The organism is Verrucosispora sp. WMMA2121 (genome assembly GCF_027460185.1).
Classification (GTDB): domain Bacteria; phylum Actinomycetota; class Actinomycetes; order Mycobacteriales; family Micromonosporaceae; genus Micromonospora; species Micromonospora palythoicola.
In genome coordinates, this window is record NZ_JAPZBH010000006.1 from 3,217,038 (window position 1) to 3,331,130 (window position 114,093).

Below are 114,093 nucleotides of genomic sequence, written 5' to 3' on the forward strand. Positions count from 1 at the left end.
TGAGGTGACGCTGCGGCTGCGTCGGGGCGAGGACTACTCGATCCTGGACACCACCGGCCCGGCCTTCAGCTACCACCCGGACAAGTTGTCGATGGAGCGCACGACGGACTCCGCCTTCGGCCCGGCCGACCGCATCGGCCAGCTCACCATGCGCAACCTCGACATCGCCGACTCCCGGGCCAAGCTGGAGCAGTACGCGCACCTGGGCATGGTCGGCGGCGCTCCGCAGCGGGTGGTCGGTGCCGCCCAGGCGGCCTCGACCGGGCTGATCGGCGCGATGCCGGAAGGTGGCGCGGAGGCCATCGCCTCCCGGGGGGTGCCGTCGGCGGAGGACGAGGCGCTCGACCGCGCCGCCATGGAGTTCGGCGTGGACTGACCGGCCGGCTCCGGCCAGGCTCGCCGTTCGCCACCCACGGTCACCCCCGCCGGCGGCGGACGGTGCCGTCTCCGGCCTGCCGATCCGCGATCGGGCGGGCGGTATCGCCGGTCGGTCGCGCTGGGCACGGTGGCACTGGGCGTTGCGACCCGTACGAACTGTGGACGGTGTGGCAGGCGGGCGGCTGACCATCGCGCCCGCTCTGACCGGCGCGTGTCGCCCCACCTGCGGCCTTGGAGTCACTCGAACTGTCGTGGGCGGCGTGTGGACATCGATCGATGGCCGATCGACCGAGGCGACCTGCTCGGATGTTCGATCTACTTTGCGTAATCGACCGATCGCGCACCGTTCGCGGTTTGACGGTGTCGTCGGTCCGTCATCGCTGCCGAGGAGGAACCGTTGAGGTATCCCACCCGCCTGCCCGCCGCCGTGACGGCGACCGTGCTCGTCGCGTCCGCGCTGACCGTCCTGCCCGCCGCTGCCTCCGCCGCCCCGGCCGCGTACGCCTATCGCGCTGTCGACCTGGGCACCCTGGGCGGTGCCGCCAGCGCCGCCACCGCGACGAACGACCGAGGCGCGGTCGTCGGCTGGAGCATGACGGCCGACGGCACCCGGCACGCGTTCGTCTGGCGCAACGGGGTGATGACCGACCTCGGGGTGTTGCCGGGGCACGTGGAGTCCATCGCCGTCGACGTCAACGAGCGCGGCGAGGTGGTCGGCACCTCGACCGGCCCTGAGCTGATCACCCGGGCCGTGCTCTGGCGAAATGGCCAGATGATCGACCTGGGTACCCTCGGCGGCGACTACAGCGAGGCGGTCGCCGTCAACGACCGGGGGCAGGTGCTCGGCCTGAGCAACCCGGCCACCGACATCCCGCACCGTGTCGTGTGGCAGGACGGTGCGATCACCGACCTGGGCCGGCAGGACTTCTACGAGCTGACCACCGGGTTCAACAACCGGGGCGACGTGGTGGGCACCTTCAACGTCCCGCCGTACGACTACCCGTGCACCTGTGTGGGTGGCCGGTTGCGGGACGGCGTCCTCACCCCTGTCGGCGACCAGGCGACGGCGATCAACAACCTCGGCGACGTGGTCGGCATCGACGGCGGCCGGGCCTTCCGCTGGCGCGCCGGGGTGCTGACCGACCTGGGCACCTTGGGCGGCGCGACGAGCCGGGCGACCGCCGTGAACGACCTGGGGGTGGTCCTCGGCAGCGCCGACACCGCCCCCGGTGCCCGACGACCCGTCCTGTGGTGGGCCGGGCGCACCGTCGACCTGACCGCCCACGGGCTGAGTGCCACGGACGTGGTCAATGACCTGGACATCCGGAGCCGCCTGGTGGGGAGCCGGGCCGGGCGCGCCACGCTTTTCCGGTAGCGTGCCGGCCGAGCGGCGGTGACCGCCTATGTTTCCGGCGCAGAGACGGTGATGACGAGCTTGCCGGCCGGATGACCGTCGGTGAAGTGGTGCAGCGCGTCCGCCGTCTCCGCGAGCGGGTAGCTGCGGTCGACCTGTGGGTCGAGGGCGCCGGACTCGGCGAGGTCGCGCAACTCGTCGAGGTCCTCGACGCGCTCACCAGCGCTGACGGCGCGCAGCCGGTGGCCGACGACCATGGACAACAGCGGCGCGCCGAACATCTGCCGGCCGTAGCCGCCGAGCAGCGCACCCCGGGTCCAGTCGCCGCCGACCAGGGCCAGCGTCCCGCGCGGGGAGAGCGCGCGGCGCAGCAGCGACAGCGGACGGTTGCCGCCGGTGTCGATGACCACGTCGTACACCGGGCCGTCCCGGTCGATCTCCTCGCTGGTGTAGTCGAGGACGTCGTCGGCGCCGAGGGAGCGGACGAAGTCGGTCTTCGTCGGGTGGCAGACCCCGGTGACCGTCGCCCCGTAGGCCTTGGCGATCTGCACGGCCTGGGAACCGACACCGCCGGAGGCGCCGATGACCAGCACCCGGTGACCCGGTCGCACCTGGCCGGTGTCGCGGACCGCGCGCAGGGCGGTCATCCCGGAGACGGGCACGGCGGCGGCCTGCGCGAATGTCAGGTTCGCCGGCTTGCCGGCCAGCCGCCGCTCGTGGGTGGCCGTGAACTCCGCGTACGACCCGCGCAGCGTGGTGCCGTACACCTCGTCGCCGGGCCGGAAGCGGGTCACCTTGGTGCCGACCTCGACCACCACGCCGGCCACGTCCCGACCGAGTACCGGTACCCGGGGGCGGCGCAGCCCGGCGGCGAGTCGGACCAGGTAGGGGCGGCCGGAAAGGAAGATCAACACCCCCGGGTCGACACCGGCGGCGTGGACCCGCACCAGCACCTCGTGGTCGCCGACGCCGGGTCGGTCGAGGTCGCGGAGTCGAACAGTGGACGGCGGACCGTAGCGGTCGTGCACGATGGCCTTCACGATGCCTCCTCGGGATACTGGAACACCTCGTCGAGCCGTACGCCGAGCACGTGGGCGATCCGGAAGGCCATTTCCAACGAGGGGGAGTAGCGGCCCTGCTCGATGGCGATGACGGTCTGCCGGGTCACGCCGATCCGCTCGGCCAGCGCTGCCTGGGTCATCTCGTCGCGGGCGAACCGCAGCGCCCGGATGTTGTTGGTGACGCGGGTCGATTTCACCACTGCGGCACGCCCCTGCGGTAGACGATCACCTTCGCCAGCGAACCGACCAACGCCGACAGCACGAAGCAGAGGTAGACCACGTTGGCGATCCAGAACCAGTGCCACTGTGCCATCGCCATGAGCATCGCCGACACCGCGCCGATCACCACGAACGCCTGCCCGACGTGGTCGCCCAGCCGCCCGATCTCCCGGTCGCGCACGTCGCTGACCCGCGAGGCACGCGGATTCACCACGCCGAGCCCGATCTCGAGGAGCATGCTGGCGGCGATGGCGCCGCCGACCGTCCAGAGCAGGACGCCGGCGTACGGTGTCGCGGTCAGCCGGCCGTCGTCGACCCGGCTCAGGACCACGGCCACGTAGACGGCGTAGCCGACCACGCTGACCACCAGCATGATCCAGGCCCGCTTCTCCTGATGGGTCATGACGACTCCCCGATGTAAAGAATTCGTGACATCTGAGAGTAAGGTTTTCTAGACATTATGTCCAGGAAGTTTTACATCGCGGGGTCGATGCCGGGTGATCGAGACCTGCCGGGCGTCTTCGTGATCCCGCAGGCACCGTCGAGTTCGCCGCGTCTGATCCGATCCGCCAGCGGTACCGTCGTCGGTGTCTTCGACAGCATGAGACGGCGCTGCGAATCTGGGTGCCGGTTGCCCGGGCGACGTCCGGCCGGCCGGTTGATCGAGGGAAGGACCCAGCCGTGACCAGTACCGACCGCCGTACCCGCGCCGTCGCGCTCGCGCTGACACTCGGCCTGCTCGCCGGCTGCTCCGCCGGCACCCCGTCCACGCCGACACCAACGCCGACGCTGTCCACGCCGAGGGCGTCCGCCGCGCCGGTCACCGTCGACTTCGCGCCGCTGGAACGGGAGTTCGATGCCCGGCTCGGTGTGTACGCGATCGACACCGGCAGCGGCGGCACCGTCGCGCACCGGGCCGACGAGCGCTTCGCGTACGCCTCGACCTTCAAGGCCCTCGCCGCCGGCGCGGTACTCGCCGCGACCTCGGACGCGGAGCTGGACCGGGTCGTCAGCTACTCCCATGACGACCTGGTCGCCTACTCGCCGATCACCGAGCGGCACGTCGACACCGGCCTGTCGCTGCGGGCGATCGCCGACGCGGCGGTGCGCTACAGCGACAACACCGCCGGGAACCTGCTGCTCGAGCAGCTCGGCGGGCCCACGGGCTTCAAGCGGGTGTTGCGCGGGGTCGGCGACGAGGTGACCGAGCCGGTGCGCTGGGAGACCGGGCTCAACGCGTACGTCCCGGGCGAGCGCCGCGACACCAGCACACCCCGGGCCCTGGCCACCACGCTGCGGGCGTACGCGGTCGACGACGCCCTCAGCCCGGCCGACCGGGCCGTGCTCGTGGACTGGCTCACGCGCAACACCACCGGTGACAGGACGATCCGGGCCGGCGTGCCCGAGGGCTGGACGGTGGGTGACAAGACCGGCTCGGCCGACCACGGCACCCGCAACGACATCGCGGTCATCTGGCCGCCGGACCGGGCGCCGATCGTGCTGGCCGTGCTCTCCGACCGGACCGAGCCCGACGCCGAGCGCGACGACGCCCTGCTCGCCCGGGCCGCCGAGCTGACCCTCGACGCGCTGAGCTGAGCCGGCCGCTGCAACCGGGACCGGGCGACGCGCCGGTCGTCCTGGCGACCGGTCCCGGTCGGTGGCTCGGCTCGTGTGTGTCCCGGTTCCGGCCGCGCCGCCCGTCGGCGCGGCCGCAACCGGACGACCGTCAGGGGGTCGGGACCGTGGCGGGACCGGTCAGGTCGAAGTCGGCGGTGACCGGGGTGTGGCCGATCCGCACCGGCTGCGCCTCGGACACCTGCGCGGCGTTGGGGAACCAGCGGCTGGGCACGAAAGCGCAGTCGCACCGCAGCAGCACCCGCTGCCCCGGCAGCAGCCGCAGCGTGTAGTCGGCGCCGACGTCGACCACCCCGGTCACGTCGCCGGTCCGCGCGTGGAAGGCGATCACCTGGGAGTAGTTCGGCATCTCGTCGACGGCGATGGTGCCGCTGACCACGGTGCCGGCGACGAGTGTCTGATCGCTGGTCACGGACGTGCCGGACCGGACCCGTACGGTGTCGGCCTTCCGGCGGTCGGCCACCCCGCCGGACCACTGGCTGGCCAGTCCTGGACCGGTGTAGTACAACGGCCAGCGGTACGGTCCGAGACCGGTGAGCGTGTACCGGCCGTCGTCATCGGTGATGACGCCGTAGTCGCTGTACTTGGGATGCGGAACCACCGGCAGGGGCAGGACGTATCCGAAGTAGACCGGGGTGCCGTCCGCCGCGCGGGTGACCCGGCCGGTGACGCTGCCCGGCGGGTCGAGCCGGACCGTCGGGGCGGTGACCGTCCTGCCCGGACGCACCCGGATCGTCACGCCGCGCTCCCGCTGCCCGGTGCCGCCGTGCCGACCGACCCACTGCATGCCGTACTGCGCGTTGTCGTAGGGCTTGGCGAGCAGGTGATAGCGCCCGGGCGGCACGTTGCTGGCGAGCAGGTCGCCACCGTCGACGCCGGTGCAGCCGCCGTACCGGCCCTCCTGCGCCTCGCCCTGATACACGACGGTGAGCCGGTCGCGGTCGACGGGAACCAGGGACACGCACCCTCGTACGGGGGCCCCGGTGGTCCGGTCGCGCAACGTGGTCCGTACCTCGCCCGCAGTGGTGTCGACGGTGGTCCGACCGGCTTCATGCCGGTGGGACGCGGTGGCGAACGTGGGCGTGGACGGCGCGGCGACGGTGGCGCGCGGGGCGGCGGCGGACTGGGCGAGCCCGGGGCTCGCGGCAGCGGGCAGCGGCAGGCTGACGACGAGCAGGGCGACGGTGAGTGGGACGGCGTGACGTGGTGACCGCGGCATCGGCGGGATCCTCTCCACCCGGCGGACGAAACCCACTCACGGTAGCGACTGTGACGGAGTCGTCACACGTTGTGTCGGGAGGTGGTCAGGGGATCGGCCACTCGTGGACCGGGCGGTTGCTGTGCATCAGCTCCACGTAGTGCCGGACCACCTGACGCAGGGCGTCCGGGCGGTCCAGCTGATCGGTCGACTCCAGCCGGTGCAGCGTCGCCACCTGCCAGGTGGCGCCGTTGCGGCCGGTCAGGCAGCGCTGCTCGATGATGCCGAGCAGCCGGTCCCGCTCGTCCGGCTCGACACCCCACCGGTCCAGACCGTGGTGGGCCAGCGGCAGCAGGCGGCGCAGCACCAGCTCGGCGACCGGCAGGTAGCCCAGGCCGGGCCAGAAGACGTGGGCGTCGATGCCGTGCCGGGCGCAGGTGTTGAAGTTCTCCTCGGCGGCGCTGAACGACATCTGGGACCACAGCGGCCGGTCGGCCTCGGCGAGCGCGCGGACCAGCCCGAAGTAGAACGCCCCGTTGGCGATGGTGTCCAGCACGGTCGGTCCGGCCGGCAGCACCCGGTTCTCCACCCGCAGGTGCGGCCGGCCCCGCAGCACGTCGTAGACCGGCCGGTTCCACCGGTAGATGGTGCCGTTGTGCAGCCGCAACTCGGCCAGGGCCGGCACGCCTCCGGCGGCGAGCGTCTCCGACGGGTCCTCCGGGTCGCAGACCGGCAGCAGCGCCGGGAAGAAGCGCACGTTCTCCTCGAACAGGTCGAACACGGAGGTGATCCAGCGTTCACCGAACCAGACCCGGGGGCGTACGCCCTGGGTCTTGATCTCCTCGGGGCGGGTGTCGGTGGCCTGCTGGAACAGGGGGATGCGGGTCTCCCGCCACAGTTCACGGCCGAAGAACAGCGGTGAGTTCGCGCCGAGCGCCACCTGGATCCCGGCGATGGCCTGGGCGGCGTTCCAGTAGTCGGCGAACTGGGCGGGGCCGACCTGGAGGTGGAACTGGGTGCTGGTGCACGCCGCCTCGGGCGTGATCGTGTCGGCGGTGACCGCCAGCCGCTCGACCCCGTTGATGGCGATCCGCAGGTCCTCGCCCCGGGCCGCGAAGATCTGCTCGTTGAGCAGCGCGTACCGGGGATTGGCCGACAGGGTGGCGGCGGTCAGGTGCTCCGGCAGCACGGTCGGCAGGATCCCGATCATCACCAGCTGGGCGTCGACCGTGCGGGCCCGCTGGTCGGCCGCGTTCAGGGCGGCGCGTACGTGTTCCTCGAACTCGGCGGTGCCGGTGCCGGCCAGCCGCCGTGGTGCGACGTTGATCTCGACGTTGAACTGGCCGAGCTCGGTCTGGAAGCTCGGGTCGGCCACCGCACGCAACACGTCGGCGTTGCGCATCGCTGGCATCGAGTCGGCGTCGACCAGGTTCAGCTCGATCTCCAACCCGGTCATCGGCCGCTCGACGTCGAACCGGGACTCGCGCAGCATCTCGGCGAAGACGTCGAGACAGCGGCGCACCTTGTCCCGGTAGCGAGCCCGATCCTGGCGGCTGAAGGTCTGTACGCCGACTTCCTCGCCCATAGGTCACCACCCTGTCACCGCTGGTACCCCAAACGTCGCACGTCCATGCCACCTACACCCGGCCGGGACCGGTCGGGAAGGTCCGTACCATGGCGGGCGTGCGTGACAAGGTGACCCGACTGTTCGTGGTGGCGGCGATCGCCGAGGCGATCTCCTGGGCCGGGCTGCTGGCCGGGATGGTGGTCAAGTACGGCCCACCCGGCAACGAACTGGGGGTGCAGGTCTTCGGCCCGATCCACGGCGCGCTCTTCGTCGCGTACGGAGTGCTGGTGCTGGCGGTGGCCCGGGTGCACCGGTGGAGCCCGCTGGCCACGCTCGTGGCGCTGGCCTGCGCGGTGCCACCGTTCGCCACCGTCGTCTTCGAGCGTTGGGCGCGGCGGCGGGGGATGCTCGGCTCCGTCGCGCCGGCCCGGGAGCCGGCTCCGGTCGGCTGACGCCGGGCCGGTCGGCCGGTCCCGCCGTCGACGTGCGTCGGCGGCGTCAGCCGGACGGCCGCCTCAGGTCACCGCCGCGCAGGCGGCCACCGTGGCGAGGACCAGTACCCCCAGCACCGCCTGAAGCAGCAGCGGGGGCCCCAGGTGCGACCACATGGTGGCCGTGCGCGGCCGGAGCAACTGCCCCGTGGTGAGGTTGACGATCCGTTCGATCTTCGGCGCCAGGTCGGGATCGCCCTGGTCGCGCAGGGTCAGCTGGACGTGGTCGGCCGGATGCAGCGCACTCTGCGGCAGGTGCCCGTGCAACTCCACCTCGTAGAGCCGGCCGGCGCCGTCGCGGAGGCGGACCGGAGTGACCAGGTACTCAGGGCCCTTCTTCAGCTCCTTGAAGCTGCGCCGGCCGGTGCCGGAACCGGCCGACAGCAGGGCTCGCACCAGCCCGGCCAGCAGACCCGCCACGCCGGCCGCGGCGAGCACCACCACCAGCGCCGGCTGCCCCACCCGCACCTCCCGGGGATAGCCGTCCATCAGGCGCACGATCTGCGCGGTGAGGATCCGCCCGGTGGGGTGCAGACTGCGTCGGGAGTACGATGTCGCGTCCATTCCACCACCCAGAGTTCGCCTACGCCTACAGATCGTATCGATCCTCGGGGTTGAACGACGTGAATGAAAACCGGTCACGCGGTTGCCGGCAGGTGACAAGCACGGCGACGCGGGTAAGCGGTGGGTCGAGCCGGAAAGGGGTCGAGCATGCAGCTGTCCTTCCTGCGCCCGCTGTACCAGCGTCCGGGCCCGTGGTGCTCGGTCTACCTGGACGCCTCCCTGGACACCGAGGACGCGCACGCGGCACTCGATCTGCGCTGGCGTGGTCTGCAACGGCAACTTGCCGAACAGGGGGCGGACGAGCCGACGATCGCCGCGATCGACCGGGTGATCCGGGGACACGATCCGATGCCCGGCGACTACGGGTTGGCCGTGTTCGGCACCCAGGGACAGGTGGTGCTCTCCGAGTACCTGTCCGCCCCGCCCCGTCGGGATCTGGCCGCGTACGCCCCGCTGCCGCACGTGATGCCGTTGCTGGCGCAGCGCGGTGAGCAGGTGGCTTGGGTGCGGGTGCTCGCCGACCGCACCGGCGCCGACGCGATGTCGGTGAGCGCCGGCGGAGTGCCGCGCCGAGCACACGTGACCGGCCGGGAGAGCTACCAGCTGCGCCGGGTCAAGCCCGGCGGCTGGTCCCAGTCGCGCTACCAGCGGGCCGCGATGGAGGCATGGCATCACAACGCCGGTGACGTCACCGCCGCGACCGTCGAACTGGCCGAGCGGGTCGGTGCCGAGGTGGTGGTGGTGGCCGGCGACGTCCGTGCCACCGGGATGATCGCCGCCCAGATGCCGGACCGCTGGCAGGACCTGGTGGTACGCACCGACGCCGGTTCCCGGGCCGGCGGTGCCGACCAGACCCTGCTCGACGACCTGACCGTGCAGACCATCGCCGAGGTGGCCGATCAGCGGGTGCACGCGGCCCTGGACCGCTTCGGCACGCAGGAGGACGTCGGCGCCGGGCTCGACGCCGTGGTGGCCGCGTTGCAGCGCAACCAGGTCGACACGATGCTGATCGTCGACGACCCCTCGGCCGACGGTCAGCTCTGGATCGGCCCGGCGGCCACCGACATCGCCACCGAGCCGGGGCACCTGGCCACGGTCGCCGAACCGGAGCGGGTCCGGGCCGACGCGGCGCTGGTGCGTGCCCTGGTGGGCACCGACGCCGAACTGACCGTGCTCGGCCCCGACGAGGCGCCGGAGCTGGTGGACGGGGTGGGCGCGGTGCTGCGCTACGTCGACCCGGTCACCCCGGGACGGGGCGGTGCCTGACCCGGGCGTCGCTGACGCGGTGGTCGATAGGCTGCGGGCCTGGCGGATTCCGCGCGTCTTCGGCCACCCGCAGGAGGCGGTCGCGGCGGTTGTCGAGGCGCTCGACGCCACCGGTGACGACCCGCAGTTCGTACCCGTCCGCGACGCGGAGGACGCCGCGGTGATGGCGGCCGGGCACGCCCGGTTCACCGGCGAGCCGGGCGTCTGCCTGGCGGCCGGCGGGGTGGCCGCCGCAGGCCTGCTCGCGGGTCTCGACGCCGCCCGGGGCGCCGGCCTGCCGGTGCTCGCCGTCGTCACCGAGCCCGTCGTCACCGAGCCCGTCGTCTCCGCGTCCGAGGCCGCCCGGGTCGTCCACCGACAGCTCGCCGAGGTGTGCCACCGCCTCCGGTACGTCACCGAGCCGGCGCGGGCGCCGGAGCTGGTGGACGAGGCGCTGCGCGCCGCGACGCGCGCCCGCGGTCCGGTGGGCCTGGTCGTGCCGCACCCGGCGCCGCACGGTGCGATGCTGGTCGCGGCGTCGGGCCCCGGCATCGACGTCCGGCTGGTGCTCGACGAACTGTCCAGTCGGCTGCCCCCGAACAGCGTGGTGACCGCCGACGGCACCGGGCCGACGGCCGGGTTCGCCAACCCGGCGGGTTCGCCGGCCGAGGTGGTCATCGGCCCGGCCGGGCTGCCCGGAAGCGCGCTGCCGTATGCCCTCGCGGCGAAAATGGCCGCGCCCGACCGGCCGGTGATCGCTCTGGTCACCGACGACGGGATGCGCTCGCACGGGCTGTCCGAGCTGATCACCATCGCGCGGCGGCGACCGGCCTGGCCCGACCCGCGTCTGGTGGTGCTGGTGCACAACACCCGGTCCGGTCACCCCCGGTGCCTGGACCCGGCCCGGCCGGTCACCGACGACGTCCCGTACGCCGGCTGGGCCCGGTTGCTCGGCCTGCACGGGGTGCGCGTCGACCGGCCGGAGCTGGTCGGCGCGGCCTGGGACGAGGCGCTGAACGCCGACCGCCCGTGCGTGCTGGAGATCGTGACGAACGCCCTGACCTTCGGCTCGTGGAACCGGCCGGGATTCGACAACATCGGGGATTCTGCTGTCCCAGGCGACGGCGGTACAGCAACATCCCCGATGTTGCCGGACGGCGACGGTGCGCCGGCGATGGCGGGCTGGCGCTCTTGGCGGGAAGGGGCAAGATCCGCTGGTTGATGCCGTCCGGTGGGGAGATGCCCTGTTTAACCCGCATCGTGGCGGGAAGCCGGGCCGCGTGGTGAGCGATCGAGGGAAGGTGGGACCGGTGCGCAAGGTGCGCCCGGGACTGACGGCGGCCGGCGCCGGCATGGCCGGTGACCGCGTCGTCGCGGCCGGCAGCACCGCCCGGATCCTGGTCGCGGCCATCGCCCGCGCGCTGAGCGGCAGCGACTGCGCCGACCTCGGGCACGCCGGACCGGTGTCCCGGTTCGCCGGCACGCCCGACCCGGTGCGGCGGGCGGCGGCGATCCGGTCCGCCGGCCGGACCGCCCTGACCGCCGGGCAGGCCGCCGAGGTCGACGCGGGGCGGGTCGCCCGGTGGTTCGTCGACCAGTACCCGCGACGCCGTTATCCGGGGGCGCTGCTGGGCTCCCCGCACGGCGGTGTCGCGCATCTGGCGGTGGCGCTGGGCATGCCCTGGCTGCCCGCCGGCTTCGAGATGATCGCGCACTGGCCGCAGGGCGCGGTGGACCGGCCGCGCGCCGCCCTGGATCACGGGGCGGCGCTCGCCGGCCGGGTGCTCGCCGGCAGTCCCGACCTGCACGTGCGGCAGGTGCACTGCCCGGCCAGCCGGGGTGCGCTGGCCGGAGCGACCGTGGCGTTGACCGGCCGTTGGCGGGCGCTGCCGGCGGCGTACCGCAGCTTCCTGGCCGACCGGCTGGCCCCCGGCGCCCCGGTGCTGATGCTGCGCGACACCCGGACCTGGCCGGTGGTCGACGCCGCCGACGGACACAGCTTCCAGCTCGGCTGCCCGGCCAGCGGGCTCAACCCGGTGGACTTCCATCCCGACAGCCACGCGCTGCGGCAGGTGCTGCGCGCGGCCGGCGGTGACAGCGAACGCTGGGAACCGCCGGAGATCGCCGCCCCGCCGGCCGCCGCCGAGCACGGCGTGGAGTCCGGTTTCGACCGGGGTGTACGGGACTGGGCCGCCCGGCACGGTCATCCGCTGCACCAGATCCTGGTACCCACGCCCGCCGCGCTCAGCGCCGCCACGGCGGACCTGTACCGGCGCTGGCTGCGGGCCGCCGGCAAGACCGGTGACCGCCTGGTGGTGGAGTGCGGGCGGCTGCTCGACCCCTGGCAGGTGCTCCGGGCCGGGCTGGTGCCGTACTGGTGCGAGAACGCCACCCGGCGCAGCGTCGAGCAGGTGGAGTGGTGGTTGGCCGGCAGCGAGTCGTTCACCTCGGTCGACGTGCTGCCGGAGCCGCCCGGCGTACGCTCGCCGGCGCTGGCCGGCCTGCCGCAGTGGCTGGCGGTCGCCGGCTTCGGTCGGCGGCGGCGGGCCCTCGACCGCACCGCGGCGCGCGGCTACCCGGTCACCTCGGTGCCGACCCGCAGAGCCACCGAGGTGCTCCGCGCCCAGCCGTACGACCTGCCCAGTCCGGCGCCGCTGGCCACCGGCGAGGCTCTGGCCGCGCTGCGTGACGGCGGCGGTCACCACGGCCTGCTGATCTGTTGAGACCGGGCTGACGAAACATCCTCGCGAACCCGCGATCCCGTGATTGAGTACCTACGGAGCGGGAACACCGCCGGCTGCGACAGGCTGATCACCTCGCGTGGCGCGGCGCCGTCGCCCGCTGGCATCCCAGTCACGTAACCCAGTCACAGGCCCGTGCGTGCCTACGCGCGTGCCCGGTGTCGGCGAATCCGGGCGGGGTCCTTCCCGAGGGAGGCGCGGATGTTCGGACAGACCACCACAACCACACCACCAACCACCGATCGGGGGCTCGAGGACCTCGACGCCGCGGCGTTGGCGTACGCGGCACGGATCGAAGGGCTGCCGCCGGAGCGACGCCAGGAGGCCCGCGACGACCTGGTCCGGTTCGCGTTGCCGTTCGCGGGCCGGTTGGCCCGCCGCTACCGGGGGCGCGGCGAGCCGTTGGAGGATCTGGAACAGGTGGCCCGCCTGGGGCTGGTCAACGCCGTCGACCGGTACGACCCGGAACGTGGTTCCTTCACCGCGTACGCGGCGATCACCATCGTGGGTGAGATCAAGCGGCATTTCCGGGACCGCACCTGGGGCGTGCACGTGCCACGCCGGCTGCGCGATCTGATCCTGGAGGTCGGACAGGCGACGGCGGCGCTGACCAGTGAGCTGTCCCGGGCACCCACGGTGGCCGAACTGTCCAAACGCCTGGAGACGCCGGAGGAGGAGATCCTCGCCGCGCTGGAGTCGGCGGCCGGCTACAGTCCGGCGTCGCTCAACGCGCCGGTCGGCGGGGAGAGTTCGGCGGAGTTCGGCGACCTGGTCGGCGAGTCGGACATCGCGTTGGAGTCGGTGGACGACCGGGTGACCGTCAGCGGCCTGTTGCACCGGCTGCCCTGGCGGGAGCGGCGGATCCTGGCCATGCGGTTCTACGGCAATCAGACCCAGGCCGAGATCGCCGCCCGCTTCGGCATCTCCCAGATGCACGTGTCCCGGTTGTTGTCGAGGGCGCTGACCTGGCTGCGCCAGGCGATGCTCGCCGACGCGCCGCCACCGTGGCAGAACGGTCCGGGCGAGTCCGAGGCGGCCAACCAGACGCGCGCCGTGGCTCCGGTTCGCGGCCGCTGACCGGTCGACCGAACGTCGTCGGGGCGGCATCGACCGGTGCCGCCCCGAGTGGTACCCGGCCGACCGGTCAGTTCTCCGGGGTGTCCCCGGGCCCGCGCGGATGCCGCCACCGGTCGTTGGGCTGCGGGTCGCGCTGCGCGCCCAACGGGTTCTCCTCCGGCTCGTCGGTCTCCTCGAAGCTCGGCCGGCGTACCTGCTCCGGCTCCGGCACGTCGACCGGCCGGGCGCCGGACTGCGGCGCGGGCTGGTACGCCTCCGCCTCGCGTGCGCCGTGCGCGCCCTCGGCGGCCGGCGACTCGGACACGTGTTTCTCCATGTGCAGTTCCTCGCGGAAGTCCTGCGGGGGTTTCGTGGTCCGTTGTGGAAGGTCGCGGCCTAGGTCGGAGACGAGCTCACCGTACTTGGCGTCGAACGCGGGACGCTCGGAGCGGATCCGGGGCATCCGGTCGAAGTTGCGCAGCGGCGGCGGGCAGGTGGTGGCCCATTCCAGGGAGTTGCCGAAGCCCCACGGGTCGTCCACGGTCACCTCGGCGCCGTAGCGCCAGGACTTCCAGGCGTTCCACATGAAGAACAGGGTGGACGCGCCGAGTACGAAGGCGAAGACGCTGGAGATCGTGTTCAGCGTGGTGAACCCGTCGCTGGGCAGATAGTCGGCGTACCGGCGGGGCATGCCCTCGCTGCCGAGCCAGTGGTGCACCAGGAAGGTGCCGTGGAAACCGATGAACATGGTCCAGAAGTGCAGCTTGCCGAGCCGCTCGTCGAGCAGGCGACCGGTCATCTTCGGCCACCAGAAGTAGAAGCCGCCAAAGAGCGCGAAGACCACGGTGCCGAAGACCACGTAGTGGAAGTGGGCCACCACGAAGTAGCTGTCGTGGGTGTGCCAGTCCACCGGTGGGCTGGCCAGCAGCACGCCGGTGAGCCCGCCGAGCAGGAAGGTGACCAGGAAGCCGATGGCGAACAGCATCGGCGTCTCGAAGGTCAGCTGGCCCTTCCACATGGTGCCGATCCAGTTGAAGAACTTCACCCCGGTCGGCACCGCGATCAGGTAACTCAGGATGCTGAAGAACGGCAGCAGCACCTGCCCGGTGGCGAACATGTGGTGCGCCCACACCGCCATGGACAGGATCGTGATGGCGATGGTGGCCAGCACCAGCCCGGTGTAGCCGAAGATCGGCTTGCGGGAGAAGACCGGGATGATCTCGGTGATGATGCCGAAGAACGGCAGCGCGATGATGTAGACCTCGGGGTGGCCGAAGAACCAGAACAGGTGCTGCCACAGCATCGGCCCACCGGTGTCGGGGTTGTAGACCTGTGCGTCGAGCAGCCGGTCGGCGCTCAGCGCCAGCAGCGCGGCGGCCAGCAGCGGGAAGACCAGGATCACCAGCACGCTGGTGAACAGCATGTTCCAGGTGAAGATCGGCATCCGGAACATGGTCATGCCCGGCGCGCGCAGGGTCAGGATCGTGGTGATCAGGTTGACCGCGCCGAGGATGGTGCCCAGACCGGACACCACCAGGCCGATCACCCACATGTTCGCGCCGACCCCGGGGGAGTGTTCGACGGTGCTCAGCGGCGTGTACGCGGTCCAGCCGAAGTCGGCCGAGCCGCCCGGGGTGAGGAACCCGCCGACCACCATCAGCCCGCCGAACAGGTAGAGCCAGTAGGCCAGCGCGTTGAGCCGGGGGAACGACACGTCCGGAGCGCCGATCTGGATCGGCACGATGTAGTTGGCGAAGCCGAACGCCGCCGGCGTGGCGAACAGCAGCAGCATCACCGCGCCGTGCGAGGTGAAGAGCTGGTTGTACTGCTCCGGGGCGAGAAACTGCAGACCCGGCCGGGCCAACTCGGCCCGGATCAGCATGGCCTCGATCCCGGCCACCACGAAGAAGCCGAACGAGGTCAGCAGGTACAGCAGGCCGATCTGCTTGTGGTCGGTGGTGGCCAGGAACCTGACCAGCTTTCCGCCCGGCAGCGGCCTGCGCAGCGGTCCGGGATAGCCGCCGAAACGGGCCGGGGCGAGGATCGCCGGACCCCGGTCCTGTCCGGGTTCGGTGGTTACCCGCTTGGGCATGAGCGCTCACCTGCGTTGACGACGGATAAGGACGGGCGTGGCTACCCAGCCCGCCGACCATGTAACCAGGCGAGAGCGGTAATTTCGGTCAATTGGCCGGTAGTGTGGCCCAGACGGCCTTTCCGTCGCCGGCCGGGGCACTTCCCCAACGGTCGGCCAGTTCGCGTACCAACATCAGCCCACGACCGCCCTCGTCGCGCTGGCCGGCCGGGCCGGGCCGGGCCGCCGCGCTGCTGCCGTCGACCACCGCCAGGTGCAGCCAGGGTCGCCGCAGGGTCACCGTGACCTGCATCGGGGTACCCGCGTGGCGGACCACGTTGCCGACCAGCTCGCTGAGCACCACCGAGGCCGGACCGACCGCATCGGGCAGGTTCCACCGGGCGCACGCGTCGGCCACCAGTTCCCGGGCTCGCCGGCAGGCCGCCGCCACCGGGTCCAGGCGCAGCCGCAGCCGGTCCACGGCGGCCGCGCCCGCGAATCGGCTCGCCTCGTCGCAGTCGTCCCGCATCGGCACCACCCGGCAGGCCGTCGACCCGGCCAGCAGGGCGGCCGCCTCGGGGTGTGGCGCGCAGAGCACCAGCGGCACCGCCGGCCAGTCCGCGGCGTGACGCGCCGCGGCGGCGAAGACGGACACCGCCAACTGGTCGCGCACGGCCAACTCGGCCAGGTCGACCACCAGCGCGTCGGGCTGCCGGGCGAGGCACCTCTCCAGGTGCGCGTACACCTCGCGCATCGAGATCATGTCGAGGGTGCCGGCAAGCCGTACGACGGTGACCTGTGCTCCGTCGTGCACCTGGCAGGTGATCCGGCTCGCCATCTCCACCCTCGTCTCGGCGATGTCGCAGCCTGGCAGGTACCCGGCCCCTCACCCGGTGAAACGCCACGGTGAGGCCGGACACCTCAGGCCGCGGCGACCTGCCGTCGCGGCAGTTGGTGCCGCACCTGCGCGAGCGGTGGTCGTTCCGCCACGGCGACGTCGTTGACCACGATCTCCCGGTCCAGGTTCGGCAGCGCGTCCGAGCCGCCCCGGCGGAACTGGGTCAGCAGGGCGGTGGGCAGCATCTCCGGGTTCGCCCAGCCCCGCTGCTGCAGCCGGGACCAGGCGGTGAGCATGATCTGGGCGGACATCCGGCCCAGCGCGGCGGTGTCCTGGTGCCGGTGCTTGCGCTCACCGAGATCCACCTGGGCCAGCGCGTCCAGCCCGACGAGTTCGAGCAGGTCGATGAGCATGGCGGTCTCGACGCCGTAGCCGGAGACGAACGGCACCCGCGCCAGCACCTCCCGGCGGCCGGCGTACTCCCCGGCGAGGGGCTGCACGAACCCGGCCAGTTCGGGCCAGAACAGGTTCAGCATCGGCCGGGCCATCAGCTCCGTCACCCGGCCACCGCCGTCGGCCTCCACCCCGCTGGTGCTGACCAGGGGCCGGTGGTAGAAGCCCTTGACGAAGTCGACCGACGGGTCGGTCAACAGCGGGCCGAGCAGCCCGGTGACGAAGTGCGGCCGGAACTCGCGCAGGTCGGCGTCGACGAAGGCCACCACGTCGCCCTCCGCCGCGGCCAGGCCGGCCCAGAGCGCGTCGCCCTTGCCGGTCAGCCGGGGCAGCCCGCGGGTCATCGCGTCCTGGCTGACCACCTCGGCCCCGGCGGCGCGGGCCACCGCCGCGGTGCGGTCGGTGGACCGCGAGTCGACCACGATCAGCTCGTCGACCAGTGACACGCGGTCCATCAGGTGCTCGCGGATGGTCGCCACGATCGCCCCGACGGTGGCTTCCTCGTTGCGCGCCGGCAGCACCACACTGACCCGGCTGTCTCCCTTGGCCCGAAGGAGTCGTCGGGTCGGCCAGTCGGCCGCCGAGGTGGTCCGATAGGTGGCCCAGGCCTCCACCACCGGCGAGACCAGAGATTCGTCGTTGCGCACAGGCACCCCCTCCTCGGCGGGAAGACCGGGAGATGGATTTCCCAGCACCCCGCACGCTAACCGGATCGGTCTCCCAGCTTGATCACAAGCGTGCTCCGTCCACGTTCCCGGCCGATGAACCTTTGATTGCGCCTCGTCGGCCATCCCGGTTTCCGCGATCTTGCACTTCCGGTCGGCTTTATGTCCGGCGTGCCCCTTATGTCGAGACAGAAGGTGCAAGATCGCGCGAATTCGGGAGGGCGGGCGGGACGTTCAAGATCGCTCCGGTCGCGTACCGTTGCGGCTCATGGGTGTGTCGCAACGGTTGAAGACCAGGTTTCGTCGGTTCCTCCAGCGCCCGGGGACCACGGTCGATCTGGCCCCGCTGGAGAAGCTGCTGCCGGTCATCGAGGCCCGCGAGGAGGAGATCTCGGCGTTCGACGACGCCGAGCTCACCGAGGCGGCCGGCGCGGCGTCGAGCTACGAGGAGATCTGCGCCCTCGGTCGCGAGGCGGCCCGCCGGGGCATCGACCAGCGCCCGTACGATGTCCAGCTGCTCGGTGCGATGTCGCTGCTCTCCGGCAAGGTCGCCGAGATGGCCACCGGTGAGGGCAAGACGCTCACCGCGGCGATCGCCGCGTACGGACACGTCCGGCTCGGCAACGGGCCGGTGCACGTGCTCACCGTCAACGACTACCTGGCCCGCCGCGACGCCCAGTGGATGGAGCCGATCTACACGCTGCTCGGCCTCACCGTCGGCTGGGTCAACGAGGCGTCCACCCCGCTCGAGCGCCGTGCCGCGTACGCCTGCGACGTCACCTACGTCTCGGTCAGCGAGGCCGGCTTCGACTTCCTCCGCGACCAGCTCGTCACCGACATCGAGGACCGGGTGCAGCGGCCGCTGCGTACCGCGATCGTCGACGAGGCCGACTCGATCCTGATCGACGAGGCCCGGGTGCCGATGGTCCTCGCCGGCTCGGTGCCCGGCGAGCAGGACCCGGTGCACGCCGCCGCCGCGCTCGTGCGCGGCCTGCGCAAGGGCCGGCACTTCACGGTGGCCGAGGACGGCCGCAGTGTCGCCTTCACCTCCGCCGGCCTGGCCGCCGTCGAGGCCAAGCTCGGCATCGACCTGTACGACGAGGAGAACGTCGAGCAGCTCTCCGCCGTCAACGTGGCGCTGCACGCGCACGCCCTGCTGCACCGGGACGTGGACTACATCGTCCGCGACGGCACGGTCGAGCTGATCGACGAGATGCGGGGTCGGGTCGCCCAGCGTCGCCGGTGGCCCGACGGCCTCCAGGCGGCGGTCGAGGCCAAGGAGGGGCTGGACGCCTCCGCCGAGGGCGAGGTGCTGGGCACGATCGCCGTGCAGGCGTACGTCGGGCTCTACCCGATGGTCTGCGGCATGACCGCCACCGCCGTGCTCGTCGGCGACCAGTTGCGGGAGTTCTTCGGCCTGGAGGTCGCGGTGATCCCGCCGAACACCCCGTGCGTGCGGGTCGACGAGCCGGACCGCATCTACGCCACCCGGGCGGAGAAGGAGGAGGCGCTGATCGACGAGATCCGGCGCTGCCACGCCGACGGTCGCCCGGTGCTGGTCGGCACGCTGGACGTCAAGGAGTCCGAGCAGTTGGCGGCCGGGCTCAACGCCGCCGGGGTGCCCTGCGTGGTGCTCAACGCGAAGAACGACGACGAGGAGGCGGCGATCATCGCCGAGGCCGGCGCGTACGGCGCGGTCACCGTCTCCACCCAGATGGCCGGCCGGGGCGTCGACATCCGCCTCGGCGGCAGCGACCAGTCCGACCGGGAGCGGGTTGCCGAGCTGGGCGGCCTCTACGTGATCGGCAGCGGCCGGCACGACAGCCGCCGCGTCGACGACCAGCTGCGTGGTCGGGCCGGTCGCCAGGGCGACCCGGGCGGGTCGGTCTTCTTCGTCAGCCTGGAGGACGACCTGGTCGTCCGGCACGCCGGCGACACCGTGCCGCCGTCGCCCCGGATGAACGCCGACGGTCTGGTCACCGACGCGCAGGTGGACTACGCCGTCGAGCACGCCCAGCGGGTGGCGGAGGGGGTCAACCACGAGATCCACCGCAACACCTGGCGGTACAGCGTGGTCATCGAGCAGCAGCGCAAGGCCCTCGCCGAGCGGCGGGAACGGCTGCTCACCAGCGACGTCGCGGCCCTGATGCTGTTGGACAAGATGCCGGAGAAGGCCGGCGAGATGGACGAGGACCTGCTGGCCCAGGTGGCCCGGTCGATCGCCCTCTACCACCTCGACCGGCTGTGGGCGTCGCACCTGGCCGAGCTGTCGGAGGTCCGCGAGGGCGTGCACCTGCGCGCCCTGGGCCGGCTCGACCCGCTCGACGAGTTCCACCGGGCCGCGGTGCCGGCGTTCACCGAACTGGTACCGGCGATCGAGGCGCGGACCCTCGCGACGTTCGCCGAGACCGAGTTCGACGAGGACTGGGAGCCCGACGCGGCGGAGTTGGTCCGCCCCAGCGCCACCTGGACGTACCTGGTACACGACAACCCGTTCGGCTCCGAGCTGGACCGGCTGATCGCCTCGGTCGGGCGACGGCTCAGCGGGGCCGGTTCCCGCTGACCCGTCCGGTCCGGCACGCCCCTCCCGGGCGCACCCGTACCCTGGGAGGGGCCCCGTTTTGCGCCGTTTCGACCGTTGTCGGCGGGGGTAGTAGGGCGGATCGTGATGTCGAAGGCGGCTCCAGCGCGGGAGCCCCGCCGAGGAGGAGACGGGTGACGAGGCTGACCGGGCGTACGGGAGCCGCGGGCCGGTGAACCTGGAGACGCGTACCCCGCTGGCGGAGCCGCTCGGCGTGCTGGAGACGGCCGCCCTGCTGCGGGAACTGACCGCCGGTCTGATCGCCGTGGACGACTTCGACGCGGCGCTGTCCGCGTTGGTCCGGATCACCCGGGACGCCCTCGCCGGCGTCGCCTGGTGCGGGTTCACCGCCCTGCGGGCCGGCGAGCCGGCCGGCGTGGCCGCCTCCGACGCCCGGCTGAGTGGGCTGGACGACCTGCGGTGCGGCCCGGACACCCCGGCGCTGGACGCGATCCGCCGCCGGGAGATGGTCGGCGCGGCGGAACTGGACGGCGAACCGCGCTGGCCGGACTGGACGCCCCGAGCTCACGAACTGGGCGTACGCGGGGTCATCTCGGCACCTGTCGACATCGACGACCAGGTGATCGGCGCGGTGAACCTGTACGCCGCCGAACCCGACGCGCTGACCCCGGGTCACCAGCTGACCGCGATGCTGCTCGCCGAACACGCCGGCCTGCTGCTGGCGGCGGTGCGCGACCGGGAGCGGCGTGCCGCGCTGACGGTGCAGCAGGATCTCGCCCTGCTCAACGACGGCGTCATCGGCCAGGCAGTCGGCGTCATCATGACCCAGCGCGGTTGCCCGGCGCCGGACGCCCTGGAGGTCCTGCGTGGCGCGGCGGCGTCGCTGTCGATACCGCTGCGGGAGGTGGCGGAGCGGCTCGTCAGCACCGTCTCCCGGCCCCGGGACAACTGAGCGGGGCGTGTCGTTTCGCCCGCGTGGCGTGCGGGTAGCACCCTGGGCTGACGAGGTGAGCCTATCCAGGGGGACAGGATGCAGAGCCGGCTGCGGGTGCAGGGACACTCCATCCAACCGATGCTTGTGACATTTCCGTACGGGCTCTTCGTCTGTGCCGTCATCTTCGACCTCGCCGACGTGGTCGGTGGCCCGGTCTTCCTCGGCGAGGTCGGCTACTGGACGGCGGTGGCCGCCCTGGTGACGGCGGCGTTGACCGCGGTGGCCGGGATGGTCGACCTGTGGGACGTGCCGCCGGACCGCACCCGCCACACAGCGATCAGCTTCAACGTGGTGAACGCCGGCATGGCCGGGCTGTTCCTGCTCTCCTGCCTGGTGCGGGCCGATGCGACGAACCGTGGAGCCACCCCGGCGCTGCTGGTCGTCGAGGTGCTCGGCCTCGCCGTCGGTGGGGTGGGCGTACACCTCGGTGCGCGGCTGATGCGCCACTTCGAGGCGACCCCGCCCGAGACGACCGGCGCCGGGATCGTCCGCGGCCTGGACGCCCCCACCGCCGAGATCGTACGTCCGCGCCCGTAGGCCCGACTGCCCGGCGGCCTCCGGACCGGGGGCGGCGGATAAGGCGTTGCCGTGACAGGCCGGGCCGGACACGCTGAGGCGTGTGCCACGGGAGACGAGTTTCGAGGATCTGATCGCCGAGGGGGCCGCCGCCCCGATCGATGGGTGGGCGTTCGACTGGCTCGCCGGGCGGGCCACCGAGGAGCGTCCACCATGGGGTTACGCGCGGTTGGTGGCGGCGCGGATGGCGAGCGTCCGCGCGGCGCTGGACATCGACACCGGTGGGGGAGAGGTGCTGGCCGAGGTGCCCCACCCGCCCCCGCTACTGGTCGCGACCGAGGCGTGGCCACCGAACGTGCCGGTGGCGCGGGCCAACCTGGCGCCACTCGGGGCGAGCGTGGTGGCGGTGGCCGGTGACGCGCCGCTGCCGTTCCGGGCCGCCGTCTTCGACCTGGTGGTCAGCCGGCACCCGGTGCGCACCGACTGGCCCGAGGTGGCGCGGGTGCTGCGCCCCGGCGGTACGTTCCTGTCCCAGCAGATCGGACCGGGTACGGTCCGCGAACTCAGCGAGGCGATCCTCGGTCCGTTGCCACCGCCCGAGCACCGCCGTCCGGAGCACGCGGTGGCGGCCGCCCGGGCGGCCGGCCTGACCGTGGTCGACCTGCGCGAGGTGACGCTGCGGACGGTCTTCCACGACATCGGTGCGGTGGTCTGGTTCCTGCGTAAGGTGATCTGGACGGTGCCCGGCTTCACGGTGGCGGCGCACCGACCGGCGCTGCGGCGACTGCACGACCGGATCCGGGTCGAGGGTCCGTTCGTGGCCCACGCCCGCCGCTTCCTCATCGAGGCCAGAGCGTAGCCGGCTAGCCGGAGCGGAGCATCGCGAGCATCTCCGGCAGGTCGAAGAACTCGGCCGTGGCCACCGCGGACGGATTGCCGCCCTCGGGGTCGGCGCCGGCGTCGAGTAGTGCGCGTACCGCCTCGGCGTTGCTGCGGAACACCGCCGCGGCCAGCGCCGTCTGTCCCCGGTCGTTGGCGCGGGAGTGGTCGGCGCCCCGGTCGAGCAGCGCGCGCACCGTCTCCGGGCGGGCGTGGTAGGCCGCCAGGATCAGCAGGCTGTCACCTTTCTGGTTGGTCAGGTTGACCGGCAGCCCCGCGTCGACGTACCCGACCAGTTCGGTGGTCGCGCCGTCGCGCGCCAGGTCGAACATCCGGTGCGCGAATTCCAGGGTCTCGGCGTCGAGTTCGTCGCTCACCGGTCCAGGTTAGTCGGCGGCGGCGTACCACTCGCGCCCACCGGCCGACCAGTGATCGTGACCGACCTCCGTCTCCCAAGCGCTGTCCCGTCCGCGTGACGGTTGCCGGCGTGGGAGCGCGAACAGTCGACGTCGGGGCGGGTGCGGACATCCCGCCCCGAAGGCCGCGAACGGTAATGGACCACCCCCGTATCAGGTCAACTTGGCGACTCTGCTGTAATCATCTGGCCTCGTACGCAGAGCGAGCGGACGGCTCCGATGTGTCGGTCAATTGTCACATTCATGCAACGCAGCCGCCCCTTGACCCTCGCATGGGCGCCGGGAAGCATCGATAGAGCGGCGTCCCGGGGCCGTGGGGAACACCCGGACCAGCCAAGGAGGACCATGTCGGTCAGCCCCGCTTCGTCGCGCGCCGGATGGCATACGTCCCAACCTGCGGTGCCCGGTCGACCTCCCGGCGGCCAGCGCCGTCCGGTCAACACCGCCGCTCCGGTGCTCACGGTGACCCTGTCCATCCCGCTGGCGTGTGAGGAGTCGCTGACGCCGGCCGCGCGTCGGTTGCTCGACGCGGCACGGGAGATGCTGGAGTGCGGCGAGGGAACCATCACCACCGTCGGCCCGGTGGTGCCGGAACGTCGCGCCGAGACCGTGCCGGCGGGCCGCACGCCGTCGCGGCAGCTCGCTCCGGCCATTCCCGCCCTGCACATCCTGGCCTCGTCCCGGTCGGTGCTGCGGGACGGCGAGCCGTTGCCGTTGACCCGGCTGGAGTTCGACCTGCTGCTGCACCTGGTCGCGAATCCCCGTCGGGTCTTCACCCGGCTCCAGCTGCTCAACGCCGTCTGGGGTTACGAGCACGCCGGCGTACGCACGGTCGACGTACACGTGCGCCGGCTCCGCGGCAAGGTCGGCGTGGACGTTCCGCTGGTCACCACCGTCTACGGCGTCGGCTACCGGCTGGCCGACGACGCCCGGGTCACCCTCGACCGCACCGGCTGACGCCCGTCGCGCCGCCCGGCCCCGGCGCTCGGCCGAGTCCATCGGACCCGAGGTGCGATCACCGCCCGGCCCGGGCGGCGGGGGAGTGCGGCGGCGTCGTCGACCAGCGGGCACCATGGTCGGATGCGGGTGCGTCCCATCTCTCCACCGCTGCTGGTCGGCGAACTGGCCGAGCGGCTGGCCGGCGCGGTGTCGACCGGCCGGCTGCGGGTCGCGGTGGACGGCGCCCCCGCCGCCCGACCCGACCACCTCGCCGACGCCCTGGTCGATCCACTGCGTGCGCTCGGTCACCCGGTGCTGCACGTGCGGACCGACGACTTCCTGCGCCCCGCGCCGCTGCGTCTGGAACGGGGTCGGACCAACCCGGACTCGTACTACGAGGGCTGGGTGGACGAGGCCGGCCTGCGGCGCGAGGTGCTGGACCCGGCGGGACCGGACGGGCCCGGCAGGGTGCTGCCCTCGCTGTGGGACGCCCGAACGGACCGGGCCAGCCGGGCCGCGTACGTCGACCTGCCCGCCGGCGGGGTGGTGCTGGTCAGCGGTGCGTTCCTGCTCGGCGGTGGGCTGATCTTCGACGTCGTCGTACACCTGGAGATGTCGTCCGCCGCGCTACGTCGGCGCACCGACTCCGCGCTGGCCTGGACCCTGCCCGCGTTCGACCGGTACGCCGCCGAGGTCGCCCCGGCCAGCTTCGCCGACGTGGTGGTCCGGGTCGACGACCCACGTCGTCCGGCGTTCGTGGAATCCGGCGACGGGCCGGTTTGAGCCGTCGGCGACGGGGGTAAACGCGGGGCTCACAGCGCCCGGGTGCGATGACCTGGGTGGGCTGACCGGGTGCGGACCGACCCACCCGTGGTGACCGTAAGGCCCAGGAAAGGCAGGCAGCGATGCTCGTCCACGACACGGTCGGCACCGGCCGATCCCAGGCGGAGACCGACCAGATCCGGCTCTCCCTGCAGGCCCGCCACGACGAGCTGACCGAGGAGTACCAGCAGGCGGTGCAGCAGAGCCAGGTGCTGCGGCTGGTCGAGGTCGGCGACACCGCCGGCGACGACCAGGCCGACAGCGGCACCAAGACGGCCGAGCGGGACACCGCGCAGTCGCTGTTGCGGACCATCCTGGACCGTCGCGCCCAGTACGAACACGCCCTCGCCCGGCTGGCCGAGGGGACCTACGGCTTCTGCGAGGGCTGCACCGCGCCGATCCCGGTGGAGCGGCTGGAGATCTTCCCGTCGGCCACCACCTGCGTCACCTGCAAGCAGACGCGCGAGCGTCGGGCGGCCTGACCCGAAACGGTTGCCGGCCGGTCCGGGACACGGTGGACTCCACCCATGGGTGAGATCAAGGTGGGCACCGCGTCCTGGACCGACCGGACCCTGCTGGACTCCGGCTGGTACCCCCAGACGGCCGACACGCCGGAGAAACGGCTGGCCTACTACGCGCGCCAGTTCCCGGTGGTCGAGGTGGACGCCACCTACTACTCCCCGCCGGCCGAGCGCACCGCCCGGCTGTGGGCCGACCGCACCCCGGCCGGCTTCACCTTCAACGTGAAGGCGTTCAGCCTGCTCACCGGCCACCCCACCAAGGTCAGCGCGATCTACAAGGACCTGCGGCCGGAGACCGACAAGCGCAACCTCTACCCGGACGACCTGCCGCCGCAGGCGTACGAGGAGGTGTGGACCCGATTCCTCAGCGCCCTGGACCCGCTGGTCGAGGCGGGCAAGCTCGGCGCGCTGCTGTTCCAGTTCCCGCCCTGGTTCACCATCCGACGCGACAACAAGCAGTACCTGCTGGAGGTGGCCCGGCGGTGTGCGCCGCTGCGTCCGGTCTTCGAGTTCCGGCACGCCTCCTGGTTCGACGGCGACAACGCCACCGAGACCCTCGACTTCCTGCGCGAGCACCGGCTCGCGTACGTCAGCGTGGACATGCCCCAGGGGCACCGCTCGTCGATCCCGCCGGTGCTGGCCGCCACCTCGGACCTCGCGGTGGCGCGCTTCCACGGGCACAGCGACAAGTGGACCAGCAAGGACATCCACGAGAAGTTCGGCTACCGCTACTCGGCGCGGGAACTCAAGGACTGGGCACCCAGGCTCCGGGAACTGGCCGGCGAGACCGAACAGACCCACGTCCTGATGAACAACTGCTACCGCGACTACGCCCAGACCAACGCCCAGCAACTCCAGGCGCTGCTGGGTGAGACCGGCTGACCGCCCCCGCCCCCCGCCGACCAGCGTCGAGTATGCGGAAGCGCCGGCTGGACCGGCGGAGCCACCGGCCGGCCTGCGACGCGGCGGGCGGACACTTTCCGTAGCCGCCATGCCCGACCAGACCCTCCCCCTGCTTCCTTTGCTCTGCTTCAACCGACGCACAGGTTTACTCTCCGTACCGACCTGGCCGGCGACCCCTCTGGTGCACTGCCCCGTCTGACCAGTTCACCGGCCGTTGCGTCGGTTGAAGCAGAGCAAAGGGCGCGTGAGGACAGTAGGCACCCACGACCAGGCAATCACCCAGCGTGAGGGTCGCCGTCAAGCGAACGACGTTACGGCAGGTGACTGTTGCTTTCCGGCACCTCACCGACCCGGCCGGCGGTTGTCCGGTGGTAGTGCGGTTGTCCGGTGGTAGCGCGCGGGCCGGTTCTCACCCGGGTGGGGTGACGGCGACTCACCTGGTCCGTGCGCAGCATGGTGGCAGCGGCGTGGTGCTCGGGCGATGGTCCGTGCGGAAGCGACACCACGGAGGTGGTTGGCGATGACGGTTCGGGTGGCAGCGCACCGACGACGAGACGCGGTGCTGCACGTCGTCGGAGCGGCCGGGCACACCCGTCGGACGTCGCGGGTCGGATGGAGCAGTCCCATCCGGTACCGCCGCGGCCCGGTGGGTCCGCCGCGACGTCAGGACGACCGACGGTGGGAGACCGACCTACGGGGGTGGACAGATGGCTGAGCAGTTCCAGTCCGCGATCGAATCCTCGATGGACAAGACCAATCTGATCCTCAAGGACATCGAGCAGGCGTACGGGTGGCCGAAGGAGCAGCGCAACCAGTCGTACGCCGCGTTGCGTACCGTGCTGCACCTGCTGCGCGACCGGATGCCGGTGCAGGAGAGCGTGGAGTTCTCCGCCCAACTGCCGGTCGTGGTGCGGGGGATCTACTTCGACGGCTGGCAGCCGCAGAACGTGCCGATCAAGCTCAACCGGGACGACTTCCTCTACGAGGTCCGCCAGGGCTTCCCGTACGACGTGGCGGGCGGCCCGCAGCGGGTGGTCCAGGTGGTGCTGGACACGCTGCGCCGGCACATCACGCAGGGTGAGTGGGAGGACGTCAAGGCGACCATGCCCACCGACCTCGCCCGGATCATGCCCTGACCCGCGCCCGTGGCGACCCGCCCCGTCGTGGGGCGGGTTCGGCGCGTCCGGATCACCGGGCCGGCGGCTCGGGCACCCGGCTGACCCGGCGACCGGCACGTGCGGCCAGCCCGGCGAAGGTGGTCGCGTTCGCGACGGCCGCGCCGCCGGGGTCGTTGTTGAAGTAGACGTACGCCGTCTCGTCGTCGCCGAACGCCTCGGTCAGCCGGCGCACCCACGAGGCCAGTGCGGTACGTCCATAGTGTGGCCAGGGGCGAGCCCGGCCCTCGTGCAGGCGCAGATACCCGAATCCCGCGGTCCGCCAGCGGGGGGCGATCGGTCGGCCGTGCCGGTCGGCCCATACCAGCGCGGCGTCGTGCCGTTCCAGCACCGTCCGGGTGGCGTCGGTCCACCAGGAGACGTGCCGTGGTTCCACCGCCACCCGCACCGACGACGGAAACAGCCGCAGTGTGGCGTCGAGCGCCGGTGGGTCGGCCCGCAGGGTCGGTGGCAGTTGCAGCAGCACCGGGCCGAGCCGGTCGCCCAGCGCCGTGGCCCGGCCCAGGAATCGGGCCACCGGCTCGGCGGGATCCCGCAACCGCTTGATGTGGGTCAGGTAACGACTCATCTTGACCGCCACGCAGAAGTCGCCGGGGGTACGCGCGCGCCAGGCGGCGAAGATCTCCCGCTCCGGCAGCCGGTAGAACGCGTTGTTCACCTCGACCGTGGCGAACCGGTCGGCATAGTGCTCCAGCCAGGCCCGCTGGGGTAGCCCGCCGGGATAGAAGCGGTCCCGCCAGTCGCGGTACTGCCAGCCGGAGGTGCCGACCAGGATCACGATCGGCCCTACCAGAGGTCGAAGTGGAACACCTCGAACGAGGTGCCGTAGCGCACGCCCAGCCGGGCACCGACCGGCCGCGCGCCGCCCTCCAGGAACTCCTCGGCGTCGAAACTGCCGTCGCCCAGCCCGGTCAGGTACGCCTCGTGGGCCAGCAGCGACGCGACCCCCCGGTCGAACGTGTCGGTGGTGTCCACACCGTGCCCGGAACGCGGCGACGAGGCCGCCCACACCTGCCGTACCCGACCCCACGGTTCCAGGCCGTCGGCCAGCTGCTCGGGGAAGATCCAACGGTTGCCGGCGTCGCGGACCGCGTCCAGAGTGGCCCGGCCCACCGCGATGTGGTCGGCCTGGTTGAGTACGTCCGCCCCGTCCCAGGTGGCCCGGAAGTTGTTGGTGATGACGATCTCCGGGCGGTGCCGACGGACCACGGCGGCCAGTTCCCGGCGCAGCGGCACGCCGTACTCCAGCACCCCGTCGGGCAGGCCCAGGAACTCGACCGTGTCCACGCCCACCAGGGCCGCCGACTCCCGCTGCTCCTGCTCGCGTACCTCCCGGGCACGCGGCGGCGGCATCCCGTCGATGCCCGCCTCGCCGCTGGTGACCAGGCAGTAGACGACGTGTTTGCCCTGCCCGGTCCAGCGGGCGATGGCGGCGGCGGCACCGAACTCCAGGTCGTCCGGATGGGCCACGATCGCCAGGGCCCGCTGCCAGTCCTCGGTCACCGCCTCCAGTGGTTCGGTCATCGGCACCTCCGTCGCAGTGTTCGACCAATCCTGCCACCCGAGCCGCCGGCCCGCCCGCGACGGCGAACCGGTCATGCCGGATGGTTCGGACGATTACGGTGGGAGGAGGTGGGGTTAGAGAAGATCGGGAGCGGGGTACCACCCGCGGCAGGACGCACCCGACCAATGGCGGCGGGGGCGGGTCAATCCGAGGGAGCACTATGCCACTCAACGACGACGACATGCAGACGACCAGCGGCGGCGGGGCGGAAGGCCCGGCCGACGGCGGTGCCACTCCGGGCCAGCACGACGGCGGCGCGGACGGTAGTGCCGAGGGTCCGGCCGACGGCGGTGCCACACCGGGCCAGCACGACGGCGGCGCGGACGGTAGTGCCGAGGGTCCGGCCGACGGTGGTGCGACCCCGGGTCAGCAGGACGGCGGCGCCGACGGCGCGGCCCGGTAACGGATCGCCATGACGCATCTCGATCCGCCGGGCGGCCACGGCCGCCCGGCGGCTCCGTCTCCGGCCGCCGTCTCGTCCGACCTCGGCGAGCCGGCCGAGCGGACCTCGGCCGCGGCCGCGTTGGCCCGCTGCGTCAGCGTGGAGGCGGCCAAGTTCGCCGCCGCACACTGGGGGCGTACCCCGCTGCTGTCCCGCGCCGTCGAACTGCCCAACCCGGACGGCTTCACCGACCTGCTCAGCCCGGCCGACGCCGACGAACTACTCAGCCGGCGGGGTCTGCGTACCCCGTTCCTGCGGGTGGCCAGGGACGGCCAGGTGCTGCCGGCGGCGCGGTACACCGGCGGCGGCGGCGCCGGCGCCGAGATCGACGACCAGGTCCTCGACGAGAAGATCCTCCAGCTGTACGCCGACGGCGCCACGCTGGTCCTGCAGGGTCTGCACCGCACCTGGCCCGCGTTGATCGACTTCACCCGGGACCTGAGCCTGGCGGTGCGGCAGCCGTTGCAGGTCAACGCGTACCTGACCCCACCGGACAGTCAGGGTTTCGCCACCCACTACGACACCCACGACGTCTTCGTGCTCCAGGTCGACGGCCGCAAGCACTGGCGGATCCACCCGCCGGTGCTGCCCGACCCGCTGGAGCGGCAGCCGTGGGGCGGCCGCGCCGACGAGGTCGCCGCGACCGCACAGGGAGCGGCCGCGTTGGACGTGGTCCTGGAGCCGGGTGACGCGCTCTACCTGCCCCGGGGGTGGCTGCACAGCGCCCAGGCGCAGGAGTCCAGCTCGCTGCACCTGACCGTCGGCGTCCGGGCGTTGACCCGGTACGCGCTCGTCGAGGAGTTGCTCGCCCTGGCCGCCGAGGATCAGCGACTGCGGGCGACCCTGCCGTTCGGCACCGACGTGGCCGACCCGGACGCCATCGAACCGGAGCTGACCGAGACGGTCGAGGCGCTGCGGGAGTGGCTGCTGCGGGCCGACCCGGCCGACGTGGCCGCCCGGCTGCGGCAGCGAGCCTGGCCGGCGTCGCGCCCGGCACCGATCCGGCCGCTGGCCCAGGCCGCCGCGATCACCGCGCTGACCGCCGACAGTCGGGTCACCGCCCGGGCGGGTCTGCGCTGGCAGCTGGTCACCGAGGGCGACCGGGTGGCGCTGCGCCTGTTCGACCGTACGGTCACCCTGCCCGCGCAGTGCGGGCCCGCCGTCCGTGCCCTGCTCGCCGGCCCGCCGATCCGCGTCGGCGACCTCCCTGGCCTGGACACCGACGCCGACCGCCTCACCCTCACCCGCCGCCTGCTCCGCGAAGCCGCCCTCACCCCCGCCTGACGGCGCCGGGGCGGTCAGGGGAGGGGGAGGGTCAGCAGGAGCAGGGTGGTGACGAGGCCGGCGACGACGACGATGAGAACGGGGCGGGGGCTGAGCACGGCGTGGCGGCGGTCGGCGATCACGCGCGCCGGGATCAGACCCAGCACCGGACCGAGCAACGTCACCACCAGAGCCAGCACCGGCAGACCGACGGCCAGGTCACCGTCGTTACGGGTACCCAGGGCGCGGGCGACGGCACCCAGCGCGTACGCCAGCAGTGCGCCGCCGACGCCGCACAGCGCCAGCAGCGGGTTGACGTTGCCCGGCAGCTCACCGGGCTGACGGGTACGGCGCAGCAGATCGCGCACCCCGTCGAGCAGGGCGACCGGGTCGCCGGTGGCATCCGGCGCGGGGGCCGGCGGCGCCCCGGCCCGTCGCCCACCGCCGCCGAGCCGGGCGTTCAGCTCCTGCCACAGCACCGCCACCTCGGCGTCCACCCGCTCCTGTGCCTCGCGTGCGGCCGCCAGCTCCCGCTCGGCGCGGCTCACCTCGTCGGCGGACTCGGCCACCGCCCGGTCCGCCGCCGCGCACTGCTGCTCGTACCACGTCCGCGCCTCTTCGCGCTGCTCCCGCACCCGGGTCGTCAGCTCGGCGAGCCGGCGCAACTGGGCCGCGTAGGTCTGGCTGGTGACCGGTTCGTTCATCGGGCCGGTCCGTAGGGGATGATGGTCTGCCCGGTCCGGTGCACCGCCCGGTCGAAGAAGAGCCCACGCCACGGGCGGGGATACCAGTCCGGGCCACCACTGCCCGGGTACAGCGACGGGCCCAGCTCTCCGCCGTGGGTGTCGAGTGCCACCCAGGCGCCGATCTGATCGGTACGCGCGCCGGTGCCGCCCAGGTCGGCGCGCATCCGGGCCACCCCGCGCCACCAGGCCAGCACGTGGGTACGCCGCTCGGGACCGTCGTGCAGGATCCGGCGCAGGTTCTCCAGCCCGGTGGCCCGTCCGGCGCGTACGGCCAGCGTCCCGGCCGCCGCGTCGACGGCGAACAGCAGCAGATAGTGCGGTGCGCCGGTGGCACCGGGCGCGCCCAGCGCCTCGGCGGTCTCGGCCATCAGTTCGGCCACGGTCTCCTCGTCGTACCAGGCGGCGTCGTCGGCGAGATCCTCGTAGAGGGCCCGGGCCGCGGGGTCGGCGTCCGGGTCCAGGCAGGCGATCGAGAAGCGGGCGCTGCCGGGACGGTGTTGTCGGGCCAGCGAGCGGGCCGCGGCGTCCAGCACCGCGCACGCCTCGTCGACCCGGGTACCCAGGACGGCCAGGTTGCGGCCCGGTGCCCGGGGCAGGCGCAGCACCGCCGAGCGGGCCTGCACGTCGATGATCTCGCCGAGCAGCGCGACCGGACCTCGGGGGGTACCGACCTCCGGCGCCCGCAGCGCCCGGAAGTCCGGCGCGTCGGCCAGCCGGGGCACGGCGTCGCCGTCGAAGAGGCGGGCGGGCGAAGCGTCGGCCGGACGCATCCGCCACAGCCGGTGTTGCAGGTCGCTCCACGTCTCCCAGTCGCTGGCCGACGGGATCCGGGCCACCTGGTTGCCCTCGGTCAGACCCGACTCGGCGTTCACCACCGCGTGGAACTTCGGCAGCGACTGGGCGGCGTCGTTGCGTTCGGCGAGGATACGCAGCGCCTTCGGCAGCGCGATGCGCAGGGTGAACTGGGCCACCAGCGCGGGTCGACCCCACAACGCCTCGATGCCGCGTACGTCCTGCGAGGCCAGCACCAGGTGGATGCCCTGGGAGCGGCCGCGACGGGCCAGGTCCTCCAGCAGGTCGGCCGCCTCCCGGGCGACCGCGTCCCGGCCGGCCAGCAGCATCTGGAACTCATCGACCACCGCGACGATGCGGGGCCAGTGCCCGGTCGGGTCCACCGCGCGCAGCTCCGCCAGCTTGGTGACCTCGTGCTTCTTGGCCGCGTCCGCCCGCCGACGCAACTCCTCGGCCAGGAAGCGCAGCAGCGCCAGGCCGAACTCCCGGTCGGTGTTGACGTTGATGCCGACCAGCCGCATGTGCGGCAGCCAGCTCGGGTCCCGCCGGCCCTTGGCGAACCGGGCGAAGGACACCCCCTCCTTGAAGTCGAGCAGGTAGAACTCCAGCTCGGTGGGGGAGTAGCGGGCCGCGAGGGCCCCGATCCAGGCGAAGATCAGGTTGGTCTTGCCGGTGCCCGAGGGTCCGCCGATCAACGCGTGTGGCGGGTAGTCGCCGAGGGTGAGCAGCACCGGGCGGCCCTGCGGTCCCTCACCGATCGGCGCGGTCAGCCCGCTCGCCGAGTCCTCCCGCCACATCTGGTCGGCCGGCGGCAGCAGGTCGGTGAACGGGGTGGGCGCCGGGCCGGCACTGACCACGGAGGCGATGTCCCGGCAGGTCTCGGTGACCAGGGTGGCCGGCGGGGGCGGGTCGAGCCGCACCGCCAGGCTGTCGATCCGGGCGCCGTCGGCGGTCACCGTCACCCGGGTGACCGCCGGGCCGTCGGGCACCGGCACACCCCGCACGATCAGGTGTACGCCGCAGGCCACCCCGGCGCGTACCACCCGGTCGAGTTGGCCGCGCTCGTGCCGGGACAGTTCGTCCCCGCCGAGCAGCACCGCGACCCGCCACGGCTCCGGGCGTCGTCCCGTCGCGGCGGCCAGGTCGCGCAGCGACGCGTGCTCGCCGGCCAGCACGGTCTCGTTGATCCGGCGGATCTGTTCCACCAGGTCGTCCAGGAGCCGGCCCAGACCACCCGGACCGACGAAGGTGAGCAACCCGGCCGGACCCAGCGGGGCGAATCCGGCCAGCCCGCCACCGAGCCGGTCCGGGTCGTAGCCGACCAGCCGGACACTGCCCGGTGCCGCCCGGCCCAGGCTGCGCAGCAGCAACGCGGCGACCACGGCCGCACAGCCGTCGGCGTCGCCGTCCAGCCGCACGTGCCCGGCGTCGAGCAGCGGCACCAGCGCCGGCACCGGTTCGGTGCCGGCCAGCCGGACGGTGCCGATCCGGGTCGCTCCCGGCGGTTCGGCCCGACCGGCCGGGGTGGGTCGCCAGTCCGGCCAGTTCGCCGAGCCCGCGCCGGGCGCCTCCCGGGCGGCGGCCTCGGCCGCCTCCCGGGCCAGCACCGCCAACCGCGCTCCGTGCCGGGAGTCGATCTCGGCCAGGCGGCGGTCGCGTTCGGCGCCGACGCGCTCCGGCACGCCGGCGGCGGCCCGCCGGACCCGCACCGCCCGGTCGCGGGCGGCGGTGAGCGTGACCTGTGCCGTGGCCGACCGTTCCCGGGACGCGCCGAGTGCCTCGGCGAGCAGTTCCCGGACGCGGGTGACCAGCTGGTTGCGCCGGTCAGCCATCGATCCCGCGCCTCGGCCGGCCGCCGGACCCGTCGCCGGAGGTGGGCCGTGACGGTGCCCCTGACCACGGTCCGTCCCGGCCGTCCCCGGCACCGGTCGGCCGGGATGACCGGGCGGGCTCCGGCCGCCTGCCGCGACCCGGCTCGCCGACCCGTCCGGCCGGGCCGGGCGTCCCGCCGTTGGCTGGCCGGGCGCCACCCGCGCCGCCGGTGCCCTCGGCCGGCAGGTCGCGGCCGAGGCGGTCGAGCAGGACGCCGGTGAGCACGCCGGCGGTGACCGCCGGGTCGGCGGCGTGCGGTTGCTCGCCCTCGCCCCGGCGCGGTGGAGGCATCCGGCAGACCCGGCTGAGCAGGGTGTCCAGCACCGGGGCCGGGAGGCCGGGCAGCAGGTCGCGGACCCGACCGTCCAGCTCGCGGTGCAGCCGGGCGAGGTCGTCGCCGCGCGGCGGATGACCGAGCAGCTCGCTGGCGAGGTCGCGCAGCAGCGGCGGGGCCACGGCGGCCAGCCCCAGACCGACGTCGGCGTGCGCCCCGCGCAGGTCGCGGTGCAGCCGGTCCCGGTCACCGGCCCGGACCCCGCGGACCACCCGGTTCAGCAGCTCCCGGGAGTCGGCGATGCGTTCGTCGGGTTGCTCCGCCGAGCCCTCCCGACCGCCGGTCAGCTCGGCCACCCGCACCGACCACCACCGGCGCAGCCGTACCTCGCCGGCCGGCTCCGGCGCGGCGACCACCGGTTCGGCCGCGCCGGCCGCGTCGTGCGCCGGTCGCCGCTCGGGTTGCCCGGCGGCCGGTGGCGCGCCGTCGGGCGCCAGCCCGATCGCGGCCAGGTACGCGGTCAGCTGCTCCTGGGCCAGCCGCAACGCGTAGCCGGCGGTCTCCGCGTGCTCGGTGGCGCTGGACAGCTCCGGCACTCCCATCGGGTTGGCCGACTCCTGACGCACCCAGCGCAGCCGCTCACTGGCCAGCCCGAACTTCTCCAGCGCCTGCCCGAGCAGGCCCAGCGGCAACTCCTCGGCGGCGGCACGGACCTGCGCACCGACCTCCTCGACGATGGACACGCCCGCCCCTACAGCGTCGAGACGTACTGCTGGGCCTGCTCGACCGCGACGAGTGTCGCGGCGAGGCACTCCTCCAGCTCCTGGCTGGCCTGGGTCAGCGACGCCTGCGCCGCCTCGACCGTGGTGTGACCGCTGCCCTCCAGCGCCCCGGCGAGGGTCTGCTGCGCCTCGGCCAGTTTCTCGCCGGCGGCCTGCACGGCGCTCTGGCCGTCACCGATCTGCTGCAGTGCGACATCGATGGCTGCCTTGAGCTCGGCGACGCTCGCCACGCGGAACCTCCTGGGGGCGGGGAGGACTCCATTAGAGCCTATGCCGGTAGGGGACGAAGCACGTGCCCTGTCAGTGTTCCTGCCCCGCTGACCGGTTGTCGACCACAGACGCCCCTGGTCCGATTCGTGGGACCGGTGGGCGGGCGCTCACCCACCGCCACCGTCGGTCAGCCACCGTGGCCCGCGTACCTCGGCGCCGTACCCGGTGACCCGCTCCCGCAGCTCCCGGTCGGCCGTCACCACCACCCGTCGGCGCTGCCCGGCCCGGGCGACCAGATCAACCACGGCGTCGTCGCCGGAACCGGCGGCGGAGACCACTCGCACGCCCTCGACCCCGGGCACGTCGCGGGCCGCGCCCTCCACCACCAGCACCACCTCGACCGGTGGCGGCAGGTCCGGTGGCAGTCCCCGGCCACCCAACGGGGCCAGCGTGTCGCGTAGTCGGGCGGTGGCGCCGGCCCGGTCGCGCCACCAGCCGTTGGGGCGCGAGCCCACCACGTTCGCCGCGTCCACGATCAGCAGCGGTGTCGGTTCCATCCGCTCAGCCTGCCATCCGGTGGCGGCATCGGCTGGTTGGCCCTTCGTGGCGTTTGTCCGGCCGGTGCCGGGGTAGCCCGTGCCGACCGTCTCGCGCCCGACCGCGGAGGACAGACATGATTGGACCCGGTGACTTCGGCTCCGACCCGTGGGACGAGTTCCTGGCGCGGTACTTCGGTCGGGGCGAGGGCGGGCGACGCCCGGCGCACCGGGTCGACATCACCCGACTGATGACCGCGGACGCGCGGGAGATGCTCGCCGACGCGGCGCGCCGAGCCGCGCAGAAGCAGAGCAACGACCTGGACACCGACCACCTGCTCTGGGCGGCGTTGCAGCGGGAGCCGCTGCGTGACCTGGTCCGGCGGGCCGGCGCGGACCCGGACACCCTCGTCAACGCCCTGGGCGGACGCGGTGACGGCGCCCCGCACGGCGAGGTGCCGCCGAACCTGTCGCTGACCCCGGCGGCCAAACGGGCGCTGCTCGACGCGCACCAGTTGTCCCGGGCGATGGGCGCCAACTACATCGGGCCCGAGCACATCCTGATGGCCCTGCCGCTCAATCCCGAGTCACCGGCCGGCCGGATGCTCGCCGCCGGACGGATCCAGCCGGAGTCGTTGCAGGCCGCCAACGCCGAACGGGGACCGGCGAACGGTCCACGGCCGGACCGGGGCACGCCGACGCTCGACCAGTACGGCCAGGACCTCACCGACCTGGCCCGCAACGACCAGATCGACCCGGTGATCGGTCGCGCCGACGAGATCGAGCAGGCGGTGGAGATCCTGTCCCGGCGTACCAAGAACAACCCGGTGCTCATCGGTGAGGCCGGCGTCGGCAAGACCGCGATCGTGGAGGGTCTGGCGGAGCGGATCTGCGACGGTGACGTGCCGCAGACGCTGCTCGGCAAGCGGGTGATCCAGCTGGACCTGGCCGGCCTGGTCGCCGGCACCCGGTACCGGGGCGACTTCGAGGAACGGCTCAAGAAGGTGATCGACGAGATCCGGGCCCATCGGGAGGAGCTGATCATCTTCCTGGACGAGATCCACACCCTGGTCGGTGCGGGCGGCGCGGGCAGCGAGGGCGGCATGGACGCCTCCAACATGCTCAAGCCGGCGCTGGCGCGCGGCGAACTACGGGTGATCGGCGCGACGACCCTCGACGAGTACCGGCGCAGCATCGAGAAGGACGCCGCGCTGGCCCGGCGCTTCCAGCCGGTCTTCGTGCCCGAGCCCACCGTCGAGGACACCGTGGCCATCCTGCGTGGGCTGCGGGACCGCTACGAGGCGCACCACCAGGTGCGGTTCACCGACGAGGCGTTGGTGACCGCCGCCGAGCTGTCCGACCGCTACCTCACCGACCGCTTCCTGCCGGACAAGGCGATCGACCTGATCGACCAGGCCGGCGCCCGGGTCCGGCTGCGTACCCGCACCCCGGACGCCGACGTGCGCGACCTGGAGCAGCAGCTCGAGGAGGTACGGCGGGACAAGGAGCAGGCGGTCGCCGACGAACAGTACGAACGCGCCTCCGCGCTGCGCGACCGGGTCGCCGAACTGGAGAGCCAGGTGCAGCGGGCCCGGGGCGACGACGGCGGCGGCAGCCAGGTGCCGGAGGTGGGGCCGGAGGAGATCGCCGAGGTGGTCTCCCGGGCGACCGGCATCCCGGCCAGCCAGCTCACCGAGGAGGAACGGGACCGACTGCTGCGGCTGGAGGGCCAGCTGCACGAGAAGGTCGTCGGGCAGGACGACGCGGTCACCGCGGTCGCCGAGGCGGTCCGGCGTTCCCGTACCGGCCTGGCCGACCCGAACCGGCCGATGGGCAGCTTCCTGTTCCTCGGCCCCACCGGCGTCGGCAAGACCGAACTGGCGCGGGCGTTGGCCGAGGCGTTGTTCGGTGAGGCGGACCGGATGGTCCGGGTGGACATGAGCGAGTTCCAGGAACGCCACACGGTGAGCCGGCTGGTCGGCGCGCCGCCCGGCTACGTCGGGTACGAGGAGGCCGGCCAGCTCACCGAGGCGGTCCGTCGCCGTCCGTACGCGGTGGTGCTGCTCGACGAGATCGAGAAGGCCCACCCGGACGTGTTCAACGTGCTGTTGCAGGTGCTCGACGACGGGCGGCTGACCGACAGCCAGGGCCGCACCGTCAACTTCAAGAACACCGTACTCATCATGACGAGCAACATCGGCTCCGAGCTGATCACCGGCGCGCAGCGGGCGGTCGGCTTCGGCGCCGGCGAGCCGGGCAGCGCCCAGGAGAGCGACGAGCTGCGGGAGCGGCTGATGCGCCGGTTGCAGGAGAACTTCCGCCCCGAGTTCCTCAACCGGATCGACGAGGTGATCATCTTCCGTCGGCTGGAGGCCGAGCAGCTGCGCCAGATCACCGAGCTGCTGCTGGAGGAGACCCGCCGCCGGCTGCACGCCCAGGACATCGAGGTGGACTTCACCACCGCCGGCATCGACTGGCTGGCCGAGCACGGCTACCAGCCGGAGTTCGGTGCCCGGCCGCTACGCCGGGTGATCCAGCGGGAGGTCGACAACCACCTCTCCCGGATGCTGCTGGAACAACAGATCTCACCCGGACAGCGGGTCACCGTCGACGCCCGGGACGACCGGCTGGCCTTCGACGTGGCGGCCGGTCGGGGACAGGCCAGGGCGACGACCTCGCATCCCCGCTGACCGGGGAGGGCACCGATGACCGAACCGGACGAGGCCCGCGAGGACGAGCGGACCGAGGCGATCCTGGCACCGCCGACGGCCAACCCCGCCCGGGTGCAGGTGCCGCCGGAGGGGCTGGGCGGGCAGACCGACGAGGGGCACCCGGAGGAGTCCGGGTCGCCGCCGGCAGAGGAGGGCTGATGGTACGCGAACAGCGACTCGACCCGGAGGTGGAAGTGCTCTGGGAGGACTTCCACGCCGAGGTCAACGTGCCGTCCGAGCAACTGCGACAGTGGCTGCTGACCCGGGGCTCCGGCGAGGAGGCGTTCGGCCCCGACCCCGACCTGAACCTGCCGGAGCCGGGCCGGCAGATCCTCGCCGTGCTGCGCAAGCGCAAGGTCGACCTGACCCCGGAGGACATCGACGTGATGCGCGACGCCGTCGAGCGGATCCGCTCGCTGACCGCCGCCAAGCCGGGCCGGGGCAACGCCGACGACGAATGGCGACACAGCCTGCTCGACCTGGGCCACGACGTGCTCGTCGAACGCTGACCCCCCCGGGTCGTCCCCGGCGCTGCCGCACCGCGCCGGGGATACCGGCACGTCCGGCCGGGCTACTCGGCTTCGAGGCTGGCGATGGCCAGCCCGGCGGCGTCGGCGGCGGCCTGCCGGTCGGCGCGGGTCTGCTCCTCGCGAGTGAGCAGGTTGGCGTACTCGGCCAGGTCGGCCGGGTCCGGCACCTCCGGCAACCGGCGGAGGAAGGCTTCGCACTCCCGGACGGCGGCGGTGTGCGCGGCGGCGGCCCGACGGAGCAGTTCGCGCTCGTCGGCGGCGGGATAGAGGTCGGTCATACCCGCCCCTTACCCGCGCTCAGCCGGTTCGCACCCGGTGTGCCGTCACCACCGGCGCGGGTCGCCGGACACCGAACGCCGGGTTGCGCAGCAGCCAGGCCAGGTACGCCGGATGCGGCGCGAGGGCGTCGGTGTACGCGACCAGGGCGGTCTCCAGCACCAGGTCGGCGGTGCGGGCGGCGGCGGACTCCGGATGCCAGCCCAGCATCAGCCGCCAGCGCAGCGGCGTGTCGACCAGCCGACGGGTCACCAGACCGGCCACCGGCCGGAAGGTGGCCTGGCACAGCGCCACCGCCTCACCGGCGTCCACCAGGTCGATGCAGCTGCGCACGTCGGCCTCGTACACCTTGCGTGGGGTGAACCCGGCGCGGGCGCAGGCGGCGGCGAAGCAGTCGCCGAAGCAGCCGTCCCCCGGCGCGGCCACCCACTGCTCGTGCCGCAGGTCGGCCAGGTCCACCTCGTCGCGCTCGGCCAGCGGATGCGTCTCCGGCAGCAGCACCATGACCGGATCGACGGCGACCTCCCGCCAGCTCAACCCGTAGTCCGCCGACGGTGTCGAGTCGCCGCACACCCCGGTCAGCGCGTAGTCCAACCGGCCACCGGCGACCAACTGGGCCAGCTCGTCGACCGACCAGGAGGCGTGCGTGCTGATCTGCGCCTGCGGCTGCTCGGCGGCCAGCCGGTGCACCAGCCGACCCAGGATCGGGCTGTTCACCCCGCCGAACCGGTACCGGCGGGGTGCGTCGCCGGCGCCGGCCAACCGGGCCGCCTCGTCCTGCAGACCCTTCATCGCCGGCAGCAGCACCCGGGCCCGGGCCAGAACCAGCTCGCCGAGGGCGGTGGGCCGCGCGCCGCGCCGGTCCCGTTCGAACAGCGGCCCGCCGAGGGTACGTTCGATCCGCTGGAGCTGGGCGGTCAGCGCCGGCTGGGCCAGGCCGAGCGTCGAGGCCGCCTTGGTCACGCTCCCGGTCTCCGCTATGGCGCAGACCACCCGCAGGTGGCGCAACTCCAGGTTCATAGCGTGACGGTAGGGCCACGGCGCAGCTGGCGGTAGTGCCTGGACGGATCAACGACCGTGAACGTGTCGTGGGTCTCTCACCGAGGTGGCGGCTCGGTGAGCTCACCCAACTGGGTGTGCCGGCCGGCGAGGACGTCCCGAACCTTGTCGACCACCCCGACCGCCGGCTCGACGATCCGGTTCCACGGCGGGCTGTGCGGCACCGCCGGATGCGGGCGGGTCGGTGCCGCCTCCTCGGCGATCTCCAGCCGGTTGCCGAGCCGGATCAGCTCCTCCTCGGTGGCGGCGGCGCAGAGCCGCCGCATCAACGGGTCGACCGCCCGGGCGTGCGCCTCGACCCGCGCGGCCACGTCGGGCAGGGCGTCGTCGGTCAGCCCCTGCAGGGTCCGCAGCAGCTCGACGTCGCCGGCCAACACCTCGTCGACAAGCGGGTTCGCGTCCGCCACGGCGTGCCGGACGGCGGGCAGCAGGTACTGCTCCTCCCCGGACAGATGCCGCGACAGGGCGGCGACCAGGACGTCGCGGCCGTGCTCCGGGTCCGGCCCGGGCTCGATCAGCCGCCGGGTCAACTCCAGCAGCTGCCGGTGCTCCTCGGCGACGAGGTCGGCGATGCTGCGCCCGGTGGGCTTGTACTCCTCCCCGGGGGTGGGCGGCAGCGGCGGCAGGTGGACGGACATGGTCGCCTCCTGGGTGGGCGGGCGGAGCGACGAGGGGGCTTCGGCGGGCATCGGGCAGGCGCGGCAGTACCCGCGGTAGCCCGAACCGAAACCCTGGGCTGATATGAAGGCACGATGACGAGCGACGCCCACGCCGCCCTCCCCGCGCCGACCGACGAGGTCGTCGAGCTGTGCCGGGACCTGCTGCGCATCGACACCACGAACACCGGCGACAACGACACGAGCGTCGGCGAACGCGGCGCGGCCGAGTACGTCGCCGAGAAGCTCGCCGAGGTCGGCATCACCCCGGTCGTCCACGAGTCCGCGCCCGGCCGGGCCAACGTGGTCGCCCGGATTCCCGGCACCGATCCCAGCCGCGGTGCGTTGCTCGTGCACGGGCACCTGGACGTGGTACCGGCGGACGCCGACGAGTGGTCGGTGCACCCGTTCTCGGGCGAGCTGCGTGACGGCTACCTGTGGGGTCGCGGTGCCATCGACATGAAGGACTTCGACGCGATGGTCCTCGCGGTGGTGCGGCACTGGCAGCGTACGGGGGTGCGTCCGCCCCGGGACATCGTGCTCGCGTACACCGCGGACGAGGAGGCGGGCAGCGAGTACGGCGCGCACTTCCTGACCACCCGGCACCGCGACCTCTTCGACGGCTGCACCGAGGGCATCGGTGAGGTCGGTGGCTTCTCCTACACGGTGGACCCGTCGCAGCGGCTCTACCTGATCGAGACCGCCCAGAAGGGCATCGACTGGCTGCGGCTGCACGCCAAGGGCCGGCCCGGGCACGGCTCGATGCTGCACGACGACAACGCGGTCACCGCGCTGGCCGAGGCGGTGGCCCGGATCGGCCGGCACCGCTTCCCGGTGGTGGTCACCGACACCGTGCGCGCCTTCCTGGCGGAGATCTCCGAGGTCCTCGGCGTCGAGCTGGACCCGGACGACCCGGAGGCCGCCATCGCCAAGCTCGGCCCGATCGCGAACATCATCGGCGCCACCATCCGCAACACCGCGAACCCGACCCGGCTCGCCGCCGGCTACAAGGACAACGTCATCCCCGGCCGGGCCAGCGCCACCATCGACTGCCGCAGCCTGCCCGGCCAGTCGGAGCTGCTGGAGCGGCAGTTGCGTGAGCTGGTCGGCCCGGACATCGCCATCGAGTACGTGCAACGGCAGCCGGCGCTGGAGACCACCTTCGACGGCGACCTGGTCGCGGCCATGGCCGCCGCGCTGCGGGCCGAGGACCCGGGTGCCCGGCCGGTGCCGTACATGCTCTCCGGCGGCACCGACGCCAAGGCCTTCGCGCAGCTGGGCATCAGGTGTTTCGGGTTCGCGCCGCTGCGGTTGCCGGCCGATCTGAACTTCTCGGCGCTGTTCCACGGCATCGACGAGCGGGTGCCGGTGGACGGACTACAGTTCGGCGTGCGGGTTCTCGACCGGTTCCTGCGCACCTGTTAGCCCGCGTCCGGATGGACGCGACATCCTGGATTCTTCGTGAAGGGGACGCCTCACATGACCGACCAGCACGGTGAGCTGGACGCCGCCCTCGAGCGCGTGATCGAAGCGGCCCGCCACCACCTGGCCGCCGTCCGGGCCGCGCAGGGCCGGATCGACGACGACGACGTCTGGCAGGCGTACGTCGCGCTGAACAACGCGTCGTTCGCCTACGACGAGCAACTCATGGACGCCTTCGGCGAGGTCACCCCGTGGGACGTCGAGTCCATCGACCCGGACGAGGCCGATCAGCGTTTCGGCGGTGGTGAGGGTGTCGAGTCGACCGACCCGCACCCGCAGGTGATCTCGGTACGCCAGCGCCGCGACTACCGGGTGCCGAGCGTCTCCGCGTTGATCCGGGTCGCCGAGGCGGCCCGCCGGGAGGGCGTACCCGGTGACGAGGAGGTGCCGCCGGTGGAGGGCGTCGGCGAGGCGGTGCTGGAGCTGCTGCAGAGCGGCGACGGTTCGCTAGGCGCGCTCGACGTGCCGGAGCTGGAACCGCTCGACGGTGTGGTGATGGTCAGCGAGGTCGGCACTCCGGTCGACCTGGAGTCGTTCGCCGACGACGACCCGGTGGGCCCGTTCCAGCCGGGCGCCGACGACCGCCTGGTCGGCCGCCTCGACGAGCACCCCTTCCTGGAACTCGACGACGAGCACGACCACGTGCACTGACAGCGGAGGCGCCCAGCGGTAACCGGGCCGGCCGCAACGGTCGGCCCGGTTACCGGCGCGCCGCCGACGGTCAGTACGACAGGCCCGGCTGCGGCTGGTTGACCCGCCGGCGACGCAGCACCACCTGCCGCGTACCGTCACGGAACAGCCGCACCCGGGCCAGTTCCCAGCCGGAGAACTCCGCCTGGATCGCCAGCTGCGCCGCGGCGGTCAACCGGTCGACGTTCGGCGGCAACCGCAGCGGCGCGTATTCGTAGTCCATGTGGCCTATGCTGCCCAGCCGGACCCCCGCAGCGCCACCCTTCGGCGCGTGATGCTCAACCGTCGCGCTCCGGATAGCCGACCTCCAGCGCCGAGACGTCGTCCAGCGCCGTGGTGATCTCGTCGGGCAGGGTCATCCGTTCCACCTGAAGCGCACCGAGCAACTGCCCCGAGGTACGCGCGCCGAGGATCGGCGCGGTCACCCCCGGCCGATCCCGGATCCAGGCCAGCGCCACCTCCAGCGGGGAGACGCCGAGGCCGCTCGCGGCGGTGGCCACCGCCTCCACGATGCTGGAGCAGCGCGGCTCCAGATACGTGGCGACGAACCGCTCGAAATGCGGCGACACCGCCCGGGAGTCCGCCGGTCGGCCGTGCCGGTACTTGCCGGTCAGCACACCCCGACCGAGCGGCGACCAGGGCAGCACCCCCAACCCGAGCGCCTCGCAGGCGGGCAGCACCTCCCGCTCCACCCCCCGCTCCAGCAGGGAGTACTCCACCTGGGCGGCGACCACCGGCGCCCGGCCCGGCCAGGCCGCCTGCCAGGCCGCCGCCCGGGCGGTCTGCCAGCCGGAGAAGTTCGACACGCCGACGTAGCGCACCCGCCCGCTGGCCACCGCGTGGTCCAGGGCCGCGAGGGTCTCCTCCAGCGGGGTCTGCGGATCGTAGCCGTGCACCTGGAACAGGTCGACGTGGTCGGTGCCGAGCCGGCGCAGCGAGGCGTCCAGCGTACGCAGCAGGTGACCACGGGAGCCGTCCCGGCGCCGGGCGCCGCCCGGCCGAAGCCCCGCCTTCGTCGCGATCAGCAACTCCTCGCGGGGCACCAGGCTGCCCAGCAGCGAGCCGATCACCGACTCGGCGTCGCCGTCGCCGTACACGTCGGCGGTGTCGATCAGGTTGCCACCGGCGTCGAGGTAACTCTTCAACTGTGCGGCGGCGTCGTCGGCGTCGGTGTCCCGGCCCCAGGTCATGGTGCCGAGCGCGAGCCGGGAAACCGCCAGCCCGCTGCGGCCGAGCGGTCGCTGCTGCATGGGTGAACCTTATTTCGAACCAGGGCCGGACGGATATCCTCGCTCCCGTCGAGTCTGCCCGCGGATCGGGGTGAGCCGGTGATCGTCCCGGCCACCCGCACCGCGTAACCTGATGCGACTGCGGATGGGGGAGGACTCTGTGCGACTCGGGCTAAGCCTCGGATACCAGACAGCGTGGAGCACGCCGGCCGACCACCTGGCCCTGGCTCAGGAGGCGGACCGGCTCGGCTACTCGGTGGTGTGGGCCGCCGAGGCCTACGGCTCCGATTCGCCGAGCATGCTGGCCTGGATGGCCGGACAGACCGAGCGGATCGACATCGGCAGCGCGGTGATGCAGATCCCCGCCCGGACGCCCGCGATGACCGCGATGACCGCCGCCACGATCGACTCGCTCTCCGGGGGGCGGTTCCGGCTCGGCCTGGGGGTGTCCGGCCCGCAGGTCTCCGAGGGCTGGCACGGCGTCCGGTTCGGCAAGCCGCTGGCCCGCACCCGCGAGTACGTGGACATCGTGAAGCTGGCGGTGGGCCGCAAGGAGGTTGCCTACGACGGCGAGTTCTACACGCTGCCGCTGCCCGACGGCCCCGGTAAGGCACTGCGGTTGGGCTTCCACCCGCCGCGCGAGCACATCCCGATCTACCTGGCCGCGGTGGGCCCGAAGAACCTGGAACTGGCCGGCGAGATCGCCGACGGCTGGCTGGCGGTCTTCTACGCCCCCGAGTTCGCCCAGGAGCAGCTGGCGGCGGTGCGGGCCGGTCGGGCCAGGGCCGGCAAGGAACTGGCCGGCTTCGACGTGGTGCCCTCCGTGCCGGTCGTGGTCGGCGACGACCTGAACTCGTGCGCCGAATTGGTCCGCTGGTACGCGGCGCTGTACGTCGGTGGCATGGGCAGCCGCCAGCAGAACTTCTACAACCAGTTGGCGACCCGGATGGGCTACGGTGACGCCGCCCGCGAGGTGCAGGAACTCTACCTGGCCAAGCGGCAGCGCGACGCCGCGGCCGCCGTGCCGATGGAGTTCATCGACCGGACCTCGCTGCTCGGACCGAAGGAGCGCATCGCCGATCGGATGCGGGAGTACGCCGAGGCGGGGGTCACCACCCTGTCGGTGACCCTCTTCGCCGCCGACCGTGACACCGGTGTGCAGACCCTGCGGACCGTCGCCGAGGCGCTGGACCTCTCGGGAGTCGGGGAGTGACCTGGATCGAAGCCATCGTCCTGGGCATCGTCCAGGGCCTGACCGAGTTCCTTCCGGTCAGCTCGTCCGGTCACCTGCGGATCACCTCGGCGATCTTCTTCGAGCAGGACGCCGGAGCGTCCTTCACCGCGGTCACCCAGCTGGGCACCGAGGCGGCGGTACTGCTCTACTTCGCCAAGGACATCTGGCGAATCGGTCGGACCTGGGTGGTCGGCATCTGGGACAAGTCCGTCCGGGCCAGCTTGGACTACCGCATGGGCTGGTACGTGATCGTCGGTTCGATTCCGATCGGGTTCTTCGGCTTCCTGTTCAAGGACCAGATCCGGGAGACCGCCCGCAACCTGTGGGTGGTGGCCACCACCCTCATCGTGTTCGCCTTCGTGCTCGCCTTCGCCGAGTACTGGGGCCGGCAGACCCGGACCCTGCGCGACTTCCGGCTGCGCGACGGCGTGGTGATGGGCTTCGCCCAGGCGCTGGCGCTCATCCCGGGCGTCTCCCGGTCCGGCGCGACGCTCACCTTCGGTCTCTTCCTGAGCCTGACCCGGGAGACCGCGGCCCGCTACTCGTTCCTGCTGGCCATTCCGGCGGTGGTGATGTCCGGGATCTTCAGCCTCGGGGACGTCTTCGAACCGGCGGCGCCCGGCACCTCGGTGCCCACCGTCGCGCAGATGATCGTCGCCACGCTCATCGCGTTCGGGGTCGGCTACGCGGCCATCGCCTGGCTGCTGCGTTACGTCGCGCACCACACCCTGTACATCTTCGTGCTCTACCGGGTCGCGGTCGGCACGCTCGTCCTGGCCCTGCTGCTGACCGGAACCATCAGCGCCACCTGAGTCTGAGTTCTGGTGGTGGGTGGTTGCGGTTCGGGCTGGGGGCGACCGTGCCCGGCTTCGGGCGGTCAGGCTTGATCCCTGCGCCGGGCACGGTCGCCCCCAGCCTGACCTGGTTGGCCTCCGCCCGGGTGTGGGCCAGCCGGCCCGGGTGGGTTTGACTGTCTGCTGTCTGCTGTCTGCTGTCTGCTGTCTGCTGTCTGCTGTCTGCTGTCTGCTGTCTGCTGGACATGCCGCTGGCCGGCACCCGGGTTCGGGTGCCGGCCAGCGGCTTTCTGCTCCCCCTGTGGAGGAATGTCTTCGGTTGTCAGCTGGGGTCAGCTGGTCCAGTGCTGGGCGACGAGGTCGGCGGCCTGCTGTTCCCACTGGGCGTAGTGGTCGGGGTAGGCCGAGACCTGCACGGTCTGCGCGGCCTGGGTCAGCGGCATGTCCTGCCAGCCGTCGACCTGCTTCAAACCCTTCAGGAACGCCAGGGTGGAGTACTCGGGGTCGGTGATCTGCTCCACCGTGCCCCAGCCGGAGGAGGGGCGCTGCTGGAACAGGCCCTGCGAGTCGTGGTCGTTGCGGTCACCCAGGTGACCCAGGTTCTCCAGCTTCGACTCCTGCAACGCGGTCGCGATCGACACCACGGCGGCGCGCTCGTCCATGCCGGCCTTCTTCGTCGCCGCGATGATCGCCTTGACGTTGTCGATCTGCTCGTCGTTCAGGTCGACGTGCGACTGGTTGCTCGGGGTGCCGTGCGGCAGCAGCGTGCCCATGTCCGGCTTGTCGGCCTGGACGGAGGCGATGGGGGTGGTCGGGGTGAGCTCGTTGCCGGTGGTGGTGCCGTGGTTCAGCGGGCCGGCGGCGAGTCCGGCGGCGGCGGTGAGGCCGGCGATGCCGAGGATGCTCTTGCGCAGCGTGGTGTTCATCGGGGGCTCCTTCGCGTCGGGGGTGGGCCTCGCCCGTCGGGGAGGGGGATGACGGGTGGGCCGGGGCGCGGTCGAGCGCCAGAAGACAGCGGGGACGTCGACCCGGTCGTGGTGCCGGGCGTATCAGGGGAAAGGCGGGGCGCGCGTCCCGCAGGTGTGCGGGGCGGGGGTGGATCGCGCGCCGGGACCATGTGCAACGACCGGCGGGGGCGGGTCATTCCCACATCCCGCCGCCCACGTCCGGGGGGTGGGTGGGTGCTGCTTCGTCAGCCACCGGTTACAACGCCCGCCACCGGCCGGTGATTCCGCCCGGTCGCCCGCCACCGACCCCGGAAACCGGACACCGCGCCCACCTGGCCAGCTCAGCCCCAGTTTGCCACCCTGGCTGAGGGCGGGGCCGGTGGCGGATCTGGCTGCCAGGTGTCCTGTCTGAGAGTTCCGTACCGCGCTGAGCGGTGTGGGGTGAGGGCCTAGGGTGGTGCGGGTGGCGACTCTTCTGCTCCTGCGGCACGGACGCACCACCGCGAACGCCGACGGCGGCCTCGCCGGTCGGCAGCCCGTCGAGCTGGACGAGACCGGCCGCGCCCAGGCCACCGCGGTGGGCGAACGGTTGCGGCAGGTGCCGCTGACGGCCGTGGTGACCAGCCCGCTGATCCGCTGCCGGCAGACCCTGGAGCTGGCGCTGCCCGAGGCGTCGCCGGTGGTGGACGACGGTCTGATCGAGTGCGGGTACGGCAGCTGGGAGGGCCAGCCGCTGAAGAAGCTGGCCAAGGAGCCGCTCTGGCCGATGGTGCAGCAGCATCCCAGCGCCGTGGTCTTCCCCGAGGGCGAGGCGATGGCGCAGATGGCGACCCGCGCGGTCGCGGCGGTACGCGTCTGGGACGCCCGGCTGACCGCCGAGCACGGCCCCGAGGCGGTCTGGCTGGCGTGCAGCCACGGTGATGTGATCAAGGCCATCGTCGCCGACGCGCTCGGCGTACACCTGGATCTTTTTCAGCGGATCGTGGTGGACCCGGCGTCGGTGACCGCGATCCGCTACACCCCCCTGCGACCGTTCCTGGTACGCCTCAACGACGTCGGTGGTGACCTGGCCGGTCTGGTACCGCCGCCCGGCAAGCGGCGTCGGCGGGGCCGCCGGCCGACCGACTCGGACGCCGCGGTCGGCGGTGGCGCGGGGGTGTCCCGGTGAGCCGTCCGGCTCCGCACCCCGGCACGTTCGGGTGCGTCGCGATTCGGGTCGGTGGGGTGCGCGCTGCGTGGGGCCGCCGGATAGGGTCGTGGGTATGACCCACCAGGTGCACGCCTTCGAGCCGCCGGAGCGGTTCGTCGCCGGGACCGTCGGGCCGCCGGGGGAGCGTACGTTCTTCCTCCAGGCGCGCGGCGGTGGCCGGCTGGTCAGCGTCGCGCTGGAGAAGGTCCAGGTCTCCCTGCTCGCCGAGAAGCTGGAGGAGCTGCTCACCGAGGCTCAGCGTCGGTTCGGTGTGGAACTGCCCGAGGCCACCGTCCCGGTCGGTGACAACGACCCGCTGGAGACACCGGTCGACGAGGAGTTCCGGGTCGGCACGTTGGGCCTGGCCTTCGACGCCGACACCGCGACCGTGGTGATCGAGGCGATCGCGGTCGGCGAGGCGGAGACCGAGATCGAGCTTGGCGAGGCGGAGGCGGAGGACGAGCCCGACGATGTGGAGCCCGACGAGGATCTCGACCGGCTCCGGGTCCGGCTGACCCCCGAGGCGACCCGTGCGTTCATCGAGCGGGCCCGGCGGGTGGTCAACGCCGGCCGGCCGCCCTGCCCGCTGTGCGGCCAGCCCCTCGACCCGGCCGGCCATCTCTGCCCCCGGAACAACGGCTACCACCGGTGACCTCCTCCGGCGTGGCTCCCCGACAGGACGGGGGTGCCGCGCTGCGCCTGCTGCGGGACGGTGAGCTGACCGTGGAGGGGCGACTGGTCGACGCGTCGAACACCACCCTGCGGGGCGTGCTCACCCTGGACGGGATGTCGGCCCGGTGCGTGTACAAGCCGGTGCGCGGTGAGCGACCGCTGTGGGACTTCCCGGACGGCACTCTGGCCGGCCGGGAGGTGGCCGCCTACCTGGTCTCCGCGGCCACGGGCTGGGATCTGGTGCCGCCGACGGTGCTGCGGGACGGGCCGTTCGGGACCGGATCCTGCCAGCTGTGGATCGACGAGCCGGCCGACGCCGAACCGCTCGTGGGATTCGTGCCGGCCGACTCGGTACCACCCCGCTGGTTCCCGATCGCGGCCGCCCGCGACGACGACGGCACCGCGTACGCCCTCGCGCACGCCGACGACCCGCGCCTGGCCCGGCTCGCGGTGCTCGACGCGGTGATCAACAACGCGGACCGCAAGGGCGGCCATGTCCTGGTCGGCCCGGACGACCGGATCCACGGGGTCGACCATGGGGTGAGCTTCCACGTGGAGGAGAAGCTGCGGACGGTGCTCTGGGGCTGGGCCGGCCGCTCGCTGCCGGACGACGCGGTCGACATGCTCGGTCGGCTGTCCCGTCAGGTCGCCGGCCCGCTCGGCGAGGAACTGGCCGAGCACCTCACCCTCGGTGAGATCGCCGAGCTGGCCGCCCGGATCGACCGACTGTGCCGCAGCGGCCGCTTTCCGCAGCCCTCCCAGGACTGGCCGGCGGTGCCCTGGCCGCCGATCTGAGCTGTCGCGTTGATCACTCTCGGGGCGGCGTGACGTCGCCCGACGGCTGGTTAGGCTGACGGGCATGGAGTCTTGGGTGGGGCACGAGGTGCCGCGGCTGCCGGGCCGGAGCGAGCCGTTGCGGTTGTTCGACTCGGCGCGCGCGAGCGTGCAGCCGAGCGACCCGGACGGCACCGCCACCATGTACGTCTGCGGCATCACCCCGTACGACGCCACCCATCTCGGTCACGCCGCCACCATGATCACCTTTGACCTGGTGCAGCGGATGTGGCGGGACGCCGGCCACGAGGTCCGTTACGTGCAGAACGTCACCGACATCGACGACCCGTTGCTGGAGCGGGCCGAACGCGACCGGGAGGACTGGAAGGTCCTGGCGATGCGGGAGACGGCGCTGTTCCGGGAGGACATGGAGGCGTTGCGGATCATCCCACCCGCCCACTACGTCGGCGCGGTGGAGTCGATCCCGGACATCGCCGAGAAGGTGCTGGTGCTGCTCAAGGACGGCGCCGCGTACCGCCTCGACGACGGCACCGGCGACGTCTACTTCGACATCTCGGCCGCGCCGAGCTTCGGCTACGAGTCCAACCTCTCCCGCGCGGAGATGCTGGAGATCTTCCCCGAGCGCGGTGGCGACCCGGCCCGCGCCGGCAAGCGTGACCCGCTGGACCCGCTGCTGTGGCGCGGCGCCCGCGACGGCGAGCCGTCCTGGCCGGGTGGCGACCTCGGCCCGGGCCGGCCAGGCTGGCACATCGAGTGCGCGGTGATCGCCCTGGGCCTGCTCGGCTCCACCATCGACGTGCAGGGTGGCGGCAACGACCTGCTCTTCCCGCACCACGAGTGCTCCGCCGCGCACGCCGAGCGGCTGACCGGCGCGACACCCTTCGCCGGTCACTACGTGCACGCCGGGATGATCGGGCTGGACGGCGAGAAGATGTCCAAGTCCCGGGGCAACCTGGTGTTCGTGTCCCGGCTGCGCGCCGACAAGGTCGATCCGATGGCGGTCCGGCTGGCCCTGCTCTCCGGGCACTACCGCGCGGACCGGTCCTGGACCGACGACCTGCTCACCGCCGCCCAGGAGCGGCTGGGCCGCTGGCGGCGGGCCGCCGCCGCGACCGCCGGGCCGTCCGGGGCCGCGTTCCTGGCCGGCGTACGCGAACGACTCACCGACGATCTCGACACGCCCGGTGCCCTGCGGCTGGCCGACGAGTGGGCCGAGCGGACCCTCGCCGGCGCCGACGACGACCCGGCCGCGCCGCGCCTGTTCGCCGACACCGTCGACGCCCTGCTCGGCATCCGCCTCTGACCAGATCCGGCAAGTTCCCCGACGTCGCCCCCTCCCGCCCTGTGCCCCTCCCGCCCGAGGCAGCAACATCGCTGAGGTCGCTGCCTCGAACGCCCGTGAGGGGACAACATCGCTGATGTTGCTGCCTCGGACGCCCGTGAGGGGACAACATCGCTGATGTTGTTGCTTCCTGTTCCCCTGTCGGGGGCGAGGTTGTCATGGGTGGCGGGCGTGAGGTGGTGGGGGACGTCAGCCGAGGACGAGGCCGGGGTCCGGGTCGGGGGATTCGGCGGGGGCGGGGATCTGGTACTCCTCGGTGAGGGTGGTGACCGGTCCGGGCCAGGTGGCCTGGGCGACCTCGATGGGGCGGCGCTGCGGGTCGTACGCCACGTGCAGCAGGTGCAGCACGGGGGTGTCCGGGCGGATCTGGAGGGTCTCCGACTCCTCGCGGCTGGGCTGGCGGGCGGTGATGGTGTCGGTGGCGGTCGCGTACCGCCGACCGGTGGCCTCCTCGGCCTCCTGGTAGAGCGGGCGGCCGAACGCCTCGGCCCGCTCCAGGCTGGTGCCGGCGGTGTCGGCGGGCAGGAACCAGGAGGCGCCCACCTCCACCGGTGAGTCCTCGGCGCGGACGAGGTGGCGGCGGCAGAGCAGTTCGGTGCCGTCGGGCACGCCGAACGCGTCGGCCACCTCGGGCGGCGCGGGGGAGCGGCCGACGGAGACGAGCTGCTGGCGATAGCGGGCGGCCAGGTCGGTGTGGTAGCCGCGGAAGCCGCCGTAGCGGCCCCGGGAGAGTCGGTTGAGTCGCCGCCGGGTGCCTCGGACGTACGTACCGGAACCGGGTTTGGTGATCAGGACACCCTCGACCCGCAGCTGGTCGACGGCGCGTTGCACGGTCTGCTTGGCGACGCCGAACATCTCGGCGATGGCCGGGATGGACGGCAGCCGCTCGCCCGGTGCCCAGTCGCCGCGTCGGATCTGGGTCTTGAGCTGCGCCGCGATCTGCCGGTGCGGGAACTCGGCCGCCCCCGGGTTGATCTGCATCCCCGCCTCCTCATTTCAGCTAGGTTCCTAGGATGCCGTACGGGTGGTGGGCGCCGCCACCCCGACACACACGACGAGACCCCGGGCGGGTGATCGCCCGGGGTCTCGAAAGCGGAACGGGGCTAGCGGGTCACCAGGAACCGGCGGTGGGGCCGGCGGATCCGCCCCGGCGGCGCAGGTACTTCTCGAACTCCTGGGCGATCTCGTCCCCGGTCAACGGGGTGATGCCGGCGTCACCGACGCGTTCCTCCAGCTCGCGGACGTACTCGCCCAGCTCGGCGTCCTGCTCGGCGGCGCTGCGTACCCGCTGTTCCCACTCGGCGGCCTCCTCGGCCAGGTCGGCCATGGGCACCGGCAGGTCGAGCACCTCCTCGACCCGGTGCAGCAGGGCGAGGGTGGCCTTCGGGCAGGGCGGGTTGTTGGCGTAGTGCGGTACGTGGACCCAGAACGAAACGGCGTCGACCTCGGCGCGGGTGCAGGCGTCGTGCAGCACGCCGACGATCCCGGTCGGCCCGTCGTAGCGGGTCGGGGTGAGCTGGTAGCGGCGCGCGGCGTCGGCGTCGGAGGCGCTGCCGCTGATCGGCAGGGGCCGGGTGTACGGCACGTCGGCCAGCAGGGCACCGAGCAGCACCACCCGCTCGACCTCCAGGCTGTGGCAGATCTCCAGCACCTGCTCGCAGAAGGTCCGCCACCGCATGCTCGGCTCGATGCCACGGATCAGCACCACGTCCCGCTCGGTGCCGGCGGGGCTGGCGACCGTGAACCGGGTGGTCGGCCACTCCACCCGGCGGGTGGCACCGTCGGACATGGCGATGGTGGGTCGGCTGACCTGGAAGTCGTAGAAGTCCTCCGGGTCGAGCTCGGTGACGGGCCGGGCCTCCCACACCTGTTCCAGGTGCTCGACCGCCGCGGTGGACGCGTCCGCCGCGTCGTTCCACCCCTCGAAGGCGCAGATGGCGACCGGGGACCGCAGCACCGGCAGCCCGTCGAACTCGGTCACGCCGTCACCTCCTGCTCGTCACCGGCGGTCCGGGACGCGGTCCCGGTCGTCCGCCCACGGTGCGTGGCGGTGTCGCTGTAGTCCTTCACGTCAGTCAGCCTACGTGCCGGGCCCGGACCCGGCCCGCCGGCCGCGCCGGATGGGCCGGGCGTCGGCGCCGCCGCCGGGCTGCGCGCAGGCCACGGTGTTGGGCATTGCCGGCCAAAACGGGCAACGTGATCCCGATGACACAATGTGGGATCGGACGGTACGCAGGGGTGCGGGCCCGGCCGACCGCACTAACCTGAGGTGGTGCGTACCTCGTTGCTCGACGCGTTGACCGACCGGATCCTCGTCACCGACGGGGCGATGGGCACGATGCTGCAGGCTGCGGACCTGACCCTGGACGACTTCGACGGTCTGGAGGGGTGCAACGAGATCCTCAACGTCACCCGGCCGGACGTGGTCCGTGGCGTGCACGAGGCGTACCTGGCGGCGGGCGCGGACTGTGTGGAGACGAACACCTTCGGCGCGAACCTGGCCAACCTCGCCGAGTACGACATCCAGCACCGCATTCGTGAACTGTCGGCGGCCGGTGCCGGCATCGCCCGGGCGGCCGCCGACGCGTACTCGACGGCTGAGCGGCCCCGGTTCGTGCTCGGGTCCGTCGGTCCCGGCACGAAGCTGCCCACGCTCGGGCACGCCGCCTACGCCACGCTGCGCGACGCCTACCAGGAGAACGCGGCCGGGCTGATCGAGGGTGGCGCGGACGCGCTGATCATCGAGACCTGCCAGGACCTCCTTCAGGTCAAGGCCGCCGTGGTCGGCTCGCACCGGGCGATGGCGGAGTTGGGCCGCAAGGTGCCGCTGATCTGTCACGTCACCGTGGAGACCACCGGCACCATGCTGCTCGGCAGCGAGATCGGTGCCGCGCTGACCGCGATCGAGCCGCTCGGCGTCGATCTCATCGGGCTCAACTGCGCCACCGGTCCGGCGGAGATGAGCGAGCACCTGCGCTATCTCTCCCAACACGCCACCGTCCCGCTGTCGGTGATGCCGAACGCCGGCCTGCCACAGCTCACCGCCGACGGTGCGATCTACCCGCTGACTCCGGTGGAGTTGGCCGACGCCATGGAACGTTTCGTCACCGAGTACGGCGTCTCCCTGATCGGCGGCTGCTGCGGCACCACCCCGGAGCACATCAGGCTGCTCGCCGAGCGGCTGGGCGGGGCCCGGCCGGTGGCCCGCGAACCGCGTACCGATCCGGGTGTCTCCTCGATCTACCACCACGTGCCGTTCGCGCAGGACGCCAGCGTGCTGATGGTGGGGGAGCGGACCAACGCCAACGGCTCCAAGGCTTTCCGCGAGGCGATGCTCGCCGCCGACTGGCAGTCCTGCGTGGAGATCGCCCGGGGCCAGGCCCGCGACGGCTCGCACCTGCTGGACCTCTGCGTCGACTACGTCGGCCGGGACGGCACCACCGACATGCGTGAGCTGGCCGGTCGGTTCGCCACCGCCTCCACGCTGCCGATCATGCTGGACTCGACCGAGCCGGCGGTGATCGAGGCCGGCCTGGAGATGCTCGGCGGCCGGTGCGTGGTCAATTCGGTCAACTTCGAGGACGGCGACGGCCCCGACTCCCGCTACGCGCGGGTGATGCCGGTGGTCGCCGAGCACGGCGCTGCCGTGGTCGCGCTGCTCATCGACGAGGAGGGCCAGGCCCGCACGGCGGAGTGGAAGGTACGGGTGGCCGAGCGGCTGATCGAGGACCTCACCGGCCGGTGGGGGCTGCGCCGCGCGGACATCCTCATCGACGCGCTGACCTTCCCGATCGCCACCGGTCAGGAGGAGACCCGCCGCGACGGCATCGAGACCATCGAGGCGATCCGGGAGATCGCCCGCCGCTGGCCCGGGGTGAACTTCACCCTGGGCATCTCGAACGTCTCGTTCGGACTGAACCCGGCGGCCCGGCAGGTGCTCAACTCGGTCTTCCTGCACGAGTGCGTGCAGGCCGGGCTCACCTCGGCGATCGTGCACGCCAGCAAGATCCTGCCGATGTCGAAGATCCCCGACGAGCAGCGCGAGATCGCCCTCGACCTGGTCTACGACCGGCGTCGCGAGGGCTACGACCCGGTGCAGCGGTTTATCGAGGTCTTCGAGGGTGTGGACGCCGCCTCGGCACGTGCCACCCGGGCCGAGGAGCTGGCGGCCCTGCCGCTCAACGAGCGGCTCAAGCGACGGATCATCGACGGCGAGCGCAACGGCCTGGAGGCCGACCTCGACGCGGCGATGGCGGCCGGCACCGCCCCGCTGCTCATCATCAACGACATCCTGCTGGACGGCATGAAGGTCGTCGGTGAGCTGTTCGGCTCCGGTCAGATGCAGCTGCCGTTCGTGTTGCAGTCCGCCGAGGTGATGAAGACCGCGGTGGCGTACCTCGAACCGCACATGGAGAAGGCCGACGACGGCGGCAAGGGCCGCATCGTGCTCGCCACCGTCAAGGGCGACGTGCACGACATCGGCAAGAACCTGGTGGACATCATCCTGTCCAACAACGGCTACGAGGTGGTGAACATCGGCATCAAGCAGCCGATCTCCGCCATCCTCGACGCCGCCGAGCAGCACCGCGCCGACGCCATCGGCATGTCGGGTCTGCTGGTCAAGAGCACCGTCATCATGAAGGAGAACCTGGTCGAGATGGCGTCGCGCGGGGTCGCGGAGCGCTGGCCGGTCCTGCTCGGCGGCGCGGCGCTGACCCGGGCGTACGTCGAGGACGACCTGCGGTCGATGTTCCCCGGCCAGGTGCACTACGCCCGCGACGCCTTCGAGGGGCTCTCCCTGATGGACCGGGTGATGACCGCCAAGCGTGGCGGCGCCCCGGTGGTGGACCCCGAGCGGGAGGCGGCCCTGGCGGCCCGGCGGGCCCGCCGGGAACGGCAGCGTGCGGTGGTCGCCGAGTCGCTGCCGGAACTGCACGACACCTCGGTACGCTCCGACGTCGCGGTCGACGTGCCGGTGCCGGTCGCACCGTTCCACGGCACCCGGGTGGTCAAGGGGGTGCCGCTGGCCGACTACGCGGCGCTGCTGGACGAGCGGGCCACCTTCATGGGCCAGTGGGGGCTGCGCGGTGCGCGCGGCGGAAAGGGCCCGTCGTACGAGGAGCTGGTGGAGACCGAGGGCCGGCCGAGGCTGCGCTACTGGCTGGACCGGCTGATCGCCGACCAGGTGCTGGAGGCGGCCGTGGTGTACGGCTACTTCCCGGCCTACTCGGAGGGCAACGACCTGGTCGTCCTGGACGAGAACGGGCACGCCGAGCGGGCCCGGTTCACCTTCCCCCGGCAGCGGCAGGAGCGGCGGCTGTGCCTGGCCGACTTCTTCCGCCCGCGCGGCGGCGACCTGGACGTGGTCGCGTTGCAGCTGGTCACCGTCGGTCAGCCGGTCAGCGAGTACGCGGCGAAGCTGTTCGCCCGCAACGAGTACCGCGACTACCTGGAGGTGCACGGGCTGTCGGTGCAGCTCACCGAGGCACTCGCCGAGTACTGGCACAAGCGGGTCCGGGCCGAGCTGCGGCTGCCCGACGGCCGTACGGTCGCCGACGACGACCCGGCCGACCTGGCCGGCCTGCTGCGCACCGACTACCGGGGCTGCCGGTACGCGTTCGGCTACCCGGCCTGCCCCGACCTGGAGGACCGGGCGAAGATCGTGGAGCTGCTCGGCGCCGAACGGATCGGCGTGCAGCTGTCCGAGGAGTTCCAGCTGATGCCGGAGCAGGCCACCGACGCCATCGTCGTCCACCACCCCGAGGCCAGCTACTTCAACGCCAAGTGACGCGTGATGTCGATGGGTGCGTCGAAGCTGTCCCGGTCTGCGGCGTGGTGACCTGATGGAATGACCTGATCGGTCAGCGTTTCATCGAGAGTGCTTCAGGCCGGCGAAGACGATCGCGAGCGTACGGGATTGCAGTTGCTCGTCCCATCCGCCGTGCAGGGCGCCCTGACATGTGCCGGCAAGGAGCGCCATCACCTCGGGTAGCCGTACCGAGGCGGCGACGGCGCCGGTGCGCTGGGCCTGCTCCAGCAGCGAACTCATCGCCTCCGCCAGGTGCCCCACCGCGTCGGTCAGGCGAATGTCCACTCCGGAACCGGCGAGCAGGTCGACGGCGGTCTTCCTCGCTGCGGCCTGCGCCACCGTGTGCGTGAAGAACGAGAAGAGGTCGTGCTGCCCGGCGTCTTCGGCGAGCTGGGTGAGCAGCCGCTTCATGATTGCGGTGAGCAGGTCGTTCTTGGTGGGGAAGTGACGAAAAACGGTGCCGATGGCAACGCCGGCCCGTCGGGCCACCTCCTCGGTGGAGGCGCGGGAGCCGAACTCGGCGAAGACCGCCTCGGCGGCGTCCAGGATGCGCGTCCGGTTGCGCTGCGCGTCGGCACGCAGCGGCGGCCCCTCTACCAAAGTGAGTCTCCACTCATTATCCTCGGTCCTGAAGTCGAGTCCTGACTCATTATCCAGGGGAAGACATGACGCCAAGCGAGATCTTCGACAGCATGCGTGCTCGGTGGCTCGCGGACCTGTCCACCTGGGAAGCTGACACGCTCGCCGACGATGTGGTGATCGAGACACCGTTCGCCGTGCCCGGCCGCCCTACGCGCATCGAGGGCAGGCAGAGCGTGCTGGAATACACGCAAGCAGGCCGGGCGGCGTTCCCGGTCCGGTTCCATGACTGCCGCAACGTGGTTGTGCACGAGACCGGCGACCCCGACGTGATCGTGGTCGAGTACGAACTGGTCGGCACTCACACGGCGACCGGGGTTACCGCCTCGGCGCCGTTCATCGGGGTACTGCGGACCAGCCACGGCAAATTGGCCCAGTGGCGCGAGTATCAGCACACCCTCGCCATCGCTGAGGCCGTCGGCCAGGCGTAGGTCGACTGCCGAGGTGCTCCGGTGGTCAGTACGCCGGCCGGAAGTCCGGGCCGTCGGCTGTCGTCACCAATTCCCAGCCGAAGGCTTTCAGGGTGATGTCGGTGCGGGCGCCGAAGGTGTGGACCAGTCTGGCGACCGGCCCGTCCGGCAGGCTGTCGCCGACCGTGGCGAATACCTCGGCCGGGTTTTCGCCGAGCTGCTGTGCCACGATCCACGGCACCGCCAGAGCCACCATGAAGTCCCGGTCGTCGTCGGACGTCAGACATCGGGCGAGGCCGGTCGCCAGCACTGAGCGGCGTAGCAGATCGACGGAGCTCTGGCGCAATGCCAGGGTGGCGAGGCGGGCGCCGTAGCGACCGAGGGCGAGCGCGTTGGTGGGGTCGAGGGAGCGTACGAAGCTCTGCTCGATGCGTCGCGGAGCGCGGGCGAGGATCTCCTCCGCGAGTCGGTCCTGCTTCCCTGGGATTCGCTCCAGGTTGGGTTGCACCCGGCCAGGATGGCAGAACCGCGCGAGGTCAGCACTCGGCACTGCCGAGGCGTGCGAACTCGTCGAGGGAGACGTACTTCGGTACCTCGTCGTTGTTCACGATTGCGGTGATCATGACTGATCCTGGTTGCAGGCCGGCCAGCTCGGGCAGCCGGAAGGTAACCGAGTGGGTGGTGAAGCTGTTGTTGCCGGCGACGCCGTACATGCGGAAGGCGGCGCGCCGATCAGGGGCCGGATCGGGCGGGAATCCCGGCAGTTGGACGGTGGCCGGCGAGGTCACGTCCATAGGTAGGTCGTAGTCCCAGCCGGGCCAACTCGGCCAGTTTGCGGACGGGGCCGGCGCGCCGGAGGGGTGGGCGAGACCGCGCTTTCGGTGGCGACAGGTCCGCGCGAGTCGCCATGTCGCCGACACGTGCCCGGCTCGTTCGGCGGTTGCTGCCGCCGCACGTCGGAGCCGAGTACCGTCGATTGTGGCGGTTCGCTGGTGTGGAGGCCAGCAGATCGCCGCATAGTCCTTCACCCGGGAGCTTCGTCATGCCGCCGAGCGCGCGCACCATCGTTGACCCACGGTTTCCCGCTGAGCTTGCCCGACTTCGACGTGTCCGTGGCCTGTCACTGCGTGATCTGGCCCGCCTCGCGTACGTCGGGAAGAGCTACGTGCACGACCTCGAGACGGGCCGGACCCGACCGTCCCGAGAACTCGCCGCGCACCTTGACGACACCCTTCAGGCCGGCGGGACGCTGGCCGCGATGGTCGTCGATGCGCCGACCGTGACCACCCCCGACGACGATGACCGCCTGGCGTACGTGCTCGCCGAACCGACCCGCCTCGACGCCGCTGCGGTGCGGCTGCTCGCCGAGGTGCTGGCCGCGCAACGCCGCCTCGACGACGTCCTGCCGGCTCCGGTGACACTGCCGGCGATGGTGGCGCAGTGGTCCACCATGCAGCAACTCGCCGAGCGGGCTGCCGGGCCGTACGCCGGCCAACTGCACGAGGTGGTGGCGGAGTGGACGCAGTTCGTCGGCTGGTTGCATGCGGAAGCCCGCAACGACGGTGAGGCGATACAGGTGCTGATCGAGGCCGCCAGGCAGGCCGACGCCGTTGACAGTGGCCCGCTCGCGGCGCAGGTGGAGAACTTCCGAGGCTACGTGGAGCGGCAGCGAGGCAACCCGCGCGGCATCGTGCGCCACTTCCTCACCGCGTACCACACACCCGGGGCGACGGCGCTGCAACGCGTCGGCGACGCGGTCCAGGCCGCCCATGGGTTTGCGCTACTCGGCGACCGGCACTCGGCGGTAGGGCTCCTCGGGGAGGCAAGCGACCTCACCGAGGCGGCCGAGCGCGAGCAGGCGCCGGTCCTGGCCTACTGGCTGACGCCCACGTTCAGCCGGATGGGTCTCGGTCTGGCCTATCTGGCGCTCGGCGACACGTCGGCCGGCATCGACAACCTGCGGGTCGGGTTGGCCGGGTTGCCGCCTGACCAGCGGGACGCCGCATGGACGCAGGAGTATCGGCAGGCACTCGCGGTCGCCACCGGCTGAGCTGTCCGTCAACCGTCCCGGACAGGACGCCGGACGCCCCGCACCTGCCCTGCTTGCCCACCGCCATCGCACGATTCTTGTGGGTGGTGGCGGTGCGCCCCCACGTACCGCCGCCCCCGTCCCCGAACTCCGGCGGAGGTGATGGTGTGAGCAGGTGGCACAGGTTCTGGTGGTGGCTGCGGCGGCGGCCGAGGCCGCTGGCTGACGGCGGGCAGTGGCGGGAGGCTGTCGAGCAGGAGGCCGCCCGGCAACGCCTGCTCGACCAGGCCCGGCGCATCGCCCGGTGGCCGGCATGACTCGGCGTGCCGTCAGCTATCGGGACGCGATGGCCGCCGAGGCGGTGCGAATCGGCCGGGCCGTCGACGCCCTGCCCGCCCGGATCGCCGACGAGCACCTGCCGCGCCGGCCGGAGTGGACATGCGCCAGCTGCGAGGGCGAACCGCCGTGGCCGTGCGCCCCAGCGCGGGTGCGACTCGCCGAGGCGTACGGCCGGGACCGGGTGGGCCTGTCGATGTACGCGGGTGCCTTGTTGACGGCGGCGTTGGACGACCTGCCGCGCGAGGATCCCGGCGAGCTGACGACCCGGTTCCTGGCGTGGCTGAGGTGCACCTGCGGGACGGGTAGCCACGCCGGGGCGTGACCGACGATCGGCACCCCGGCGCATCCGCCGTCCTTTTCGTACGCCCGCCTGCCTGCGACCGGTCAAGCACGGACCGGCGTAGCCGAATGTGACCTCCGTTGCAGGACACGCCGACACACCATCTGGTGTCTTGCGTTCGCGGGTAGCCCATATATGGTGTCACCCGTAGCTGGTTCGGCGCCCACCCGGGGCGGCCGAGGCAAGAGGGAACCCGGTGGGAATCCGGGGCTGCCCCGCAGCGGTGAGTGGGAACGACAGCCGTCACGAAGCACTGGGCCACGGCCTGGGAAGCGACGGCCAGTAGGAGCGCGTGAGCACGCCCACGAGTCCGAAGACCTGCCAGCACGCCGCCCGCACTCGTGGGCGGCGGCCGCAGGCCGCGTGGGACGGCCGACGCCAGGAACGGGCCGTGCCGCCTGCGCGGATCCCGTGGCGTCCTCCCGCGTGTCCGAGGCCCCGAGCAGACGGCGCGAGGAGAGAGACGTGACGGTCGTGCGGGAGGCGCCCGCCTCCGAGGCAGGTGTGTCGGAGCAGCGCCGGCAGGTGATGCAGGTCCGCAAGCGCGACGGCGCCACGGAACCGGTGGACGTCAACAAGATCGTCCGGGCGGTGGAGCGGTGGGTGACCGACCTCGACGAGGTCGATCCGCTGCGGGTGGCCACCAAGACCATCAGCGGTCTGTACGACGGTGCCACCACCGCCGAACTGGACAAGCTGTCCATCCAGACGGCCGCCGAGCTGATCGGTACGGAGCCGCAGTACTCGAAGCTGGCGGCGCGGCTGCTGGCCGCGTACGTGGACAAGGAGGTCCGTGGGCAGCAGGTGGCGAGCTTCAGCCAGTCCATCCGGTACGCGCACGGCCTGGGGCTGATCGGGGACGCCACGGCCGATTTCGTGGCCCGTAACGCGCGCAAGCTGGACGACGCGGTGGACCCGGACGGCGACCTGCGGTTCGAGTACTTCGGGCTGCGTACGGTCGCGGACCGCTACCTGCTGCGGCATCCGCAGACCCGGCTGGTGGTGGAGACGCCGCAGTACTGGCTGCTACGGGTGGCCTGCGGGCTGTCGCAGACGCCGGGCGAGGCGATCGCGTTCTACCGGCTGATGTCGAGCCTGGCGTATCTGCCCAGTTCACCGACGCTGTTCAACTCGGGCACCCGGCACACCCAGATGTCGTCGTGTTTCCTTGTCGACTCCCCGCGCGACGAACTCGACTCGATCTACGAGCGTTACCACCAGGTGGCGAAGCTGTCGAAGTTCTCCGGCGGGATCGGCATCTCCTGGTCGCGGGTGCGGGGTCGGGGTGCGCTGATCCGGGGCACCAACGGCAGGTCGAACGGCATCGTGCCGTTCCTGAAGACGCTCGACGCCGGGGTGGCGGCGGTCAACCAGGGTGGCCGACGCAAGGGCGCGGCCTGCGTGTACCTGGAGCCGTGGCACCCGGACATCGAGGAGTTCCTGGAGTTGCGGGACAACACCGGGGAGGAGTCCCGGCGTACCCACAACCTGAACCTGGCCAACTGGATCCCGGACGAGTTCATGCGGCGGGTCGAGGCCGACGGCGACTGGTCGCTGGTCGACCCGTCGGACGCGCCGGAGCTGCCGGACCTGTTCGGCGAGGCGTTCGACGAGGCGTACCGGGCGGCGGAGAAGAAGGCCGTCCGGACGGTCAAGGCCCGCGACCTGTACGGCCGGATGATGCGTACGCTCGCGCAGACCGGCAACGGGTGGATGACGTTCAAGGACGCCGCGAACCGGCTGTCCAACCAGACCGGTGCGCCCGGCAACACGATCCACCTGTCGAACCTGTGTACCGAGATCCTGGAGGTCAACAACGACACCGAGACGGCCGTGTGCAACCTCGGCTCGGTGAACCTGGGCGCGCACGTCACCGCCGACGGCGTCGACTGGGAGAAGCTGCGCGCGACGGTACGCACGGCGGTGGTGTTCCTCGACCGGGTGATCGACATCAACTACTACCCGGCCGAGCAGACGGCGGTGTCGAACCCGCGCTGGCGTCCGGTCGGGCTCGGGCTGATGGGCCTGCAGGACGCATTGTTCACCCTGCGCCTGCCGTTCGACTCGGCGTCGGCACGGGAGCTGTCGACCCGGGTGCAGGAGGAGATCTTCCTGACCGCGCTGGAGACGTCGGTGGGGCTGGCCGAGCGGTTCGGCCCGCACCCCGCGTACGCCGAGACCCGGGCCGCGAAGGGTGAGTTGCATCCCGACCTGTGGGGCGCGGAGGTGACGCAGGCGCAACGGTGGACCGCGCTGCGGGAGCGGGTCGCCCGCCACGGGCTGCGGAACTCGCTGCTGGTGGCGATCGCGCCGACCGCCACCATCGCCTCGATCGCCGGGTGTTACGAGTGCATCGAGCCGCAGGTGTCCAACCTGTTCAAGCGGGAGACGATGTCCGGTGAGTTCCTCCAGATCAACACGTACCTGGTCCGGGAGCTGAAGGCGCGCGGGCTGTGGACGGCACCGATCCGGGAGCAGATCAAGCGGGCCGAAGGGTCGGTGCAGGGCATCGCCGAGCTGCCGGCGGACGTGCGGGAGCTGTTCCGGACCGCGTGGGAGCTGCCGCAGCGGGCGCTGATCGACCTGGCCGCCGCCCGGGCGCCGTTCATCGACCAGTCGCAGTCGCTGAACCTGTTCCTGAGCGCGCCGACCATCGGCAAGCTCTCCTCAATGTACCTGTACGCCTGGAAGGCCGGGCTGAAGACCACCTACTACCTGCGGTCGCGTCCCGCGACCCGGATCCAGCAGGCCACCGTCGCCGTCACCCCGGCGATCAAGCCGGTCGTCGCGGTCAGCGACGACGAGGCGTTGGCCTGTTCCCTGGAGAACCCCGAGAGCTGCGAGGCGTGCCAGTGACCACCGTTTCCGAACCCGACACCGGCCAGCGGCAGATGCTGCTCGATCCCGGCATGGACCTGACCCTGCGGCCGATGCGGTACCCGCAGTTCTTCGACCGGTTCAAGGACGCCATCAAGAACACCTGGACCGTGGAGGAGGTCGACCTGCACGCCGACCTCGCCGACCTGGCCAAGCTGTCCCCGGCGGAGCAGCACCTCGTGTCCCGGCTGGTCGCCTTCTTCGCCACCGGCGACACCATCGTGGCCAACAACCTCGTGCTCAACCTCTACCAACACGTCAACTCGCCGGAGGGACGGCTCTACCTGTCGCGGCAACTGTTCGAGGAGGCGGTGCACGTCCAGTTCTACCTGAACCTGCTGGACACCTACGTGCCGGACGAGCGGGAGCGGTTCGCGGCGTTCGCCGCCGTGGAGAACATCCCGTCGATCGCCCGCAAGGCCGAGTTCTGCTTCAAGTGGATCGACTCGATCTTCGAGCTGCGCGAGTTGCGGACCCGCGCGGACCGGCGCGCCTTCCTGCTGAACCTGATCTGCTTCGCCGCCTGCATCGAGGGACTGTTCTTCTACGGCGCCTTCGCCTACGTGTACTTCCTGCGGTCCCGGGGTCTGCTGCACGGCCTGGCCTCCGGCACCAACTTTGTGTTCCGGGACGAGTCGATGCACATGGCCTTCGCCTTCGACGTGGTCGACACCGTACGCGCCGAGGAGCCGGACCTGTTCGACGACGAGATGCGCCAGCAGGTCCGCGACATGCTCGCCGAGGCCGTCGAGTGCGAGGTGCAGTTCGCCGCCGACCTGCTCGAACAGGGCGTGTCCGGGCTGTCCCTGGCCGACATGCGCGAATATCTCCAGCACGTCGCCGACCGCCGGCTGGCGCAGTTGGAGATCGAGCCGCTGTACGGGTCGAAGAACCCGTTCGCCTTCATGGAGTTGCAGGACGTGCAGGAGTTGTCCAACTTCTTCGAACGGCGGGTGTCGGCCTACCAGGTCGGAGTCTCCGGCACGGTCGCCTTCGACGACGACTTCTGACGGCGGTCCCATCCGCTGACCGAGGGCCGGCCCGGCGATGATCCTGCCGATCGTCGCCGAGCCGGGCCGCCGGCCGGTCTCAGACCCGGCTGGCGGTCCTTTCGACGGCGGGCTGGTCGTTCGGGTGGAACAGCAGGTGGATGGTGCCGTCGAGGTCGAGGCGCTGGATCCCGATGCCGTAGACGGGTTCGAGAACGGCAGGGTCGAGGACCTGCTCGGTGGTGCCGGCGGCGGCGACTCCACCCTGGCCGAGCAGCACCAGGTCGTCGCAGTAGCGGGCGGCGAGGTTCAGGTCGTGCAGCACGACGACGGCGCAGGTGCCGAGGTCGCGTACCAGCCGTAGGATCTCGTGCTGGTAGCGGATGTCGAGGTGGTTCGTCGGCTCGTCGAGCAGCAGGTGGGTGGCCTGCTGGGCCAGCGCCCGGGCGATGAGCACCCGCTGGCGTTCGCCGCCGGAGAGGCTGGCGAACGCCCGGGACCCCAGGTGGGTGGCACCGACCCGGGTCAGGCACTGCGCCGCGATCTCGTGGTCCGTCCGGCCGGTGCGCTGGAAGGTGGTCAGGTGCGGGTTACGGCCCAGCAGCACCAGCTCGGCCACGGTGAGGGCGGTCTCGCCGCCGGCCTCCTGCACCACCACGGCCAGCCGGCGCGCGGCCTCCCGCGGCGGCAGCGCGGCCAGGTCGTCACCGTCCACGGCGACCCGTCCGGTGCCGCCGCGCAGCGCGCCGTAGAGCAGCCGCAGCAGCGTGGTCTTGCCGCTGCCGTTGGGGCCGATCAGTCCGAGCACCCGTCCGGGTCGCGCGGTGACGCTGACGCCGTCGATCACCGGGTTGGCGCCGTAGCGCCAGGACACCCGGGTCGCCTGGATCACGAGTCGGCCCCGAACCGCTGCACGATGCGCTCCAGCCCGTCGATCGACAGCGGGGTCGGCGGCTCGGTGAAGTTGAACAGCTGGGTCAGCACGTTGCCGTCGCGTACCGCGTTGAGCTTCTCGGCGCCGGGCAGGCCGGTCAGGCCCTGCTCGACCGCGGCGGGGTCGCCGTCGCTGTAGAGCAGGATCAGCACGTCGGGGTTTCGGCCGAGCAGTTCCTCGACGGTGACCTCGAAGACCCGCTCCGGCGTGTCACCGAAGACGTTGCGGAAGCCGGCGGCCTCAAGTTGCGGATGGGCCATGCTGGCGGTGCCGTACGCGTACGTGGTGCCGCCGCCGACCGTCGGGTACAGCACGGCGGCGGTACGACCGGACGCCGCCGAAGCGCCGGCCTGGATCTTCGCCATCCGCTGCCGGAGCGCGTCGACCGCCGTGGCCGCCTCCGTTTCGCGGCCGAACACCCGACCGTAGGTCTCCAGCTGGCGGTAGATGTCGTCGAAGCTGGGGGTGGCGGTGTTGTCCGGGCACATGGCCGGCTCCTCCAGCAGCGGGATGTCCACCGCCGAGAGGGTGTCGCGGGACAGGTTGTCGACCTCACCGAGCACCAGGTCGGGCTGCTGGCTGATCACCACCTCCTTGGAGATCTGCAGGTGCCCGCTGGTGTCGGTCTTGTCGGTCAGCAGCGGAATGCGGTCCAGTTCGGCGAGGGTCGAGGCGTCGTAGTACTCGCTGGGGTACTGCCCGGCCCGGGCGGTGACCCGGTCCAGCACGCCCAGCGCGTGCAGGTACGGCACGGCTGCGCTCTTGAGCAGCACGACCCGCTCCGGCGCGGCGTCGAAGGTCACCTCCACGCCGCAGTTGGTGACGGTGACCGGGTATCCCGGGGCGGCTGTGGCCGGCTCGTCGGCGGAACCGCCGCAGGCGGCGACCAGCAGCGCGAGAACGGTCGTGGCCGTGGTGACGGCGAGACGGGTTGCCTTCATCGGTGCTCCTCGGCTCATCGGGCGCTCAGGCGCCGGTGGCGTGCAGACGACGGATCAGGACCAGCAGGAAGGGGGCGCCGAGCAGGGCGGTGATGATGCCGATCGGGATCTCCTGGGGGGCCAGCAGCACCCGGGCGAGCACGTCGGCCCAGACCAGCAGGATGGCGCCGAGCAGCGCGGCGACGGGCACCACGCGCACGTGCGGGGCGCCGACGATGCGGCGGGCGAGGTGCGGCACGACGAGGCCGACGAAGCCGATGCTGCCGGCGGCCGAGACCAGTACGCCGACACTGAGCGACACGAGCACGAGCAGCCGCAGGCGGAACCGGTCGGGTGACACGCCGAGCGTCTGGGCGGTCTCGTCGCCGATGGCCAGCACGTCGAGGCGTCGCCCGACGACGGTCAGGTATCCGATCATGCCGCCCAGCACGACGGCGGCGACCAGCAGGAGGGCGTTCCACCGGGCCAGTCCGAGGGAGCCGAGCAGCCAGAACATCACCGATCGGGCCCCCTCGGCGGACCCCGAGGCGAAGATCAGGAAGCTGGTGGTGGCGTAGAGGGCGTAGCCGACGGCGACGCCGGACAGCAGCAGCCGGATCGAGGTCACCCGTCCGCCGCTGCGGGCGATCAGGAAGACCAGCAGCGACGCGCCGAGCGCGCCGAGGAAGGCGCTGCTGGACAGGGCGTACTGCCCGAAGCCGGCGCCGGCGCCGAACAGGATCGCGGCGGCGGCGCCGCTGGAGGCGCCGGAGTTGATGCCCAGCAGGTACGGGTCGGCCAGCACGTTGCGCACCATGGCCTGCAACGCCACTCCGCAGGCGGCCAGCCCGGCACCGACGAGCATGCCGAGCAGCACCCGGGGCAGCCGGACCTGCCAGACGATGGCTTCCTGCGGTGCGGTCCAGGTGACCTCGCCGGGCAGGCCGACGAGGTGATGCCCGATGATCCGCGCCACCGTCGCCGGGGGGATGCCGATCGCGCCGGAGCCGACCGCGGTCACCCCGGTGAGGACCAGCGCGACCGTCAGCGCGACCAGCCAGATCCCGGTCCGGCGGCGTTGCGCCGCCACGCCGAGCAGGTCCGGCCGGCTCCCGGACTGGGCGGTGGCGGTCACCGCACCCATCTGCACTCCCTTAGCTATTGCAAAACTCTGGCAATAAGCTACCAGCAAGATCAGGGCAGCGGGAAGCGGGGGCGTGGTCCGGGTCGTCATGTCCGGTGTCGGCCTGTCGAGCTGAGAGCGTCACCGGATCATGGTGATCAACAGCGGTTGCCGGCCGGATCTGCCGGTCGACGGCCCCAGTTCCGGGCCACGTCGAGCGGGTCGCCGGTGGTGAAGTGCGGCGGATCGTGCATCAGGAAGTCGCGGTGGCTGATGTTCCACGCGTAGGCGCCGGCCATCGAGAACACGAGCACGTCGCCGACCGCGACCGGGCCGCTGACGGCGTCGCGGGCCAGTACGTCCTTCGGTGTGCAGAGCTGGCCGACGACCGTGACCGGGCCACCGTCGGTCCGTGGCCCGGGACCGCCCCGGGGTACCACGACGAAGGGTTGCGAGTGTCCCTTGGCCGCCGGAGTCCGCAGGTGATGGGTGCCGCCGGCCACGATCACGAACCACTGACCCCGGGACCGCTTCACGTCGATCACCTCGGTCACGTACGACCCGCAGTAGACCGCGACGGCGCGGCCGGGCTCGATGCGCAGCCGGACGGTCGGGTAGCTGTCCGCCACCTCGCCGAGCAGCCGACCGTAGCCGGGCCAGTCGAAGCGGTGCTGCGGGTGGCGGTAGTCGACGGCCATGCCGCCGCCGACGTTCACCTCCTGCGCGCCCACCTGCCGCACCGCCCAGTCGGTCACCTCGCGCGCCACCACGGCGGCGGTCGCCGCGTCGAGCCCGCTGGCCAGGTGGGCGTGCACGCCCCGGACCCGGACGCCCTCCGGCGGGTCGGCGGCGAGCCGGACCGCCTCCGGTGGGTTCATCCCGAACGGGCTCGCCTGCCCACCCATCACCAGGACCGCGCCCGGTGTGGCGACCGGCAGGTTCACCCGCAGCAGCACGTCGACGGTACGCCCGGCGGCCCGGGCCAGGGCCGCCAGCCGGTGCAGTTCGGCGGCGGACTCCACGTGCACCCGATGCACGTCGGCGGCCAGCGCGGCCGAGAGATCCGCGTCGGTCTTGCCCGGACCGGCGAAGGCGGCCACCCGCCGGCCGGGCAGCACGGCCGCGAGGTGACGCAGTTCGCCGCGACTGGCCGCCTCGAAACCGTCGACAGTGGCCGCGAGGGTGCGCAGCATCCCCGGATCGGGATTGGCCTTGACCGCGTAGAGCAGCTCGACCCGTTCGGGCAGCGCCGCCCGGACGGCGGCGGCGTGCGTGGCCAGGGCGGCGAGGTCGTAGACGTACGTCGGTCGGGTCATCCGGCACCGCCGAGCGGGTTGGGCACCGCGACGTAGGGTGCCTGCTGGTCGGCGGCCCGGTGCCAACGGACCAGCAGGTTCGCCTTGGCGGCCAGCGGAGCGCCGTCGAGCAGCGCGAGCAGCTCGGCCGGCTCACCCAGCTGCGCGTACGTCGCCTCGACGGTTTCCCGGACCGTCCGCCACAGCCGGGGCTCGATGCCGGGGTGACCGTCGGCGAGCGCACCGGCCAGGCCGGCGAGATGGTTGACGAACAGGCAGTAGACGACGCGCTGGACCGCCTGCGCCGGAGTGTAGGCGGACTGCCGGGGAACCTGGTCCGGCCAGGCCGGCAACCGGCCGAGATCCAACTTCGTGCCCTCCAGGTCACGCAGGATCAGGCGGACCGGGCGGCCGTCGCGGTCCAGCACCACCAGCACGTTCTGCAGGTGCGCCTCGTGGACCACCCCGTGACGGAGCCACAGTCGCAGCACGCCGGGCACCAGCAGGTCGACGTAGGCCCGCCACCAGTCGAACGGGTCCGGCACGGCCAGCGGCGTGGCGGCCAGCGCGGCCGCCAACACCACCCGTTCGTCCGCCCGCAGATGCTCGCGCAGCCCGGTCCGCAGGATCGTGCCGTACGCCTCGTCAGCCCCGGGCAGGTCGACCGTCCGGTAGCCGGGTTCCCGCAGCAACCCGACCCGCGCGGGTAGCGGCACACGGTCCAGGAACCGGGTCAACGCCACCGCTCCGGTCAACTCGTACCGGGCGTTCTTGCGCAGGCAGTTGGTGATGCGTACGTGCAGGCTGGTCTTGAGGAACAGGTCCACCGAGGGTGCGTAGAGCGTGCGGACGCTCGCGGTCGGCCGCACCGGTACGCCGGCCGGGCCCAGCCCGCGCACCCTCGGGTCGGTCGGCGGCATCAGGTCCAGCTGCCACGGATGCACCGGCAACAGGTGGTGTCCGGGTGGTGCGTCCGGCGGATCCAGCGGTGCGATCAGCTCGTCGACCGGCCCGTCGCCGGCCACCAGATCGGCGGGCACCGCGAGCCAGCTCAGCCGGAAGGTGCTGCGCAGTTCCGGGGCGTGGCGACGCCAACCCGCCGGATCGCCGCTGCGCCACTTCGGACTGGGATGGTGCGGGTGCCCGTGCACGAGGGAGTGCTCGGAGTCGACGTAGCCGTCCACCACCGGGTCGCCGGTCGGGGTGGGGTCGTGGGGCGGGCGGTCGCGCAACAGCGTGGCCAGCGCGTCGCGACTACCGAGCACCTGCTCGACGAACTCGTCGTTGGCCAGTCCGGTGCGGGCGGCCAGCTCGGCGGCGAGCAGCCGGGCGAGTCGTCCGACGTCGACCGGTGCGTCGACGGCGGGTACGTCGTCGACGAGGGCGCCGGCGGTCGGTCCGCCACCGACCGGCGTGCCGGCGGTCGGCGGCTCCGGCACGGCCGGGTGACGGCTCGCGGTCGTTGCCGCCACCGGCCGGCAGCGGACCGGGCCGACGTAGCGGTGCGCCAGCACGGGGGAGACCCGGGCCAGCCGGCAGGAGAGCAGCAGACCCAGGTGCGGCAGCCGGATCCGCAGCAGCCCGTCGACGGTCTCGGCCGTCCCGTCGGGCGCGGCCACCTCGCGCAGGTAGCAGGCGAGCAGGGTGTGCGCGGCGGCCAGGTCGGCGGCGCGCTCGGCCGGCCGGGCGGCGGCCTCGGCGGTCTGCGGGGTCACGAGCCGCTCCGCAGGTAGTTGGGTCCGGTCCGACGGTAGAACTTGTTCACGTCGGTGCAGCCGATCCGGTGCTTGGGCAGCAGCGTGCCGGCGGTGAGCATCGCCTTGACCGGCAGCCGGTCGGCGGTCAGGACCCGGTCGACCAGCTCGCGCCGGGCGGGTGTGTCGCCCCACCGGTCGCGGGCGGCGCGCAGCCGTGGTGCGAGCGCCTCGGCGGGGGAGGGCACCGTGACGCCCTGTTCCGCCAGGGCGAGCAGCGGTGCCGCCGCCGCCAGGTGCAGGGTGATCGTGACGAACACGTCGGCCAACTCCGCCGGCTGACGAATCCACATCCGCTTGTCGCGCAGCCGGACCGAGCCGGCGTGCCGGGGGTCCAGCCGGGCACCGTCGTTGTCCTTGTACAGCAGCCGAACCGGACCGGTGGCCGGCAGGACCAGATGGATGTTCTGCGGATGTGCTTCCAACGCCACTCCGTACCGTAACCACAGGCAGACATGCCAGTCGAGCAGGAGATCCAGATAGGACCCGAGGAGCTGACCCGGGTCGTCCCCGCCGATCCGCTGGGCGACCGTGCCGGCGGTGGGATCCGCCGCGGCGAGCGCGGCGACGGGCACCACGGTCGCCCGCTCCAACCCGGTGGGCAGCCGGCGCAGCAGAAACGACAGCAGCTCGTCGCCGTCACGGTGACCGAAGACGCGCTCGTCGGCGTGCGTGATCCGGTCGGCGAAGCGCGGCTGCTCCGCGGCGATGCGGTCGAGCAACGCGGCCACCGCCGCGCCGTCGGACAGCGAGTCGGGTGCGAGGGTACGGCGGTTGCGGGCGCCCAGGCTCGCGGTCGGCAGCGGCAGCTTCAGGTGCGTCGTCGGGTCGCTGGCCAGGGCGACGGTCCGCATCGACAGGGTGGGCCGCACGGTGATGTCCGGTCCGTCGAACACGGGCAGCGCCGACCGGTCGGCGGTGAGCGGATGCACCGGCAGCAGCACCTGCCCGGCCCGGCCGGTCGTCGGCCACCAGCCGGGCAGCCGGCCGTGCAGCCGCAGAGCCCGGGTCGGTACGGGCAGCCAACGCAGCGCGAACGTGGGCGCGTGTTCCGGCGCGTACCGCAGCAGCTCGGTGGCGTCCAGACCGTGGCGGCACCGGTCGGTGGGGTAGACGGCATGGCCGGCGTGGGCGGCGAGCACGTCGTCGAGCAGGGCACCGCCGAACCCGGTGGGCGGGTCGACCCGGGCGGCGGCGATCCGGGCGTAGGTGTCAGATCGGGTCGCCTCGGCCAGCCGGCGGGCGAGCAGGTCCTGCCGGCACTCGTCGACGAAGGCGCGCCACCCCTGCTCGGCGTCGGCGTCGTCGCCCGGCGCGAGCAGCGCCAACAGGCCCGCCAGCGTGTCCACCCGACGTGGCGTCCGGCCGGGCGGGTGCACGTTCAGCTCGGCGCGGGCGAGGCGGACGGCGTGCTGGAAGCCGTCGGGACGAACCGGAAGGCGTAACCGGCCGGCCCGGTGCGGTGCCTGCCACCAGCCGGGGCCGTCCGGACCGCCACCGCTGCTCAGGCCCAGGTGGTCCTCGCGCAGCAGGGCGTCCAGCACCCGGCGGAACAGCTGCTGCTCCACCGGATCGGTCACGTCGCGATCACCCAGTCGAGTCCGGCGCGGAACTCGACGAGCGCGCGGCTCACGGCGTCCGGGTCCGGCCCGATGGCGTGCACGACGGCCAGGTAGTCGCGGTTGGTGCCGGTGCGCTCGGCGGTGGTGCCGATCGCCCGCAGCGGGCGGCAGCCGAGTCGGACCCCGTCGCGTACCGCGTCGACGGGCCCGGGGGCGGCGACGAGAGTGCCGCCACGGTCGGCGCAGACGTACTCGACCCGGGCGGTCTGTTCGATCGTGGCCGGGTCGGGCAGACCGAGGTCGGCCACGGACTCGCCGAGGTGCAGCCGGATGACGTACTCGAACAGCGGCACGTCGAGCAGCTCGGCCAGGACGAGATCCATCCGGTCACCGATCAGCCGGTCGTTGACCTCGATGAGCCGAGGTCGTTCCCGGTGCACGACGAACTCGGTGTGGCAGGGGCCGAACCGGACGCCGAGCACGTCGAGTTGGGCCCGCAGCCGCTCGGCCGTCGCCGGGGCTGCCGGCGCCCATTCCAGGCACAGCTCGGTGAAGGTGGGTGGCGGGCCGAGCGTGGTACGCCAGCCGCCGAGCACGGCCAGCGTCGCGGTGTCACCGAGGGTGTCGTGGGTGCGGACGTCGCCGGGCAGGTACTCCTCCACCACAAGTGGCGCGTCCGGTCGGCGACGGCGGATCTCGCTCACCCGCCGGGCCAGCTCGTCGGCGTCGGTGACCAGGTAGGCGTCCTCACTGGCGACGCCGTCGCGGGGCTTGACCACGGCGGGAAACAGGTCGAACGTCGGCGGCTGCCCTGGTTCGAGGATGCGGGCGTGGACGACGTCGAGTCCGGCGTCGGCGAGGGCCTGCCGGGTGGCGGCCTTGTCCTTGCAGCGCCGCGCCGACTCGGGCTCCTTGCCGGGCAGGCCGAGGCGGTGGGCGGCGAGCGCCGTCGCGGCCTGCAGGTGATCGCTGTTGGAGAACAGACCCACCGCGGCCGGTCCGGCCCGGACCACCTCCGCGACGGCCTGCGGATCCCGCACCGGGCAGCCCTGCTTCGGCACCGTCGCGGGCCAGTCGTCGGGTCGGTCGGTCAGCACGGTCACCGGCACGCCGAGCGCGTCGGCCGCCGGCAGCAGGCCGTCCAGCACGGAGTCGGTCGGGTTGAGAGCGCTCAGGTACAGCATCACGAGCCGGCGCGGTGCCCAGCCGTCACCGGGCGCGCCAGTAGGCCAGCGCCGCCACCTGCTCCTTGCCGACGCCCAGCCCGCGCCGCAGGTGCCTGACGATGCCGCGGGTGCTGGCCGCCTCGCAGGCCACCCAGTACAGGCCGTCCTGCTGGGCGTCGGTCAGGGCGGTGGTGACGGTGTCCACCAGGTGCTGGCCCTCGTCGCGGCGCGGCACCCACACCACCTCGTCGTGCGGCCGGGTACGCAGCGGCAGGTCTCGTTCGCCGTCGTGGGCGTACTCGAGCCAGATCCGCGCCGACACCGGCCCGGCGGCGTCGAGCAGGCTGTTGACCGCCGGCAGGGACGCCGCGTCGCCGACCAGGTACAGCCGGCCGGGCGCCGGATCGGGGAGCGTGAAGGAACTGCCCTGCACGGTCGCCTCGATGGTGTCTCCGGGCCGAGCCGTCGTGGCCCAACGCGCGGCGCAGCCGTCGTGCAGGGCGAACACCAGGTGGAAGCGCCCGCTGTCCGGGTCCGGATCGACGAGGGTGTACGCCCGCTGGTGGGGGCGGCCCGCGTTGTCGAACCACAGCCGGATCCACATGGTGGGGTGTACGCCGCAGGCGCGCAGCAGGTCACCTCCGTCGACGAGCAGTCGCTGGTAGCGGTCTCCGACGGCTTCGTTCTCCAGGACGGTCAGCTGGAAGTTCCGGCCACCGAAGGCCTTGAGGACGAGGGCTTCCCAGTTGCGTTTCACACGTTCTCCACTGTGGATACGTTCGGATGACGGCGAGCCGGTGGACGGGGGTGGGCGTCGGCTCAGGGCCGGCTGGCCAGCGGCAGGTCCCGCACCAGCATCCGGTGCGAGCGCCAGCCGGGGAACGGCACGAGATCGCCGACGTGGTCGAATCCGCTGCGTTGCAGGGCGTGCCACACCCGGGTGTTGGTCTCGGCGACGGCGAGCGACACGCGCTCCTCGCGCCGTCGGGACAGCAGTTCGACCGTCATCCGGAAGCCGAGGCGGTGACGGCGGTACTCGGGCAGGACGAACGCCTCGCACACCGCGAACGTGCGGCCCGGCCACTCCACCGCGAGGTCGGGATCCCTGGTCGAGGTCAGGTCACGCCACCAGAGGGTCTCCGGTGGCAGCGGGCAACCCATGACCGTGCCCACGAGCCGGCCGTCGACGTACCCGAGCGCCGCCGAGAAACCGGGGGCCTCGGCGGTCCACCGCAGGCGTTCCGCCACCGTCGGGACGGTGTGGTCGACCAGGTGCAGGTCGGCGGCGTGCACGCGGTGGTAGACCTCGGCGAGCGCCTCGACGTCGACCTGGTCGGTGACGACGACAGCACTGTCCCGGCCGCCGATCGCCTCGGCCACAGCGGGCGATGACATGGAACCCTCCCCGAACTTTGGTTAGGCATACCTAACCAGCCGGTCGGCGATCGGGCAAGTCTCCGTATCGTGGCGCGGCGAGCGTGCCCGTCACGGCTGTCTGGAGTCGTCTCGTGGCGTCCGTCCCCAGGGGCGGGTGGGTTGCAGCACGGCATCGCGCAACGCCTCCCGCCGCAGGTGGGCGATTTGCTGGTAGGCGGGGTCGGCGATCATCTGACTGAACGCCCGGCGGGTTGGATAGCGCACCAGCAGGACCGCGTCCCACTGCTGGCCCGCTGCGGCGACGAGGGCGTCGTCACCGTCGCCGGCGTAGACGACCTCGACTCCGTAGTGCGGCGCGACGGTCGTGGCGAAAGCCTTCGCGTACTGCTGGTACCGCGCGCGGCCGCCGTCGGCGAACCGCAGCAGGTTGAGCATGACCACAGGTTCGTCAGGTCCGTCGGCGAGAAAAGCGGTAGGAAGGTCGCCGGGTGGATCCGCCGTCATCGTTGCCTCCGATCTCGGGACTGGAAGCAGTATTCCGGCATCGAGGTCGGGCTCGTCAACGAAAACCCAGTGGGATTTTGCACTCACGGTGCATATTGCCGACCGCGCCCGTCCGGGCGCGCGGCAGGCCTCAGCCGGCCCTCCGCAAATCGGCCAGGAGCGCCTCGACCCGGGTACGGATCTCGTCGCGGATCGGGCGGACCGCCGCCACGCCCTTGCCGGCCGGGTCGTCGAGTTTCCAGTCCTCGTAGCGCTTGCCGGGGAAGACAGGGCAGGCGTCGCCGCAGCCCATGGTGACGATCACGTCGGAGGACTCGGCGGTGGCGTACTCGAGGAGCTTGGGGGTCTGGTCGGTGATGTCGATGCCCACCTCGCGCATGGCCTCGACGGCGGCCGGGTTGATGGTCGCGGCGGGAGCGGAGCCGGCGGAGCGGACCTCGACGGCGTCGCGGCCGAGGTGACGCAGCCAGCCGGCGGCCATCTGGGAACGGCCGGCGTTGTGTACGCAGACGAACAGGACGCTGGGCTTGTCGGTCACGGGGTGCCTTTCTGCGGTACGGGATTCGTGGTTGGCGGTCGGTCGTGCGGGCAGGTCATGAGCGTCGACTCACGGTCGCCTGGTCGTCGGCCGGCACGACCACCTGGTCGGCGGCGGCACCGGCGTCGGGGTAGAGGGCCGCCAGCAGGCCGACACCGACGGCGAGACCGACGACCTGTGCCACCACGAAGCCCGGCACCGAGCCGGGGGCGATGCCGGCGAAGGTGTCGGTGAACGCGCGGCCGACCGTGACCGCCGGGTTGGCGAACGAGGTGGACGAGGTGAACCAGTAGGCCGCCCCGATGTAGGCGCCGACGGCGGCCGGCGCCACGACGGCGCGGCCGGACCGGGCCAGCGCGAAGATCAGCAGGACCAGGCCGGCGGTGGCGACGACCTCGCCGAGCCACAGGTTGCCGCCGCCGCGTTGCCGGCCGGAGAAACTGACCGCGCTCAGGGCGAACATCAGGTTGGCCAGCACCGACCCTGCGACGGCCCCGGTCACCTGCGCGGCGACGTAGCCGGCGAGTTCCCGGGGGGAGAGGCCGGTGCCCGAGCGGCGGCCGAGCAGCCAGTCGGCGGCGGAGACGACCGGATTGAAGTGCGCGCCGGAGACCGGCCCGAACATCAGGATCAGTACGCCGAGGGCGAAGGCCGTGGCGATCGAGTTCTGCAGCAGTTGCAGCCCGACGTCGTCCGGGGACAGGTCGGTGGCCATGATGCCGGAGCCGACCACGGCGGTGACCAGCAGGGCGGTGCCGGCGAACTCGGCCAGCAGCCGCCGCCAGAGTGCGATGGTCATCTTGTTGTGCTTCTCCTCGATGGTTATCGGGTGGGGACGTTCAACTCGTCGAGGAGACGCCGTACCCGCCGCTCGATCTCGTCGCGGATCGGCCGGACGTCGTCGACGTCGAGGCCGGCAGGGTCGGCGAGGTCCCAGTTCTCGTAGCGAGTCCCGGGGAAGACCGGGCAGGCGTCGCCGCAGCCCATGGTGACCACCACATCGGCGGCGCGGACCACCTCGTCGGTCCAGGGCTTGGGAAACTCGTCGGAGATGTCGATACCGCGTTCGGTCATGGCCGCCACCGCGGCGGGATTGATCTCGGTGCCCGGCTCGCTGCCACCGGACCAGGCCACGGCCCGATCGCCGGCCATGTGGGTGAGGAACCCGAGCGCCATCTGCGAGCGACCCGCATTGTGGGTGCACAGAAACAGGACGACGGGCCGGCCGTCCCGGTGGTGGCCCTCGACGCGGGCCAGTGCCTGGAGCCGCTGGCGGGCGAAGCGTTCGGCGAGTAGGGGCAGGTAGTGGGGGATCCGACCGTCGACGGCGAACTGGTCGTAGCTGCTGTGCAGGAAACGCTCGATCGTCTCCGGGCCGTACGTGCCGTGGAACTCCGCGGCGAGGCGGGTTGCGGCCGTGCGCAGGGCCAGGTGCTGATCGACCGAGAGGTCGGGGCGGGAGCTGCGGGCGAGGCTGGTCATCGTGGGTCTCCGGGTAGGACGGCGGGCGCGAGCCGGGCGACCCGGTCGGCGAGGTCGGCGTAGGCGGACTCGAACGCCTCGTCGGTGTCCACCCGGACCGGGTCGGGAACCGACCAGTGCAGCCGGGGGCGTAGCTGGTCGGTCAGTCCCTCGTGGGCGTTGTCGCAGACGGCGATGACGAGGTCGTCGTCTCGTACGACGTCGGCGACGTGGGCGGTGCCGGTGGGATCGAGGTCGAGTTGGTGGCGGTGGGCCACGGCGACCGCGCGGGGGTGGACCCGGGCCGCCGGTTGCGTGCCGGCCGAGGCGGCGGCGCCGCGGGTGCGGTGCCGCCACAGCGCGGCGGCCAGCTGCGAGCGGGCCGAGTTGTGGGTGCAGACGAAGACCACCCGGTCGAACCCGGTCAGTCGCGGGGTGGCGAGGGCGGCGAGGGTCTCGGGACGCAGCTGGAGGTAGGTGCGCCGCCGGTCGCCCTCGGAGCGGACCTTCACCACCAAGCTGGCCTGGGTGAGGACCTTGACGTGATGGGCGATCAGGTTGGTCGGCATGTCGAGCCGGTTGGCGATCTCGCCGGGCGAGGCGTCACCGAGGGCGAGCGCGTCCACGATCGCCAGGCGTGCCGGCTCGCCGAGCGCGGCATGGGTACGCGCCCGGGCAACCAACGAAGAAAGCTCAACCTCCATAGACTCAACTATTGCTGACTTATCTGGGTCCCGTCAAGCGTCGGCCGTCGACCCGTCGGTCAGCCCAGCTCACGGGGGAAGTAGTCGGCCAGCGGCTCGCCCGCCCGGTGCAGGTCGGTGAGCACCTGCCGGCACGCCCGGACCAGGTCCGCGTCGGCATAGCGGTCCGCGCCGACGAGTAGGCCGTCGACGTCGTACCGCACCTCGTAGAGCGTGTCGTCGGCCACCGTGACGAGTTCCGGCAGCGGCCCACCGCCTTCCAGCGGTGCGACCTGTGGTGGCCCGACGATCCGGGCGTCGGTGCCGCATTCCGCCCTGATCCGCAGCACGTGCAGGTTCCAGCGCACGTATTCGCTCAGCGGCGGCTCCACCACCCGAATCCAGTGCAGCCTGATCGCGTGCCGGGCCATCCGCCGGTGCTCGGCGGCGATCTGCTGCCGGTCCACCCGAAGCAGCCGCATCGACTCCGACCAGTCGCCCCGGGCGAACGCCTCCCACACCCGGTAGCCCGGCTCCTGGAAGTGCTGCCGTCGTTCCAGCTTCCAGATGTGCGCGCCGTCGACGGCCCAGAACCGCTCCCAGAAATCCGTCAGGTACTCCTCTCGCCCCAGCCGCCTCCCAATCGCCTGATCGAGCAGATCCCGCACGGCCCCACCTCTCCGTCTCGACACCGTCACCTTCACCGGTTGCCGCCGGCTCGGCGCGACCGGGATCGCGTCGAGCCGGCGGTCCCGTCGGCATCAGCCGGACGGGTTGCTGCTCAGCGCGGTCGTCTCGATCTTGTCGAGCTTGCGGATCTCGATCTTGTCGAGCTTGCCGGCCTGCGGCTTGTCGGCCTTGCGGCCGTCCGTCTTCTTCATGCGGTTCACCTCCTTCCGGTTTGCCGCCGTGGGCGGCTGATCCCCCGTCGGACCCGGTGCCCGTGTCGATGCCACCAGGCGCGGGTCCACAGGACGACGAAGACGACGCTGATGGCGGCTACCGCGCCCGCGTCGAACAGGTCACCGGCCGGGCCACCGGCCAGCATGGTGCCGACCGCCGAGGTCAGCACGGTCACCGTCACCGGGAGGGTGACCAGAGCCGCCACCGCCAGGCAGGCGACCGTCCCACCGACCAGCACGACGGCGTACGCCCGCACGGCCCGGCGCTCCCGGGCCGTTAGTCGCCGGCTCGGGTCCCCGCCCGGGTCGGCTGCCCGCCGGAACCGGCGCGCCAGGTGTCGCAGATAGGCCGAGCCGTCGGCGTACAGGTTGGCGCAGCCGGTCACGTCCTGCAGCACGAAGTAGATGTCGGTGCGCATGAACACCAGGAACTGCACCGGGACGAGACCGAGCGAGAGCAGGCCCACCGCCGCGAGCAGGCCGTCGGCCGGGCCCGCGGCACCGGTGGCCCGCACCAGCACCGTGCCGGCCCAGATCACCAGATTCGTCGCGATACCGGCGAGATAGACGGCCAGGCGGTCGCGGCGGGGCGCCGCCCACACGCCGCTGACATCGGTCTGCGCGACCAGGAACTGCAGACGGGTGCCGAGGCTGATCCGACCGGGTGCCCCGGCCGCGCGGGCGGTGACCAGGTGGGCCAGCTCGTGCAGGCCGATCAGCGTCCAGACGATCCCGAAATTGCCGAGCAGGATCAGCCCGCCGCTGTCACTCCAGAGCAGGTCCTGGTGGCGTGGCGCCAGCACGGGATCGCCGCCGATCGCCACCGCCGCGGCAAATACCACGGCGCCCGCGATCAGCGGGACCACCGGATGCAGCAGCCAGCGGACGTGCCGTGGACGCAGCCACGGCAGCATCGGTCTGGGCGCCGGCACCGTCGGCAGCGGTCGACCGTCGATCTCCGCGACGAAACCGAGGTCGGCCAGGTCGGAGACGAATTCGGCGACGTCCACGTCGTCGCCGCTCTCCTCCCGCAGCGTGGTTCGCACGTCGCCGACAGTGGTGTGCGGTAGCAGCGTGATGGCCCGGTGCCCGATCGGCGGTAGTCGGACGAACGACCCGGTGTCGATCCGGCCGACGACCCACGAACCGCCCTCCGGACGCAGGTGGAGCCGGTGCAGCCGGACCCGACTGCGGTCGGCGATCGGCATCGTGTCGGACACCTGCGGCGCGGACGGGTCTGCCCCGGGCGTGACGCGTCCGTCCACCCCGGGGCCGGTCATGCCGGCGTCCCGCAGGCGGCGCAGTCCGGTCGGCGCGGGTCGTCGCGGACGAAGGTCGCGTCGGGGGCCAGGAGATTGACCGCGTCGACCCGCCCGGCCGGCAGCGCCGGTACGCCGGTGATCAACGCCATGGCATGGTGTGCCGCCAGGTGACCCGAGATCCCCGCCGTCGGTGCGGCAACCGCGTTCGCGACCGCCGCGTTGCGCCGTACCGTGTCGGCCGGTCGGACGCCGATCGCGCGGCGCTGCTCGGCGTCGGCCCACCGGACGCACTCCCAGCACGGTCCGGTGCCCGGCACGTACCGCCCGACCTGCACCAGCGGGCCGTGGTAGCCGGCGTCCACCCAGGGGGTGCCGGTGGCCAGGCAGGCGCGGTTGGTCCATTGCCGCAGCGCCGGCGGCTGGTCGGCGGCGAGCACCAGGACGTCGCATTCCGCGGCGAGGGTGGCCACCTGCTCGGTGCCGGTGACGCGCTGCCGGAGCCCGGTGACCTCGACCGTCGAGTTCAGCTGCCGAAGCCGTTCCACAGCCACGTCGACCTTGGCCCGACCGATGTCCTGCTCGGCGTAGAGCAGTTGGCGGTTCAGGTTCGACAGTTCGACCACGTCCGGGTCGACGCAGCGGATCCGCCCGACCCCGCTCGCGGCCAGCGCCATGGCCGCGGTCCCGCCGGTGCCACCGAGCCCGATCACGGTGACGGCCGCGCGGCTCAGCGCGACCTGCGGCTCCCAGGTGCTGTCCCGGGGGACGAGGTCCAGCCAGCGGAAGTATGCCCGACTGCGGTCGAACCGCTGCCGGTCGCGCTCACTGAGCTCGGGTGGATCGGGTGCGTCGGCCTCCTCGACGTACCCGGAGTCGATGAAGAGTTGCAGGGCCGCGCGGATGTCGGTCACCGGATGGTCGGGATGCGCCGCCCGCACCCGACGCACGATCTCCGCCGCGCTGCGGCTGCCGTCCATGTTCTCCAGCAGGCACCAGACGGCGCCGCTGGGATCCGCCACCTCGGCGGCGATGCCGTACGTCGGGCCGCCGATCCGGATCCGGCCGTCGGCGATCCGGTAGGGCGCGTGCTCAGGTTTGACGCGTGGACGCCTCATGGCCTCTCCCCGTGTGCCACTCCGGCTGACAACGTCCTGCCCGCCCAGCCTGCCGAGGGTCCGGCGCGCCTGTCAATCCGGTTAGGACCGTCCGCCCGCCGCGGTCGTGGTGGCGTGGCCGGGTCCGGCCGGTCAGCGCAGCCGACCGGGCCGGCCGAACCAGTCCCGCGCGGATCGGGTGTTGAGGGCCAGGACCACCCAGGCCAGCAGGCCCAGACCGACGATCGTGATCGCGCCGAAGAGGCCCAGCGAGGCGGCGGCCAGCAGACCCGCCAGCGCGTACGCGGGGTAGGGCGCCCAGCGGCGGCGGGCCGCCAGGCTGATCGCGACCAGCCCGCACGCGCCGGCCATCACGGCGAAGAAGGCGACCGCGCCGAGGGAGCCGGTCGTGGCGAGCGACCGGTGCGCCGTCGCGAGCGCGAACAGCAGCGACAGCAGTGCGAACGCGAGCACGGTGACCCGGACCGGGGTCGGCGTCGGGTGGGGCCGGAGGTGGTCCCCGTAGCCGCCGCCGGATGCGCGTACGACCATGACGACAACGATGGACGTCGACGTCTGTCCGGGTGTGCCACTGTCGGCAACGCGACAGCGGACGCGGGCGGCCTAAGCTTCGGCCCATGGCGAGGTACTTCGACGTGCACCCGGACAACCCGCAACCGCGCACCATCGGCCAGGTGGTCGAGATCATCCGGGGTGAGGGTTTGATCGCGTACCCCACGGACTCCTGCTTCGCCCTGGGTTGCCGGCTCGGCAACAAGGACGGCATGGACCGGATCCGGGAGATCCGTCACCTCGACAGCGGACACCACTTCACGCTCGTGTGCCGGGACTTCGCGCAGCTCGGGCAGTTCGTGCAGCTGGACAACGCGGTGTTCCGGGCGGTGAAGGCGGCCACCCCCGGCCGCTACACCTTCATCCTGCCCGCCACGAAGGAGGTGCCCCGGCGGCTGTGGCACCCCCGCAAGAAGACGGTCGGGGTGCGCATCCCCGCGCATCCGGTCACCCGCGCACTGCTCGACGCGCTCGGCGAGCCGCTGCTGTCGAGCACCCTGCTGCTGCCCGGCGACGAGGAGCCGATGACCCAGGGCTGGGAGATCAAGGAGCGGCTCGACCATGCCGTCGACGCGGTCATCGACGCCGGCGACTGCGGCACCGAACCGACCACGGTGGTGGACTTCTCCGACGGCGAACCCGAGATCGTCCGGGTGGGCGCCGGTGATCCGGGCCGTTTCGTCTGACGTTCCGGCAGGTCGGTCCGACGCCGACGGTGGTGGCCGGACGATTGCTGGCCGCCACGCCCCCGTACCCCGTGGCGGCCGTCACCCCGGCCGATCCCAACACGACCCGCTCGTCCGCAGACGAAGTCCAAACGAATCCGTACGCGATATCGCGACATCGCGCCCTGGCCACAGAGATCGACCGGCCCGAGGAACAGGCCCGCGCCCGTGCCGCGCTCGCCCGGCTGGGTGTGCCGGCCTAGCCCGTACAGCTTTCGGCGGCTCCGGCGAAAGTTCGGCCGACAGTACTGAAACTATCGACGTCGCTCGGGGTAAGGGCTACGCTCCCAGGCAAACAGCCGTCGATGCGAGGGGTGTCATGTCCCGTCGAACCGGAAGGCCGTCCTACCTGGCCGCCCCGCCTGCGAAGCGGCAACGGACGAGGACGTGGATCGTCGCGGCCGCCGCGGCGGCGGTCCTGGTGGCCGCCCCGGCCGGCGGGCTGGTCGGGCACGCCGTCGGCCGGCCGGACCCGACGGAGGCGAACGTGGCGAAGCTGCGCCAGGCCGACGCCGAGCGGGACGCGCAGCAGATCGTCGAGCTCACCGAGCTGGCTCATCGCACGGGCGCGGAACTCGCGCCGATCATCCGCGCCGTCCGGCAGGACGCCGAGGCGGGGCGCACGCCCGAGCGGGCCCAGGTCGACAAGTGGCAGCAGACCATGCAGCGGCTGATCGCCCAGTTCGCCGACCCGCCGTCGGGCATGACCGCCACGAACGTCGCCCGTGGTGGGCTGCGCAGCGCCGTCGACCAGGCGGCCGTCGCGGTCGACTCCGTCGCTCTCGCGCTGACCGGCCCGACCGCGGGGCGGGCGGACCGGATGCAGTTGGCCGCCCGCCAGGCGACCCTCGCCGTCACCACGTGGTCGGTTGCCGCGACCCAGCTCGACCAGGTCAACATCGACGCCGGACAGGGCCACCAGCACGTCCACCTCGATGTCGGCGACGTGGAGGGTGCGCTCGGTCCGGACGGTTCGGCCGAGGGTGCCGGCGGCTGACCGCCGCGACGTCGGGCGGTCGCGTCCGGCATCTGATCGCGGTCCGGGCTGACCGCCGGATCCGTTGTGGTCGGTGGCGATCAATCGTTGGCACGGTCCTGACTCGGTGATCGATTCACGTCACCTCGACACTTGCGAATCGGTATCGCATCCGATGCATAATGGGCAACGGGCTGCGCGCGTCGGGGCAGGGACCAAGTGATCTGCCGACTTCAATGGAGGCGCCTCCATGGCATTGATTCCGGCGGCTGGTGCAGGCTGTAGTGGGCCGTCGACCCCGCCACCACGAGTCGAGCCTCCGGGAACGGTCAATTCCGAGGTCGAGTGGGACGGCTTCGACCCGGGTGCCTACGTCCAGCACAACTACTCCGTCCTGCGCGACGATGATCGCGAAATCCTCTGTCGGATAAGAGACTTCTTCGGCGGCGCGAAGATTGCCGGCGCACACTGTGTCGACGTCGGATCGGGCGCAAACCTCTACCCGGCACTGGCGCTTCTGCCATTCGCGCGCAGTGTCGAACTCTGCGAATATTCCACGGCGAATGTGCGCTGGTTGCGTAACCAGATCAACGGCTATGACGAGTGCTGGGACGCGTACTGGCAGGTGTGCGCGGAGCACTCGGCGTACGCGCCGCTGACCGACCCCCGTGGCCACCTGGCCCGGGTGGGGCGGGTGGCTCAGCTGAGCGTCTTCGACCTGCCCAGACGGGCCTGGGGCGCGGGCACCATGTTCTTCGTGGCCTGCTCGATCTCCGCCGACCGGGCCGAGGCTGAACACGCGATCGGCCGGTTCCTGGGCGCGCTGCGTCCCGGGTCGCCGTTCGCCGCGGCGTTCATGCTGGGCTCCAACGGCTACCGCGTCGGGCAGCACTGGTTCCCGGCCGTGCGACTGCACCGCGCGGAGGTGGTGGCGAGGATCGCGGCCGGTGCGTACGACGTGGACATGCACGAGGTGCGTCCCAGGCCCTCGCTGCGCGACGGCTATCTGGGCATGCTGCTGGTGACCGGACGCAGCCGCGGCTGAGCTCGCCCCAATGTCCGCTCCGGATTCGCAAACCCGGGCTCACCTGCGCTCCTGGGTCGACTGACTGCTCCGGGAGATCGGTACGCGCGGCCATTCAGGTCACGCTCCGGCAGGGATACGATGATGGGTGCACGTCATCGTGGATCATCGCGGGCCAGGCGGAATCAGCTCCGTTTCGACGACTACAGCAGACGGTGGTGGACCATGCGGATGCAGCCGCGCCAGGAGATTCTCGACATCTGGCGGGCCACGGTGCGCAGCTGTCTCCGCAACGGCGAATGGGATTGGGGCGGTCGGAGCGGCTCCAATTCCATCAGCGACGCCGAACAGCTGCTGACCATGCTGCTGCCGGCGACCAAGATCCCGGTGCTGTCACTCGACGATCCGGACCGGATCGACGAGGAGGTCATCGAGGCCCTCGGCGCGATCGGCGGCGCGATTGAGATTCCCCGTCGCCTGGTCAAAATCATGACCGAGTACTTCGTCCGCTACACCGACGACAGCGGCGCGCCGACCTTCGGTGGCGGCAGCTACCTGACCCCGGTCCAGGGCGGCCCGGACCTCACCGACGAGCAGCGCTCCATGGACGTGGTCGACTCGTTCGCGGTGTCCGTCACGCTCACCCTGGCGACCATCGGTTTCGTCAAGATCTACCGGCCCTCCACCCAGCGGGCCGACCTGCGCGCCCAGTTGGACAAGCTGGAGGAGATGGCCAGCCTCCGGCTCACCGCGGCCATGGTCGGTCTGCTGCGTAGCTTCAGCACCTCGGTCTTCGCCGCGACCGACGAGTTCGGCATCCGGCTGTGCGACATGGTCAACCAGGACGAGTTGCCGCGCCGCGAGGTCGTGGCCGCGCTGCGGGCGCAGTTGCGGGACACCATGGCGAGCCTGCGCAACGTCGTGGTCGGGTCCGGTCAGGTGACCGAGGACCTGGACAACGGCGAGATGCTCTTCGAGTGCGGCTGGTCGTGGGGAACGATCGCCGGCGCCGACGAGGTGGAGACGACCGAGCCGATCGGCGTGCAGCGCGAGGGCTCGGCGGAGAACGCCCCCTATCTCTACTTCACCGTCATCGCGGTGGACGCCATCGACGATCTCAACTCCGAACGTACCCGCCTGCTCGGCCTGCTCAACGAGGAGCAGCAGCGGCTGTTCCGGATTCTTCAGCTGCGCTGGGAGTTGACCCGCCGCTACTGGGCGACGGTGGCGACCTTCGGCAACCGGCGCCGGTGGCCGATCGAGGACATTCCCTGGCGTACCACCGACGGCGACCGGACCGACTACTACACCCTGCAGGCCACGTCGCTGGCGGTGAAGGGGCTGGTGGCCAGCGGCCGGGGCGGTGACGAGGAGTTCGGCCGGATCGGCAACGTGCTGGTGGAACTGGCGCAGCGGGGCCGGATCACCCGACGCGCCTCGCCGAACGAGCCCGCGTTGGTCGTGCACGCCCCGGGCAAGCAGGTGACCCTGAACGACGCCACCTCGAAGCCGATCATGACGTGGAACGTCAACGAGTTCTCCACGGTGCTGCTGCAGCGGGCCACCACCGTCGCCGGCCTGCTCAACAGTGCCCGGCGCCGCAGCGAGCTGCTCGAACTCGCGGACGAGGTCTGGGAGCACCTCCTGCTGCGGCGCATCCCCGAGGGCCGGCACCGAGGGCTGTGGGATCACGCCGGCGGCGCGTTCCCCGAGTTGGCTCCGTTGCCCGAGGCGCCCTCCTGGTACCTGACCGAGCGGGTCGTGCAGGCGCTGGTCAACGCGGGTCAGCTGCTGTGGGAGCGGCCGTTTCCCCGAGCCGGCAGCCTTGCCACGTACGCCCAGGATCTCATCGACGAGGCCGAGTACGTGTTCGACCGTGAGCTGATGAGCGGCACCTTCGCCGGTGAGGCCATGCAACGCGTCATGCGCAGCATCCGGGCGACCCTGCGCCGCGCGCAGTCGCTGGTGGACGACCAGCCGGGCACGTCCGCCGCCCTGGCCAGCACCCTGCTGCTCCAGCTCAACGACATCACCACCGGCCAACAGAAGGCCAGCGAGGGGATCTGAATGCTGGTCTTCGTCACGTCGCACAAGGGTGGCACCGGACGCTCGGTGACCGCGGCGAACATCGCCTACCGCAGCGCGCTCTCCGGCCGCTCCACCTGTTACCTGGACTACGACTTCGGCTCGCCGACGGCCGGCATCACGTTCCAGATTCCCCAGGCCACCAACGGCATCGAGGGTGCCGGCCCGAACGGCGGTGGTCTGCACCGGTACCTGCGCGGCGAGATCCCGTCCCCGGAGCAGTTGGACGTGTGGGGCACCTCGGAACGGGTCAGCCTGCGCCAACGGCCGACCGGCTCGGGCTCGCTGGTGCTGCTGCCCGGGCAGCGCAACGGCAGCGAGTTCGGCTTCACCGCCGACATCGGCCGGCGCTGCGCCGAACTCTTCCTCCGGCTGGAGGAGGAGTTCGACCTGACCCTGGTGGATCTGAGCGCCGGTCGCTCGTACGCCAGTCAGATCGCGCTGGCGGCCACCGCGAACCGGACGCTGCGCAAGGTGACCGTGCGGTGGCTGGTCTTCCACCGCTGGACGCCGCAGCACGTGATGGCGGCGGCGGATCTCGCGTTCGAGGCCGGCGGGATCCTGGCCATGGGCAAGGAGTACGGCCACGAGCCGGACCGGCTACGGGAGTCACTGCGGTTCGTGCGCACCGCGGTGATCGATTCACGCGGGCCGGAGGTGGGACACCTCGACCTGGCGCAGCAGGCGTTCCTGCGCCGGTGCGACGCGGAACTGGGCGAACTGGCCCGCCGGAAGGGCACCGGCCGCACCACGCTGCTCGGTGCGGTGCCGTTGGACCCGCTGCTGCAGTGGCGCGAGCAGCTGATCTCGGACAACGACGTGCAGACCAAGATCGCCAATGCCAGGACCGTGGACGCCTTCGTGGAGCTGACCGAGAAGCTCTTCGACGAGACCGCATGGGAGACCGTGTGATGAGCGTGGATGTCAGGTTTCAGGAGGCAGCCGCGGTGCGTCGGACGGAGAGCGTGCCGTACTCGCACCTGTCCGTGGAGTTGGGGCACGTGTACGCCGAGGACTTCGGCGACGGATGTCGGAACCTACGGCGCAAGTTCGCCCGGATCGCGGACTGGGCGCAGGCGATCCCGGCGCTGGCCCGCCGCGGGCTGCGTCCCCACCGGCAACCCCGGATCAGCACGTGTTTCCTGGTCGACGACTACTTCCACCGGTTCGCCACACCCCGCGAGGTGATCCCGCAGGTGCAGCAGGCCGCGGCGGAGCACGGGCTGGTGCTCGACTACGTGGCCCGCGAATCCAGCTTCGCCCGGTACGACGACGTCGAACTGGCCCGGCTGGTGGTGGACACGCTAGTCGTGGAGCCGCCACGGCACACCACGGGCAGTCGCCCACCACTGAGCGAGTCGGGCTGGCTGTCCAACGGCAAGCGGTCGCCGGGGCACGCCGACGCGCCCGCGATGACGCTGCCGCTGCCGTGGTCCCCGCCGTTGCAGTCCGGCGACGCGCCGCACTCCATCTTCGTCGACATCGAACTGTGGTCCGACGAGCCGGACCGCCGGGTGTGGGCCTGCGCGCTGCTCGCCTCGGTCTGGCAGATGACCCGGCTGGGCGTGCTGCGGCACCGGGGACAGACGATCACCCAGCCGTACCAGCTCCCGCCCGACGAGCCGCTGCCGACCGACTGGGACCGCCTACCCGCTATCGTCCAGCTGAACCCGGACGCCACACCCTTCTGTGGGTACCGCACGGTGACCCTGATGGACACCCGGTACCTGCCGGTCGAGTTGGCCGTACGGACCATCCTCGGGCAGGTGGCGGTGCCACCCGCGGTCGCCCGCCAGGTCGCCAAGCGGGCCGGCAGTGAGGGTCTCGAACTGCCCGACGAACTGGTCGACCGGCTGAGCTACGTGTTCATCGGGGAGTGATCAGCCGCGCGGCGCCTGTGCACCGCGACCGACCCTGCGGTCCGCCGGGCCACGGTTGGCGGTCGAGAACGGTTCGGCGACGGTGGCGGACCCGCACGGCTGGCTGACCGCCGCCCGGCCGGCCAGGTCGCGCAGGATGGCCATGTTGCCGACGGTGATCTGATCACGGATCCAGTTGACCGAGGACTGCCACTGCCGACTGAACCCCGGTACCTGTTCCAACCGGTCCCAGATCGGCCGTAGCCGTGGGTCCACCCGGGCGCCGGGCAACCACAGGTGCAACAGGTGCTCCAGCACCGGCCGCAACCGCTCGATGTGCTCCTGCGTCGAGCCGGCCCGGGTCACCGCGGCCTCCACCAGCGCGGACAGCATGGTGAGCAGCCAGTCGTGCAGGGCGAGATCCTCGCAGAGGCCGGCGACCGCCGCCGGCACGTCCTGGGGGCTCACCGTGAGTCGCACGGTGCGCAGCGTCGGCGAGTCGACCGCGACGTCGGCCGTGGCGTCGGCACCCGGCTGCTGATGCACCTGCGCGGTCCACCGCAGCCGGGTGCGCGCCGCGCGCAGCGGCGGACGCCGGTCCAACAGGTCGGACATCTGCACGCTGTCCAGCACCCGGCCGGTGATCGCGTCCAGATTCAGCACGTCGGCGGCGTTGCCGTGCAGGAAGCCGTTCGTCAGATCGTCCGCGTCCAGCTTGCCGACCGTCTCCAGCACCCCCGAGTTGGCCAGGTAGTGCGACCACGGGCGGCGGCGCTCGCCGGCCACGACCTGGATGATGGAGGAGGCCTGCACGATCCGGCCGCCGGTGATGACCGCCCGGGTGACCACCGCGCCCACCCCACGCAGTTGGCGGTTCTTCGCGCTCGGCAGCCAGCAGTCCACACCGGTACGCACGTCGGGCGACACCGCGTACAGCGACGGTCGCCGGGAGGTCAGCACGGCTTCGCCCTCCACCAGGCTGAGCACCTCGGCGCTCTGGTCCTGCGCCAGCGCCGTGCTGTGCTGTAGCAGGCTGGTGTGCACCTCGCCCACCGTGAGCATGGTTCCTCCGCATCGGCACCACGGGGGACACCGGCGGGCATGGGCCAGCGGCCGGTGACCGGACCGAATCCGTCCCGCGGCCATCATAGGCCCATCCGTGGCGGGAAAGCCGATATGTGCCCGGGCGGCGGGCCGCACGGGTCCGATGGATGTGACGACGACTGATATTTTAAGAATGCGGTCGCCAGCCACCCCTGGAGTTTGCCGTCGATGAAGGTCTACATTTCGGCCACCCAGAAGGACCTGTTGGAATACCGCGCGGCCGTGCACGCGGTGGCGCGTCGTCTGGAGATCGAAGACGTCGCAATGGAGGCGTACGGGGCCGACGTGCGCCCGCCGCTGGAGCGCTGTCTGACCGATGTCCGCCGATGTGATCTCTACGTCGGACTCTTCGCCTGGCGCTACGGATACCGCCCACCGGGCCAGGAGTCCTCGATCACCGAGCTCGAATACCGGGAGGCACTCGCGGCCGGCAAACCGTGCCTGATCTTTCTGCTCGCCGAGGACATGCCTTGGCCGCCTGACATGATCGATCGCAATCGGCAGCAGATCGTGGCGTTGCGCAACGAATTGAAGGAACGCCACCTGTGCGCCTTCTTCTCCAGCGTGGACGACCTGTCGGCGAAGGTCACCGTGGCGCTGGCCGACATGCGCAGCGGCCGGTCACCGGCGCGTGAGCCCGGCGACCCCGACACCCATCTGCCGGAGGCGGTCCGCAGCCAGTACCACAAACAGCTTCGGCTGCGGTACCAGGCGGTGCCGCTGGACGCGGTCTCACCCCGACCCACCATCGGCTACCTCACCGTCGGCCTGTCGAACGTGTTCGTCGAGCCGCGGGTGCACGAGGACGCCCGGCCGGAGATGCCCTTGGCCTGGTGGCGTTGGGCGGGTGCCGGCCCGGACGGTGACCCCGGCGCGCTGCCCGGCGTGGTGGATCCCAGGGACGTGGAGCGGCTCTGGGAGGAGTACGCGGCCAAGGAGGCGTCGCCGCTGTTCGACGTGGTCTGCGATCCGGCCCGGCGGGCCATCGTGCTGCTCGGCGATCCCGGCTCCGGCAAGTCGGCGGCGGCGCGTTACCTCGCCCTCGCGCTGGCCGGGGTCTGCGAGGAACCCCGGCTGGCGGCGCTGGACCGCTACCTTCCCGTCCTGGTCGAGCTGCGGTCGTACGCGGCGCATCGTGGTGACGGCCGGTGCGACGGCCTGTTGGACTACGTCGGACACCGGCACCAGCAGGGGTTGGCCGGCATCGACCGCGACGTGCTGGAGGCGTACCTGCGGCAGGGTGGTCAGGCGCTGTTCCTCTTCGACGGGCTGGACGAGGTGTTCGATCCGGCGCAACGGGAGGAGATGGCCGCGCAGATCGCCACCTTCGCCAACGAGTACCCCGGGGTGCGCACGGTGGTCACCTCGCGGGCGGCCGGGTACCTGCGGCACACCTTCGCCAACGCCGGGTTCGACCACTTCACCCTGGAGGATCTCGACGACGAGCGCATCGCCCGGTTCCTCGGCAACTGGTACCGGTACGTGATGCCGACCCCGTCGGTCGAGGCGGACCGCCAGCGGCGGCAGATCCTCGACGTGGTGCGGCGGTCCCGGGCGATGCACGAGATCGCCGGCAATCCGTTGCTGCTGATGCTGATGGCGATCGTCGGTCGGGATCGTCCCCTGCCCCGCAACCGTCGCCGGCTCTACGCGCACGTCACGGACGTGCTGATCTCGGAATGGGATGTGACCAAGCAACTGCGGGAAAGCCACGGCGACGTACCGCCGTTGGATCCGCAGGCGAAGCTGCGGCTGCTGCGCCACCTCGCCTTCTGGATGCAGTGCCGGGAGTCGGGACCGGCCGGGAACTACATCGAGGCGGACGAACTTTCGCGGATCTTCCGCGACCACCTGGTGGAGTTCTACGGTTTCGAGAACGAGCGCGCGCACGCCATGGCGTACTCGATGATCGACAAATTGCGCCAGCGCAGTTTCATCCTGGAACGGTACGGACTGCGCCTTTTCGGGTTCGTGCATCGCACGTTTCTGGAAGATCCGTCCTGGCGGGAGGTGCTGCGGCTGGTCGCCGGGGCGCTGCCCGCCGAGGTCGCCGACGATCTGGTGACCCTGCTGGCCACCCAGGTCAACCGGCCGTGGCCGCCGCTGAACCTGGCCGGTCCACCATGGAACCTGGTGCTGGCCGCGCAGTGCGTGGCGGAGGCGCCGCAGCCGGCCGGGCTGGCCGGTGCCGGCGAGGCGGTGCTACGCCAGGTCGTCCTCCTGGTCGAACACGGCATCTCCGCCGACGACCCGAACGTCGTCGAGGTGACCGAGCAGGAACTGCTCCCGTCGATCCGGGCGCTCGGACCACAGTGGCCCGGCCGGGCCGTCTTCCTGCACTGGTATCGCCGCCGCGGGGTGCGTACCAGCTGGCTCTCCGGTTCGACCTTCGCGACCCGGTCGGCGGCGGTGCTGTCCACGGCCGACGAGCAACTGGAGGAGGTGCTGGTCCGGGAACTCGGGCAGGCCCGCCAGCGGCAGGCGCGCATCGCGCTGGTCGCCGGGCTGGCCGAGGCCGCCGGGAGGTTGGACAGCACCACCCGCAGTCGCCGGCACTGCCAGGAGCTGCTGCTCGCACAGGCCCAGGCGAAAGGCTCGACCGCGGTGCGCCAGGCGGCCGTACGCGCCCTGGTCGCCAACTTCGGCGCGGGTGGCGATCTGCTCGCGGCGCTGCGTGACCTCGCCGGCTCTCCCGACGCGGCGGTGCGGGCCATCGCCGTGCAGTCCCTCGGCGGACGGGCCGAGCTGACCGACGACGTTCGGCGGCTGCTGCTGACCCGGGCGACCGAGGACCGGGACACCGGCGTGCGGCGGGCCGCCGTGGCGGTGCTCGCCGCACGCTGCCTCCACCTGCCCGACGTCACCGAGACGCTGCACCGGCTGCTGGCCACCGACAGTGATCCCGGCGTGGTGCAGTCCGCGTTGCGCTGCCTGCTGACCGTCGCCGAGCAGAGCGAGACGGCCCGCGGGCGGGCCCTGTCCCGGATCACCGGTGATCCGCACGAGGGGGTGCGGCGCTGCCTGGTGTGCGAGCTGCTGCCGGGGCGGGGCGGCACGGAGGGCACCGAGCTGCTGCTCAAACTGGCCGGCTCGGACGCCTCCGCGCGGGTCCGCGCGGTCGCCGTACAGCGGCTGGTGCTGGTCAACGACCCGGACGGGCGGTGCCGGGACCGGCTGGTGGACCGGATCGAGCAGGACGAGGACGCCTCGGTGCGGGCGGCGGCGGTGGTGGCGTTGACGGACCGCTACCGGGTGGCCGACAGCGGGTGGGCGGTGGCCGCGCGGGCGGCGCGCACGGACGACGACGCGACGGTACGGCTGGCCGCGGTCCGGGCGTTGGCCGAGGCGTACCCGGATCACCACACCGGCGAGCTGCTGCTGGAACGGGCCCGTCAGGATCCCACCGCCGGTGTCCGACTCGCCGCCGTCGACCTGCTCACCGGCCGACCGCTGCTCGGGCCCGCCACGCGGGACCTGCTGATCGGTCGCGCCGCCGAGGAACGCGATCCGATCGTCCGACTCCGCGTCACCCGCAGCCTGGCCCGCCTCGGTGAGCCGCTCGACCCGGCGGTGGTGGAGTGCCTCGCCGAGCAGGTCCGGCGGGATCCCGATCCGAACGTGCTGCGCGCCGCCGCGCAGGCGCTGGCCCGCGACGGCGGCACCGACGGGCTGGTGGAGACGCTGTCGCGGCGGGCTCGGCGGGACAGTTACGCCGGCATCCGACTCGCCGCCGTGGAGACGCTCAGCGCGTACGGCGATCCGGGCGTGGTGACCGACGTGCTGCTGGAGTGCATCGAGTCCGACACCGACCCGGCGGCCTTCGACGCGGCGGTGTGCTGCCTGATCGCGCGCGGTGAGACCGCCATGGCGGTGACGTTGCGGTTGATGCGCCGGCTGGCCGACCGGGATCCGGCGATCCGGGCCCGGATCGCGGCCGCGCTCGGCGAGCACTTCGGCAACGACCCGGAGGTCCGGCTGCTGCTGGTGGGGCTGGTGCGCGACGATCCGGCGCTGGAGGTGCGCCGCCGCGCCGCGGCGCAGCTCGCGGCCAACCTGGCGGACCGGACGGGGGTGCGGGAGCTGTTGATGCGGCTGGTCGACGACGAGGACTGGGAGATCCGCCGCACCGCGCTGCTCGCGCTGGCCCGACACTACGGCGAGGACACCCGCACCCGGCCGTTGCTCGTCCGGCTGGCCGGTCAGCCCGACCCCACGGTACGGGGCCTCGCCGGTCAACTGCTGGCGACGCTACCCAACACCAGCCCGGACGACTTCCCGTGACGCACCGCCGCGACGGCGGTGGTCAACGATGTGGCCGGTAGGTCTCATCCGGCGCCGGTGGTCGCCGCGGCGGCCGGATAGACCCGGGTCTCGGCCGCCTTGACGGCTACCCAGAGCGTCTGCCCGGGCGCCAGTCGAAGGTGGGCGGCGGCGGCCGGGGTGATGTCGGCGGCCACGGTGACCCGGCCGTCGAGCTGCACCCGCAGGTTGTCGCCGTGGCGTTGCACGCCGACGACCGTGGCCGGCCAGGTGTTGCGGGGGCTGCCCTCGGGGCGCTGCGGATGCAGCGCCACGGCCGACGGTGCGAAGGCGACGAAGACGTCACCGTCCTGCCGGTCGTTGGTGACGAGCGGGAACCCGTCGGTGATCAGGACGAGGTGCCCGTCCGCGTGCCCTCGGTAGAGGTTGAGACCGACCAGACGGGCGACGTAGTCGGTGCGCGGCTGGGCGGTGACGGTGGTGACGTCGCCCTCCTGCACCACCTGCCCGTCTTCGATGATGACCAGCCGGTCGGCGAGGACGACGGCGTCGACGGGGTCGTGCGTGACCAGCAGCGTGGCACCGGGGTGGCCGGCGAGGTGGTGTTGCAGCTGGGCGCGGGTGTCGAGCCGGGTGCGAGCGTCGAGGGCGGCGAGTGGCTCGTCGAGCAGGAGCAGCGCCGGTGCCACGGCGAGGGCGCGAGCCAGGGCCACCCGTTGGGCCTGCCCGCCGGAGAGCTGCCGGGGCTTGCGCCGGGCGTGTTCGGCGAGCCCGACCCGGGCCAGCCAGTCCGCTGCCCGCTGTCGGGCCCGCTGCCGGTCGAGGCCCTGTCGACGTGGCCCGAACGCCACGTTGTCCAGTGCGGTCAGGTGCGGAAAGAGCAGGTAGTCCTGGAAGACGACGCCGATCGGGCGCCGCTCGGTCGGGATCCAGATCCGCCGGCCGGGATGATCGAGGTGGCGACCGGTGAGGTTGAGGTGCCCGTCGGTGAGCGGAAGCAGACCGGCGAGGGCCCGCAGCGCGGTCGTCTTGCCGGCGCCGTTCGGCCCGAGCAGCGCGACGACCTCGCCGGGGCGGATGGTCAGCGGCAGGTCGAGTCGGAAGGTGCCACGGTCCACGACGAGGTGGGCGTCGAGCACCGCACGGCCGGGTGGTGGATCGCCCGGCGGGATCGGATCGACATCGGGGGAGTTCGGATCGGCGGTCACGAGCTGCCGAGCCAGCGGTCGCGGAGGCTGGCCAGGATCACCACCGAGACGGTGAGCAGGACGAGACTGAGCACGATCGCCGCCTCCAGGTCGGTTTCGAGGGCGAGGTACACCGCCAGCGGCATGGTCTGGGTCCGGCCGGGGAAGTTGCCGGCGAAGGTGATGGTGGCGCCGAACTCGCCGAGCGCCCGGGCCCAGCACAGTACCGTTCCGGCGGCGATGCCCGGCGCGACCAGCGGGAGCGTCACGTGCGTGAAGGTGGTCCACCGGCCGGCACCGAGGGTCGCCGCCGCCTCCTCGTACCGCACGTCCGCGCCGCGCAGCGCGCCCTCGACGGCGATCACGAGGAACGGCATCGCGACGAAAGCCTCGGCGAGCACCACACCGGCGGTGGTGAACGGCAGGGTCACCCCGAAGGTGCTGTCGAGCCAGCCGCCGAGGATGCCACGTCGGCCGAAGACGAGCAGCAGCGCCACGCCGCCGACCACCGGCGGCAGCACCAGCGGCACCGTGACCAGGGCCCGCACGAGGCGGCGGCCCGGGAAGTCGACGCGGGCGAGCAGCCAGGCCAGGGGCACCCCGAGCACGAGGCAGAGCAGCGTGGCGAGGGTGGCGGCCTGGACCGACAGCCGCAGCGCGCCGAACACCCCCGGCTCGGTGAGCCGCTGCGGGAGGGTGCTCCACGGCGTCCGGATCAGCAGGCCGGCCAGGGGCATGACCAGGAAGAGCAGACCGAGCACGGCGGGCAGCAGCAGCGCGAGGGGCACCCGACCGGTGCGCCGGGACCGCGGGGGCGGCCCGGACCGGGCGGGCACGGCCGTGATGTCGTCGTGCCGGGACATCGGCTACGGGGCCTGGAATCCGGCCGCGGTGAGGACCGCCTGACCCGGGCCGGAGAGCACATGGTCGACGAACGCCCGGGCGGCCGGCTTGTTCGGGGCGTTCCTCAGCACGACGATCGGATAGTCGTTGATCGCCCCGCCCGATTCGGGGAAGTCGATGCCGTCCACGTCGTCGTCGGCGGCCCGCGCGTCGGTGCGGTACACCAGTGCCGCGTCGACCTCGCCCAGCCGTACCTTGGACAGGGCCGCCTTGACGTCCTGCTCCAGCGTCACCGGGGTGAGCCGCAGCCCGGCCGTGTCGAGCGCCCGGCGCGCCGCCGCGCCACAGGGGACCTGTTCGGCGCAGAGCGCGACCTTGACGTCCGGTCGGGTCAGGTCGGTCAGGCCGCTCACCCCGTCCGGGTTGCCGTCGGGCACCGCGATCACGAGCTGGTTGCGGACGAAGACACGCGGGTTGCCGTCGCCGTTGCCGGCGTCGACGACGGTCGTCATGTTCGCGGGCGAAGCGGAGGCGAACACGTCCGCCGGCGCGCCCTGGTCGATCTGGTTGGCGAGGGCGGAACTGCCGGCGAAGCTGAAGACGACCCGGACCCCGGGATTCGCCGCCTCGAAGTCCTCGCCGATCCGGGTGAACGACTCGGTGAGCGAGGCGGCGGCCAGCACCGTGACGTCGCCGGTCACGGCACCACCCTGCGGTCGTGGGTCGCTCTCGCCGCCGCAGCCGGCCAGCGCGAGCGTCGTCATGGCGGCGAACAGGGCCAGGTGCCGGGTCGTCATGAGCCGTTTCTCCTGCTGTCCGCGTTGCTGGGGGGTCGCTCCACGACGACCATGGTCGATTTGATCACCGCGATGGCCACCGACCCGACCGCCAGTCCCAGGTCGTCGACGGCCTCGCGGCTCATCAGCGACACCACCCGGAACGGACCGGCCTGGATGTCCACCTGGGCCATCACGGCGTCCTTGACCACGGCGGTGACGATGCCCCGGAGCCGGTTGCGGGCCGAGGACGCGTCGGCGCGCTCGTCCGGGTCGCCGGCCTGCGTCCGGACGAAGGCGGCCAGCTCGACGCCGTCGATCACCCGATGTCCCTGCTCGTCGCGCCCGGCGGTGAGGCGGCCGGCGTCCACCCAGCGCCGCACGGTGTCCGCGCTGACCCCCAGCAGCTCGGCCGCCTCGCCCATGCGAAACATCGTCACGCGAGGCACCTTACGCCATGCAGTTGCGAGGTCAACAGCGGAGACGATCTCGTATCTGCGGCTGGAAGGCGGTGAGTGACGCCGCAGCTGCCGCCCCTGACCGCGGATCGCCCAGTCGGTCGCTCCCATCTCGTGTGTCCGGGGCCCGTCCCGTCTGGACGCCGCGTCGCCGCATCGGGGTCGCCGGCAGCCGGCCGCTGTTTCACGAATATTTCGGATCGATCTCGGTCAGGGTATTGACGATCTATGTTAACGCTAACAGCATGGAGGCTCCCGTAACGCTCGCGTCTGGAGCCCCGCCATGCAGGTGTCTGCCGGCCCTCCGGCCTCACGCCCACCGCGACGGATCCCGCTCGTGACGGCCGGCGTGCTCCTCTGCGCCGCCACCATCTCCCCGGGCGGCGCGGCCCAGGCCGCCGACGAGTGGTCGCCGCCGTCGTCCTACACCTCGACCGACCGGGGGGACGGCACGTACCGGGTGCCGTTGCTGCGCGCCGACGTGCCGGACATCAGCGTGGCACGGGTGCCGGCCGCCGAGAGCGACGAGGGCCGCGACGTCTACTACATGATCAGCACGACGATGCACCTCAGCCCGGGCGCGCCGATCATGAAGTCGTACGACCTCGTGAACTGGCAGATCGTCAACTACGTGTTCAACCGGGCGAGTGTCGGCGACGCGTTCTCGTTGCGCAACGGGCAGAACTCGTACGGGCAGGGCCAGTGGGCCTCGTCGCTGCGCTACCACGACGGCGTCTTCTACGTCGTGTTCAACACGAACAACCTCGGCGGCGCGTACCTCTACCGCACCGACGACATCGACAACGGCGCGTGGCAGCGCACGGCGCTGGGTCGCGGCCTGCACGACCCCTCGCTCTTCTTCGACGTCGACGGCACGCCGTACATCTTCCACGGCTCCGGCGGCACCAGTGCCGTACGGCTCAACGCCGACCTGACCGTGATCACCGCGGACTACCCCAACATCTTCACCGCGGCCGACTACGCCGGCCAGCCGTTCATCGGCGGGCTGTTCGAGGGGGCCCAGTTCCACCACATCGACGGCTGGTACTACGCGGTCATCATCACCTGGCCCTCGGGTCAGGGGCGGCAGGTGGTCATGTTCCGCTCCCGGGAACTGCTCGGTCGCTACACCGCCGCCGGCGGGTTGAACACCTACGAGGCGCGCGGCGTGCTCAACTCCAACGGATTCGCGCAGGGCAGCCTGGTTCCCATCACCCGTGACGGTGGGACGACGGACTGGTACGGCATGTTCTTCCGGGACACGTTCCCGATCGGCCGCATCCCGGCGCTCATCCCGGCAACCTGGTCCGACGGCTGGCCGACCTTCGGCGACAACGGGGTGGTGGCGGTCGACGGCACCTTCGCCAAACCGATCCGGCTCAGCCCTGCCGAGGAGTTGTTCGCCCGGCAGCAGAGCATCGTGGTCTCCGACGACTTCGCCAACGACGCGCCACACCGGCCCTACCTCGACGAACAGTGGACCGCACCGCCGGGCGACGCGGCGGAGATCGCGCCGAACGGGTCGCGACTGGACCTCGCGTGGCAGTGGAACCACGCTCCGGACAACCGGTACTGGTCGCTCACCGATCGCGCCGGCTGGCTGCGACTGACCGCCGGCAAGGTGGTGACCGGCGACTACGTCTACACCAAGCTCGCCAACCGCGCCGAACTCGCCTGGTTCGAGGAGGCCCGCAACACCCTGTCGCAGCGGACGTTCGGGCCACGGCAGTCGGTGGAGACCAAGATGGACATCTCCGGGATGGCAGACGGCGACGTCGCCGGCCTGGCCGCCTACAACCGAGGATTCTCGTACGTCGCGGTCAGGCGGACCGGCGGCGTCAACACCCTCGGCGTGGTGAACCGGGGCCAACCGTTCGCCGTCGACCTGGACCAGACGACGCTGGAGAACTTCCTGCCGGGCAGCACCGTGCCGCTGGGCGAGGCGACCGAGGTGCACCTGAAGGCGGACCTCGACTTCGCCTCGCCCACCGGCCAACTCTGGACCACCTTCCACTACAGCCTCGACGGTCGCCAGTGGTCCCAACTGGGCAGCCGGGTCGGCCCGCAGACGCTGGACGGCAGCCTCGCCCACTTCATGGGGCACCGGGTCGGCCTGTTCAACTACGCGACCGAGCAGACCGGCGGGCACGTCGACTTCGACCACTTCCTGCTCAGCGACACCCTGACGGCCCAGGGAAGGCCGCTGGACACCAGCCGGCTCGACGCCGCCATGGCGTACGCCGCCGCGCTGGACGAGGCCGACCATCCGGCCGAGGCCTGGGCGACGATGCTCGCCCGGCTGGCCGAGGCACAGGCGGCGCGGGACGGCGGGTTCGGCACCCAGAACCAGATCGACGCACCGGAACGGGCGCTGAGCTACCAACTCGCCCGGCTCGGCGTACTCCGGGTCCAACTGCCGGTGACCGTCGACGCGCGGGCGCGCTGCGTCGGGGGCCGCGCGCACCTGGCCGTGCAGGCCCGCAACGACCATGACGCGCCGGTCGACATCGTGCTGGAGACCGCGTACGGCAGCCGGTCGGTGCCGGATGTCGCCCCGGGTGCCCACGCGTACCAGCAGTTCAACGCCCGCGACTCGGCGGTGCCCGCCGGCACCGTGACCGTCCGGGTCACCGGCACGGTCGACGGCCGGACGGTGACCACCGTGCGTACCACCAACCACCCGGCCGCCGACTGCTGACCCGCCACGGCTGGACCGCACGGGCCGGTCGCACCCGAACCCCCGGATCCACCGCAGTGATCAAGGAGGATGTCAGTGACACATCGCGTGCGAAGGGCCGCCCTGCGCAGGGCCGCCGCTGTCGTCACGGTCGGGCTCATGCTGGCCACCGGGCTCGTCGCCGCGTCGCCGGCCCAGGCGGAGGACACCGATCTCGTGGTCAACGGCGGTTTCGAGGACGGTCTCACCGGCTGGTTCGTCAACAACGGCAACGCGACCGACAGCGCCACGCTGTCGCTGACGGCGGACGCGCACACCGGGTCGAGCGCCGTGCTCGTCACCAACAGGGCGACCACCGGATCCGGCCCGATGCAGGACCTCAGCGGCCGGGTGCAGGCCGGGCAGACCTACGCCCTGACGGCCCGGATCAAGTACGAGAACCCGAACGGACCGGCGACGAAGCAGTTCTTCGCCACGATGCACTACGGCGCGGCGACCTACACCAACCTGGTCAGCGTCGTCGCCACGAAGGGGCAGTGGGCGCAGTTCAACGGCACCTTCACCATCCCGGCTGGGCAGAACGTGTCGACGGCGCGGCTGTTCTTCGAGACGCCGTGGACGAGCACGCCATCCGCGGATCCCGAGGTGCACCTGATGGACTTCAAGCTGGACGGCGTGTCGGTGGTCGGCGCCGCGCCGCCGCCCGCGCCGTCGAAGACGATCGAAGTCGTCGGCAAGCTGCCGGGCGAGCACAACCCGTTGATCGGGCACAAGTTCGGCGCCGACGGCTTCGGCTTCGTGCACGACGGCCGGGTGTACCTGTACCTGACCAACGACACCCAGGGCTACGCGCCCGACCCGGTCACCGGTGTCTCGCCGGGCATCAACTACGGCGACATCAACCAGATCACGGTGATCTCCTCGGCGGACCTGGTGAACTGGACCGACCACGGCGAGATCCAGGTCGCGGGCCCGAACGGCGTGGCGCCGTTCACCGCCAACTCCTGGGCCCCCGGCATGGCCCGGAAGGTGGTCGACGGCGAGGAGAAGTTCTTCCTCTACTACGCCAACAACGGCAGTTCGAGCAACGTGATCACCGGTGACTCGCCGCTCGGCCCGTGGCGCAGCGAGCGCACCAGCACGCTGATCGACGGCCGTACCCCCGGCGCCGAGGACGTGGCCTGGAAGTTCGATCCGGCGCCGTTCGTCGACGTCGACGGGGAGCCGTACCTGTACTTCGGTGGTGGTCCCGCGTCGACGAGCATGCCGCCGGCCGAACGCTTCAACAATCCGAAGAACCTGCGGGTGATCAGGCTCGGTGACGACATGGTGTCGACCGAGGGTACGGCGGCGGTGGTGGACGCCCCGGTGGCCTTCGAGGCGGCCCAGGTGTTCGAGCGCGACGGCCGGTACTACCTGTCGTACTCGTCGCACTTCGGCGGCAACGACTTCGGTGGCAACCAGACCCCGTTGCCCGGCTACCCCGGCGGCGGTCAGATCGGCTACCTGATCTCCGACGACCCGATGGACTGGCCGAAGGAGACCTACGCGGGCGTGCTCTTCCCGAACCAGTCGCAGTTCTTCGGTGCCGGCACCGGCGGCAACAACCACCAGTCGGTCTTCGAATTCGAGGGCAGGTACTACTTCACGTACCACGCCCCGACCTTGAACAAGCGGATCAACGGCACCACCACCCAGGGGTACCGCAGCCCACACATCCAGGAGCTGACCTTCAACCCGGACGGCACCATCCAGCAGGTGGTCGGCACCTACGCCGGTGTCGACCAGGTCCGCGATCTCGACCCGTACCGGGTGCTCGAGGCCGAGACCTTCGGCTGGAGCAAGGGCGTCGCGACCACCAAGGTCGCCGGCGGGTCCGCCCAGTTCGGCGACGCGGCACCGAACCTGGTGGTGCGCGACATCGACAACGGCGACTGGACGGCGTTGTCGTCGGTGGACTTCGGTGACGGCGCCCGCAGTGTGACCGCGAAGGTGCGGCCGCTGGCCAACGGCGGTTCGATCCAGATCCGCCTGGACGGGGTCACCGCACCGGTGGTCGCGACCATCCCGGTCGACGCGCCCCTCGGCGAGTGGACCGAGCTGACCGCCGAACTCGACGGCGTCGCGGGGGTGCACGACGTGTACTTCACCTACGCCGGACCGCAGGGCGCCGACCTGTTCGAACTGGACACCTGGGACTTCGAGACCGGAGCCGGGTCCGAGGTGCCGGTGACGGTCAGCGCCCAGGCACGGTGCGTGGGTGGTGAGGCGTACGTCGCGGTGCGGGCGCGCAACGACCACGAGGCGCCGGTGGACGTGGTGCTCGAGACGGCGTACGGGCAGCGGTCGGTGACCGGCGTGGCACCCGGCGCCAACGCGTACCAGCAGTTCAAGACGCGCACCCCGGCCGTCTCCGCCGGAGTGGCCACCGTTCGGGTCACCGCCGAGGGTGTCGAGGGCACGACCGTACGCACCGCCGAATACCCCGCCGCGGACTGCGGCGACTGACCTGCCGTCCATTCACCAACGACAACGGAGCACCGGATGAGCACACGGAATCGCAAGCGGTTGGTCGCGGCGGGGGCTGCGGGCGTCCTCCTGGCCGGGTCGGCGGCGCTGCCGTCGCCGGCGCAGGCCGAGCCGGGTGACAGCGGCGAGGTGGAGGTCACCGTCGACATCGAGGAGATCCAGGAGCCGGGAGTGCTGGCGATGTCGATCGCCGGTGACTCGGTGGCGTTGACCGAGAACGGATCGACGCTGCTGGTACGCCAGTTCGTGGGCGGGCTGCCGACGGTCACCGTCACCGACACGCGTACGGCCGACGAGCTGCCCGAGGGCGCGGCGTGGGCGGTGCTGGGCAACGCGACCGACTTCGTCGGCAGCGCCGGCCAGGCGCCGATCGGTGCCGAGCATCTGGGCTGGCGGCCACGGTTGCTCGACGGCGGTGACACCGGCCTGGTCAGCGCCGGCGAGGAGGTCGTCACCGTGCTGGACGAGCCGACGCAGCCGGGAAACAACGTGGGTCTGGTCGACCAGGAACTGCTGGTCTCGACGTTCGACTCGGGCACGGTGGCCGGGGACGCGTACTCGGTCGACGCGGACCTCTTCCTGCGCACCCCGGCCGACGTGGCGGCCGGTTCCTACACCTCGACGGTGACGTTGTCGCTGTTCGAGTGAGGTTCGGTGGCCGGGCCACCGCACCTCCCGGGGGTCGCCGCCCGGCGGCCCCCGGGGTCGTTCCCTTCCCGACCACGAAGGACTGTGATGACCCGATTCCTGCCGCGGTGGGCAGCGGTGCTGGCCGCGATGTCGGCCGTCGCGCTGCCCGCACCGGTCGCCGCGTCGGCGGAGCCGACCGGTGCGACGGTGACCTGGGCGGTGCAGCCGGCGGACGCGCGGGGACCGGACGGCCGTCGGTGGATCGAGCACACGCTGGATCCGGGTACGGTGCTGACCGAGCACCTGGCGGTGCGGAACTTCGGCGACGCGCCGGTGGTGTTCGCGTTGCAGGCCGCCGACGGTTACCTGACCGACAAGGGGCGGTTCAACATGCTGACCGCCGGCCAGGAGTCGGTGGACGGTGGCACCTGGATCACGCTGCCCGAGACGGTCACCGTCGAAGCGAAACAGACGACCGTGGTGCCGTTCACCATCACCGTGCCGCCGGACGCGACGCCGGGAGATCATCCGGCCGGCGTCGCGGCCACGGTGACCAGCGCCGGGGGCACGGTGGCGGTGCAGAGCCGGGTCGGGTTCCGGGTGATGCTGCGGGCCAGCGGCACGGTCACCGCCGCGGTCACCGTCGAGGACCTGGCCGTCGGGCACGAGCGGTCGTGGAATCCGTTCGCCTCCGGCGGTGTCCACCTGACGTTCACCGCGCGAAACAGCGGCAACGTCGCGGTGACCGGTGCCGGCACCGTGCGGGTCAGCGAGCTGTTCGGCCTGACCGGCCGGAACGGATCCACCGAGGTGCCGGAGCTGCTACCGGGCGACAGCAGACAGGTCGAGGCTCATGTCGGCGGGGTCTGGGGGCTGGGCCGTTACTCCACCACCGTCGAGGTGACCCCGGCGGTCGTCTCCGGTGACCCGACCGGCGCCCAGGTCCGGCCGACCACCATCACGGTCACCGGGTGGACGGTGCCGTGGCCACAACTGGTCCTCGGGATACTTGTCGGCATCCTGCTGCTGGGCTGGCGGACCGTCGCCCGACGGCGTCGCCGGCAGCTCACCCGGATGCTCGATCAGGCCCGTGCCGAGGGCCGCGAGTCCGTGCTCGCCGGCGACTGAGCCCGGAAACGACACGTGGACGGTGACCCGGCAATCGGTCAGCACATCCAGAACTTTTCCAATATGAACAAAAAGATGACGACCTATTGCGGAAAGCGGCGTCATTGCGAGGATGTTTCGATGCGTCATCTCCCTCGGGCTCGGGGCCGCGTCGCCGCCGGTCTGCTCGCACTGGTCCTCGCCGCCGGCGGCGTCCTCCTCGGGCCGGCCACACCAGCCTCGGCACACGGCACCCTCGCGACATCCACACCGGCCGAGGGCGCCACCGTCGACGAGGCCCTGACGGCCGTGCAGCTCTACTTCACCGAGCGGGTCCGCGAGGACGCGTACTTCACCGTCACCGCGCCGGGCGGTGGCCGGGTGGACAACGGCTGGACGCATGGCGAACCCCGGGAACTCGACCGCCCGGTGCGGGAGTACTTCCTGGTCGACGGCGTGTTCGAGCCGCGCGAGTACACCACCGGATTTCCTGCGGTGGTGACCCTCGCACACCTGCCCGCCGCCGGTCAGTACTCGGTGAGCTACCTGTCGGTGGCCTCCGACGGTGACCCGGTGCGCGGTACGGTCACCTTCCGGTACACCGGTAAGCCGACGGCCGCGCCGCCGAACTGGCAACCGCCCACCGGCCAGCCGGATCCGTCGCTGCTCGCCGCCGCCGAGCAGCACGGGGACACCGGATCGCAGGCGGGGTCCGGCGATGCCACCCCTGTCGCCCCGGCGGCGCCGGTCCCGTCGGTCGCCGCCGCGCCACCCGCCTCCGACGACTCGGGCGGCATCGGCGCGCTTGGCTGGGCCGCACTGGTGGCGGCCGTGGTCGCGGTCGCCGGCTTCTTCGCCTGGCAGCACCGTCCGGCTCGCGTCGACCGGAGTCGCACGGCGGCACGCCGGTCCGGTGCCACCCGACCTCGCGCCAAACCCACCACCCGCAGCAAGGGAGGCCGTACCACGGCAGCCGCCACGGGTCGCCGCGGCACCACGGCAGGCCCGGCCGCCCGGCGAGGCCGGAAGGCTGCCACGGTATCGGCGGCGGCCCCGGCCCAGCGGGCGGTGACCACCACCCCGGTGGCACCCGCCGAACCCGCGGACGCCGCCGCACTCGCCGCGCCCGGGACGCCAGCGGACGGCTCCGGGCCGACCGGCTGGTGGCACCGGGGCGACACCCGGCTCGCGTTGCTTGTCGGTGGACTCGTGCTGACGCTGTTGGCCGGTTTCGCGCTCGGCCGGATCGACACCTCCGACGAACCCACCACCGTGGCGCAACCGCCGGGCGCGGCAGCGGTTGGTGGCAGCCGGGACGCGGCGCAGGCGGTGACGGCAGGTGACGGCCATCAGCACCCGGCGGGTATCGGCCCGCACACACATCCGGGTGACGGCCAGGACCAGGCCACCGGTACGACCGTGAGCGCGGCCGGGTACACCCTCAAGCCGGTGCTGCGCTCCCAGCCGGCCGGCGCGACCACCGACTACCGGTTCCGGGTGGTGGGGGTCGACGGGCAGCCGGTGACCCGCTTCGCGGTGGTGCACGACAAGCCGCTGCACATGATCGTGGTCAGCCGTGACCTCGGTGGATACCAGCATCTGCACCCGACGATGGCGGCGGACGGCACCTGGAGCGTGCCGCTGGAACTCACCCGACCCGGCGGTTATCGCATCTACGCGGACTTCACCGTCACCACCGCCGACGGCAAGGGGTTGCCGCTGGTGCTCGGCGTCGACCACGAGGTGCCGGGCGGTTATGACCCCGCCGGACTGCCTCCGCCGCAGCCGCGGACGACCACCGGGCCGTACGTGGTGTCCATGGCCGGCACGCCCACCATCGGGATGACCGTCCCGCTGACCCTTCGCGTCGACCGTGACGGGGCGGCCGGGCCGGTTCAGTTGGAGCGTTACCTCGGCGCGTACGGGCATCTGGTCGTCGTCCGCGAGGGCGACCTGGGGTTCCTGCACGTCCACCCGGAGCCGGAGCTGGTCGACGGTACGGTGAAGTTCTGGCTGACCGCGCCGAGCACCGGCCGTTACCGGGCGTTCTTCGACTTCCAGGTGGACGGGAAGGTGCACACCGCGGCGTTCACGATCAATCTGGCCTGACGTCCCCGTCCACCCGGACATCCGCCGGCGCCGGATCAGCAGCGCCAGGGCGGCACGCCGGGGGCTGCGGCGGACCGCGCCGGTGCCGGTCGCACGGAACCGGCCGGTGCCCGCCGACGTCCGATCGGCATGAGCATTCGTCGAAGCGGGCGACTGGCGGTCGTCCCCCTGCTGTTGCTGACCTCCGCGGCCTGCGGCCAGCAGGCCGGTGGCACCGGGTCGGGAGAGGCGGACTCACCCGAGCGGTCCTACTCCGCCGACACGGTGGTGTTCCGGATGGAACACACCGGGGGGTTCGTCACGCCGGCCATGCTGGCCACCCGCGTGCCCACGGTGAGCGTCTACGGTGACGGCCGCGTGATCACCCAGGGGCCGGTGCCGTTGATCTATCCGGGCCCGGCGCTGCCCAACCTCCAGGTGGGCACGATCAGCGCCACCGAGGTGGCGGAACTGCTCAAGGCGGCCCGGGCCGCCGGGGTGGGCGGCCCTTCGGACCTCGGCACCCCGCCGGTCGCCGACGCGCCCACGACCCGGTTCACCGTGCTCGGTGACAACGGGGTCGAGGAACTGGAGGTGTACGCCCTGGCCGAGTCGGGCGGGGCGCAGACCGGGCTCACCGCCGAGCAGCGGGCGAAGCGGGAGACGCTGCGGGAGTTCGCCGACTCGCTGAGCGTCGAGTCCGGTCCGCTCGGCGACGCGCAGACGGACACGCAGCCGTACGCGCCGACTGCCGTCGCCGCCGTGGCCGAGCCGTGGGTCGCCAACGCCGACGCCGGCGAGCAGCCCGAGGTGGCCTGGCCCGGGCCGGCGCTGCCGGGTGCCGAACTCGGCGAGGGCCTGGGTCTGGGTTGTGTCACGGCGACCGGTGACGAGGCGAAGCAGGTGCTCACCGCCGCGGCGGCGGCGAACGCGGCCACCCCGTGGGTCTCAGACGGCAAGCGGTGGACGGTGGCCCTGCGACCGCTGCTGCCCGACGAGACCGACTGCGGCGACCTGGTCGGCAACCGCTGATCCTGGTCCGGGCGGTCGGTCACCGGCCGCCCGGCCGCCTCCGGCGGGCTGCTGGCACCGGCCGGTTAGGCTGCCGCGCGATGAGCAAGAGGTTGTCTCGCATCCTGGTCTACGGGGTCCACGGCTCCGGCAAGTCCACCCTCGCGCAGCGCCTGTCGCAGCGGCTCGGGCTGCCCTGGTACCCGGTCGACGACCTGCTCTGGGAACCCAACTGGGTCGAGGTGCCGGTGGCGCGGCAACGCAGCCGGATCGAGACGATCTGCCGACGGGACCGCTGGATCCTCGACGGGGCGTACCACGGTTGGCGGGACGTGCCGTTGGCCCGCGCGGACCTGGTCGTCGGCCTGGACTACCCGCGCGGCGTGTCCTTCCGCTGGTTGCTGCGGCGCACGCTGCGCCGGCTGTCGACGGGGGAGGAGATCTGCAACGGCAACCGCGAGTCGCTGGGCAGCGTGCTGACCACCGACTCGGTGCTGATATGGCATCTCACCGAGTTCGGTCGGGAACGGCGTCGACTGCGGGCCTGGCACGCCGACCCGAGCGGGCCGCCGGTGCTGCTGCTCGACTCTCCGGAGGCGCTCGAACAATGGTTGGCCGGCCTACCACCCCGGTGAGGGGCCGGATGGCGGAGCAGGTCGACGCTACGGTGGGCGGATGGACGAACTCGTGGCGCTCTATCTCGAAGGTGACACCTCGGGGACCGTCACCGGCACCGCGCCACGCAGCGCCGTACGGGCCGCGAACCTGCCGCACGCCGCGACGGCGGTGCTGCTGCGCGATGAACGGGACCGCGTCTACGTCCACCGCCGTACTGACACGAAGGACGTCTATCCGGGCATGCACGACGCCTTCGCCGGAGGCGTGGTGCTGGCCGGCGAGGATCCGGCCGAGGCGGCGGCCCGGGAACTCACCGAGGAACTGGGCGTCACGAACTGCGAGATCCGGCCCTGCCTGCGTTACTGGTACGCCGACGCGCGTACCAACTACCTCGCGTACGTCTTCGAGGCCCGCTACGAGCGGAGCCGTTGCGGCCCGGTGGTGCATCAGCCCAGCGAGGTCGCCGACGGGTGGTGGCTCGACCTGGCCGAGCTGGTCGCCCGGCTCGCCGACCCGGCCTGGCCGTTCGTCCCCGACGGGCGGGTCACCCTCGATCGCTACCTGCGGCAGGTGCCACCCTGGGCCGAGCTTGGCCGATCGTCGTGAGCGCGACTGCCGCGACCATGAAGATGGACCCATGGGGCTGTTCCTCCGAGGGCGCGTCGAGACGACCACGGAGACGCATCGGACGACGCGGTACGAGATCTTCTTCGATCTGGTGTTCGTCTTCGCCCTGACCCGGATCACCGCCTACATGGCGGGTGACGCCTCGCCACTGACCCTGATCCAGGGACTGGTCGTCCTGCTGCTGCTGTGGATCTCCTGGCTGATCTACGCCTGGCTGGGCAACCAGGCCCGTGCCGACATCGGGCTGATCCGGGCTGGCACCACCGCTGTCATGGGCCCCATCTTTCTCATCGCCGTGGTCGTCCCGAACGTCTGGGAACCGAGCCTGGGCTCGCGCCTGATCCTGGTGCTGTCGTACCTCGTGGTGCGGGCGGTCCACCTGGCGCTCTACCGCCGGGCGGCCGAGGGCGACCGGCGGCTGCACCGCACGTTGCGCATCTACACCGCGACCACCGCGCTGTCCTGGATCCCGCTCGTCCTCGGTGCCGTCGTCGGCGGTGACGCACAGTTGCTGCTCTGGGCGGCGGCGGTCGCGGTCGACTTCGCCGGCGGACTGATCGCCTCCATGCTGAGCGGGTGGCCGTTGCGTAGTTCGGAACACTTCACCGAACGGCACGCCCTCGTGGTGATCATCGCGCTCGGCGAGACGTTGATCTCGGTCGGTGCCGGCATCGGATCCGAGATGATCAACGGGCCGACCGTGCTGGCCACGCTGTTCACCCTCGTCGTCACGGTCTGCCTGTTTCGGCTCTACATGCTGAACTCGGAGGCGGCGGGTGAGGTGCTGATGACCGAGCGCGGGCCGCGACGCGACCGGCTCGCGGCCAACGCCTACAGCGGCGGCCACTTCGCGCTGATCGCCGGGACGATCTACCTGGCCCTCGGGGTGCACGAGGTGATTGCTCCGCTGGCGCATCACGAGCCCTGGGCCGCGGCCGGGTCGCGCCTGCCCTGGGCCTCGGCCGTCGCGATGTTCGGCGGGGTGGCGCTGTATCTCGCGGGCGAGGTGCTGTTCCGTGGGCTCAGCGTCCGATCCGTGTCTCCGGCGCAGCTGCTCGCGCCCGCGGTGGCCCTGGCGCTGCTGCCGGTCGGTCGGTACCTGCCCGGCCTGGCCGCTCTCGGCCTGCTCGCCGCCTTGCTCGTCATACTCGTCGGCTACGAACGCGCCTACGGTGCCGGCCGTGCCTCCCGTCGTCCCGTGACCGGCTCAGGACGCGGCACCGGGCCGCGCTGAGGGGCAGGCGCAACTCGCTCCGGTGCAGTAGATACATTTACATCTTGCGATGTTATCGCTCACCTACTACGTTGCGGAGGCAGGAGCGAAGGGCACGCTCCGACGTCCCCCGCCCGGTCCGGGCGGCTGACGGTACGCGCGGGAGCCTGGCACACGTCGCACGACCGCCGCCCGGGTGCGCCCACCCGACCTGACCACCCGGTCCGGCGCCGCACCGTACCCTGGCGCGTCCCGCGGTACGCCGGCCGTTCCCGGCAGCCACCACCGCGATGCGCCGCACCACCGCGCGTCCACACCGGGCGCGGAATGGAGTCACGATGTCCAGGCGTAGATCGATCTTCGGGCCGGTCGCGCTCGCGGCGCTGATGGTGCTGGCGGCTGCCGGCACGGCGCTGAGCGCGAACCCCGGCAGTGTCCCGGCCGCGCAGTCGGGCATTCTTGCCGCGACCGCCGGTTGCGGCAAGGCACCCACCCTGCGCAGCGGTACGCACACCATCCAGAGCAGCGGCAAGAACCGCAGCTACATCCTGCGGGTGCCGGACAACTACAACAACAACCACCCGTACCGACTGGTGTTCGGGTTCCACTGGCTCAACGGCTCGGCGACCGACGTCGCCACCGGCCAGACCGTGCAGCGCGACACCTGGGCCTACTACGGCCTGTTGCCCCTGTCGAACAACAGCACCATCTTCGTCGCGCCGCAGGGCCTCAACAGCGGCTGGGCCAACTCCGGCGGCGAGGACGTCACCTTCGTCGACGACATGCTCCGGCAGATCGAGGGCGACCTCTGCGTCGAGACCACCCAGCGCTTCGCGCTCGGATTCAGCTACGGCGGCGCCATGAGCTACGCCCTCGCCTGCGCCCGGCCGAACATCTTCCGCGCCGTCGCTGTCTACGGCGGTGCGCAGCTGAGCGGATGCAGTGGCGGCACCCAGCCGGTCGCCTACTTCGGGGCGCACGGCATCCGCGACAGCGTGCTCAACATCTCCAACGGGCGGTCGCTGCGGGACCGGTTCGTCCGCAACAACGGCTGCACCGCGCAGAGCCCGCCGGAACCGTCGCAGGGCAGCCTCACCCACCGCAGCACCACGTACTCCGGCTGCGCGTCCGGCTACCCGGTGGTCTGGGCGGCCTTCGACGAGGGACACATCGCCGCCCCGCAGGACGGCGCACCCGGCGACAGCGGCTCCCGTACCTGGCTGCCGGGCGAGACCTGGCGCTTCTTCACCCAGTTCGGCGGCACCACCCCGCCGCCGAGCCCGACCACGCCGCCGCCGAGCCCGACCACGCCGCCGCCGAGCCCGACCACGCCGCCCCCGAGCCCGACCACGCCGCCGCCGGGTGGCGGGGCATGCCGGGTCACCGCGGACGTCAACGCCTGGAACACCGGGCTGACCGAGCAGATCACCATCACCAACACCGGCAGCGCCACCGTCAACGGCTGGTCGCTGGTCTTCACGCTGCCCGGCGGGCAGACCATCACCGGCGGCTGGAACGCCAGCTACTCACCGACCTCCGGGCAGGTGACCGCCCGCAACGTGTCGTACAACGGCACCATCGCCCCGAACGCGTCGGTCAGCATCGGCTTCCAGGCCACCCACACCGGCAACACCGCCGAACCGGGTTCGTTCACCCTCAACGGCGCGGCCTGCACCGTCAGCTGATCCTGTGGTTGGTCCGGGCGTGGATCCCATCCGGGGTCCGCGCCCGGCCCCTGCCTGCGCACCCGCGAATCGGCACCCGCCGTCGATCCGTCGTGCCGAGCCGGTCTCGCGCCGAAGATGATCCGGACGACAAGCCCTATGCTCCGCACCGTGCCGCTGACCTTTCCTTCGCATCTCGCGCCGGTGCTGGCGCTCAAGTGGTGGCGGCCACGGTGGTTCGACGGTGTGGCGTTGAGCACCGGCGCGATGTCGCCGGACGTCGCCTATCTGGCGACCGGCCCGACCGGCCGAAGTTTCGCCGACACCCATTCCTGGCCGGCGCTGCTCTGGTGGTGCCTGCCGGTGGCGCTGGCGTACGCGGCGGTCTTCCGCTCCTGCGCCGATGCCACCCTGGCCCACCTGCCCGGCGAGCGTTGGTTCGGCTGGAGTGGGCACGGTTCCCTGGCCCGGTGGTCGCACCGCTGGTGGATCACGATCAGCTCGGCGCTCCTCGGCGCGGCGAGCCACGTCGGCTGGGACTGGCTGACCCACACCGACGGCTGGCTACGAGCGGTGTTCGGTCTCCAATGGTCGAGCGTTACGGACGTCGCATGGTGGACGGTCTCGGATCTGACGAGCACCCTCGTCGGTGGTCTGCTCGTCGTCGTACTTGCCGTGCGCCTCGGCCGGCGGGAGACGGCGAAGGCCGGCGTCGGTCGGGTCGCACCGTCGTTTCGGCGTCCGGCGCTGTTCTGGAGCGTCGCCGCGCTGGTGTCCGCCGCCGGACTGGCGCTCGTGCCGCTGCTGCCCGGTGCAACCATCCTCGCCGCGACCATCGTCCGGTCGCTGCACGTCGCTGGTCTGGCCCTGCTCGCCGGTGCCATCGCCGTCCAGGTCCGGTCCCAGCGCTCGGGTGCGGGTTACCCGGGCGCGCCAGGTGACAGCGGTAGCGCAGGCAGCGCCAGCACCGGCCGACCCGCCGCGGTCAGCGGACCGGCTCGATCGGGAAGCGGCCGCGGCACCACCGCCAGTGGCGGCCGGCCTTCAGGTGGTCGATGACGGCGCGTTGCAGCACGGTGTCGCGCGGCAGCTGGTCCAGCGGAGTGGTCAGGGTACGGAACACGAACCGCACCACTTCGACGTCGGCGTCGAGCCCGTCCGGCTCCTGGTAGGGCTCCAGCTCGAATCGTCGCTGGAAGCGGACGATGTTGGAGTCCGCCGGCAGGTAGTCCCGCAGTTGCGGGTCGAGCAGCCAGGAGCCGCAGGCGAAGGCCGGGTAGTGCTCGTCGGGAAAGTGGCGTGGGAAGAACGCGCGGGCCTCGTCGAGTGACGCCTCGACCGCCGCCGGGGTCAGCGGCCCCGAGTCGGGGATGTGCAGTTCGATGGCGGTGCCGCCGCGATGGTGCTGGAGCCGGCCGAGTTCGTAGACGCTGCCGCGCACGTGCAGCGTCAGCCAACTCTGCATGACCGACCAACCCTCGCCCCGCATCCGTCGGTCGATCGCGAGGTTGCGGCCCAGGTCCGCGAGGGTCACCCAGGAGACGGTGTCGGGGACACCGTGGTCACGGTGGTACTCCCGGACCACCTCGACCAGGGCCAGGTACGCGTAGACGTAGAGGTGCCGCCAGGCGGGCCCCCGCTCGCGTGGCAGCGCCGGACCGGGCGGCAGCCACTCGTGGCCCCCGAGATCCGCGCGGACCAGGGCGATCGAGCGGTCGAGCAGCCAGCGCAGCTCCGGGGTCCACTGGGTGGAGTCGGGGTCGGGCCAGCCCGCCAGGATCTCGGCGGCGTCGTCCGGTCGCACCGCGAGCCGGTCGAGCAGCGCGGGCGCGTCGGCTCGGGCGGGCACCGGCGCCGACGGGTGGTCGCCGGCGAGCCGGTGCACGCGGTCGACGTCCTCGACGGGTACGCCGAGCCGGGTGGCGATGTCGTCCAGATTCACGCGGACGACAGTAGCGACCGGCGCGGCCGCCGCGACAGGCCCCGCCCGCGCTGCCCCGGGGCCTGGTCAGGGGTTGGGCGGGGTGACCGCGATGATCAGGTGGGCCGGCTGGTCGCTGGCGTTGCGGTAGAGGTGGGCCAGGCGTGAGTCGAAGGTGACGGCCTCGCCGGTGGTGAGGGTGTACGCCTCGCCGCCGATGTCGGCGACCACCTCGCCGCTGATGACGATGGCGCACTCGGTGGATGGGTGTGCCCACGGCTCGGCCGAGCTGGCGTCGCCCGGGGCGAGGTGGGCCTGGAGCACCTCGAGATCGCCGCGCCCCGGGGTCAGGCGCTCGTAGGTGATCTGGCCCGGGGGAGCGGTGAGCAGGCTGCGGCTGCCGGCCCGGCTGATGTGCACCGCCGGTGCCTCCGGTTCGGAGAACAGCTCGGCGATCGAGGTGTCGAAGACCTGCGCGAGCTTGCGCAGGGTGGCCAGGCTCGGGTCGGTCGCCCCGTTCTCGATCTGACTCAGCAGGGCGGGTGACACGTCGGCGGCTGTGGCGAGCTGCCGCAGCGTGAGGGAGTGCTGCTGGCGCAGGACGCGGAGCCGGTCACCGAGCATGTGAACCTCGATCCGATAACAGTGTGGCTAAAAATGTTTGACCAAGCTACACGCCCGTGTTTAGGGTGGTCAAACACGAGGCCGGCGCTGTTTGGTACTGGTAGACACGCCGCGTCCAGGCACGAACCGGACGAATGCGAGTCCGGCTACATCCAACCCTGCGACGACGCACCCCGA

At 72.1% G+C, this 114,093-nt stretch carries 107 protein-coding genes, 1 pseudogene and 1 riboswitch (1 of these 109 cut by a window edge); of the genes and pseudogenes, 55 read left to right on the forward strand and 53 right to left on the reverse strand.

The genetic code is table 11. The annotated features are described in order from the left end of the window. A protein-coding gene (gene argG / locus O7605_RS23390) for an argininosuccinate synthase (protein ID WP_269741146.1) crosses the window boundary here: on the forward strand, positions 1-376 show its end. 1,073 nt of this gene lie to the left of the window's left edge; the window shows 376 of its 1,449 coding nt (coding positions 1,074-1,449); its start codon lies off the left edge, out of view; it ends in the stop codon at positions 374-376. A 399-nt stretch (positions 377-775) separates the two neighbouring features. Then, positions 776-1,753 (forward strand): hypothetical protein, encoded by a 978-nt coding sequence (locus O7605_RS23395; RefSeq protein WP_269741147.1) that lies wholly within the window; start codon positions 776-778, stop codon positions 1,751-1,753. Between the two features lie 26 nt (positions 1,754-1,779). Here the strand turns inward: O7605_RS23395 and O7605_RS23400 are convergent, their stop codons facing one another. The 3 genes from O7605_RS23400 to O7605_RS23410 are packed head-to-tail and all read right to left on the reverse strand — an operon-like array spanning position 1,780 to position 3,415. Further along, positions 1,780-2,772, reverse strand: a complete 993-nt coding sequence (locus tag O7605_RS23400; protein WP_269741148.1) for an NAD(P)-dependent alcohol dehydrogenase — start codon at positions 2,770-2,772, stop codon at positions 1,780-1,782. Continuing rightward, positions 2,769-2,993: a helix-turn-helix transcriptional regulator gene (locus tag O7605_RS23405; protein ID WP_269741149.1), complete on the reverse strand. Its 225-nt coding sequence runs from the start codon at positions 2,991-2,993 to the stop codon at positions 2,769-2,771. Before O7605_RS23405 ends, O7605_RS23400 begins: the two co-directional genes overlap by 4 nt. After that, complete coding sequence (locus O7605_RS23410) at positions 2,987-3,415, reverse strand: hypothetical protein (protein ID WP_164447264.1); 429 nt, start codon at positions 3,413-3,415, stop codon at positions 2,987-2,989. Before O7605_RS23410 ends, O7605_RS23405 begins: the two co-directional genes overlap by 7 nt. Before the next feature lie 278 nt (positions 3,416-3,693). On the opposite strand from O7605_RS23410, the gene bla reads away from it, so the two are divergent. Continuing rightward, positions 3,694-4,608 (forward strand): class A beta-lactamase, encoded by a 915-nt coding sequence (gene bla, locus O7605_RS23415; RefSeq protein ID WP_269741150.1) that lies wholly within the window; start codon positions 3,694-3,696, stop codon positions 4,606-4,608. Positions 4,609-4,738: 130 nt separating this feature from the next. On the opposite strand, the gene O7605_RS23420 is transcribed toward bla, so the two are convergent. Together O7605_RS23420 and O7605_RS23425 are read right to left on the reverse strand one after the other, a co-directional pair. Beyond that, a complete protein-coding gene (locus O7605_RS23420; protein WP_269741151.1) occupies positions 4,739-5,866 on the reverse strand; it encodes a hypothetical protein in 1,128 nt (375 codons plus the stop codon). A gap of 85 nt (positions 5,867-5,951) precedes the next feature. Beyond that, a complete protein-coding gene (locus O7605_RS23425) occupies positions 5,952-7,430 on the reverse strand; it encodes a glutamate--cysteine ligase (protein ID WP_269741152.1) in 1,479 nt (492 codons plus the stop codon). Positions 7,431-7,519: 89 nt separating this feature from the next. Here O7605_RS23425 and O7605_RS23430 point away from each other — a divergent pair, with 89 nt between their 5' ends. Continuing rightward, positions 7,520-7,864: a DUF3817 domain-containing protein gene (locus O7605_RS23430; RefSeq protein WP_269741153.1), complete on the forward strand. Its 345-nt coding sequence runs from the start codon at positions 7,520-7,522 to the stop codon at positions 7,862-7,864. A gap of 63 nt (positions 7,865-7,927) precedes the next feature. Here O7605_RS23430 and O7605_RS23435 read toward each other — a convergent pair whose 3' ends face one another. Then, positions 7,928-8,467, reverse strand: a complete 540-nt coding sequence (locus O7605_RS23435) for a hypothetical protein (protein ID WP_269741154.1) — start codon at positions 8,465-8,467, stop codon at positions 7,928-7,930. Positions 8,468-8,614: 147 nt separating this feature from the next. Between O7605_RS23435 and O7605_RS23440 the strand changes: the two genes are divergently transcribed. The 4 genes from O7605_RS23440 to O7605_RS23455 all read left to right on the forward strand — a co-directional run bounded on the left by O7605_RS23440 (position 8,615) and on the right by O7605_RS23455 (position 13,530). After that, a complete protein-coding gene (locus O7605_RS23440) occupies positions 8,615-9,733 on the forward strand; it encodes a baeRF2 domain-containing protein (protein WP_269741155.1) in 1,119 nt (372 codons plus the stop codon). Next, positions 9,726-10,934, forward strand: coding sequence for a thiamine pyrophosphate-binding protein (locus O7605_RS23445; RefSeq protein ID WP_269741156.1), 1,209 nt, complete (start codon positions 9,726-9,728; stop codon positions 10,932-10,934). Before O7605_RS23440 ends, O7605_RS23445 begins: the two co-directional genes overlap by 8 nt. A 130-nt stretch (positions 10,935-11,064) precedes the next feature. Beyond that, positions 11,065-12,435: a hypothetical protein gene (locus O7605_RS23450; protein ID WP_269742727.1), complete on the forward strand. Its 1,371-nt coding sequence runs from the start codon at positions 11,065-11,067 to the stop codon at positions 12,433-12,435. A gap of 219 nt (positions 12,436-12,654) precedes the next feature. Then, positions 12,655-13,530: a SigB/SigF/SigG family RNA polymerase sigma factor gene (locus O7605_RS23455; protein WP_164447257.1), complete on the forward strand. Its 876-nt coding sequence runs from the start codon at positions 12,655-12,657 to the stop codon at positions 13,528-13,530. 67 nt (positions 13,531-13,597) lie between these two features. Here the strand turns inward: O7605_RS23455 and ctaD are convergent, their stop codons facing one another. The 3 genes from ctaD to O7605_RS23470 form a co-directional block, all read right to left on the reverse strand. After that, on the reverse strand, positions 13,598-15,601 hold the full coding sequence (gene ctaD / locus O7605_RS23460; RefSeq protein WP_269741157.1) for an aa3-type cytochrome oxidase subunit I: 2,004 nt from the start codon (positions 15,599-15,601) through the stop codon (positions 13,598-13,600). Between the two features lie 88 nt (positions 15,602-15,689). Continuing rightward, positions 15,690-16,418 carry an ATP-binding protein gene (locus O7605_RS23465; protein WP_269741158.1) on the reverse strand — a complete coding sequence of 243 codons (729 nt, stop codon included), beginning with the start codon at positions 16,416-16,418 and terminating at the stop codon, positions 15,690-15,692. 83 nt (positions 16,419-16,501) lie between these two features. Continuing rightward, on the reverse strand, positions 16,502-17,485 hold the full coding sequence (locus tag O7605_RS23470; RefSeq protein WP_269742728.1) for a glucosyl-3-phosphoglycerate synthase: 984 nt from the start codon (positions 17,483-17,485) through the stop codon (positions 16,502-16,504). Positions 17,486-17,804: 319 nt separating this feature from the next. On the opposite strand from O7605_RS23470, the gene secA2 reads away from it, so the two are divergent. The 4 genes from secA2 (at position 17,805) to O7605_RS23490 (ending at position 22,447) form a co-directional block, all read left to right on the forward strand. Continuing rightward, positions 17,805-20,099 carry an accessory Sec system translocase SecA2 gene (gene secA2 / locus O7605_RS23475; protein ID WP_269741159.1) on the forward strand — a complete coding sequence of 765 codons (2,295 nt, stop codon included), beginning with the start codon at positions 17,805-17,807 and terminating at the stop codon, positions 20,097-20,099. Between the two features lie 190 nt (positions 20,100-20,289). Continuing rightward, complete coding sequence (locus tag O7605_RS23480; RefSeq protein ID WP_269741160.1) at positions 20,290-21,030, forward strand: GAF and ANTAR domain-containing protein; 741 nt, start codon at positions 20,290-20,292, stop codon at positions 21,028-21,030. 78 nt (positions 21,031-21,108) lie between these two features. After that, the gene (locus tag O7605_RS23485) at positions 21,109-21,609 is read left to right on the forward strand and encodes a DUF2231 domain-containing protein (RefSeq protein WP_332317146.1); all 501 of its coding nucleotides are present in this window, start codon (positions 21,109-21,111) and stop codon (positions 21,607-21,609) included. An 82-nt stretch (positions 21,610-21,691) separates the two neighbouring features. Then, positions 21,692-22,447, forward strand: coding sequence for a class I SAM-dependent methyltransferase (locus O7605_RS23490; protein ID WP_269741162.1), 756 nt, complete (start codon positions 21,692-21,694; stop codon positions 22,445-22,447). Positions 22,448-22,451: 4 nt separating this feature from the next. Here the strand turns inward: O7605_RS23490 and O7605_RS23495 are convergent, their stop codons facing one another. After that, positions 22,452-22,844, reverse strand: coding sequence for an ankyrin repeat domain-containing protein (locus tag O7605_RS23495; RefSeq protein WP_269741163.1), 393 nt, complete (start codon positions 22,842-22,844; stop codon positions 22,452-22,454). Positions 22,845-23,228: 384 nt separating this feature from the next. On the opposite strand from O7605_RS23495, the gene O7605_RS23500 reads away from it, so the two are divergent. From O7605_RS23500 to O7605_RS23520, 5 genes are all read left to right on the forward strand, one after another. Then, positions 23,229-23,840 carry a winged helix-turn-helix domain-containing protein gene (locus tag O7605_RS23500; protein ID WP_269741164.1) on the forward strand — a complete coding sequence of 204 codons (612 nt, stop codon included), beginning with the start codon at positions 23,229-23,231 and terminating at the stop codon, positions 23,838-23,840. 123 nt (positions 23,841-23,963) lie between these two features. Further along, positions 23,964-24,605 carry a uridine kinase gene (locus tag O7605_RS23505; RefSeq protein ID WP_269741165.1) on the forward strand — a complete coding sequence of 214 codons (642 nt, stop codon included), beginning with the start codon at positions 23,964-23,966 and terminating at the stop codon, positions 24,603-24,605. Between the two features lie 122 nt (positions 24,606-24,727). Then, positions 24,728-25,126, forward strand: coding sequence for a TraR/DksA family transcriptional regulator (locus tag O7605_RS23510; protein WP_093402778.1), 399 nt, complete (start codon positions 24,728-24,730; stop codon positions 25,124-25,126). Between the two features lie 45 nt (positions 25,127-25,171). Continuing rightward, positions 25,172-26,047: a DUF72 domain-containing protein gene (locus O7605_RS23515; protein WP_269741166.1), complete on the forward strand. Its 876-nt coding sequence runs from the start codon at positions 25,172-25,174 to the stop codon at positions 26,045-26,047. 728 nt (positions 26,048-26,775) lie between these two features. Next, positions 26,776-27,204: a DUF2267 domain-containing protein gene (locus O7605_RS23520; RefSeq protein WP_164447248.1), complete on the forward strand. Its 429-nt coding sequence runs from the start codon at positions 26,776-26,778 to the stop codon at positions 27,202-27,204. Between the two features lie 52 nt (positions 27,205-27,256). Here the strand turns inward: O7605_RS23520 and O7605_RS23525 are convergent, their stop codons facing one another. Beyond that, positions 27,257-28,021, reverse strand: coding sequence for a DUF72 domain-containing protein (locus O7605_RS23525; protein ID WP_269741167.1), 765 nt, complete (start codon positions 28,019-28,021; stop codon positions 27,257-27,259). Between the two features lie 8 nt (positions 28,022-28,029). Next, positions 28,030-28,767 (reverse strand): PIG-L deacetylase family protein, encoded by a 738-nt coding sequence (locus O7605_RS23530; RefSeq protein WP_269741168.1) that lies wholly within the window; start codon positions 28,765-28,767, stop codon positions 28,030-28,032. A 200-nt stretch (positions 28,768-28,967) separates the two neighbouring features. On the opposite strand from O7605_RS23530, the gene O7605_RS23535 reads away from it, so the two are divergent. Both O7605_RS23535 and O7605_RS23540 read left to right on the forward strand, forming a co-directional pair. Further along, on the forward strand, positions 28,968-29,210 hold the full coding sequence (locus tag O7605_RS23535; protein ID WP_093402782.1) for a hypothetical protein: 243 nt from the start codon (positions 28,968-28,970) through the stop codon (positions 29,208-29,210). Positions 29,211-29,219: 9 nt separating this feature from the next. Beyond that, the gene (locus tag O7605_RS23540) at positions 29,220-30,533 is read left to right on the forward strand and encodes a cupin domain-containing protein (RefSeq protein ID WP_269741169.1); all 1,314 of its coding nucleotides are present in this window, start codon (positions 29,220-29,222) and stop codon (positions 30,531-30,533) included. Between the two features lie 14 nt (positions 30,534-30,547). Here O7605_RS23540 and O7605_RS23545 read toward each other — a convergent pair whose 3' ends face one another. The 5 genes from O7605_RS23545 to O7605_RS23565 form a co-directional block, all read right to left on the reverse strand. After that, positions 30,548-31,216, reverse strand: coding sequence for a hypothetical protein (locus tag O7605_RS23545; protein WP_269741170.1), 669 nt, complete (start codon positions 31,214-31,216; stop codon positions 30,548-30,550). After that, positions 31,213-33,882 (reverse strand): FtsK/SpoIIIE domain-containing protein, encoded by a 2,670-nt coding sequence (locus O7605_RS23550; RefSeq protein ID WP_269741171.1) that lies wholly within the window; start codon positions 33,880-33,882, stop codon positions 31,213-31,215. Before O7605_RS23550 ends, O7605_RS23545 begins: the two co-directional genes overlap by 4 nt. Continuing rightward, positions 33,875-34,939 carry a hypothetical protein gene (locus O7605_RS23555; RefSeq protein ID WP_269741172.1) on the reverse strand — a complete coding sequence of 355 codons (1,065 nt, stop codon included), beginning with the start codon at positions 34,937-34,939 and terminating at the stop codon, positions 33,875-33,877. The genes O7605_RS23550 and O7605_RS23555 overlap by 8 nt, the downstream gene beginning before the upstream one ends. 8 nt (positions 34,940-34,947) lie before the next feature. Beyond that, complete coding sequence (locus tag O7605_RS23560) at positions 34,948-35,208, reverse strand: hypothetical protein (RefSeq protein ID WP_092379879.1); 261 nt, start codon at positions 35,206-35,208, stop codon at positions 34,948-34,950. Positions 35,209-35,355: 147 nt separating this feature from the next. Further along, complete coding sequence (locus tag O7605_RS23565) at positions 35,356-35,745, reverse strand: hypothetical protein (protein WP_269741173.1); 390 nt, start codon at positions 35,743-35,745, stop codon at positions 35,356-35,358. A gap of 116 nt (positions 35,746-35,861) precedes the next feature. Here O7605_RS23565 and O7605_RS23570 point away from each other — a divergent pair, with 116 nt between their 5' ends. Genes O7605_RS23570 through O7605_RS23580 form a run of 3 tightly spaced genes read left to right on the forward strand, consistent with a single transcriptional unit; the run spans position 35,862 to position 38,944 of the window. Continuing rightward, entirely contained in the window at positions 35,862-38,414 is a 2,553-nt protein-coding gene (locus O7605_RS23570) for an ATP-dependent Clp protease ATP-binding subunit (protein ID WP_269741174.1), read from the forward strand. A gap of 15 nt (positions 38,415-38,429) precedes the next feature. Further along, positions 38,430-38,594, forward strand: coding sequence for a hypothetical protein (locus O7605_RS23575; RefSeq protein ID WP_166458402.1), 165 nt, complete (start codon positions 38,430-38,432; stop codon positions 38,592-38,594). After that, positions 38,594-38,944, forward strand: coding sequence for a DUF3140 domain-containing protein (locus O7605_RS23580; RefSeq protein ID WP_269741175.1), 351 nt, complete (start codon positions 38,594-38,596; stop codon positions 38,942-38,944). The genes O7605_RS23575 and O7605_RS23580 overlap by 1 nt, the downstream gene beginning before the upstream one ends. Positions 38,945-39,006: 62 nt before the next feature. Here the strand turns inward: O7605_RS23580 and O7605_RS23585 are convergent, their stop codons facing one another. From O7605_RS23585 to O7605_RS23595, 3 genes are all read right to left on the reverse strand, one after another. After that, complete coding sequence (locus tag O7605_RS23585) at positions 39,007-39,243, reverse strand: hypothetical protein (protein WP_164447243.1); 237 nt, start codon at positions 39,241-39,243, stop codon at positions 39,007-39,009. A 19-nt stretch (positions 39,244-39,262) separates the two neighbouring features. After that, positions 39,263-40,261, reverse strand: coding sequence for a LysR family transcriptional regulator (locus O7605_RS23590; protein WP_164447242.1), 999 nt, complete (start codon positions 40,259-40,261; stop codon positions 39,263-39,265). Between the two features lie 77 nt (positions 40,262-40,338). After that, positions 40,339-40,938 carry a hemerythrin domain-containing protein gene (locus O7605_RS23595; protein ID WP_269741176.1) on the reverse strand — a complete coding sequence of 200 codons (600 nt, stop codon included), beginning with the start codon at positions 40,936-40,938 and terminating at the stop codon, positions 40,339-40,341. Between the two features lie 114 nt (positions 40,939-41,052). Between O7605_RS23595 and O7605_RS23600 the strand changes: the two genes are divergently transcribed. Continuing rightward, positions 41,053-42,381 (forward strand): M20/M25/M40 family metallo-hydrolase, encoded by a 1,329-nt coding sequence (locus tag O7605_RS23600; RefSeq protein ID WP_269741177.1) that lies wholly within the window; start codon positions 41,053-41,055, stop codon positions 42,379-42,381. A gap of 54 nt (positions 42,382-42,435) precedes the next feature. Beyond that, positions 42,436-43,089, forward strand: coding sequence for a hypothetical protein (locus O7605_RS23605; RefSeq protein ID WP_269741178.1), 654 nt, complete (start codon positions 42,436-42,438; stop codon positions 43,087-43,089). 70 nt (positions 43,090-43,159) lie between these two features. On the opposite strand, the gene O7605_RS23610 is transcribed toward O7605_RS23605, so the two are convergent. Then, complete coding sequence (locus O7605_RS23610) at positions 43,160-43,351, reverse strand: DUF5703 family protein (RefSeq protein WP_053655860.1); 192 nt, start codon at positions 43,349-43,351, stop codon at positions 43,160-43,162. A gap of 55 nt (positions 43,352-43,406) precedes the next feature. After that, entirely contained in the window at positions 43,407-44,378 is a 972-nt protein-coding gene (locus tag O7605_RS23615) for an aldo/keto reductase (RefSeq protein WP_164447238.1), read from the reverse strand. A 139-nt stretch (positions 44,379-44,517) separates the two neighbouring features. Between O7605_RS23615 and O7605_RS23620 the strand changes: the two genes are divergently transcribed. Continuing rightward, entirely contained in the window at positions 44,518-45,570 is a 1,053-nt protein-coding gene (locus O7605_RS23620; protein ID WP_269741179.1) for an LLM class F420-dependent oxidoreductase, read from the forward strand. Continuing rightward, positions 45,567-46,403, forward strand: a complete 837-nt coding sequence (locus tag O7605_RS23625) for an undecaprenyl-diphosphate phosphatase (protein WP_269741180.1) — start codon at positions 45,567-45,569, stop codon at positions 46,401-46,403. The genes O7605_RS23620 and O7605_RS23625 overlap by 4 nt, the downstream gene beginning before the upstream one ends. Positions 46,404-46,717: 314 nt before the next feature. On the opposite strand, the gene O7605_RS23630 is transcribed toward O7605_RS23625, so the two are convergent. Further along, a complete protein-coding gene (locus O7605_RS23630) occupies positions 46,718-47,311 on the reverse strand; it encodes a hypothetical protein (protein WP_269741181.1) in 594 nt (197 codons plus the stop codon). Positions 47,312-47,786: 475 nt separating this feature from the next. On the opposite strand from O7605_RS23630, the gene O7605_RS23635 reads away from it, so the two are divergent. The 4 genes from O7605_RS23635 to mshC all read left to right on the forward strand — a co-directional run bounded on the left by O7605_RS23635 (position 47,787) and on the right by mshC (position 51,291). After that, entirely contained in the window at positions 47,787-48,500 is a 714-nt protein-coding gene (locus O7605_RS23635) for a histidine phosphatase family protein (protein ID WP_269741182.1), read from the forward strand. A 94-nt stretch (positions 48,501-48,594) separates the two neighbouring features. Beyond that, positions 48,595-49,173 (forward strand): DUF3090 domain-containing protein, encoded by a 579-nt coding sequence (locus O7605_RS23640; protein WP_164447233.1) that lies wholly within the window; start codon positions 48,595-48,597, stop codon positions 49,171-49,173. Beyond that, complete coding sequence (locus O7605_RS23645; protein ID WP_269741183.1) at positions 49,170-49,988, forward strand: SCO1664 family protein; 819 nt, start codon at positions 49,170-49,172, stop codon at positions 49,986-49,988. Before O7605_RS23640 ends, O7605_RS23645 begins: the two co-directional genes overlap by 4 nt. Before the next feature lie 64 nt (positions 49,989-50,052). Next, entirely contained in the window at positions 50,053-51,291 is a 1,239-nt protein-coding gene (gene mshC, locus O7605_RS23650) for a cysteine--1-D-myo-inosityl 2-amino-2-deoxy-alpha-D-glucopyranoside ligase (RefSeq protein ID WP_269741184.1), read from the forward strand. Positions 51,292-51,519: 228 nt separating this feature from the next. On the opposite strand, the gene O7605_RS23655 is transcribed toward mshC, so the two are convergent. Both O7605_RS23655 and O7605_RS23660 read right to left on the reverse strand, forming a co-directional pair. After that, complete coding sequence (locus tag O7605_RS23655; RefSeq protein ID WP_269741185.1) at positions 51,520-52,311, reverse strand: GntR family transcriptional regulator; 792 nt, start codon at positions 52,309-52,311, stop codon at positions 51,520-51,522. Positions 52,312-52,441: 130 nt separating this feature from the next. Then, positions 52,442-53,311, reverse strand: a complete 870-nt coding sequence (locus O7605_RS23660) for a PAC2 family protein (RefSeq protein WP_093402074.1) — start codon at positions 53,309-53,311, stop codon at positions 52,442-52,444. Positions 53,312-53,602: 291 nt separating this feature from the next. Here O7605_RS23660 and metH point away from each other — a divergent pair, with 291 nt between their 5' ends. Next, entirely contained in the window at positions 53,603-57,118 is a 3,516-nt protein-coding gene (metH, locus tag O7605_RS23665) for a methionine synthase (RefSeq protein ID WP_269741186.1), read from the forward strand. An 81-nt stretch (positions 57,119-57,199) separates the two neighbouring features. On the opposite strand, the gene O7605_RS23670 is transcribed toward metH, so the two are convergent. Beyond that, positions 57,200-57,739, reverse strand: coding sequence for a TetR/AcrR family transcriptional regulator (locus O7605_RS23670; protein WP_269741187.1), 540 nt, complete (start codon positions 57,737-57,739; stop codon positions 57,200-57,202). A gap of 65 nt (positions 57,740-57,804) precedes the next feature. Between O7605_RS23670 and O7605_RS23675 the strand changes: the two genes are divergently transcribed. Then, positions 57,805-58,209: a nuclear transport factor 2 family protein gene (locus O7605_RS23675; protein WP_269741188.1), complete on the forward strand. Its 405-nt coding sequence runs from the start codon at positions 57,805-57,807 to the stop codon at positions 58,207-58,209. Positions 58,210-58,234: 25 nt separating this feature from the next. On the opposite strand, the gene O7605_RS23680 is transcribed toward O7605_RS23675, so the two are convergent. Both O7605_RS23680 and O7605_RS23685 read right to left on the reverse strand, forming a co-directional pair. After that, complete coding sequence (locus O7605_RS23680; protein WP_269741189.1) at positions 58,235-58,696, reverse strand: hypothetical protein; 462 nt, start codon at positions 58,694-58,696, stop codon at positions 58,235-58,237. A gap of 28 nt (positions 58,697-58,724) precedes the next feature. Further along, the gene (locus O7605_RS23685) at positions 58,725-58,982 is read right to left on the reverse strand and encodes a hypothetical protein (RefSeq protein ID WP_269741190.1); all 258 of its coding nucleotides are present in this window, start codon (positions 58,980-58,982) and stop codon (positions 58,725-58,727) included. Positions 58,983-59,230: 248 nt separating this feature from the next. Here O7605_RS23685 and O7605_RS23690 point away from each other — a divergent pair, with 248 nt between their 5' ends. The 5 genes from O7605_RS23690 to O7605_RS23710 all read left to right on the forward strand — a co-directional run bounded on the left by O7605_RS23690 (position 59,231) and on the right by O7605_RS23710 (position 64,783). Continuing rightward, on the forward strand, positions 59,231-60,238 hold the full coding sequence (locus O7605_RS23690; RefSeq protein WP_269741191.1) for a helix-turn-helix domain-containing protein: 1,008 nt from the start codon (positions 59,231-59,233) through the stop codon (positions 60,236-60,238). A 146-nt stretch (positions 60,239-60,384) separates the two neighbouring features. After that, the gene (locus O7605_RS23695; RefSeq protein ID WP_269741192.1) at positions 60,385-60,534 is read left to right on the forward strand and encodes a hypothetical protein; all 150 of its coding nucleotides are present in this window, start codon (positions 60,385-60,387) and stop codon (positions 60,532-60,534) included. After that, a complete protein-coding gene (locus tag O7605_RS23700; protein WP_269741193.1) occupies positions 60,531-60,878 on the forward strand; it encodes a hypothetical protein in 348 nt (115 codons plus the stop codon). The genes O7605_RS23695 and O7605_RS23700 overlap by 4 nt, the downstream gene beginning before the upstream one ends. A gap of 153 nt (positions 60,879-61,031) precedes the next feature. Then, a riboswitch (cobalamin riboswitch) is annotated at positions 61,032-61,236 on the forward strand. Positions 61,237-61,424: 188 nt separating this feature from the next. Next, entirely contained in the window at positions 61,425-63,752 is a 2,328-nt protein-coding gene (locus O7605_RS23705; RefSeq protein WP_332317187.1) for a ribonucleoside-diphosphate reductase subunit alpha, read from the forward strand. Positions 63,753-63,787: 35 nt separating this feature from the next. Further along, positions 63,788-64,783 carry a ribonucleotide-diphosphate reductase subunit beta gene (locus O7605_RS23710; protein ID WP_269742729.1) on the forward strand — a complete coding sequence of 332 codons (996 nt, stop codon included), beginning with the start codon at positions 63,788-63,790 and terminating at the stop codon, positions 64,781-64,783. A 79-nt stretch (positions 64,784-64,862) separates the two neighbouring features. On the opposite strand, the gene O7605_RS23715 is transcribed toward O7605_RS23710, so the two are convergent. The 18 genes and pseudogenes from O7605_RS23715 to O7605_RS23800 all read right to left on the reverse strand — a co-directional run bounded on the left by O7605_RS23715 (position 64,863) and on the right by O7605_RS23800 (position 81,889). Further along, positions 64,863-65,654 carry an ABC transporter ATP-binding protein gene (locus O7605_RS23715; RefSeq protein WP_269741195.1) on the reverse strand — a complete coding sequence of 264 codons (792 nt, stop codon included), beginning with the start codon at positions 65,652-65,654 and terminating at the stop codon, positions 64,863-64,865. Then, positions 65,651-66,637, reverse strand: coding sequence for an ABC transporter substrate-binding protein (locus O7605_RS23720; RefSeq protein ID WP_269741196.1), 987 nt, complete (start codon positions 66,635-66,637; stop codon positions 65,651-65,653). Before O7605_RS23720 ends, O7605_RS23715 begins: the two co-directional genes overlap by 4 nt. Before the next feature lie 25 nt (positions 66,638-66,662). Then, on the reverse strand, positions 66,663-67,760 hold the full coding sequence (locus O7605_RS23725; protein ID WP_269741197.1) for a FecCD family ABC transporter permease: 1,098 nt from the start codon (positions 67,758-67,760) through the stop codon (positions 66,663-66,665). A gap of 137 nt (positions 67,761-67,897) precedes the next feature. Further along, complete coding sequence (locus tag O7605_RS23730; protein WP_269741198.1) at positions 67,898-69,055, reverse strand: alanine racemase; 1,158 nt, start codon at positions 69,053-69,055, stop codon at positions 67,898-67,900. Beyond that, on the reverse strand, positions 69,052-70,749 hold the full coding sequence (locus O7605_RS23735; RefSeq protein ID WP_269741199.1) for an IucA/IucC family protein: 1,698 nt from the start codon (positions 70,747-70,749) through the stop codon (positions 69,052-69,054). Before O7605_RS23735 ends, O7605_RS23730 begins: the two co-directional genes overlap by 4 nt. Continuing rightward, positions 70,746-72,368, reverse strand: coding sequence for an IucA/IucC family protein (locus tag O7605_RS23740; RefSeq protein WP_269741200.1), 1,623 nt, complete (start codon positions 72,366-72,368; stop codon positions 70,746-70,748). Before O7605_RS23740 ends, O7605_RS23735 begins: the two co-directional genes overlap by 4 nt. Next, positions 72,365-73,534, reverse strand: coding sequence for an ATP-grasp domain-containing protein (locus O7605_RS23745; RefSeq protein WP_269742730.1), 1,170 nt, complete (start codon positions 73,532-73,534; stop codon positions 72,365-72,367). Before O7605_RS23745 ends, O7605_RS23740 begins: the two co-directional genes overlap by 4 nt. Positions 73,535-73,559: 25 nt before the next feature. Further along, the gene (locus O7605_RS23750; RefSeq protein ID WP_269741201.1) at positions 73,560-74,273 is read right to left on the reverse strand and encodes a siderophore-interacting protein; all 714 of its coding nucleotides are present in this window, start codon (positions 74,271-74,273) and stop codon (positions 73,560-73,562) included. 62 nt (positions 74,274-74,335) lie between these two features. Further along, positions 74,336-74,911: a GNAT family N-acetyltransferase gene (locus tag O7605_RS23755; RefSeq protein WP_164447219.1), complete on the reverse strand. Its 576-nt coding sequence runs from the start codon at positions 74,909-74,911 to the stop codon at positions 74,336-74,338. A 90-nt stretch (positions 74,912-75,001) separates the two neighbouring features. Further along, positions 75,002-75,328: a DUF1330 domain-containing protein gene (locus O7605_RS23760; protein ID WP_269741202.1), complete on the reverse strand. Its 327-nt coding sequence runs from the start codon at positions 75,326-75,328 to the stop codon at positions 75,002-75,004. Between the two features lie 199 nt (positions 75,329-75,527). Next, positions 75,528-75,935, reverse strand: coding sequence for an arsenate reductase ArsC (locus O7605_RS23765; protein ID WP_164447217.1), 408 nt, complete (start codon positions 75,933-75,935; stop codon positions 75,528-75,530). Positions 75,936-76,019: 84 nt separating this feature from the next. Further along, a pseudogene (locus tag O7605_RS23770) lies at positions 76,020-76,734 on the reverse strand (aquaporin); the annotation flags it as partial. A 23-nt stretch (positions 76,735-76,757) separates the two neighbouring features. Beyond that, positions 76,758-77,417: an arsenate reductase ArsC gene (locus tag O7605_RS23775; RefSeq protein WP_332317147.1), complete on the reverse strand. Its 660-nt coding sequence runs from the start codon at positions 77,415-77,417 to the stop codon at positions 76,758-76,760. After that, positions 77,414-78,100 (reverse strand): arsenate reductase/protein-tyrosine-phosphatase family protein, encoded by a 687-nt coding sequence (locus O7605_RS23780; protein WP_164447214.1) that lies wholly within the window; start codon positions 78,098-78,100, stop codon positions 77,414-77,416. The genes O7605_RS23775 and O7605_RS23780 overlap by 4 nt, the downstream gene beginning before the upstream one ends. A 59-nt stretch (positions 78,101-78,159) precedes the next feature. Next, positions 78,160-78,747 (reverse strand): DUF6879 family protein, encoded by a 588-nt coding sequence (locus tag O7605_RS23785; protein ID WP_269741204.1) that lies wholly within the window; start codon positions 78,745-78,747, stop codon positions 78,160-78,162. Between the two features lie 218 nt (positions 78,748-78,965). After that, a complete protein-coding gene (locus O7605_RS23790; protein WP_269741205.1) occupies positions 78,966-80,189 on the reverse strand; it encodes a hypothetical protein in 1,224 nt (407 codons plus the stop codon). Positions 80,190-80,257: 68 nt separating this feature from the next. Next, positions 80,258-81,358 (reverse strand): HesA/MoeB/ThiF family protein, encoded by a 1,101-nt coding sequence (locus O7605_RS23795; RefSeq protein ID WP_269741206.1) that lies wholly within the window; start codon positions 81,356-81,358, stop codon positions 80,258-80,260. 132 nt (positions 81,359-81,490) lie between these two features. Further along, the gene (locus tag O7605_RS23800) at positions 81,491-81,889 is read right to left on the reverse strand and encodes a hypothetical protein (RefSeq protein ID WP_269741207.1); all 399 of its coding nucleotides are present in this window, start codon (positions 81,887-81,889) and stop codon (positions 81,491-81,493) included. Between the two features lie 86 nt (positions 81,890-81,975). On the opposite strand from O7605_RS23800, the gene O7605_RS23805 reads away from it, so the two are divergent. From O7605_RS23805 to O7605_RS23830, 6 genes are all read left to right on the forward strand, one after another. After that, a complete protein-coding gene (locus tag O7605_RS23805) occupies positions 81,976-82,596 on the forward strand; it encodes an L-threonylcarbamoyladenylate synthase (RefSeq protein WP_269741208.1) in 621 nt (206 codons plus the stop codon). 358 nt (positions 82,597-82,954) lie between these two features. Beyond that, a complete protein-coding gene (locus O7605_RS23810) occupies positions 82,955-83,632 on the forward strand; it encodes a hypothetical protein (RefSeq protein WP_269741209.1) in 678 nt (225 codons plus the stop codon). A 229-nt stretch (positions 83,633-83,861) separates the two neighbouring features. Next, on the forward strand, positions 83,862-84,656 hold the full coding sequence (locus O7605_RS23815) for an SCO2525 family SAM-dependent methyltransferase (RefSeq protein WP_269741210.1): 795 nt from the start codon (positions 83,862-83,864) through the stop codon (positions 84,654-84,656). A 204-nt stretch (positions 84,657-84,860) separates the two neighbouring features. After that, a complete protein-coding gene (locus O7605_RS23820; protein WP_269741211.1) occupies positions 84,861-86,702 on the forward strand; it encodes an SCO2524 family protein in 1,842 nt (613 codons plus the stop codon). Then, positions 86,703-87,632 carry an SCO2523 family variant P-loop protein gene (locus O7605_RS23825; protein ID WP_164447204.1) on the forward strand — a complete coding sequence of 310 codons (930 nt, stop codon included), beginning with the start codon at positions 86,703-86,705 and terminating at the stop codon, positions 87,630-87,632. Further along, positions 87,632-88,600 (forward strand): SCO2522 family protein, encoded by a 969-nt coding sequence (locus O7605_RS23830; protein WP_269741212.1) that lies wholly within the window; start codon positions 87,632-87,634, stop codon positions 88,598-88,600. The genes O7605_RS23825 and O7605_RS23830 overlap by 1 nt, the downstream gene beginning before the upstream one ends. Here the strand turns inward: O7605_RS23830 and O7605_RS23835 are convergent, their stop codons facing one another. Continuing rightward, on the reverse strand, positions 88,601-89,641 hold the full coding sequence (locus tag O7605_RS23835; protein ID WP_269741213.1) for an SCO2521 family protein: 1,041 nt from the start codon (positions 89,639-89,641) through the stop codon (positions 88,601-88,603). A 210-nt stretch (positions 89,642-89,851) separates the two neighbouring features. Here O7605_RS23835 and O7605_RS23840 point away from each other — a divergent pair, with 210 nt between their 5' ends. Then, positions 89,852-93,964, forward strand: a complete 4,113-nt coding sequence (locus O7605_RS23840) for a HEAT repeat domain-containing protein (protein ID WP_269741214.1) — start codon at positions 89,852-89,854, stop codon at positions 93,962-93,964. A 44-nt stretch (positions 93,965-94,008) separates the two neighbouring features. Here the strand turns inward: O7605_RS23840 and O7605_RS23845 are convergent, their stop codons facing one another. The 4 genes from O7605_RS23845 to O7605_RS23860 all read right to left on the reverse strand — a co-directional run bounded on the left by O7605_RS23845 (position 94,009) and on the right by O7605_RS23860 (position 97,189). Beyond that, positions 94,009-95,082: an ABC transporter ATP-binding protein gene (locus O7605_RS23845; protein ID WP_269742732.1), complete on the reverse strand. Its 1,074-nt coding sequence runs from the start codon at positions 95,080-95,082 to the stop codon at positions 94,009-94,011. Positions 95,083-95,147: 65 nt separating this feature from the next. Then, positions 95,148-95,993 (reverse strand): ABC transporter permease, encoded by an 846-nt coding sequence (locus O7605_RS23850; protein WP_269741215.1) that lies wholly within the window; start codon positions 95,991-95,993, stop codon positions 95,148-95,150. A 3-nt stretch (positions 95,994-95,996) separates the two neighbouring features. Beyond that, positions 95,997-96,770: a molybdate ABC transporter substrate-binding protein gene (gene modA / locus O7605_RS23855; RefSeq protein WP_269741216.1), complete on the reverse strand. Its 774-nt coding sequence runs from the start codon at positions 96,768-96,770 to the stop codon at positions 95,997-95,999. After that, a complete protein-coding gene (locus tag O7605_RS23860; protein ID WP_269741217.1) occupies positions 96,767-97,189 on the reverse strand; it encodes a TOBE domain-containing protein in 423 nt (140 codons plus the stop codon). Before O7605_RS23860 ends, modA begins: the two co-directional genes overlap by 4 nt. Before the next feature lie 355 nt (positions 97,190-97,544). Here O7605_RS23860 and O7605_RS23865 point away from each other — a divergent pair, with 355 nt between their 5' ends. The 11 genes from O7605_RS23865 (at position 97,545) to O7605_RS23915 (ending at position 112,430) form a co-directional block, all read left to right on the forward strand. Further along, a complete protein-coding gene (locus O7605_RS23865) occupies positions 97,545-99,905 on the forward strand; it encodes a glycoside hydrolase family 43 protein (protein ID WP_269741218.1) in 2,361 nt (786 codons plus the stop codon). Between the two features lie 69 nt (positions 99,906-99,974). Further along, the gene (locus O7605_RS23870; RefSeq protein ID WP_443083961.1) at positions 99,975-102,392 is read left to right on the forward strand and encodes a family 43 glycosylhydrolase; all 2,418 of its coding nucleotides are present in this window, start codon (positions 99,975-99,977) and stop codon (positions 102,390-102,392) included. 36 nt (positions 102,393-102,428) lie between these two features. Next, positions 102,429-103,061, forward strand: a complete 633-nt coding sequence (locus tag O7605_RS23875; RefSeq protein WP_269741220.1) for a hypothetical protein — start codon at positions 102,429-102,431, stop codon at positions 103,059-103,061. Positions 103,062-103,148: 87 nt separating this feature from the next. Continuing rightward, a complete protein-coding gene (locus tag O7605_RS23880) occupies positions 103,149-104,171 on the forward strand; it encodes a hypothetical protein (protein WP_269741221.1) in 1,023 nt (340 codons plus the stop codon). 120 nt (positions 104,172-104,291) lie between these two features. Beyond that, positions 104,292-106,259, forward strand: a complete 1,968-nt coding sequence (locus tag O7605_RS23885) for a copper resistance CopC family protein (protein WP_269741222.1) — start codon at positions 104,292-104,294, stop codon at positions 106,257-106,259. A 129-nt stretch (positions 106,260-106,388) separates the two neighbouring features. Further along, positions 106,389-107,270 (forward strand): hypothetical protein, encoded by an 882-nt coding sequence (locus O7605_RS23890; RefSeq protein ID WP_269741223.1) that lies wholly within the window; start codon positions 106,389-106,391, stop codon positions 107,268-107,270. 80 nt (positions 107,271-107,350) lie between these two features. Continuing rightward, the gene (locus O7605_RS23895) at positions 107,351-107,884 is read left to right on the forward strand and encodes an AAA family ATPase (RefSeq protein ID WP_269741224.1); all 534 of its coding nucleotides are present in this window, start codon (positions 107,351-107,353) and stop codon (positions 107,882-107,884) included. Between the two features lie 40 nt (positions 107,885-107,924). Next, positions 107,925-108,473 carry an NUDIX hydrolase gene (locus O7605_RS23900; RefSeq protein ID WP_269741225.1) on the forward strand — a complete coding sequence of 183 codons (549 nt, stop codon included), beginning with the start codon at positions 107,925-107,927 and terminating at the stop codon, positions 108,471-108,473. A 31-nt stretch (positions 108,474-108,504) separates the two neighbouring features. Continuing rightward, positions 108,505-109,728: a low temperature requirement protein A gene (locus O7605_RS23905; protein ID WP_269741226.1), complete on the forward strand. Its 1,224-nt coding sequence runs from the start codon at positions 108,505-108,507 to the stop codon at positions 109,726-109,728. A gap of 317 nt (positions 109,729-110,045) precedes the next feature. Further along, positions 110,046-111,392 carry a cellulose binding domain-containing protein gene (locus O7605_RS23910; protein WP_269741227.1) on the forward strand — a complete coding sequence of 449 codons (1,347 nt, stop codon included), beginning with the start codon at positions 110,046-110,048 and terminating at the stop codon, positions 111,390-111,392. A 150-nt stretch (positions 111,393-111,542) separates the two neighbouring features. Continuing rightward, positions 111,543-112,430, forward strand: a complete 888-nt coding sequence (locus tag O7605_RS23915; RefSeq protein WP_269741228.1) for a DUF4184 family protein — start codon at positions 111,543-111,545, stop codon at positions 112,428-112,430. On the opposite strand, the gene O7605_RS23920 is transcribed toward O7605_RS23915, so the two are convergent. Beyond that, positions 112,357-113,313, reverse strand: a complete 957-nt coding sequence (locus O7605_RS23920; RefSeq protein ID WP_269741229.1) for an acyltransferase domain-containing protein — start codon at positions 113,311-113,313, stop codon at positions 112,357-112,359. The two genes, O7605_RS23915 and O7605_RS23920, sit on opposite strands and share 74 nt — an antisense overlap. Before the next feature lie 66 nt (positions 113,314-113,379). Then, a complete protein-coding gene (locus tag O7605_RS23925) occupies positions 113,380-113,916 on the reverse strand; it encodes a cupin domain-containing protein (protein WP_269741230.1) in 537 nt (178 codons plus the stop codon). Positions 113,917-114,093: the final 177 nt, after the last annotated feature.

Excerpts from the sequence above, each read along its gene's own strand:
- O7605_RS23850 (WP_269741215.1), bottom strand. The coding sequence starts at position 95,993 with ATGTCCCGGCACGACGACATCACGGCCGTGCCCGCCCGGTCCGGGCCG.
- O7605_RS23455 (WP_164447257.1), top strand. The coding sequence starts at position 12,655 with ATGTTCGGACAGACCACCACAACCACACCACCAACCACCGATCGGGGG.
- O7605_RS23705 (WP_332317187.1), top strand. The coding sequence starts at position 61,425 with ATGCAGGTCCGCAAGCGCGACGGCGCCACGGAACCGGTGGACGTCAAC.
- O7605_RS23880 (WP_269741221.1), top strand. The coding sequence starts at position 103,149 with ATGACCCGATTCCTGCCGCGGTGGGCAGCGGTGCTGGCCGCGATGTCG.
- O7605_RS23745 (WP_269742730.1), bottom strand. The coding sequence starts at position 73,534 with ATGCTGTACCTGAGCGCTCTCAACCCGACCGACTCCGTGCTGGACGGC.
- O7605_RS23905 (WP_269741226.1), top strand. The coding sequence starts at position 108,505 with ATGGGGCTGTTCCTCCGAGGGCGCGTCGAGACGACCACGGAGACGCAT.
- O7605_RS23895 (WP_269741224.1), top strand. The coding sequence starts at position 107,351 with ATGAGCAAGAGGTTGTCTCGCATCCTGGTCTACGGGGTCCACGGCTCC.
- O7605_RS23925 (WP_269741230.1), bottom strand. The coding sequence starts at position 113,916 with ATGCTCGGTGACCGGCTCCGCGTCCTGCGCCAGCAGCACTCCCTCACG.
- O7605_RS23440 (WP_269741155.1), top strand. The coding sequence starts at position 8,615 with ATGCAGCTGTCCTTCCTGCGCCCGCTGTACCAGCGTCCGGGCCCGTGG.
- O7605_RS23690 (WP_269741191.1), top strand. The coding sequence starts at position 59,231 with ATGCCGCCGAGCGCGCGCACCATCGTTGACCCACGGTTTCCCGCTGAG.
- O7605_RS23790 (WP_269741205.1), bottom strand. The coding sequence starts at position 80,189 with ATGCCGATCGCCGACCGCAGTCGGGTCCGGCTGCACCGGCTCCACCTG.
- O7605_RS23610 (WP_053655860.1), bottom strand. The coding sequence starts at position 43,351 with ATGGACTACGAATACGCGCCGCTGCGGTTGCCGCCGAACGTCGACCGG.
- O7605_RS23675 (WP_269741188.1), top strand. The coding sequence starts at position 57,805 with ATGACGCCAAGCGAGATCTTCGACAGCATGCGTGCTCGGTGGCTCGCG.
- O7605_RS23410 (WP_164447264.1), bottom strand. The coding sequence starts at position 3,415 with ATGACCCATCAGGAGAAGCGGGCCTGGATCATGCTGGTGGTCAGCGTG.
- O7605_RS23775 (WP_332317147.1), bottom strand. The coding sequence starts at position 77,417 with ATGACCAGCCTCGCCCGCAGCTCCCGCCCCGACCTCTCGGTCGATCAG.
- O7605_RS23710 (WP_269742729.1), top strand. The coding sequence starts at position 63,788 with ATGCTGCTCGATCCCGGCATGGACCTGACCCTGCGGCCGATGCGGTAC.
- O7605_RS23815 (WP_269741210.1), top strand. The coding sequence starts at position 83,862 with ATGGCATTGATTCCGGCGGCTGGTGCAGGCTGTAGTGGGCCGTCGACC.
- O7605_RS23425 (WP_269741152.1), bottom strand. The coding sequence starts at position 7,430 with ATGGGCGAGGAAGTCGGCGTACAGACCTTCAGCCGCCAGGATCGGGCT.
- O7605_RS23755 (WP_164447219.1), bottom strand. The coding sequence starts at position 74,911 with ATGTCATCGCCCGCTGTGGCCGAGGCGATCGGCGGCCGGGACAGTGCT.
- O7605_RS23435 (WP_269741154.1), bottom strand. The coding sequence starts at position 8,467 with ATGGACGCGACATCGTACTCCCGACGCAGTCTGCACCCCACCGGGCGG.
- O7605_RS23540 (WP_269741169.1), top strand. The coding sequence starts at position 29,220 with ATGACGCATCTCGATCCGCCGGGCGGCCACGGCCGCCCGGCGGCTCCG.
- O7605_RS23835 (WP_269741213.1), bottom strand. The coding sequence starts at position 89,641 with ATGCTCACGGTGGGCGAGGTGCACACCAGCCTGCTACAGCACAGCACG.
- O7605_RS23575 (WP_166458402.1), top strand. The coding sequence starts at position 38,430 with ATGACCGAACCGGACGAGGCCCGCGAGGACGAGCGGACCGAGGCGATC.
- O7605_RS23640 (WP_164447233.1), top strand. The coding sequence starts at position 48,595 with ATGACCCACCAGGTGCACGCCTTCGAGCCGCCGGAGCGGTTCGTCGCC.
- O7605_RS23510 (WP_093402778.1), top strand. The coding sequence starts at position 24,728 with ATGCTCGTCCACGACACGGTCGGCACCGGCCGATCCCAGGCGGAGACC.
- O7605_RS23825 (WP_164447204.1), top strand. The coding sequence starts at position 86,703 with ATGCTGGTCTTCGTCACGTCGCACAAGGGTGGCACCGGACGCTCGGTG.
- O7605_RS23700 (WP_269741193.1), top strand. The coding sequence starts at position 60,531 with ATGACTCGGCGTGCCGTCAGCTATCGGGACGCGATGGCCGCCGAGGCG.
- O7605_RS23890 (WP_269741223.1), top strand. The coding sequence starts at position 106,389 with ATGAGCATTCGTCGAAGCGGGCGACTGGCGGTCGTCCCCCTGCTGTTG.
- O7605_RS23830 (WP_269741212.1), top strand. The coding sequence starts at position 87,632 with ATGAGCGTGGATGTCAGGTTTCAGGAGGCAGCCGCGGTGCGTCGGACG.
- O7605_RS23500 (WP_269741164.1), top strand. The coding sequence starts at position 23,229 with ATGTCGGTCAGCCCCGCTTCGTCGCGCGCCGGATGGCATACGTCCCAA.
- O7605_RS23545 (WP_269741170.1), bottom strand. The coding sequence starts at position 31,216 with ATGAACGAACCGGTCACCAGCCAGACCTACGCGGCCCAGTTGCGCCGG.
- O7605_RS23725 (WP_269741197.1), bottom strand. The coding sequence starts at position 67,760 with ATGGGTGCGGTGACCGCCACCGCCCAGTCCGGGAGCCGGCCGGACCTG.
- O7605_RS23800 (WP_269741207.1), bottom strand. The coding sequence starts at position 81,889 with ATGGTCGTACGCGCATCCGGCGGCGGCTACGGGGACCACCTCCGGCCC.
- ctaD (WP_269741157.1), bottom strand. The coding sequence starts at position 15,601 with ATGCCCAAGCGGGTAACCACCGAACCCGGACAGGACCGGGGTCCGGCG.
- O7605_RS23840 (WP_269741214.1), top strand. The coding sequence starts at position 89,852 with ATGAAGGTCTACATTTCGGCCACCCAGAAGGACCTGTTGGAATACCGC.
- O7605_RS23450 (WP_269742727.1), top strand. The coding sequence starts at position 11,065 with ATGGCCGGTGACCGCGTCGTCGCGGCCGGCAGCACCGCCCGGATCCTG.
- O7605_RS23910 (WP_269741227.1), top strand. The coding sequence starts at position 110,046 with ATGTCCAGGCGTAGATCGATCTTCGGGCCGGTCGCGCTCGCGGCGCTG.
- O7605_RS23520 (WP_164447248.1), top strand. The coding sequence starts at position 26,776 with ATGGCTGAGCAGTTCCAGTCCGCGATCGAATCCTCGATGGACAAGACC.
- O7605_RS23550 (WP_269741171.1), bottom strand. The coding sequence starts at position 33,882 with ATGGCTGACCGGCGCAACCAGCTGGTCACCCGCGTCCGGGAACTGCTC.
- O7605_RS23565 (WP_269741173.1), bottom strand. The coding sequence starts at position 35,745 with ATGGAACCGACACCGCTGCTGATCGTGGACGCGGCGAACGTGGTGGGC.
- modA (WP_269741216.1), bottom strand. The coding sequence starts at position 96,770 with ATGACGACCCGGCACCTGGCCCTGTTCGCCGCCATGACGACGCTCGCG.
- O7605_RS23655 (WP_269741185.1), bottom strand. The coding sequence starts at position 52,311 with ATGCAGATCAACCCGGGGGCGGCCGAGTTCCCGCACCGGCAGATCGCG.
- O7605_RS23515 (WP_269741166.1), top strand. The coding sequence starts at position 25,172 with ATGGGTGAGATCAAGGTGGGCACCGCGTCCTGGACCGACCGGACCCTG.
- O7605_RS23820 (WP_269741211.1), top strand. The coding sequence starts at position 84,861 with ATGCGGATGCAGCCGCGCCAGGAGATTCTCGACATCTGGCGGGCCACG.
- O7605_RS23875 (WP_269741220.1), top strand. The coding sequence starts at position 102,429 with ATGAGCACACGGAATCGCAAGCGGTTGGTCGCGGCGGGGGCTGCGGGC.
- O7605_RS23720 (WP_269741196.1), bottom strand. The coding sequence starts at position 66,637 with ATGAAGGCAACCCGTCTCGCCGTCACCACGGCCACGACCGTTCTCGCG.
- O7605_RS23615 (WP_164447238.1), bottom strand. The coding sequence starts at position 44,378 with ATGCAGCAGCGACCGCTCGGCCGCAGCGGGCTGGCGGTTTCCCGGCTC.
- O7605_RS23530 (WP_269741168.1), bottom strand. The coding sequence starts at position 28,767 with ATGACCGAACCACTGGAGGCGGTGACCGAGGACTGGCAGCGGGCCCTG.
- O7605_RS23595 (WP_269741176.1), bottom strand. The coding sequence starts at position 40,938 with ATGTCCGTCCACCTGCCGCCGCTGCCGCCCACCCCCGGGGAGGAGTAC.
- O7605_RS23730 (WP_269741198.1), bottom strand. The coding sequence starts at position 69,055 with ATGACCCGACCGACGTACGTCTACGACCTCGCCGCCCTGGCCACGCAC.
- O7605_RS23780 (WP_164447214.1), bottom strand. The coding sequence starts at position 78,100 with ATGGAGGTTGAGCTTTCTTCGTTGGTTGCCCGGGCGCGTACCCATGCC.
- O7605_RS23630 (WP_269741181.1), bottom strand. The coding sequence starts at position 47,311 with ATGAACACCACGCTGCGCAAGAGCATCCTCGGCATCGCCGGCCTCACC.
- O7605_RS23505 (WP_269741165.1), top strand. The coding sequence starts at position 23,964 with ATGCGGGTGCGTCCCATCTCTCCACCGCTGCTGGTCGGCGAACTGGCC.
- O7605_RS23485 (WP_332317146.1), top strand. The coding sequence starts at position 21,109 with ATGCAGAGCCGGCTGCGGGTGCAGGGACACTCCATCCAACCGATGCTT.
- O7605_RS23900 (WP_269741225.1), top strand. The coding sequence starts at position 107,925 with ATGGACGAACTCGTGGCGCTCTATCTCGAAGGTGACACCTCGGGGACC.
- O7605_RS23795 (WP_269741206.1), bottom strand. The coding sequence starts at position 81,358 with ATGAGGCGTCCACGCGTCAAACCTGAGCACGCGCCCTACCGGATCGCC.
- O7605_RS23760 (WP_269741202.1), bottom strand. The coding sequence starts at position 75,328 with ATGCTCAACCTGCTGCGGTTCGCCGACGGCGGCCGCGCGCGGTACCAG.
- O7605_RS23590 (WP_164447242.1), bottom strand. The coding sequence starts at position 40,261 with ATGAACCTGGAGTTGCGCCACCTGCGGGTGGTCTGCGCCATAGCGGAG.
- O7605_RS23430 (WP_269741153.1), top strand. The coding sequence starts at position 7,520 with ATGGCGGGCGTGCGTGACAAGGTGACCCGACTGTTCGTGGTGGCGGCG.
- O7605_RS23885 (WP_269741222.1), top strand. The coding sequence starts at position 104,292 with ATGCGTCATCTCCCTCGGGCTCGGGGCCGCGTCGCCGCCGGTCTGCTC.
- secA2 (WP_269741159.1), top strand. The coding sequence starts at position 17,805 with ATGGGTGTGTCGCAACGGTTGAAGACCAGGTTTCGTCGGTTCCTCCAG.
- O7605_RS23605 (WP_269741178.1), top strand. The coding sequence starts at position 42,436 with ATGACCGACCAGCACGGTGAGCTGGACGCCGCCCTCGAGCGCGTGATC.
- O7605_RS23585 (WP_164447243.1), bottom strand. The coding sequence starts at position 39,243 with ATGACCGACCTCTATCCCGCCGCCGACGAGCGCGAACTGCTCCGTCGG.
- O7605_RS23465 (WP_269741158.1), bottom strand. The coding sequence starts at position 16,418 with ATGGCGAGCCGGATCACCTGCCAGGTGCACGACGGAGCACAGGTCACC.
- O7605_RS23570 (WP_269741174.1), top strand. The coding sequence starts at position 35,862 with ATGATTGGACCCGGTGACTTCGGCTCCGACCCGTGGGACGAGTTCCTG.
- O7605_RS23600 (WP_269741177.1), top strand. The coding sequence starts at position 41,053 with ATGACGAGCGACGCCCACGCCGCCCTCCCCGCGCCGACCGACGAGGTC.
- O7605_RS23420 (WP_269741151.1), bottom strand. The coding sequence starts at position 5,866 with ATGCCGCGGTCACCACGTCACGCCGTCCCACTCACCGTCGCCCTGCTC.
- O7605_RS23810 (WP_269741209.1), top strand. The coding sequence starts at position 82,955 with ATGTCCCGTCGAACCGGAAGGCCGTCCTACCTGGCCGCCCCGCCTGCG.
- mshC (WP_269741184.1), top strand. The coding sequence starts at position 50,053 with ATGGAGTCTTGGGTGGGGCACGAGGTGCCGCGGCTGCCGGGCCGGAGC.
- O7605_RS23580 (WP_269741175.1), top strand. The coding sequence starts at position 38,594 with ATGGTACGCGAACAGCGACTCGACCCGGAGGTGGAAGTGCTCTGGGAG.
- O7605_RS23870 (WP_443083961.1), top strand. The coding sequence starts at position 99,975 with ATGTCAGTGACACATCGCGTGCGAAGGGCCGCCCTGCGCAGGGCCGCC.
- O7605_RS23805 (WP_269741208.1), top strand. The coding sequence starts at position 81,976 with ATGGCGAGGTACTTCGACGTGCACCCGGACAACCCGCAACCGCGCACC.
- O7605_RS23535 (WP_093402782.1), top strand. The coding sequence starts at position 28,968 with ATGCCACTCAACGACGACGACATGCAGACGACCAGCGGCGGCGGGGCG.
- O7605_RS23685 (WP_269741190.1), bottom strand. The coding sequence starts at position 58,982 with ATGGACGTGACCTCGCCGGCCACCGTCCAACTGCCGGGATTCCCGCCC.